Origin of the sequence: Aeromonas genomosp. paramedia (assembly GCF_023093515.1) — a bacterium.
In the GTDB taxonomy this organism is placed as follows: Bacteria; Pseudomonadota; Gammaproteobacteria; order Enterobacterales; family Aeromonadaceae; genus Aeromonas.
In genome coordinates this window covers 309,497-402,196 of the sequence record NZ_JAAROG010000020.1, presented here as the reverse complement: position 1 = coordinate 402,196, position 92,700 = coordinate 309,497, and the positions used below count along the sequence as shown (strand labels likewise).

The following is a 92,700-nucleotide window of genomic DNA, read 5'->3' as shown; positions in this document are numbered from 1 at the left end:
TCAGAAGTGAAACGCGGTAGCGCCGATGGTAGTGTGGCATTCGCCATGCGAGAGTAGGACACTGCCAGGCACCCAATTAAACAGCGCCGTGCACATCACGACGTTGGCCGAGAGGATGACACCTCAGATAAGCGGCACAAGATTTAGCGCAAGCTAGCCGAATGCGGAGCGGTAGTTCAGTCGGTTAGAATACCGGCCTGTCACGCCGGGGGTCGCGGGTTCGAGTCCCGTCCGCTCCGCCACTATTTAGAAAGCCCAGTCGAAAGACTGGGCTTTTTTTCGTTTCAAGCCCCCCCGAAATACCACTGTCACCACTAAAGGCTCGACGATATCAGTGCGTTGCCACATGTTCTCTGATTATCACCCGGTTTCACGCGGCTTCCCATGGACACTCCGCCACTGATTTTGCTCTGGTGCATATGAAGCAGAGGGAGGGGCAAATCGTCGTCCACTCAACAGACTTGACTGCTCTATGAATCAAGAAGTGAGGAAGTAGCGTCTCTGGGGGGCCAAGGCGTTCCGCTTTTCTGCCCAGGGTGGTTTCGATAACTCTGGCAAGGAACCTTCCACGAGATACTTCTTATGCCTGCGGGCGAGGTGATTCAGGCAACAGCTCCGGGACATGGGGTAAGTGCCCCCAGGATGGGCTGATTCGCTGGAATGCATATAAAGAAAAGGGGACGGCGTCTGCCGTCCCCTCAAGTCATCTCGTCCAGTCCCTGAACTGCCATGCTCCCTGCAATCCTTGACTCTATCCTTTCCTTTGGAATTTCCCCTTCCCATTCCATTGGGGTGTCCTGTGGCCATCCTAGCCTGGCAATCACTCCTGATTGCTTCACCGTCTCCGTCCTGGAGGTGTCCATTACCACATCCCGTGGTGTTCCATGCGTCATCCTGACAGATAACCACCCTGGTCATCTCGCTTCATCCTGAAGCTGTTCCTGCCGCTCCTGCGGAGTTCCTGTCATCCTGAAGAGTGACTATCCGTGCCACTCGCCCTCATCCCGGGGTGTCCTGCGACCGCATCCTGCGGTTGTCCTGTCATTCCTTGTGATAACCATCCGGGTTATCAACCTCATCCTGAGATGTCCTGCCACATCCTGCGGCTTTCCTATTTATGCGCTGTTCCTGCATCCTGCCGGACCAGCCGTCCTTGTGAGACCCATACTAAGGCAATCGTGGGCAGGAACAAGGCATGGAAGGCCATCAGATAACGCCAGATGATGAATTAATATCTGTCATGAATCTGAATTTTTCTTTTTTATCAGTACCTTATTTAGTTTCCCAGGAAAGCATGTGGCTCTCGGGATGGCTTCACGTACGGCTCAACACTGAGGGGTCTTACAGGAGGAATGGCGGATCTCTCACAACCAAAAACAGGGAGGAAAACGATGGTACAGAAGGCTCAATCAGGGGTGTAAGAGTTAAAAATTAATTGAATAATTATGTGTGAAAAACAGACAAAAGCCGAGCTCATGCTCGGCTTTTCATCATTCATCCGATTGTGCTCAGCTGACCCGGGTACCCGGTGTCGGATATGCCTTGCGCAGGGACTCCGGTGCCAATACTTCCAGGTTGCCACTCATGTTGTTCAACCAGGAGCGGAACTCGGGCGTATCCTGGACCTCGGTCTCCACCACCACGCTGCGCTTGTCGTAGCGGGTCATGCGCGGGTTGTGTCCCGGGATCTGCCCATCGATCAGGGTGGGGCAGTTGGCATCGATGCGTCCGACGAAGCGGATCGGGCCGCTGACGCCCTGATAGCCTTGGTCGCGGATCAGCTTCTGGACGTTGAAATCCTTCGGCTGGGTGGCGCTGAAGTTGGTCAGTTCCACGTTCTTGATGTGATCGAACGGGATGCCATAGACCTTGGGATCCAGCTCGGACAGGGTGCAGAGCAGGATGGGGCCATCGGGCTGGTTCAGGATCCCGAGCGGATTGATGCGGTCATAGCAGAGCCACACGGTGCGTTCCTTGATGACACGCTGGATCTCGGCGCTGAACTTGCGACCACGCCAGAGGGCGTCGCGGATCAGGGTGCTGCGGCGGATCTCAGGGTTGCCGGCAAACGGACGCGGCGACTGATGCACGCTCTCGAGCCAGCGCTCCGCCAGTTCGCTCTGGCTGTCACGGATCACCTGGCTGGCCTTGTCGACCAGGGGGTTCAATTCGGTCAAGACACTCGCCGGTAGCAGTTGGCTCGCCTGATCACTCCAGGTTTTCAGGGCCACCGCCAGGGAGAGCGGCATGATGTTGGCAAAGTCGTTGAGACCGTGGCGCTCGAAGCACCAGCCGTGTGGTTTGCTGCGCTCATCCGAGGTGAGGTCGAACAGTCCCATACCGGACATCTCTTCCAGGTCCCGTTGCACGGTACGCAGACTGACGTGAATGCCTTCCTCTTCCAGTTTTACCTGGAGTTGGCTGGCGGTCAGCTTGTAAGGGCGGTGCGGGATGCAACGCGCCAAGGTCAGTTGTCGTAACAGCTTCTTACTCATGGTGCATGCCTTCACTGGTTTAGCGTTGAGTGTATCCTAGCCATGGCATGCGACAGTCTATGTCGCAAGTTTTGCTGCGACAACTGTCGCCATTTTCATACATAACGAGATAACCGATTGATAAACTTCAATAATAAAGGCATGGAGGGGGTTGTTTGGCGCTTTTTTTTGCCAAAATAAAGCGTTCTCCAGATTTGCCCGGTTGTCACGACAGGGGAGAAATGTATAGGGAGCCAAGGGGGAGGAGGGTATTCGGCAGGGGGAGAGAGGTGAGGGACTGGGCCCTCACCGGCAAAGAGGTCGTTCAGGCCAGCCAGGACCAGGCTGACTTGGTGATGGCGGCGCCAATCATGTAGCCAAATACCGCAAGGGCGGCGGCCCCGGCGATCAGCTTCTGGCCGCGCGCAGGGCGCTTGAGCGCCATGACGCCGAGCCCTATGTAGAGCACCAGGGCGATCAGCTTGGCCATCAGCCAGGGCTGCTGCCCGGGGCTCATCTGCAGGGTGACCGCCAGCAGCACGCCAAACAGCAGCAGCAAGGTGTCGTTGATGTGGGGCAACACCTTGAGCCACTTCTGCTGCAAGCGCCCGCTGCCAGCCAGCGCCAGGCTCCAGCGGTAGATGAACAGCAGCAGGCTGACCATGGCCAGGGTCATGTGCAGGTGTTTGAACATGGGGTAATAGGCAATCATATTGCTTCCTTGTCGTTGTCGGGCAGACCGCTGTTCCAGTTGTGCGCGTGGGTACGCTCCTGTCCTTCCTGATCGTCTTGCAGCAGATCGGAGAGGATCTCGCGGTATTGCAGGCTCTTGTTGATATAGGTGTGCTCGTCATCCAGGTAATTGACCTGTTCCCGCAGCAGCCGGTTGTCATACTGCTTGAACACCTGACCCGCACGCCAGGCCTGGTTGGCCCGGAATCCGAGCTGGGTCAGTGCCTCTACCCCCAGATCCACGGCCGATCCCAGGGTTTCCCGGTGCACGCTGTCGACGCCGTGCCGAAGGATCTCGTGGGCATGGGGCCTGTCCTGGGCGCGGGCCAGGATCTTGAGGTGCGGGAAGTGTTTCTTCACCATCTCGATCACCTCGAGGGAGGTAGCCGGATCGTTGATGGAGAGCACCAGCAGCCTGGCCTTGTGGGCCCCGGCGGCATGGAGCAGGTCGAGCCGGCTGGCATCGCCGTAGAATACCTGATAGCCGTACTTGCGCAGCATCTCTATCTGGCTGGCGTCCTGCTCCAGTATGGTGGTGCCTATGCCGTGACCGTGGAGCAGACGCCCCACTATCTGACCGAAGCGGCCGAAGCCGGCGATGATGACCGGGTGCTCGACCAGTTCCGGCTGCTCGTGTTCGGGGGCATCGCTCTGGTTGCGGTAGTCGAACCAGGGCTGGATCACCCGATCGTTGAGGATCAGCAAGAGCGGCGTCAGCGCCATGGAGAGCGCCACCACCAGGGTCAGCAGCGAGATGGTGTCACCGGGCAGCACCTTGTTCTGGGCGGCGAACGAGAACAGCACGAAGGCGAATTCCCCCCCTTGTGCCAGCGCCAGGGCGAAGGTCCAGCGCTGGCTCGGCGAGATGCGAATGATCAGGCCGAGCACCATCAGCACTCCCCATTTCAGGAGCATCAGCCCTATCACCAGGGATGGAATGAGCAGGGGATGGGCGGCAAACAGACCGAAGTCGATGCCGGCGCCCACCGACATGAAGAAGAGGCCGAGCAGCAGCCCCTTGAATGGCTCTATGTCCGCCTCCAGCTCGTGACGATACTCGCTGTCCGCCAGCACCACGCCGGCGAGGAAGGAGCCGAGGGCGGGGGAGAGGCCCACCGACTCCATCAGCACCGCGATGGCGATCACCAGCAGCAGGGCGGCGGCGACGAAGATCTCCCGCATGTGGGACTGGGCGATGGCACGGAACACCGGCCGCATCAGGTAGTGGCCGCCCAGCACTATGCCGGCGATGGCGGCGACCACCAGCAGGCCGTGCTGCCAGCCCGCCAGATCCGGATTGCCGTTGCTGGCCACAGGCGCGATGGCGAGCAGCGGCAGTATGGCCAGGATGGGAATGACGGCGATGTCCTGGAACAGCAGCACAGCGAAGGCGGATCGCCCGCTCTCGCTCTGCATCAGTTTGCGCTCCTGCAGGCTCTGCAGCACGATGGCGGTGGACGATAGCGCCAGGATGAGACCGATGGCGAGCCCCTGCTGCCAGGGCAGGCCGATGAGATGAGCGACCCCGGTCAGGGCCCCCGTGGTGAGCAGCACCTGCAGGCCGCCGGTGCCGAGTATGGGTCCCTTCAGCTGCCACAGCAGGGCAGGGCGCAGCTCCAGCCCGACCAGAAACAGCATCAGCACCACCCCGAACTCGGCGAAGTGCATCACATCCTTCTGCTCCCCCACCAGTCCCAGCAGGAAGGGACCTATGATGATGCCCGCCAGCAGGTAGCCGAGCACGGAACCCAGCCCCCAGCGTTTGGCCAGCGGCACCGCTATCACCGCCGCCGAGAGATAGATCAAGGCGTCAAACAACAATCCGTGCCCCATCAGCCGGTCCTCCGTTCGTCTCTGTTCGTCAGGGCCGGCAGCGCGAGCCCGATGAAAATCCAACCTGTCGTCATGACAACTCCCCCAGCAGATCCCGCAGATAGGGGCTGCCAGCGAGCTGGGCCGGGGTCAGCCGCTCATCGCGCAGGGCGCAGATCAGCTGGCGGTAATCCTGGCCACAGCGGCGCAGCGCCTCCGGATCTTTCAGCTTGTGGAAGGAGTGCAGCACGAAGGGGGGCAGCCACTGCATGCCGCACAGCTGCGCCGTCTGCTGGAACGGCAGCAGGAAGTCGAGCAGCGGGCGCTGGTTGTAGCCCTCGCTGCAATATGACTCCGGAGCACCCCCCGTGGTGATGGCGGAGAGCCACTGCTTGCCACTGAGGGCGTGGGCCTCGGGGCCGTAGGCGTAGCCATACTCCAGCACCAGATCCAGCCACTCCTTCATGATGGCCGGGCAGGAGTACCAGTAGAAGGGGTGCTGGAAGACGATGATGTCGTGCTCAGACAGCAGGGCCTGCTCCCGCTTCACGTCGATGAACATGTCCGGGTAGTGGTGGTAGAGGTCGTGCAGGGTGATGCCCTCCAGACCGTCGAGTGCCTGCAGCAACTGCCTGTTGGCCCTGGAGCTCTGCAGGGCCGGGTGCGAGAAGATGATCAGAATGCGTTTCATGAGGTCCTAGCCTGAAGAGGGGCCTGGTGCCGATAAAAAAGGGCGGTGAGCTGCGACGTTATCAAGAAGCACCCCGGCTCGCCAGTTCCGGGATCAGGTCGCGCAGCGCCGGATTCAGGGTCTGATGGGCGGGATAACAGAGCCCGATGCGGCGAAACATCCGGGGTCCGCTCACTGCCAGGGTGCGCAGCCCCGGCTCATCTTCCACCAGCCCGTCGGGCAGGAAGCTGATGCCCACTCCCGCCAGCACCAGTGCCATCACCAGCCCCTTGCTCTCGGCCTTGGCCACCAGATTGAGGGTGAGCCGGTCACAGGCCAGCAGGCCTATGGTCTGCTGATGAGCCTCGCAGGGGGGACACTCAATAAAATCATGATGTTGCAGCTCTACCAGCGCGATCCTCTCGCGACTGGCAAGGGGATGGCCGACCGGGACGCAGAGCACATAGTCCTCCTCCCAGAGCGGCAGGAAGATCTCGTCCTCCCGGCGCAGGGCATCCAGAGTCAGTCGGCAGTCGGCAGGGGTGCCGTAGTCGGAGAGAGTGAGATCCAGCTCGGGCAGCACCCTCTGCACCCGCTGCAACAGCCCGGCCACCCGGCGGCGGCTCAAGTCCGGCATGATGGCGATATTGAGCCTGGCGCGCGTCGCCTTCTGGCGAAACAGCTCCGGCAGGCGGCGAGCCTCTTCCACCAGCTTGACCGCGTGGGGATAGAGGTAATGGGCCGGGTCCCTGGCCTCCACCCCCTTCTTGCCCCGGATGAACAGGCTGTCACCGAGGGACTCCTCCAGCTGGCGCAGGCCCGCCGAGAGGGAGGGTTGACTGACGTGGCAGCGTGCCGCCGCCGCCGTGATGTTCTTTTCTTCATAGATGGCGATGAAGAAGCGTAGCAATCTCAGGTCCAGCATAAAATCAACCATAGCTTTTTCAGATGGTAACCAGTGGAAAACAATATTTATCACCGATAGATGTGGCGACTATAGTGATTGAGTCCCGTGCTGGCCAGCCCTTGTTTGACTCAGTTCCTCAATGAATCAGAAGGAAATACCCATGTCCAAGTCCCTCGTCGTGATCACCGGTGCCTCCGCCGGGATCGGTGCCGCCATCGCTCGCGCCTTCTCTGCCGCCGGTCACCCCCTGTTGCTGCTGGCCCGCCGGGTCGAGCCCATGCAGGCGCTGAACCTGCCCGAAGCACTCTGTGTCGGCGTCGACGTCACCGACACCGCCGCCATGAAGGCTGCCGTCCAGCAGGCCGAGGCGCAATTCGGCCCAGTGGGCTGTCTGGTCAACAATGCCGGCGTCATGCTGCTGGGTCAGGCCGATGTGCAGGATCCGGCCGAGTGGCAGCAGATGCTCAACATCAATGTCATGGGGGTGCTGAACGGCGTGCATGCCGTGCTGGCCGGAATGAAGGCGCGCCGCAGCGGCACCATCATCAACATCAGCTCCATCGCCGGTCGCAAGACCTTCCCGAACCATGCCGCCTACTGCGCCACCAAGTTTGCGGTGCACGCCCTGACCGAGAACATCCGGGAAGAGGTGGCGGACGTCGGCGTGCGGATGGTGACCATAGCCCCGGGGGCGGTGGAGACCGAGCTGCTCAGCCATACCACGGATGAGAGCATCAAGGCCGGCTACCACGGCTGGAAAGAGGAGATGGGTGGCGTCATCGCCCCCGAGGTGATTGCCGAGGCCGTGCTCTATGCCTGGAGCCAGCCTGCCAACGTCTGCGTGCGCGAGATAGTGCTGGCGGCCACCCGCCAGCAACCCTGATAACCATGACGGCGGGGAGGGCTTGACCCTCCCCCTGGGCCAAGGGTTACCATAGGCCCTCTTCGATCACTGAGTCATCCCATGGTTCTGACCCGTCGCCAACTCGCTCGCGCCCGCCGCTGGCTTCCCCTGTGGAGCCTGCTGATGGTGCTGATGTCGTTTGGCAGCCGGGCGGCGACCGATCTCTGTACTCTGACCCCCCATTGCAGCCAGAGCGAACGCACCCTGGAAAAAGCCATGCCTTGCGGCAGCTTCACCTCGGCGCTCGCCATGACGGTGCTCACCAGCGACAGCCTGACGGTGGCCTGGCTTGAGCCCGACATGCCAGCGTTCATTTCCCCCTCTCTCTTCATGCCGGAGGCGCCGCTGGAGAGGCTCGAACGGCCCCCTCGCCAGCTGGGTTGAGTCGAGTTACCCGTTTTTTGGGCATTTCTTCTTATCCGAGGTGAGTCATGTACAAGTCCCTGTTACTGGCCGTGCTGGCCGGTACCGTCAGTTTTTCTGCTCTGGCAACCGAGCAGATGACAGTCTACAAGTCCCAGTATTGCGGCTGCTGCAAGACCTGGATCAAGCACATGGAAGAGAATGGCTTTGCGGTCAAGGTCGTCGAAACCGAGCAGCTTGAACCGGTCAAGCAACAGTACGGCATCACCCCGCAGCTGGCCTCCTGCCACACCGGGGTGGTGAACGGCTATGTGGTGGAGGGACATGTGCCCGCCGCCGACGTGCAGAAGCTGCTCAAGGAAAAACCGGCGATCCGCGGCCTGACCATTCCGGGCATGCCCCAGAGTGCGCCTGGCATGGATATTCCGGGTCAGCCCTACCAGGTGCTGAGCATCAGCGAGGAGGGCGCGACCAGAGTCTGGTCGAGCTATCCCGGCTGACGAACACTGGTCATGAGCCGGCACCACTCCATCATGTGAGGCACACCTGAGCGAATCCGTGCCGCTCATGGCCAGAGCAGGAGGGCCACCCTTGTGAGAGGGTGGCCCTTTTTCATGGTTTGGGGCCGAATGTCCGGGGATCACTTGCAACCCAGGGCGACAAGGGGCAGATTGATCGCCAATTTATTTTCTCAGGGGCGATGTTCCGGTTTGCCAGCCTTGTTTCCGCACCGGCGGAGTGAGCGGCGGCGGCCTGATCGTCAATTCATGGCGCTCCCCGCGAGCCTGCCTGCCCTGTTACAGCGCAAAGGATGCGACATGTTCATCTTTCCCCGAGGGTTGCTGCTGCTGGCTTGTCTGGTCGCCGTGCCCTGTACCCATGCCAATGAAGAGCCCGTCATGCCGACAAGCGAAACCCCCATCCTGCCCCCTGTGGCCCCCAAGCACCCCCATACCCTGAAAAAGCACGGGGACGTCCGGATCGACAACTACTACTGGTTGCGTGACGACGATCGGCAAAAGCCCGAGGTGCTGGACTATCTCAAGGCCGAAAACGCCTACACCGAGGCCATGCTCAAGCCGGTCAAGCCGCTGCGTGACCAGCTCTACAAGGAGATGGTGGCCCGCATCCCCCAGCAGGACGAGTCCGTGCCCTATGTGAAGAACGGCTACCGCTACCAGACCCGCTATGAGCCGGGCAAGGAGTACGCCATCTACTCCCGCAGCAAGGTGGGGGAGAAGGACGCCAGCCTGATGCTGGACAGCAACCAGCGCGCCGAGGGTCACGAGTTCTATTCGCTGGGAGCCCTGGAGGTGAGCCGCAACAACCGCTGGCTGGCGGTGGCGGAAGACTTCCTCTCCCGCCGTCAGTACCAGATCCAGTTCCTCGATCTGGAGAGCGGCACCTGGGCCGCCGACAAGCTGGAGAACACCTCGGGCAACCTGGTGTGGGCCAACGACAGCAAGACGGTGTTCTATGTGCGCAAGCACCCCAAGACACTGCTGCCCTACCAGGTCTATCGCCACGAGCTGGGCAGCGATCCCGCCAAGGACAAGCTGGTCTACGAGGAGAAGGATGACAGCTTCTACGTCAGCCTCTATGCCACCACCTCGGAAGACTTCATCGTCATCGCCCTCTCCAGCACCACCACCAGCGAGGCGCGCCTCATCGACGCCAACACGCCGGTCCAGGCGCCGCGCCTGTTCCTGCCCCGCCAGGTGGATCACGAATACAGCCTGGATCACTACCGCGGCCGCTTCTATGTGCGCTCCAACAAGGACGGCAAGAACTTCGGCCTCTACGAGACCAGGGAGAGCCCGGTGGATCGCTGGAAGGCGGTGATAGCCCCCAATCCGGACGTGCTGCTGGAGAGCTATGCCCTGTTCAGGGACTGGCTGGTGCTGGAGGAGCGCAGCAAGGGGCTGACCCGGCTGCGCCAGATCAACTGGCAGAGCGGCGAGCAGAAAGAGATCGCCTTCGACGATCCCGCCTATGTCACCTGGCTCGCCTACAACCCGGAGCCGGAGACCAGCGCCCTGCGCTATGGCTACTCCTCCATGACCACGCCGTCCTCCACCTATGAGCTGAACCTGGACAGCGGCAAGCGCACCCTGCTCAAGCAGCAGCCGGTGGCGGGCTTCAAGGCCGACCAGTACGCCAGCGAGCGGGTCTGGGTGACCGCCCGCGACGGGGTGGCGGTGCCTGTCTCCCTGGTCTATCGCAAGGATCTGTTCAAGAAGGAGGGCAAGAACCCCCTGCTGGTCTATGGCTATGGCTCCTACGGCGCCAGCATGGATCCCGACTTCAGCAGCTCGCGCCTGAGCCTGCTGGACCGCGGCTTCGTCTACGCCATCGCCCATGTCCGGGGCGGCGAAGAGCTGGGGCGCCCCTGGTATGAAGACGGCAAGCTGCTGAAAAAACAGAACACCTTCCACGACTTCATCGACGTGACCGAGGCGCTGGTGGCCCAGGGCTATGGGGCGAGAGACCAGGTCTACGCCATGGGGGGCAGCGCCGGCGGCCTGCTGATGGGGGCCGTCATCAACCAGGCGCCCCAGCTCTATCGCGGCGTGGTGGCCCAGGTGCCCTTCGTCGACGTGGTCACCACCATGCTGGACGAGTCCATTCCCCTCACCACAGGGGAGTACGACGAATGGGGCAACCCGAACCAGAAGCGCTACTACGACTACATGAAGAGCTACAGCCCCTACGATCAGGTCAAGGCGCAGGCCTACCCCAACCTGCTGGTCACCACGGGTCTGCACGACTCCCAGGTACAGTATTGGGAGCCCGCCAAGTGGGTCGCCAAGCTGCGGGAGCTGAAGACGGACGACAACCAGCTGCTGCTCAGCACCGACATGGATGCCGGTCACGGCGGCAAGTCGGGTCGCTTCAAGGCTTACGAAGACATCGCTCTGGAGTTTGCCTTCATCCTGGAGCTGGCCAGGCCGAAGGCATGAGGCTGGGTTAACCGCTTGTTGCTGAACCGCGATCCGGGCGCCAGAGATGGCGCCGATTCGCAGATGAGATCAGGCCGGCGAGGGCAACCCCGGCGGCCTGTGTCTTGCTCCCTAGCCTGACCCTGTCTCGGGGCGCCCTCAGCCAGATGGCAGCCCTTGTCAGCAAAGGGTTGCAAAGGAATCCACCCCCTCCATTTCCCCGCTGCCTGCGCACACAAAACCAATTAATCCACGACCGATGAATTGATGATCCAGTTCAAATTTCTCGCTATTTAAATCCGCCGCTTTGCCATTTTGTTTGATTTATGTTGGCACTCTGTGCCTAATCAAGGGGTTACAACTTTTGATCCGGCTCTTTTGTGGTCGAATCACCCTCAGTCGGCATGACGCTGATTATCTCACCGCAGGATGATGGTGGCTTCTGGAAGGGCGTTCGCCGCTCGACCATTTCCTCGTACGAGGCTGTATAGGCAGACCCAGTCTTGGTGCGGGTCCGTCTCATATTCACCCGGGAATCGGGTGAGATAAATCAATGAAAAGGATGAAGAACATGAAAGGATTATCCTTGGCGTGCGCCCTGTCGGCGGCCCTGGTCGGTGTGTCGTTTGGTGGTCCGGTACAGGCGCAGGAGCGCTTCGTGACCATAGGCACCGGCGGTCAGACCGGCGTCTACTACGTGGCGGGCCAGTCCATCTGTCGTTTCCTCAATCGCGGCGCCGCCGATCACCAGATCAAGTGCAATGCGCCGGCCAGTGGCGGTGGCGTGGCCAACGTCAACGGCATTCGCAGCGGTGAGTTCAACTTCGGCATCATGCAGTCCGACCACCAGTACAAGGCGATGAAGGGGCTGCCCCCCTTCCAGGCCGAGGGGGCCATGGATGACATGCGCGCCGTCTTCTCCCTGCAGAGCGAAGTGTTCACCATTCTCGCCCGCCGCGACGCCAAGATCGCCGGCTTCGACGACCTGAAGGGCAAGCGCGTCAACATCGGCAACCCGGGTTCCGGCCAGCGCGACACCATGGAAGAGATCATGGCGGTCAAGGGCTGGAAGAAGAGCGACTTCGGCCTGGTCTCCGAGCTGAAGCCGGCGGAGCAGGCCTCCGCCCTGGGTGACAACAACATCGACGCCATGAGCTACTTCGTCGGTCACCCGAACGGTGCCATCCAGGAAGCCTCCACCACCACGGACGCCGTGCTGGTGCCGGTGACCGGCGCCGACATCGACAAGCTGCTGGCCGAGAAGAGCTACTACACCAAGGCTGAGATCCCGGGTGGTCTCTACAAGGGCAGCGACAAGCCGACCCCGTCCATCGGTGGCAAGGCGGTGCTCTCCACCAGTGCCAAGGCCGATCCTGAAGTGGTTTACCAGCTGGTCAAGTCTGTGTTCGACAACCTGGATCGCTTCAAGCGTCTGCACCCGGCCTTCGCCGATCTGAAAGAGGCCGACATGATCAAGGTGGGTCTCTCCGCGCCCCTGCATGAAGGCGCCGCACGTTACTACAAAGAGCGTGGCTGGCTCTGATTGAAGGCCTGCCGGCCTTCCATCGTTCTCTTCGACACCCGCCCGCCACACCGGCAGCGGGTGTCGTGTCGTTGTACTCGCAGGCAAAAGTTAACCCTATGCAAGAAAAACAACTCTCTACCGAGGAACTGATCGCCCAGGACGTGGGCGCCCGGCTGCCCCTCGGCCTCATGGGCTGGCTGATCACCGGGCTGGCGCTGGCCTGGTCCCTGTTCCAGCTCTGGATCGCCTCGCCGCTCCCCTTCATTTTCGGGGTCGGCGTACTCAATGACACCGAAACCCGCGCCATTCACCTGACCTTCGCCCTGCTGCTGGCCTATCTGGTGTTCCCGGCCTTCCGGCGCTCCCCCAGAGACAGGGTGCCCCTCGGCGACATCGCCCTCGGTCTGATCGCCGCCGGTGCGGCCGCCTATCTGTTCGTCATGTATGAGGCCCTGGCCCAGCGCCCCGGCAACCTCACCACGGCCGATCTGATCACCGCCTGCATCGGCATTCCGCTGTTGCTGGAAGCCGCCCGCCGTGCCCTGGGCCCGGCCCTGGCAGTGATCGCCCTGGTGTTTCTCGCCTACAGCCTGGCCGGCCCCTGGATGCCGGGGCTGCTGGCGCACCGCGGGGTGAGCTTCACCGCCCTGGCGAACCACCAGTGGATCACCACGGAGGGGGTGTTCGGCATCGCCCTCGGGGTCTCCACCAGCTTCGTGTTCCTGTTCGTGCTGTTCGGTGCCCTGCTGGAGCGGGCCGGTGCCGGTCACTACTTCATCCAGCTCGCCTTCAGCCTGCTCGGCCACCTGCGCGGCGGCCCGGCCAAGGCGGCCGTGGTGGCCTCGGCCCTGACCGGGGTCATCTCCGGCTCCTCCATCGCCAACGTGGTGACCACGGGCACCTTCACCATCCCCATGATGAAGCGGGTCGGCTTCTCCAAGGAGAAGGCGGGGGCGGTCGAGGTGGCCTCCTCGGTCAACGGCCAGATCATGCCCCCCGTGATGGGGGCGGCGGCCTTCCTGATGGTGGAGTATGTGGGCATTCCCTACGTGGAGATCATCAAGCACGCCTTCCTGCCGGCGGCCATCTCCTACATAGCGCTGCTCTACATAGTCCACCTGGAAGCGCTCAAGCTCGGCATGCAGCCCATCGGCGGCCATCAACCCAAGCCCTGGCTGCGTCGCCTGACCGGCTTCGCCTTCGGTGCCACCCTCATCAGCGGCCTGTCGATGGCGGTCTACCATGGTCTGGGCTGGCTCAAGCCGGCGCTGGGGGACTATGCCCTGCCGGGGATCGCCCTGTTGCTGGCGGCCGTCTATCTGGGTCTGCTGAAGATAGCGGCCAGCAATGCGCCGCTGCCCGCCGAGGATCCGGATCAGCCCCTCACCGAGCTGCCCAACACCCGCGCCGTGCTGCTCTCCGGCCTGCACTTCCTGCTGCCTGTGGTGGTGCTGGTGTGGTGCCTGATGGTGGAGCGCCTCTCCCCGGGGCTGTCGGCCTTCTGGGGTACCGTCATGCTGGTGATCATCCTGCTGACCCAGCGGCCGCTGCTCAACTGGCTGCGCACCGACGGCAAGCATGACTACGGCTCTGCCCGCGATGGTCTGGTGGACTTGAAGGAGGGCCTGGTGGCCGGTGCCCGCAACATGATCGGCATCGGCATCGCCACCGCCACGGCGGGGATCATAGTCGGTGCCGTCTCCCAGACCGGGGTCGGCCTGGTGCTGGCGGATCTGGTGGAGATGCTCTCCATGGGCAACCTGCTGCTGATGCTGATCCTCACCGCCCTGCTGAGCCTTATTCTCGGCATGGGGCTGCCCACCACAGCGAACTACATAGTGGTCTCCAGCCTGCTGGCCCCCGTGGTGGTGACGCTGGGGCAGCAGAACGGCCTCATAGTGCCGCTCATCGCCGTGCACCTGTTCGTCTTCTACTTCGGCATCATGGCGGACGTGACCCCGCCGGTGGGGCTGGCCTCGTTCGCGGCGGCCGCCGTCTCCAAGGGGGATCCCATCAAGACCGGGATCACCGCCTTCTACTACAGCCTGCGCACCGCGGCGCTGCCGTTCCTGTTCATCTTCAACACGGATCTGCTGCTGATCGACGTGGACTTTGCCCACGGGGTGCTGATCTTCGTGGTGGCCACGGTCGCCATGCTGATCTTCGCCGCCGCCACCCAGGGCTGGTTCCTGGTGAAGAGCCGCTGGTACGAGAACGTGCTGCTGCTGCTGGTGGCCTTCACCCTGTTCCGTCCCGGTTTCTGGATGGACATGGTGCACGATCCCTATCGTGAGACGCCTCCCGCCCAGCTGGCCCAGACCCTGGGCGAGGTGGAAGCGGAGAGCACACTGCGACTGCGGATCCAGGGGGAGGATGCGGTGGGCAAGCTGCGTCAATCCACAGTGCTGCTGGCGGTACCGGCCGGTGCCGATGGCGAAGAGCGATTGGCCGGCCTGGGGCTGACCCTGTACGAGCAGGACGGCAAGACCCTGATCGACAACGTCACCTTCGGCAGTCCGGCGGCGGCGGCCGGCATGGAGTTTGATCAGGAGATCCTCTCCGTCAAGGCGCCTACCGAGCGCTGGCACAAGGAGCTGATGTGGATCCCGGGCTTCCTGCTGTTTGCGCTGGTGATCTGGCTGCAACGGCGACGGGCCACCCGCTCATAGACACCACCAATAAAAACGGCGCCTCGATGGCGCCGTTTTCAATACCGGGCAGGCTAGTTTGACTGGGTCTGCTTCTGCTTTTGCAGTTGATCCAGGGTCTGTTGTTCCTGCGGGCTCAGACCAAGCTGTTCACAGGCTTGTTCGAAGCTGATCCCCAGGTGGCACATCATGATATCGATGGCGGGCAGGTAGTTGGTCATTGCGTCTTCCATGGTGATCTTCCAGAGCTGTCTCTTATGCCCGAGCCGCGAGCAGGGGGCAATTAGACTTTAGGTGTAGGGTGCCATCTGCTTCACCCCCCTGCCACTGGGCGGGGGAATTTGCTACTCTTGCGGGCACTAAAGAGGTTGCCGTGTGACCGCGAGCAATCGGTGAGGAGCAGGGCATGTTATTGAGTTTCTTGATCATCGCATCTGGCTGGTGGCACATCCGCGCGGCTTATGGCTCAGACTCCCGTCAGTTCTACATCAGCAAACCCCTGACCATGCTGTTCATCATCGCCCTGGCCTTTGGCTACCAGAGCGATGACCACAACGGTTCCCACGCCTGGATCCTGCTCGGCCTCTGCCTGTCGCTGGCCGGTGACGTGCTGCTGATGCTGCCACGGGATCGCTTCATCCAGGGACTGGCGGCATTTTTTGTCGCGCACCTCTGCTACATAGTCGGCTTCGCCCAGGGCCCCCTTGTGCTCAAGCTGGTGGATGGCCTGCTGCTGTTGCTGGTGGCCGGCATGGTGTTCGGCCTGCTGTGGGGCAAGCTCGGGGAGATGAAGATCCCCGTCTTCTGCTACATGCTGGTGATCATCGGCATGGCCTGGGTCGCCGCCGGCGCCTGGCACGCCTCTCTTACCGCGGGTTCTGCTGCGGCCCTGGTAGGGGCGCTGATGTTCCTCTTCTCCGACAGCATGCTGGCCCTCGATCGCTTCCGCCGCCCCTTCCCCCATGCCACGGCCTGGATCATGAGCAGCTACTTCGCCGCCCAGTTCCTGATCGCCGCTTCGCTGGCAGGGTGACTGTGCCTGAGTTGCCCCCTCGCCGAGGGGAGTGTGCAGACAAAAAAACGGGCCCTCAGGCCCGTTTTGCTATTCCATTTTCACCGTTTTTCACGCCTCCAGCGGCTCGGCGTCCGCGGCCCTGGGGGCCGGCTGCCTGAGCAGCAGCATCAGGGCGCTGGCGATGAGCAGGAAGATGCCCATCACGTAGAACACCTGGTTGTAGGCCATGATGGCGGCCTCCCGGTTGATGGTATTGGACAGCATGGCCCTGGCCTGCTGCTGGGCGAGCGCGGGATCCGAGCCCTGGGCCATCATGGTCTGGGCCAGCTGCAGCAGGTAGGCCTGCCCCTCTATGCTGGTGGCGGCCAGGGTGCTGCCTATCTGGCTGGCGTGGATGCGGGTGTCGTTGTCGATCAGGGTGGCTATGATGGCGATGCCGAAGGCCCCCCCTAGGTTGCGCAACACGTTGAGCAGGGTGGAGGAGGAGGGGATCTCCTCCGGGGTCAGGCTGGCGGTCGCCACCAGGGAGAGGGGCACCATGATGAAGGGCTGGCCCAGGGCCCGCACTATCAGCGACTGGATCAGCTGGGGGCCGGCGTAGTCGGCGCTCATGTTGACGTTCATGAAGCAGCTGATGGCGAACACCAGGAAGCCGAAGCTCACCAGGTAGCGCGGATCTATCCGGGTGACCAACCTGGGCACCAGGGGCAGCACCAGCAACTGGGGCAGGCCCATCCACATCAGCACCTCCCCTATCTCCAGGGCGTTGTAGTTGTGGATCTGCGCCATGTAGAGCGGCAGCACATAGATGGAGCCCATCAGCGCCATGCCGAGCACCAGGTAGGCGAAGCAGGCCAGGGCGAAGCGCGGGCTGTGCAGCAGCCGCAGATTGACCAGGGGATGGCGGCGCAGCAGTTGGCTGATGACGAAGAACACCAGGGCTACCACCGAGATGACGGTGAGCCGCACTATGAAGCTGGAGCCGAACCAGTCCTCTCTGTTGCCCTCCTCCAGCACCACCTCCAGCAGACCCAGCCCCACTGCCATGGTGAGGATGCCGACCAGATCCACCCGTTTTATCACCTCCCAGTCCACCGGCTTCCTGTCCAGGCCGTGGGCCAGCATGGCCATCACCAGCAGGCCGGGGGGCACGTTCAGGTAGAAGATGTAGTGCCAGGAGAGCTGCTCCGTCAGCCAGCCCCCCAGCGTCGGGCCTATGGCGGGGGCGAAGGTGGCGCACAGGCCGAACAGCGCCATGCCGGTGGCCCGCTTGTGCAGCGGCAGCAGGCTGACAATGAGGGAGAAGGCCATGGGGATCAGCGCCCCGCCGGTGAAGCCCTGCAGCGCCCGGAAGACGATCATGCTGGTCAGGTTCCAGCTGAACGAGCAGAGCACGGAGGCGACGATGAAGGCCCCCGTGGTCCACAGCAGGTAGCGGCGCACGCTCAGCCCCCGGCTCAGCCAGCCGCTGAGGGGGATGGCGATCATCTCCGCCACCAGGTAGGAGGTGGAGATCCAGGAGCTCTCGCTCAGGGTGGCCGAGAGGGCGCCCTGAATGTCCTTCAGGGAGGCGTTGGTGATCTGGATGTCGAGTATGGCCATGAAGGCGCCGATGAGGCCCCCCATGACCGCGATCCAGTTGCGACGTGGAATGGGTTCCATCAGTTGGCGGCGACCACGGGATCAGGGGTGCGGGTGTCCACTATCACCTCGCTGGAGAGGCCGGGGCGCAGCTTGCCCGCCAGTGCGCCCGGCTCGGGGATGCGGATCTTGACCGGCACCCGCTGCACTATCTTGGTGAAGTTGCCGGTGGCGTTCTCCGGCGGCAGCAGGGCGAACTTGGCGCCGGTGGCGGGGGCCAGGCTGTCGATGATCCCCTCGACCGGCTGATCCGGATAGGCATCCAGGATCACCTCCACGCGCTGACCCGGTTGCATGTGCTGCAGCTGGGTCTCCTTGAAGTTCGCCTCGACCCACACCTGTTGCAGCGGCACCAGGCTGGCCACCTGCATGCCGGACTGCACATAGAGCCCTTCCCGCAGGCTGCGCTTGCCTATGATGCCGTCCGCCGGGGCCCGCAGCTCTGTGTAGCCGAGCTCCAGCCTGGCCTGTTCGAGCTGGGCTTCACTCAGTGCCAGTCTGGCCTGGTTCTGCTTGGCTTCGGCGTCCAGCACCAGCAGGCGCTCGCGAGCGGCCTGCAGGGCGGCTCTGGCCTCCTGCTCCTGGGCCTGATTGACCTGCAGACCGGCGCGCACCTCGTCCAGGCTGTCCTGGGAGCTGTAGTTGCGCTGATTGAGTTGACTGACCCGGCGCACCTGCTGCTGGGCCCGCACCTGCTCGGCATTGGCCGAGGCGACCCTGGCCTCGGCCTGACGGATCAGGCTCAGCTGCTGGGTACGGGTGGCGGCCAGGTTCTCCGCGGTCGCCTGATTGAGGTGCAGATCGGCCTCGGCCTCGAGCACCCGGGTTCTGTACTCCCTGTCGTCCAGTCTGGCGATGAGCTGGCCGGCCTTGACCTCCTGGTTGTCGGTCACCAGCACCTCGCTGATGTAGCCGGGCAGCTTGGAGCCGATGCCGGTCACCTCGCTCTGCAGATAGGCGTTGTCGGTGCTCTCGAAATGGCGGCCGTGCAGATACCAGTAGGCGGCAAACAGCAGGCCGAACAGGGCCAGCAGCAGGGCTGCCAGCAGGGGGATCTTCTTGTGTTGACTCATGATATGGGTTTTTCCTGAACTGTGGCGGGCAGGCTAACATCGCGTAACTGTTTCGATTAGTATCCATTCATGAGATATACAGTTTCACTGGTGAGACAATGGACCTGAACGCGGCCTTGATTCTGGTGCGCATCGTCGACAAGGGCTCCTTCACCGCCGCCGCCCAGGAGCTGGGCATGACCAAGGCGACGGTGAGCCGCCGCATCGCCGAGCTGGAGCAGCACCTCGGCGTGCGGCTGCTCTATCGCTCCACCCGCCAGCTCACCCTGACCGAAGCCGGTGAGCAGTATTACCTGCGCTGCAGCAAGGCGGTGGAGGAGCTGGCCCAGGCCGAGCTGATGCTGAGTGCCAGCCAGCAGGAGGTGACAGGCACCCTCAAGCTGGCGGTCCCCATCGAGACGGGACAGCTGGTGGTGGGCCGGCTGGTGGCCCACTTTCTGCAAGCCTATCCCGGGCTGCGGGTGGATCTGGAGCTGACCAACCGCATAGTGGATCCCATCAGCGAGGGGCTGGATGCCATAGTGCGGATCGGCGACATGAGCGACTCCAACCTGGCGGCACGGCGCCTGTGGAGCACGGGGCGCCTGCTCTGCGCCAGCCCGGATTATCTGGCGCGCAGCCCGGCCATCACCCGGCCCGAGGATCTGGTGCGCCATGAGCGGGTCGCGGTGAGCAGCGGTTTTCTCGCCTCCCACTGGTGTTTCGAACGGGATGGCCGGGAGGTGCTGGTGGATCCGCCGTCCCGCTTCCAGGTCAACAACATCACCTGTGCCAGAGAGGCGGCGAAGGCCGGGCTGGGGCTCGCCTCCCTGCCCGCCATGTTGTGCCATGATGAGCTGGCCGACGGCTCTCTGGTGGCTTTGCTGCCGGACTGGCAGCAGCCCAAGGTGCCCATCTATCTGCTGTTTCCCGAGCGGCGGCTGATGCCGCGCAAGTTGCGGGTGTTTATCGATTTTCTGGTGGCCAACGGCCCGGTTTACGGCATCGACAACCTGCTGTGAGCGGCAAGCGGCCATGGAGAGTGATGATCCGGGGGCTGGCGCCGTCGGGACATCGACAAGGGGTTGCGAGGTGAGGATTTATGGAGCAGTGGATTAACTTGTATCGAGCCTCTCATTCGCTGGAGGCGCATGCCCTGAAGGGAGCGCTGGAAGTCGAAGGAGTGCGGGTGCGGCTAAGCGGGGAGGGGCTCTCGGGGGCGCTGGGGGAACTGCCCGTGGATCTGCTGCAGGTCACCCTGATGGTGAGCGAGCAGGATCGTCAGCGGGCAGGCCGGATCATAGAGCGCTACCAGCAGCGCCAGGGCAATGGCTGGCTGTGCGGCCAGTGCGGAGAGGAGAACGGCGCCAACTTCGATATCTGCTGGCGCTGCCATCACGATCCTCAGGATCATTGAGATCTCCCCCTTCTCCCGTCCCCTCAGCGCAGGGTGAAGTCGATGTCCTCCCCCGCACTGGCATCGTGATAGATCGCCAGATCCAGCTCCTTCTCGCTGCGGGCGATCAGCACTGACACCAGGATGTCGCCGGAGACGTTGACCGTGGTACGGGCCATGTCGAGGATCCTGTCTATCCCGGCGATGAGCGCCACCCCTTCCAGCGGCAATCCCACTGCGGTCAGGGTCAGGGTCAGCAGCATCAGCCCGGTGCCCGGCGTGCCGGCCGTGCCTATGCTGGCCAGGGTGGCGATGCTGATGATGGTCAGGTAATCCACCACGTGCAGATCCACCCCGAATGCCTGGGCCACGAACAGCGCAGTTACTCCCTGATAGAGGGCGGTGCCATCCATGTTGATGGTGGCGCCTATGGGCAGCACCTTGGCGGTGATGGCGGGAGAGACCCCCAGCCGGCGCTCGGCGCAGGCCAGGCTGATGGGCAGGGTGCTGCTGCTTGAGCTGCTGGTGAAGGCCACCGCCTGGGCGTCGACGATGCTCTTGAAGTAGTGCAGCGGATTGAGGCGGGCCAGCAGGATCAGCAGGCTGCTGTAGACCCCGAGTACGTGCAGCAGGCAGCCGAGGTAGACGGCGCCTATCACCTTGAGCAGGGGCAGCAGCAGGCTCACCCCGTATTTGCCCGTCATCCAGGCCATGAGGGCGCAGACGCCATAGGGGGCCAGTGCCATCACCATCTGGGTCAGCTTGAACATCCCCTCCGCCAGGGAAGTGAAGAACAGGATGGCGGGGCGGCCGCGCCGGCCGGTGGCATTGAGGGCCAGGGCGAGGGCCACCGCAAAGACGATCACCTGCAGTATCTTGCCATCCACCATGGCCTGTACCGGGTTGTGGGGCACCAGATGGCTCAGCACGCTGGCCAGGGTCGGCTGTACCATCACCCCGGTCCGTTCGTAGGGCCCCATGTTGGCGCCCATGCCGGGCTCCAGCAGCCAGCCCATCACCAGGCCGATGCAGATGGCGACGGCGGTGGAGCAGAGGTAGAGACCTATGGCCTTGCTGCCGATCCGATCCAGGCTCTTGCCCTTGAGCAATGAGGTAAGGCCGGCGATGACGGAGCAGAAGATGAGGGGCACCATCAGCATCTGTATGGTGTTCACGAACAGGACGCCGATGGGCTTGAGCAGCAGTGCCTGCTCGCTGAAGCAGAGCCCCAGACCTATCCCGGTCAGCATGCCGAGCAGTGTCTTCAACCAGAGCGGGCGGCGGGTCCAGATCCGCCAGGGCTTGAAGACCAATCCATGGAACAGCATGACGCCAATGTCCTTATTTTCTGTCTGCGATGGCAAAGGGGGCGCTAGTGTAGCCATCCCCCGATCAGGTTGCCACATTATCGACAAAGCGAGGCTCACGGCCAGCCCGGGGGAGCTAAAAAAGGCGTTTTGTTGGCTTATATCAAGATCGGGGACCGGGGTTCAGGCTCTAATGGACATCTGACATGATGATTAAAGAGGCTTGAGATGTCCCAGTCGATACACGGTCACGAAGTGATGGAGATGATGCTGGAAGAGGGGGGCCATTTTACCCGGGCCAGCCTCAAGGAGGCGATTGAGGCGCGCTTTGGCGCCGATGCCCGCTTCCATACCTGCAGCGCGAGCGAGATGGATGCAGAGGCGCTGATCGACTTGCTGGCCAGACGCGGCAAGTTCATCGAGTCCGAGCAGGGCTTCCAGACCCGGGCCGACAAGATCTGCAACCACGGCTGATCCCGCGGCGAGCGCGCCAGGGCGCTCGCCGAATCCCGCCTCCTTTGTTATATTTCGCCCTCTCCCTCCTCTGTTAAAGGCTTGGCCTGGGCAACGCCCGGAATCTGTATGGATACTTTCTCCGCTGCCGTCATGTTGTTTCTGATCATGGATCCGCTGGGCAACCTGCCGGTCTTCCTCTCCATCCTGCGCCATGTCGATCCCAAGCGGCGGCGCAAGGTGATGATCCGCGAGCTGCTGTTTTCCCTGGCCATCATGCTGGGCTTCCTGTTTGCCGGTCAGCAGATCCTGAGCTTCCTGAACCTGCGCCAGGAGGCGGTCAGCATCGCCGGGGGCATCATCTTGTTCCTCATCGCCATCAAGATGATCTTCCCGAGCCCCGGCGGCGTGACCGGGCTGGCGGCGGGGGAGGAGCCCTTCCTGGTGCCCATGGCCATCCCCATGATAGCGGGCCCCTCCATACTGGCCTCCCTGCTGCTGCTGGCGAACCAGGAGCCGACCCGGATGGCGGACTGGTCCCTGGCCCTGCTGATGGCCTGGGGCGCCAGCGCCGTGATCCTGATGTTCTACGAGCTGTTCAACAAGCTGCTGGGTGAGCGAGGACTCACCGCCGTGGAGCGGCTGATGGGCATGCTGCTGGTGATGATCTCGGTGCAGATGCTGCTGGATGGGGTGCACCACTATCTGGCGGTGACGGGCAAGGGGTAAGAAGAAAGGGGCTGCCAGGCAGCCCCTTTCCTATTGTGCGTCCATGACGGCCAGCGCCTCGTCCTGGCGGGACGGGTCGCCTGGGGTCTCCAGCTTGCCCATGATGAGGGTGAGCAGGGTCTCCCGCAGCCAGCGGTGGCCCGGGTCCTCCTCGTGGCGCTGATGCCAGATGAGCAGGTGGGAGATGCTGTCTAGGGCGATGGGCAGCGGCAGCGGCACCAGCGGATAGACCTGGGTGGCGTGGCGGGCATAGAGCCGTGACAGGGTCACTATCATGTCCGAGTGCATGCCCATGCGCAACGCCGCCTCGAAGGAGGGCACGGTCGCCTCGATCCGGCGGTAGAGATCCTGCTCCGCCAGCTTGTGATCCAGCATCCAGCGATCCCGTCCCTCGCAATAGGTCTGCACATGGGGATAGGCCAGGTAGCGGGGGAGATCCCACTCGGGTTCGCGCAGGGCCGGGTGATCCCGCTGCACCAGGCAGGTGAGGTCATCGATGGCGAGCAGTCGCTGGCAGATGGCGTTGGGCAGGGTATCCAGCCTGAAATCCGAGTTGATGCAGTTCTCCCGCACCGTGAAGGCGATGTCCACCTGACCCTGGCTCATCTCGGTCAGGCTGTGCTCTGTCCACTCCTCGTAACGCAGCCGGATCCCCGGTGCCTGGCGCTTGAGCTCGCTCAGATAGAGCGGCGCGAACAGGGTGAAGGCGCTGTCCATGCTGGCGATGACGAACTCCCGCTCTGTGCTGGCGGGATCGAAGGCGGGGGGCTGGATCAGGTTGTCCAGGGAGAGCAGTATGGGTTGCAACTGCTGCTGCAGATCGAGGGCGCGCGGGGTGGGATCCAGCCCGTAGGCGGAGCGGACGAACAGGGGATCGTCGAAGGTTTCCCGCAGGCGACCCAGGGCCTTGCTGACGGCCGACTGGCTCAGGTGCAGGCGGCGGGCGGCCCGGCTGCCATTGCGCTCTTCCAGCAAGACTTGCAGGATAATCAACAAATTAAGATCTATGCGCCCGAGCTGTTCCAGCAACATGATATGAATCCTCTTCAACTCTTAGATGAATTTATACCATTTGTTTTCATATCTTGGCGACCCTATGCTCGACCTGTCTCTCGCCTTCATGGCGACTGGTACAGGATGTAGCGGTTGAGGGGACAAGTAGCACCGACTCATACGGCGGCCAAGGGTCGCCGTATCTTTTTATGTTTTTTGACGATTTTCCTGCCAACTTGCGCCTGCCTTGATTTTGCCCAACAATCGTTGCGCCTTCTTTTGATACAAACAACGGGTATCTATCTGTCAGGAGTCGCCCTATGGGACTTGGTGGAATTCATATCTGGCATCTGTTGATCCTGCTGGTGGTCGTCGTCGTGGTGTTTGGCAGCAAACGCCTGGCCGGCGCCGGTGAGGATCTGGGCACCGCCATCAGGGATTTTCGTAAAGCCTTGCGTGACGATGAAGTACATCCGAAATGAGTAGGAGTGGAAGTATGTCTGTAGACGAAAAAGTGGAATTGAATGAAACCTGCGACAGCTGCGGCTGTTTCGCCGAGATCGGCACCATCATAGGTGAAGGGGACGATGTGATGGAGCTGGTGATCGAGGCCGCGGCAGAAGCCGACGCTCGCGCCAAGCTCGCAGCCTATGAGGCGCTGGCCAAGCAGGTGACCGCCGAGGCCGTGATCGACAGCGAACTGACCCAGGGCGCCGACGGCGTGATCCTGAAGGCCCGCCTGCAATTCACCTGCACCGCCGAGAAGCTGATTTTCGAGATGCGTGCCCGCTCTATCTGAGCCCCGATGAGACGGCAGGCTTGCCTGCCGTATTGCCCCTCTGGCGGCCATACCCGTTGTATAGTGAGTTATCCCGCGGACTATCCCGTGCCAGTCCGGCACCTGTGGCTCCGTGGCAGGAGAGTGCCATGATGCAGTGATGGCACCCCGTCATGAGTCCCGTGTGTCGGGCCTTGTCCTGCCGAGAATCTCAAGGCGCGAGTCGACCAACAGAAGGTGGCTACCTCATGATGCGATGGATTTGGGCCCTGCTGGTCCTCTGTTCTCTCCCCCTGCTGGCGGCGGATCCCGGTTCCCCGCCTGGCGATGCCCCTTCGCGTGCCGCGGACGTCAAGCCCAAGCTCCTGCCCCAGCCCGGGGATCTCGAACACATACTGCAACAGAAGGAGCTCAGGGCCCTGGTGGTCTATGAACGGGGTTTCTTCTTCTTCGACAAGGGGGCCCAGTACGGCATCCTGGTCAATCAGCTGCAAGGCTTCGAGCGCTGGCTGAACCAGACCTATCTCCCCAAGGAGAAGCTCAAGCTCAAGATCATCTATATCCCGGTGCGTCAGGACAAGCTGCTGGACTATCTCACCGAGGGGCGGGGGGATCTGGTGGCGGCCAACCTGACGGTGACGCCGACCCGGCGCGAACAGGTCACCTTCTCCCAGCCGCTCATCTCGCCCATCGAGGAGTGGGTGGTGAGCCAGCGGGAGCTGACGGGTTTCAACCGCATCACCCAGCTCTCCGGTCGGCGGATCTGGGTGCGGGCCAGCTCCAGCTATTACGAGAGCCTGCACCAGCTCAACTGGCTGTTCCGCGAGCTGGGGCTGCCCCCTGTCTACATAGAGACGGTGCCCGAGTACCTGCAGGACGGGGATCTGCTGGAGATGGTGGCGGCCGGCATCATACCGCTGACCGTCACCGACAGCTTCAAGGGGCGGATCTGGCTCGACATGATAGGGGGCCTCAAGGCCCACAAGCTGATCCCGCTGCGGGACAAGGGGCGCAGCGCCTGGGCACTGCGCAACAACAGCCCCGAGCTGCTCAAGGCGGTGAACGCCTATATCTCCGAGTCGAGCAAACGCACCCTCTACAGCGACATGACACTGCGTCGCCTGCTGGCCCAGAGCGACAAGATGAGCAACATACTGGCGCCGGATCCCCTGGGGCGGCTGTCAACCATCCGCAAGGTACTGGAAACCCAGGCCGAGAAATATGATCTCGACTGGCTGATGCTGGCGGCGCTGGCCTACAAGGAGTCGGGACTCAATCCCAATGTCCGCTCCAACCGCGGGGCCGTCGGCATCATGCAACTGCTGCCGAGCACGGGGGGCGAGGTGGGGATCCGCGGCGCCAGGCTCACCAGCCTGGAAGGCAGTGTGGAGGCGGCCTGCCGTTACATGCGGCTCATTCTCGATACCTACTTCAACGATCCCGGGATGGACAGGGTCAATCGTCACCTGTTCGCCCTGGCGGCCTACAATGCGGGCCCGAACCGGGTGCAGGCGCTGCAGGCCAAGGCCAGGGAGAGGGGGCTGGATCCGAACGTCTGGTTTGGCAACGTGGAACAACTGGTGGCCAACGAGGTCGGCCAGGGCCCCATCAACTACGTCGGCACCATCTACAAATACTACGTGGCCTACCGCTTCAGCCTGCCCCAGCTTGAGGGCAAGACAGAGGCCATGGAGGCGGCGCAGCCCTGAGTGCTCAGTGCCGGTCGGGCAGGCCATCCTCTGGGGTAAAGGGGAGGGCTTCCCAGCCCTGATCCCTGTGCTGCTGGTACCAGGGGGTCAGCAGTCTGGCGGGAGTGGGGTCCGGCTGACTGGCCTGGGGTCTCTGGCTGAGACAGGGGTGGTCGCGCACTTCCATCATCGGCTCCTTGACACGCCGCAATCGGGGCTGTTGTCTGGGTTATGCCACCGTCTCATGACAAGGAGATGACCCTTGATCCCCGCCGACTTTGCCCTGCTCGACGATCCCGGCGCCGCCCTCAAGGCCCGCTGCCAGCTGATCCGCGGCGCCCGCAGCCGGATCCAGGCCCAGTATTACAGCTGGGAGGAGGACAGCAGCGGCAAGCTGCTGCTGTCCGAATTGCTCCATGCGGCGCGGCGCGGGGTCCGGGTCCAGCTGCTCATCGACGATCTCTATGCCGGCGACAACCGCTTCCTGGAGGTGGTGGCGGCAGAGCCCGGCATCGAGGTGCGGCTGTTCAACCCCTTCTGGCTCAGGGGCTGGCGCCCTCTGACCCTGCTGCTGGAAGGCCTGCTCAGCTTTCGCCGCATCAACCACCGCATGCACAACAAGCTGCTGCTGGTGGATGGCCACGAGGCGGTGATCGGGGGTCGCAACATCGGCGATCCTTACTTCGAGCTGGGGGGGGGCCCTCACTTCGTCGATCTGGATCTGATCTGCCGGGGCCCCCTCTGCCGCCAGGCCGAGCAGGGCTTCGAACTGTTCTGGCGCAGCCGCTGGAGCCACCCCATCCGGCGCCTGTTGCGGCGCCCCCTGCTGCCCGCCGAGATCCGCACGGTGAACGACTTCCTGCTGACCCTGACCGATCCGGCAGTGGCCATGGTCTACGATCTGCCCGCCAGCCTGTTTGATGAAACACCTCTCCCCCTGCGTTGGCATCCTGGGGTCGGAGAGTGCTGGTTTGACAGACCCGGCAAGGGGCTTATCTCCCGGCCGACCACGGCGCCCCGGCTGGGACGCAAGCTGGCGGGCAACCGGGGGGCGCTGCGGTTGGTGAGTCCTTACCTGATCCTGACCCGAAGCCTGCGCCGCCATCTCAAGCGGCAGCGCCAGGCGGGGGTCGGCATCGAGATCCTGACCAACTCCCTGGCCAGCACAGACGTGCCCCTGGTGTATGGAGCCTATCGGCGCCACCGCCCCTGGCTGGAGCGGCAGGGCATAGTGCTGGCCGAACTGTCGGATGAGGCGCAGAGCCTGCACGCCAAGCTGATCCTGATGGGGGAGGAGGAGGCGCTGCTCGGCAGCTTCAATCTGGATCCCCGCTCCCTGATGCTCAACACCGAACTGATGCTGCATCTGAGTTGTCCGGCGCTCTGTGCCGAGCTGCGGCACTGGCTCTGCGGGTGGCAACGGGCGGCGGTCCATCCTGTGGTGGCGCCCTCGACGCTGCGGCGTCTGCTGGCGCGACTGAGCGACTGGCTGCCGTTGCGCCCCTGGCTGTGAGTGGAGCACGGCTTGTGCGAGATCTCGCAAAGCCTTGTGCGCCTTAGAGGATAACGTTTGCCATCCAAAGCCGGATTGAGATTTTATCGTATTGTTTTTAATCACTTTATGTCGATAGACGCAACCTGATGCAGCCCCCTCGCTTGCATACGGGGCCGTATATAACGGTTTTTTATTTTATTTAACTGCGTAGTATTTCGGTTGCAAGGACAAACACGGCGGCTGGTCTGCCGTGTGGGTGAAGGCAGCAAGGGAGTGGGTCGGCCAGCGTGTTCTGGCCGGCAGTGCGGATCGGGAGCGGAAACCCGTGACGCGCATCAGCACCGTTATTGCCGGATCCCAATATGGAACATGCTATTTGCGAGGGGGTGACATGCGAATGTCGCCCCATTTTTTATGCCTGGGGATCGCCAGTCACCCATGAAAAGACCGCCAGCGGGCGGTCTTGGGCAGTGGGGCTGGCGGTCGGTTTCTCAGGCGATGCCGGCCAGCAGGCGACTCCAGTTGCGCTTGGCAACGAGGAAACCGTCTCGCAGGTTGCGATACTCCAGCTGCAGCTTGAGCCTGTCGTAGCGCGCCAGCGCCTTGCGCTTGCGCTGCTCCAGCAACTGCTTGCGGCTGGCGTAGTAGTGCTGGATCTGCAGGCTCAGCTTGTCGTACTCCTCCTGCAGCAGCGCCTGCCACAGCTCCCTGTCATCCTGCTTGTGCAGTCTGGCCTGGGCGCGCTTGAGCTGCATCTCCAGCCTGGCCTGCTCGATCCGCTCCTCAGGACAGGATCTGAGATCCCGGGCCAGCCCGCACCAGGCGGCGGTGCGGATCAGCCACTTGGTGGGATCGAACTGCCACCAGCGGATGCCGTTGCGGTAGTCGTTCTCGAACAGGTGGTGGAAGTTGTGATACCCCTCGCCGAAGGTGAAGAAGGCCAGGATGCCGTTGTCCCGGGCGCTGTTGCGATCGGTGAAGGGCTGGCTGCCCCAGATATGGGCAAGGGAGTTGATGAAGAAGGTGGTGTGATGGGTCATCACCATGCGCAGCACCCCGGCGAGCAGCAGCATGCCGAGCAGATCCCCATGGATCAGGCCGAGCAACAGCGGGATGCCGATGTTGGTGGCCAGGGTCAATGCCAGATAGTGCCTGTGCTGGAAGGCGACGATGGCATTGTTCTGCAGATCCCGCACATTGCTGTAGTCGTGGTAGATCTCGCGCTGGTATTCCCGCAGCATCCAGCCGATGTGGGAGTACCAGAAGCCGCGGCCCGCGCTGTAGGGATCCTTCTGATTGTCATCCACGTGGCGGTGGTGGCGGCGGTGATCGGACGACCAGTGCAGGGCCGAGTTCTGCAGGGCGAGGGCACCGCCTAGGGCGAAGAACCATTGCAGGGCAGGGTGTGCCTTGTAGGCCTTGTGGGACCAGAGTCGGTGATAACCGGCGGTGATGGAGATGCCGCAGTAGCAGAACAGCAGCAGGAAGCTGCCCCACTGCCAGAGGTCATAGCCATGGGTCAGGCCGTACCAGGGTACCGCAATCAGTGCCGTCAGCCCGGAGAGGGCGAACAGCAGGGTGTTGGTCATGATGATAGGGGGGCGGTCCATTTCACTCGGCTCCATTCAGCGAACAGCTGTCCACTATTCTCCATTGAGCCGGAATGCGGGTCAATGGTAAAAAAGTCGGAGACAAACCTGATCCAGGCCCCGCCTTCGGGTTATCATCTGGCCTCGCTAATCTCAAGGTGACTGTTTTCGTGGGTATTCGCGCGCAACAAAAAGAAAAGACCCGGCGTACGCTGATCGAGGCGGCGTTCAGTCAACTCTGTGCCAACCGCAGCTTCTCCAACCTCAGTCTGCGGGAAGTGGCCAGGGAGGCGGGCATAGCGCCGACCTCCTTCTACCGCCATTTTCGCGACATGGAAGAGCTGGGACTGACTCTGGTGGACGAGGGTGGCCTGACCCTGCGCCAGCTGATGCGCCAGGCGCGCCAGCGCATCGCCGGTGGCGGCAGCGTCATCAGCACCTCGGTGCAGACCTTCATGGAATTCGTCGAAAACAACCCGAACATCTTCCGGCTGCTGCTCCGTGAGCGCTCCGGTACCTCGGCGGCCTTCCGCCAGGCGGTGGCCCGCGAGATCCAGCACTTCATCGCCGAGCTGACCGATTATCTGGAGGCGACCACGCAGGCGCCACGGGAAGAGGCCTACATCCAGGCCGAAGCAATGGTCACCATCGTCTTCAGCGCCGGTGCCGACGCCCTCGACATGACCCCCGAAGAGTGCCGGGCCCTGTCGGAGCGCACCATCAGCCAGCTGCGGATGATCGCCATGGGCGCCGAGGTGCAGAACCGCAAGCGCCGCGAATCTCTCTCTTAAGTCAAGGATGGACAGTCCCATGCATGAATCGAACGCGATCCCGAAGAAGCCCCTGTTGCTGGCCCTGCTCATCGGCATCTGCGGTGATGCCTTCCTGTCGGTGTTGACCGAGTCGGTCGTGCCCTTCTCCTTCTTCCCCCTGATCGCCCTGCTGCTGGCGGCCTACCAGCTCTATCAGCACTATCGCCACGAGCCCATAGTCGGCAATACCCCCAGCTGCATCCTGCTCTGCTTCTTCATCGGGGTGTTCGGGCACACGGCCCTGCTCAAGGTGCAGTACCCCGAGCTTGGCAGCAACTTCTTCTCCCTGATCGCCATGCTGCTGCTGCTCGCCGTGCTCTCCATCAAGCTCGGCATCAGCCTGGGGAAAAAAGTGAAGGAGTGAGGTGTCACTCCTTCAGGTTCGTTCTGGCAGTCTTGGGTCAATTGGCCCGGGGCGGGATCTCTCCCCTCTGCCTGGCGTCTATGATGGCCTGCAGCTTGGCGCGGATCTCCATCATGCCGAACACCCCGAAGATCAGCACCTGGGTGAACTCGAGGCGGGTGATGGCAAAGTAGGGCTTGCAGGCGGCCTTGATCATGCTGGCCTGCACCCAGTGCATCAGTATCACTATGACGCCGCAGACCGGCAGAAAACCGTTCAGTTTGCCCGGCAGTGTACCCAGCAGGGCGAGCACCACGCCGAGCCAGAAGAACAGCAGCACGCCCATCGCCAATAGATTAAACACCCGCTTCATCGCTTATCTCCCGTACATAGAGTTGAGAGCAGACCCGGCTGGCCTGCTTGTCCTTGATTCGTTGCCCAAGTTGACGGGGAGGGGCATAGCGCCCAGCTCCCGCACCTACCCGGCATTTAAACCGCAGCGTCATCCTTGCTGTCCCGCAGATAGAGCTGGTAGCAGACCTGACCCGCTTGCTTGTCCTTGAGCTGTTGCCAGCTGGCAGGCAGGGGGAGATCGCTCATCTCCTTTTCCCGTTCAAGATAGATGAGGGCATCCGGCGCCAGCCAGCCGCGCTGCTCCAGCAGCTCGCACACCTGGGGCAGCAGTTCACGGCGAAACGGCGGATCCAGGAACACCAGATCGAAGGGGGTGGCCGGGCCTTGCAGCCAGCTCACCGCATCGGCCTGGATCACCTGCCCCTGGCTTGAACCCAGGGTGAGCAGGTTTTTCTTGAGCTGATCGGCGGCGCCCTTGTCCATCTCGACCAGGGTCACCTGCTCGGCGTAGCGCGACAGCGCCTCCAGCCCCAGGCCGCCGCTGCCGGCAAACAGATCGAGGCAGCGGGCACCGCGGACATGGGGAGCCAGCCAGTTGAAGATGGTCTCCTTGACGCGATCCGTGGTGGGTCTGAGTCCGTCCACATCCCTGACCGGCAGTTTTCGGCCCTTCCACTGGCCGCTGATGATTCTTACCACGCCCGCTCGCCCCTGGGGGGCTGGGCTCTTGCTCGGGCTGTTACGGCTGGATTTCACTCTGGGCATCGCGTTTCGTCGTCAGAAAATAAAGTGGTAGTATAAGGCGGTTCATTTTTATGCCGACCCGCCGAGGGACGGCTATCTTAGCAGTCAGCCTTTGATGTGAGTATTTTTAGATGGCAAAAGGTTTGTTTTCCTGGCTGGGTTTCGGCCGCAAGAAAGAAGAGGCTGAGGCCGTCCAATCACAGGCCCCTGACGCCACCCCGGCTGTCGCCGAGTCCGAGGCCACCGTTGCCCCCGCTCCCGTCGCTGATGTTTCCCTGACCGAGGCCCCTGCTGTATTGCATGAGGCGCCCCTGGCGACCCCTGATGAAGGCCCCCTGGTGGTGGAGGAACCTGCCTCCGAACTCGAGCCCGTCATCGTCAATGAGGCGCTGATCACCGCCGAGGCAGAGGCCGCCGACGCTGTCCGCGTTGCCGCCGAGGAGCAAGCCGCCGTAGCTGCCCGTGTTGCCGCCGAGGCACAAGCTGCGGAAGCTGCCCGCGTTGCCGCCGAGGAACAGGCTGCGGAAGCCGCCCGTGTTGCCGCCGAGGCGCAGGCTGCGGAAGCCGCCCGCGTTGCCGCCGAGGCGCAGGCTGCTGAAGCTGCCCGCGTTGCCGCCGAGGCGCAGGCTGCGGAAGCTGCCCGCGTTGCCGCCGAGGCACAGGCTGCGGAAGCCGCCCGCGTTGCCGCTGAAGCTCAGGCTGCGGAAGAGGCCCGTATTGCTGCCGAAGCCCGTGCCGCGGAAGAGGCGCGTATCGCCGCGGAAGCTCAGGCTGCGGAAGAGGCCCGTATCGCCAAAGAGGCCCAGCGAGCGGAAGATCTGCGCCTGGTCGCCGCGATGGAGGCTGAAGCCGCTGCCCTGGCCGCTCTGCCCCTGGCCGCCAAGGTGGACGACGACACTCAGGAGAAGCCGCAGCGGGAGGGCTTCTTTGCCCGCCTCAAGCGCAGCCTGGTGCGTACCAGGGAGAATATCGGCTCCGGTTTCTTCGGCCTGTTCAGCGGCAAGAAGATCGATGACGAGCTGTTCGAGGAGCTGGAGACCCAGCTGCTGACCGCCGATCTCGGCGTGGATACCACCAGCCGCATCATCGAAGGCCTGGTGCAGCACGCGGATCGCAAGCAGCTCAAGGATGCCGAGGCGCTCTATGGCCTGCTCAAGCAGGACATGGGCGAGATGCTGGCCAAGGTCGAGCAGCCGCTGGTGATCGACACCGGCAAGAAGCCTTACGTGATCCTGATGGTCGGCGTGAACGGCGTCGGCAAGACCACCACCATCGGCAAGCTGGCCAAGCAGTTCCAGGCCGAGGGCAAGAGCGTCATGCTGGCGGCGGGGGATACCTTCCGTGCCGCCGCGGTCGAGCAACTGCAGGTGTGGGGTCAGCGCAACAACATTCCTGTTATTGCCCAGCATACCGGCGCCGACTCCGCCTCCGTCATCTATGACGCCATCGAGGCTGCCCGCTCCCGTGGCGCCGATGTGCTGATCGCCGATACCGCCGGTCGCCTGCAGAACAAGAGCAACCTGATGGAAGAGCTCAAGAAGGTAGTGCGGGTGATGAAGAAGCTGGATGAAGAGGCGCCCCACGAGATCATGCTGACCCTAGATGCGGGCACCGGCCAGAACGCCCTGAGCCAGGCCAAGCTGTTCAGCGAGGCGGTGGGCCTGACCGGCATCACCCTCACCAAGCTGGACGGGACCGCCAAGGGCGGCGTCATCTTCGCGGTGGCCGACAAGTTCCAGATCCCGATCCGCTATATCGGGGTGGGCGAGGGGATCGACGATCTGCGTCCCTTCGTTGCCAACGACTTTATCGAGGCGTTGTTCAGTCGCGATGAATGAGTCTGGCCGCGATGCGCCAGCTCAGTCGCGATGAGCAGTGTCCCAGCCCCGACTCCGGTCGGGGTTTGTCACTCTCAGGGTATGATCCACCTCGATCCCGGTCGGGGTTTGTCACTGTCAGGGAACCGTTATGATTCGTTTTGACAAGGTCAGCAAGGTATACAGCGGTGGCCATCAGGCGCTGCAGAAAGTCAGCTTCCACCTGCGCAAGGGGGAGATGGCTTTCCTGACCGGCCACTCGGGTGCGGGCAAGAGTACCCTCCTCAAGCTCATCAGCGTGATGGAGCGGCCGACCGATGGTCGCGTCTTCTTCCACGGCGATGACGTCAGCCATATCCAGCGTAGCCAGATCCCCTATGTGCGCCGCCAGATCGGGATGATCTTCCAGGATCACCGGCTGCTGATGGACAGAACCGTGTTCGACAACGTGGCCCTGCCCCTGGTGATCGATGGCTACAGCCATGCCGACATCAACAAGCGGGTGGCGGCGGCGCTGGACAAGGTCGGCCTGCTCGGCAAGGAGCGCTACCAGCCACGCATGCTCTCCGGTGGTGAGCAGCAGCGGGTCGGCATCGCCCGGGCCATCGTCAACAAGCCGCCCCTGCTGCTGGCGGATGAGCCGACCGGCAACCTGGATCCCCAGCTCTCCATGGACATCATGCGACTGTTCGAGGAGTTCAACCGCTTCGGAGTCTCGGTGCTGATTGCCACTCACGATCTGGGGCTGATCGCTCGGATGCGCTATCGCACCCTGACCCTGAAGGCAGGGCGCATGTATTCCCAAGAGCAGGAGGAGAGCTGATGGCCATCGTTCGTCACAAGCAGCCGCCGCTGCGCCGTCTGATGATGTACGGTGTGGACCACGTGCGTCAGGCCTTTGCCAGTCTGGGAGAGCTGTGGCGCAATCCGCTCGCCTCCCTGATGACGCTGGCGGTGCTCGGGGTCAGTCTGGCGCTGCCCTCCTGCTTCCACGTGCTGCTGAAAAACGCCGAGGTGGTGGAAGGGAGCTGGCAGACCAGCTCCCAGATCTCCCTCTATCTGCGCAAGGATCTGCCGGAGCAGAGCATCCTCGACATGAAGCAGCGGATCCTGCTCTATCCCGAGGTGGAGTCCGTCACCTACATGAACCGGGACGAGGCGCTCAAGGAGTTTCGCGAGATCTCCGGTTTCGGCGATGCCCTGGATTACCTCGACAGCAACCCGCTTCCGCCTGTACTGAGCGTGATCCCGGATCCGCGCTGGCAGAACCCGGAAGGGGCCGCCGAGCTGCTCGCCAAGCTGGAGAATGAGCCCGGTATCGAGCAGGGCAAGCTGGATCTGCAGTGGCTGACCCGGCTGCAGGGGATCATGAACCTGCTGCGTCACACCATCACCGGCATAGCGGTGCTGCTGCTCTCCGCTGTGCTGTTGATCGTCGGCAACACCCTCAGGCTCAATATCCTCAACCAGAGATCCGAGATCGAAGTGCTCAAGCTGGTGGGGGCGACCGATGCCTTCATCCACCGTCCCTTCCTCTATACCGGCATCTGGTTCGGGGTGATCGGCGGCATGCTGGCCTGGTGGCTGACCGAGGTGATGGTGATCTGGAGCGAGGGAGTGGTGAAGGAGCTGGCGGGGCTTTACAACAGCAACTTCCGGCTGGTGGGGATGGGGGCGTTCGACGGCTTCAACCTGATACTGCTCGGCGCGCTGCTGGGGCTGATTGCGTCCTGGTTCTCGGTGCACAGACACATTCGTGACATAGAACCATCCTGATTAATTTATCAGCATTTTAAAGCGCTGGATTTTGCGAACTGGATCAAGTAAAAGAGTGGCCCGTTTCTGGCACGGGTCACTTTCTCAGAGTAATCTGAATGATGCCTGCGCCAAGGATCATATTTGGATCCTGTGAACCTTTTGATTTATAAACAGTCTATCTAGTGCAACAGAATGTATACGGGTGTGGCCCCTCTGCCTTGCTCGTCTGACTTGGCAAGCATGTGAAGGTTGCGAGCTCCGCAACAATGGACTTAGCATGCTACTTTTCAGGGGTCCTTCATTGTGACCCCTTTTTTTTGACCGTTCATTTATGATTCATCCCGTCAGCCTAAGATAGGCCGGGTTCATGCCGGGGCCGATGTTTGACTGATGTTTGATATGGGCCGCAGAATGACCCCCGGTCAGTAGACAGACCCTCTCAGGGTGTTAGACTGATTCGATTGAAAAGTAAGAGGTAGAACATGGGAACTTCATTGCAACGCACTATGGCTCTGATTCCGCAAGGTAGTCTGGAAGGCTATATCCAGGCCGTCAACTCGATCCCCGTGCTGAGCGCGGAGGAAGAGCGTGAACTGGCGATGCGTTTGCAGCAGGGTGGCGATCTCGAGGCTGCCCGTCAGCTGGTCATGTCGCATCTGCGTTTTGTCGTTCACGTGGCCAAGAGCTACTCCGGCTATGGCCTGCCTCAGGCCGATCTGGTGCAGGAAGGCAATATCGGCCTGATGAAGGCGGTCAAGCGCTTCGACCCGAGTGTGGGCGTGCGTCTGGTCTCCTTCGCCGTGCACTGGATCAAGGCCGAGATCCACGAATATGTGCTGCGCAACTGGCGCATGGTCAAGGTGGCCACCACCAAGGCCCAGCGCAAGCTGTTCTTCAACCTGCGCAAGTCCAAGAAGCGTCTGGGCTGGCTGAACCACGAAGAGGTTCAGGCCGTTGCCGCGGATCTCGGGGTCTCTGCCGCCGACGTCACCGAGATGGAAGCGCGCATGAGCAACTACGATCAGGCCTTCGATCTGGTCGGTGACGATGAGGATGAAGGCGGCTTCGCCCCCGTCCATTATCTGGAAGACAAGTCTTCCGATCTGGCCGCCACCATAGAGAACGACAACTGGGACAGCCACGCCACCCGTCGCCTGAGCGCGGCCATGGCCACCCTGGACGAGCGCAGCCAGCACATCATCCGCGCCCGCTGGCTGGATGAGGAGAGCAAGACCACCTTGCAGGAGCTGGCAGACAACTACGGTGTGTCCGCCGAGCGTGTGCGTCAGCTTGAGAAAAATGCGCTCAAGAAGCTGAAGGATGCGATGGCCGCCTGAGGGCATTCACCGAGCCTGCGTCAGCTGAGAAGAACGCACTCAAGAAGCTGAAAGACGCCATGGATGCCTGAGGGCATTCTCTTGTGGAAAACAGGGCCTGATGGCCCTGTTTTTGTTTCACCGGGATCTGGTCGGCCTTGCCTTGGTTACCCTTGTGTATGGTATGTTGCCGCCACTGCCACAGTTAGGGAGAGCAGAAGTGAAACTGTTGAACGACCTGTTTACCAATAACCGCGAGTGGGCGGAACGGATCAAGGCCGAAGATCCCAATTTCTTCGCTACCCTCTCCGCCCAGCAGGCCCCCGAGTACCTCTGGATCGGCTGCTCCGACAGCCGGGTTCCCGCCAACCAGTTGATGGGGCTGCTGCCGGGGGATGTCTTCGTCCACCGCAACGTCGCCAACCTGGTGGTACACACCGATTTCAACTGCCTCTCCGTGCTGCAATACGCGGTGGAGGTGCTCAAGGTGAAGCACATCATCGTCTGCGGCCACTACGGCTGCGGCGGCGTCAAGGCGGCGATGCAGAACCAGGAGCTGGGCCTCATCGACAACTGGCTGCGCAACATCAAGGATGTCTATTTCAAGTACGGCGAAGAGCTCGAAGCCATCGAGGATGAGCACGAGCGCTTCGACTACCTGTGCGAGCTGAACGTGGCCGAGCAGGTCGCCAACGTCTGCCACACCACCATCATCCAGAATGCCTGGCGCAAGGGGCAGGAGCTGGCGGTGCACGGCTGGATCTACGGTATCAAGGACGGTCTGCTGCACGATCTCGATCTCTGCATCAGCGGCCCTGACCAGATCCCGGACGTCTACCGCGCCTGGCCGGACATGCGTCCGCCTCACCGTCGTCGCTGAGGACCCCATTGGTGGCACCCGCCCTCTATCTGCAGATCAAACAGCACATCCTGGACGGGATCCGCGAGCGCCACTATCAGGCGGGCGACAGGATCCCGACCGAGGCCGCCCTGTGCGAGCAGTTTGCCGTGAGCCGGATGACGGTCAACAAGGCGCTGCGTGAACTGGTGGCCGAGGGCTGGCTCAATCGCACCGCCGGATCCGGCAGCTTCGTGGCGGACAGACGTGCCGAGTCGCCGCTGCTGGCCATTCGCAACATAGCCGACGAGATAGCAGAGCGCGGCAGCCAGTACAGCGCCCGGGTGATCCGCCTGCAGCGCCAGGCCGCCGACGAGAAGGTGGCGGTGCGACTGGGTTTGCGGGTCGGGGCGCCCACCTTCCACAGCCTCATCGTCCATCAGGCCGATGGGGAGCCGCTGCAGCTGGAGGAGCGTTTCGTCGATGCCGAGCGCCTGCCTGGCTATGGCGAGCAGGACTTCACGAGGCAGACGCCGAACAGCTACCTGATGGAAGTCTGCCCCCTCTCCGAGATGGAGCACGTGGTGGAGGCGGTGCTGCCGAGCGCCGGCGAAGCGGGTTTGCTGCAGGTGAGGGTCGATACCCCCTGCCTGCTGCTGCATCGCCGCACCTGGTCGGATGGCTTTCTGGTCTCCTATGCCCGCCTGCTCTCGCCAGGCTCCCGCTACAAGCTGAGCTCCAAGACCCGATTAACTTAATTGTATATACATATCTTGTTTTAAGAGCCCACCCCTTGGTGGGCTTTTTTGTGCTTAAACTCTAATGAAACCGCTGTTATCAAGATGTGAACTTGATCCTTTCTTTCTCGTCAGAGATCGGCTATAAATTATTGTATATACATTTAGAGGTCGGTATGAACAAGGAACTGTTGAACTGCGAGCGGGTCTGGCTCAACGTGACACCCGCCACCCTGCGCTCCGATCTGGCGGACTACGGTCTGCTGGAACCCCATGCCCTCGGCGTGCATGAGGGCAGGATCCACGCCCTGGTCCCCATGCAGGATCTCAAGGGGCCCCATCCCGCCCACTGGCGTGACATGAAGGGCAGGCTGGTGACCCCTGGCCTCATCGACTGCCACACCCACCTCATCTTTGCCGGCAGCCGGGCCGAGGAGTTCGAGCTGCGCCAGCAGGGCGTGCCCTACAGCGACATCGCCCGCAAGGGGGGTGGCATCCTCTCCACCGTGCGGGCCACCCGGGCCGCCAGCGAGGATCAGCTCTATGAGCTGGCGGTGCCGAGGATCAAGTCCCTGATCCGGGAAGGGGTCACCACGGTAGAGATCAAGTCAGGCTACGGCCTCACCCTGGCGGACGAGCTCAAGATGCTGCGGGTCGCCCGCCGGCTGGGGGAGGCGCTGCCGATCCGGGTCAAGACCACCCTGCTGGCGGCCCATGCGGTGCCGCCGGAGTATCGCGACGATCCCGACTCCTGGGTCGAGACCATCTGCCAGGAGATCATCCCGGCGGCGGCCGAGGCGGGTCTGGCGGATGCGGTGGACGTCTTCTGCGAGCACATCGGCTTCTCCCTGGCCCAGACCGAGCAGGTCTATCTGGCGGCGGATCAATACAATCTCGCGGTGAAGGGGCACATGGAGCAGCTCTCCAACCTGGGGGGCAGCACCCTCGCCGCCAACTTCGGCGCCCTCTCGGTGGATCACCTGGAGTATCTGGATCAGGACGGGATCCAGGCGCTGGCCCACCGTGGCGTGGTCGCCACCCTGCTGCCTACCGCCTTCTATTTCCTGAAGGAGACCAAGCTGCCGCCGGTCGCCGCCTTGCGCAAGGCGGGCGTGCCCATGGCGGTCTCCTCCGACATCAATCCGGGCACGGCCCCCATCGTCTCCCTGCGCATGGCCATGAACATGGCCTGCACCCTGTTCGGCCTGACGCCGGTGGAGGCCATGGCCGGGGTGACCCGCCACGCCGCCCGGGCGCTCGGCGAGCAGGAGCGTCTGGGGCAGCTGAGAGTGGGCATGCAGGCCGATTTTCTGATCTGGAATTGCGCCCACCCCTCCGAGATCAGCTACCTGATCGGGGTCGATCAGCTGGTCAGCCGGGTTCTCAACGGGGAGGAGACGCTCCATGGATAAGTTCAACATGGCCGACATGTCGCTCTGGCAGGGACGCCAGGATCCGGAAGATGGTGAACTGGCCCTGCGCTGGCACGACAAGGTGCAACCCTGGCAAGCCGACAGCGAGCCCGGCGTGGTGCTGCTCGGTTTTGCCTGTGACGAAGGGGTGCGCCGCAACAAGGGGCGGGTCGGCGCCGCAGCGGCCCCGCTGGCGGTGCGCAAGATGCTCGCCAACACCGCCTGGCATCTGGGCCGACCCGTCCATGACGGCGGCGATCTGGCCTGCGAGGACGGCGATCTCGATGCCGCCCACGACCGTCTGGCGGAGCGGGTCGCCCGTGCGCTGGATCTGGGTCACTTCCCCCTGGTGCTGGGGGGCGGCCACGAGGTGGCGTTTGGCAGCTGGAGTGGCCTCAATCGCCATCTGGGCGGCAAGGGCCGGGTCGGCATCATCAACTTCGATGCCCACTTCGATCTGCGCATGAAGCAGGAGCAGGCGAGCTCGGGCACCCCCTTCTTCCAGATCGCCGAGCAGTGCGCCGCCCAGGGGACGCCCTTTACCTACGCCTGCCTCGGGGTGGCGGAGACCGCCAACACGGCGGCGCTCTTTGCCCGCGCCGAGGCGCTGGGAGTCTGGCACGTGCTGGACGAGGCCATGACCCAGGCCGCACTGCCCGAGCTTCTGAACGGGCTGGATGCCTTTATCGCCCGTTGCGACCACCTCTACCTCACCATCGATCTCGACGTGCTGCCGGCGGCGGTGATGCCGGGAGTGAGCGCTCCCGCCGCCCGCGGCGTGGAGCTGGCGGTCATCGAACCCCTGATCGCCCATATCCGGGCCAGCGGCAAGCTCAGGCTCGCCGATCTGGCCGAGTACAACCCGAGTCTGGATCTGGACAACCGCAGCGCCCGCGTGGCCGCCCGGCTGGTCCATCAACTAACCAAGTAGTCGGCCGACTCGCCAGGGGCACTGTGCCCTCGCATGGCGGCTGCATTGATAAACAAGGAGTGTCTATGTCTGTGCAACACCAGGATCCCCGTCACGACTCGAGCCGGGTCATTCGCGCCCCCCGTGGCACCGAGTTGACCGCCAAGAGCTGGTTGACCGAGGCGCCCCTGCGGATGCTGATGAACAATCTGGATCCGGAAGTGGCCGAGCATCCCCAGTCCCTGGTGGTCTATGGCGGCATCGGCCGCGCCGCCCGCAACTGGGCCTGCTACGACAAGATCGTCGAGGTGCTGACCCGTCTCGAGGACGACCAGACCCTGCTGGTGCAATCCGGCAAGCCGGTCGGGGTGTTCCAGACCCACAAGGACGCGCCCCGGGTGCTGATCGCCAACTCCAACCTGGTGCCCCACTGGGCCAACTGGGAGCACTTCAACGAACTCGATAAGAAGGGTTTGATGATGTACGGCCAGATGACCGCCGGCTCCTGGATCTACATCGGCACCCAGGGGATAGTGCAGGGCACCTACGAGACCTTCTTCGCGGTGGCGAACCAGCACTTCAACGGGTCGCCTGCGGGGCGCTGGATCCTCACTGGGGGCCTGGGTGGCATGGGCGGCGCCCAGCCCCTGGCCGCCACCATGGCCGGCTTCTCCATGATCGCCGTGGAGTGCGACGAGACCCGTATCGATTTTCGCTTGAAGACCCGCTACGTCGACAAGAAGGCTCATAGCCTGGATGAGGCGCTGGCCATGGTAGAGGAGGCCAGGCAGAACGGCACCGCCGTCTCCGTCGGCCTGCTCGGCAACGCCGCCGACATCTTCGCCGAGCTGGTGGCCCGTGGCATCACCCCGGATGTGGTGACCGACCAGACCTCGGCCCACGACCCGATCCATGGCTACTTGCCGCAAGGGTGGAGCGTCGCCCAGTGGCGCGAGCTGCAAAAATCTGCGCCCCAGGAGGTGAACCAGGCTGCTCGTCACTCCATGGCCCGCCAGGTGGAAGCCATGCTGACCCTGCAATCCCGTGGCGCCGCCACGCTCGATTACGGCAACAACATCCGCCAGATGGCGCTGGAGGAGGGGGTGAAAAACGCCTTCGACTTCCCCGGCTTCGTCCCGGCCTACATTCGTCCGCTGTTCTGCGAGGGCATTGGCCCCTTCCGCTGGGTGGCGCTCTCCGGCGATCCGGAAGACATCTACAAGACCGACCAGAAGGTGAAGGAGCTGATCCCGGACGATCCCCACCTGCACAACTGGCTCGACATGGCCCGCGAGCGCATCGCCTTCCAGGGCCTGCCGGCACGGATCTGCTGGGTCGGGGTCAAGGATAGAGTGCGCCTGGGTCTCGCCTTCAACGAGATGGTGAAGAACGGCGAGCTGAAAGCCCCCGTGGTGATCGGCCGCGACCACCTGGACTCCGGCTCGGTGGCGAGCCCGAACCGCGAGACCGAATCCATGATGGACGGCTCCGACGCCGTCTCCGACTGGCCGCTGCTCAACGCCCTGCTCAACACCGCGGGCGGCGCGACCTGGGTCTCCCTGCACCACGGTGGTGGTGTCGGCATGGGCTTCTCCCAGCACTCCGGCGTGGTGATCGTCTGTGACGGCACCGATGACGCCGCCAAGCGGGTCGGCCGCGTGCTGCGCAACGACCCGGCCACCGGGGTGATGCGTCACGCCGACGCCGGCTACGAGATTGCCATCAACTGTGCCCATGAGGCGAAACTGGATCTGCCGATGATCGACGCGACCGGCAAAGGGGTGAAATAAGATGTTCGAACTCAATCTGCAACCGGGCAAGCTCTGCCTCGCCACCCTGCGCCGCGTCAGCCGCGAGCCTGTGCATGTCAGCCTGGATCCGGCCGCCCTGGCGGGGATCCACGCCTCCGCTGCCGTGGTCACCAAGGTGATAGAGCAAAACCGCGTGGTCTACGGCATCAACACCGGCTTTGGCCTGCTGGCCAACACCCGGATCCCGGTAGAGCAGCTGGACGAGCTGCAACGCTCCATCGTGCTCTCCCATGCCGCCGGCATCGGTGAGTACATGGATGACGCCACCGTGCGGCTGATGATGGTGCTCAAGGTCAACTCGCTCGCCCGGGGGTTTTCAGGCATTCGGCTGACGGTGCTCGAGGCCCTGATGCGTCTCATCAACACCGAAGTCTATCCGGTGGTGCCGAAGAAGGGCTCCGTCGGCGCCTCCGGCGATCTGGCGCCCCTGGCCCATATGAGCTGCCTGCTGATAGGTGAAGGCAAGGCCCGCCACAAGGGCGAGCTGATCGACGCCGCCACTGCGCTCAAGATTGCCGGGCTCGAGCCCATCGCCCTGGCACCCAAAGAGGGGCTGGCCCTGCTCAACGGCACCCAGGCCAGCACCGCCTTTGCGCTGGAAGGGCTGTTCCATGCCGAAGATCTGTTCGCCGGTGCCATCACCATAGGCGCCATGAGCGTGGAGGCGGCCCTCGGCAGCCGCCGTCCGTTCGATGCCCGCATCCACGAGGTGCGCGGCCAGCGCGGCCAGATCGACGCCGCCGCCTGCTATCGCCACCTGCTGGTGGATGGCAGCGAGATCGGCATGTCCCACCACAACTGCGAGAAGGTGCAGGATCCCTACTCCCTGCGCTGCCAGCCCCAGGTGATGGGTGCCTGTCTGGCCCAGATCCGCCACGCCGCCGAGGTGCTGGTGTGCGAGGCCAATGCGGTCTCCGACAACCCCCTGGTGTTCGCCGATGACGAGGAGATCCTCTCCGGCGGCAACTTCCACGCAGAGCCGGTGGCCTTCGCCGCCGACAACCTGGCCCTGGCCATCGCCGAGATCGGGTCGCTGTCCGAGCGGCGCATGGCGCTGCTGATCGATTCCCGCATGTCGGGCCTGCCGGCCTTCCTGGTCAACAATGGAGGCGTCAACTCCGGCTTCATGATCGCCCAGGTCACCTCGGCGGCGCTCGCCTCCGAGAACAAGACCCTGGCGCATCCGGCCTCGGTGGACAGCCTGCCCACCTCCGCCAACCAGGAGGACCACGTCTCCATGGCCACCTTCGCCGGTCGCCGTCTGGCGGACATGGCGGAGAACACCCGCGGCATACTGGCGGTCGAGCTGCTCGCCGCCGCCCAGGGTCTGGACTTCCGCGCGCCCCTGCGCAGCACCGAGCTCATCGAGCTGGCCAAGGGACGGCTGCGTGAAGAGGTCAGCTTCTACGACAAGGACAGGTACTTCTCGCCGGACATCGAGGCCGCCGCTGCCCTGCTGGGCGCCGCCAGCTACAACGATCTGATCCCGGCCGGGGTGCTGCCCAGCCTCTAAGCGGTTATCCGCCCATAACAAAAGACCGCCCAATGGGCGGTCTTTTCGTTGCTGCGGTAGCGTGATCCGTTATTCGTGCTCGAACATCAGGAACAGATAGACCACGAACAGCACCGGAGTGAGTGCTGGCGCCGGCTACTCGTGTTCGAACATCAGGAACAGATAAACGACAAACAGCACCGGGGTGAGTGCTGGCGCCAGTTACTCGTGTTCGAACATCAGGAACAGATAAACGACAAACAGCACCAGGTGGGTGGCGCCATGGAGCACATTGGTGCGGCCGCTGCTGAAGGTCACCTTGCACACCATGAGAGTGGTGATGAGCAGCACCATGTCGGCAGGGGAGAGGCCGAGGCGCACTTCCTGACCCATCAGGGCGCCGATGAAGAGCACAGAGGGCACCGTCAGGGCTATGGTGGCCAGCACGGATCCGAAGTAGAGGTTCATGGCGCGCTGCAACTGGTTGTTGAAGGCGGCCTTGATGGCGCCGACCGCCTCGGGGGCCAGCACTATACAGGCCACGATGAAGCCGCCCAGGGCCGCCGGGGCCTCCATCACATGGACCCCGTAGTTGATGGGGATGGCCAGGGTCTTGGCCAGCAGGATCACCACCACCAGGTAGGCGAGCAGCAGCAGGGTGTGATAGACGTTGCTCTGCAGCGGGCCGTGGTGTTCCTCGTGATCCTCGTGGTCGCTGTCGACGAAGAAGTGGCTGTGGCTGCGGGTCTGGATCAGCAGGAAGACGCCATAGAGCAGGATGGAAATGATGATCAGCATCCAGGACATGGCCTTGGAGAGCCCGCCCAGGGTGCCGCCCTGGGTGAAGTTCGGCAACACCAGGCAGAGCAGGGCCAGGGGAATGATGGCCACCAGATAGGATTTGACCCCGTCCAGATTGAAGTTCTGGGTGTGATAGCGCCAGCCGCCAAACAGCAGGGTGAAGCCAACCAGCCCGGTGCTCACCAGCATCACCACGGCGAACATGGTGTCGCGGGCCATGGTGGGGTTGGGCTCGCCAGTCAGCATCACGGAGGAGATCATCACCACTTCCAGGGAGATGACCGACAGGGTCAGGATCAGGGTGCCGAACGGTTCGCCCAGCTTGATGGCCAGGGCGTCGGAGTGACGCACGACGGAGAAGATGGCCCAGGTGACGATGGCGAGCAGGGCCAGTGACACCGGCAGGTAGACCGCAAGGGGGGTTGCTTCTGTCAGCAGGTCGCTGCCCAGGGTCTTGAAGAAGAGCAGGGTCAGCAGGCCGACGGGCAGGGCAATCTCTTGCCGGATAAATGACTTCATAGGCAGTGGTTCTCATCTCGGGGCGGCCGTGGCCGACGGGTAGGGAGACAGCAGGTCGCGCCACCGGGGTGGCGCGCCAGTTCATGATAAAGGGAGTTGTCCCGTCAGAGGAGGATCATTTTGTTGCAAAAGATGAGGATCCCCGGGCGGGGACCCTGAGGTTTCTTTCTCATTGCCCGCCGGGCTGGCTCTGCCGCCATGCCAGCAGCCAGATCTTCAGCTTGGTCAGGGCCATGGGTCTGGCATAGACATAACCCTGGATCAGGTGGACCCCATGGCGGTGCAGGTAGTCGACCTGTTCCTGGGTCTCGACCCCCTCGGCGATCATCTCCATGCCTGATTCGTGGCCAAAGGCGATGGTGGCGTCCAGCACGCTGCGTTTGAGGTCGTCCGTGCCTATGGTGTCGACGAACATCTTGTCGATCTTGATCTGGCGGATGCCGAGGCGCTGCAGGTAGGCGAAGCCGCCATAGCCTGTGCCGAAGTCATCCAGCTTGAAGTGATACCCCTTCTCCTGCAGCTGCGCTATCTCCCCCATGGCCGCCTTGATATCGGTGATCGGCTTGCGCTCGGTCAGCTCGAAGGTGAGCCTGGTCGGGGAGGGCCAGTCGTGGCGCTGCAACAGGGGCCGCAGATGGGGTTGTTCCAAGTGGGCGGCCACTATGTTGACGCTGACCCACTGGGTCGGTTCCAGCCAGGGCAGATCCGCGATGACCCGCTCCAGCAGTTGCTCCGTCATGGGCAGGATCAGCCCCTGCTCCTCCGCATAGTCGATGAAGGTACCTGGGGGCACCAGCTCCCGACCCCGCTGCCAGCGCAGCAGCGCCTCGAAACCGACCACCTTCTTGCTGCGGCTGTCCACTATGGGCTGATAGAAGGGGACGAACTCGCGCCGCACCAGGGCTGCCTGCAGCAGTCCCTTGAGGGAGCGGCGGTAGTTGCGCAGCACCCAGTAGGCGGCAACCAGCAGGAGTCCCAGAGCGCCGCCATACAGGAGGCCATAGTGGCGGGCCCGCCGCTTCGCATACTCCTCCAGCGCCTTGCCCGCCCACAGGGTCTGCCTGATGTGGGTGTCTGGCGTAAAGAAACTCAGGCTCTGGCTGCTCTTGTCCTTCTTGATGGCGCTGTCCCCACGGGAAAATGGCTGCGTGATGCCGTCAGGGTGTTGCTGGCCAAACTCGAAATAGAAACAGCCCGGGCAAGGAGATTGCAGCAGATCGTGGCTCCAGCTGTTGTTCAGCACCCAGTAGGCGATATTGCCGCCCTGCCTGAAATAGGCGACCAGCTCCTGCTCTGTGTTGAAGCGGGCCTGGGTGGCCGCGAGGCCAAACTGCTCCGGTTCGGGGTAGGGGGGCAGCGAAACGGTGGCGAGGGGAAGATCCTCCCCCAGACTGGAACAGCCGCCGCCGGAGGCGAGGATGAGGCCCTGCAGCCGGATGTGGCGGCTGTAGAAACGGGGATCCCGCAACAGGGCCATGTCTGCGGGGCCGCAATCGAAGGCGAAGCTGGACAGTTGGGCGCGAATGCTCTGGTCCAGCTCATCGTGGCGCTCCGCCAGCGCGGCCTCTATCTGCGCCTTCTTTTCCTGCAACAGATGGTGGGCCAGGGGATTGCCCAGCAGCTGGCTGAGGGGCAGGCTCGCCAGCACGGGCAGGCAGAGCAGCAGCAGACTGATCCAGAAGGGAGACGCTCGTCGCAAGGGGTACCTGCCTGATGGGTGCATGGGATACAAATGGATGGCAACATCATAGCATTAGCTGCATCGATTTGAGTCGTATCGGTCACACTTGGAACAACATTCATAATGCATTGATAAACAACAATATGACAAAACGAGTGGTGAAGATTCAATCGCTGACCTGTCATAAATGACAATTGTCCAGCTTATCTGAAATGGCTAGAGTAGCGGTGCGGTTTGACTCACCGTGTGTTCAATACTCCTGTATCTATTTTTGTCAGTAGCACAGAGTGTTAGTTTTGATATGAGTGTTTCTTTTGGTCCCCGCAGTGGGACCATTTTTATGTCCGCTGCCCAGCCGGCTGCCCGATTTTCTCCTCCCCCCGAGTCTCTTCCTTCACCAGCGGTCACCCCCGGGCATGAGCGGCCCTGACGCTTATTTGCAGAAGCGGGATCTGCAACCATAGGCGGGGTTTGGCCAAGGCTGATACCATGGGGCCTTATGGATGCTGTCGGCTACGGAAAGGCACATGAAACTGACCACTCAACTCGTCTCCTTTATTACGCTGTGCGTGATCGCGGCCATGGCCGTGGTGATGCTCGGCGGGGTCTTCAGTTTCCGCCAGATGGGGATGGAGCTGCAGCAAAACCGGGTCGACTCCCTGGTGGAGATCATCGACAAGCAACTGGGGGTGACCGACGATCAGCAGGCCCTTGCCCGCTGGCTGCCCTCCCTGCTGCGGGCCTCCCACGTGGTCGAGCTGGAGATCCGCCAGGATAGCCAGCGGGTCTACTGGTTTCGCGATGTGCAGCAGCAGACGGACGAGAGTCTGCTGATCCCCTACAGCAAGGCCATTCCCAATCAGGCCGGCATGCAAGCCGAGTTCAAGCTGGACAGGCCCTTCAAGGAGTTCGAGTACTCCATGCAGGCCATGTTCGGCATCTCCCTCGGGGTCTTCATCGTGGTGTTCGGCCTCTGGTACTCCATCCGCTGGTTGCGCCAGCAGTTGCGTGGTGCCGAGCTGCTGGCGGAGCGGGCCCAGCTGATCCTGGATGGCAAGCTCACCAAGCTGGCCCATGATCCCGCCGACGAGTGGCCCCTCTCCGCCAGCCAGGCCCTCACCCATCTGCTGGCCGAACTGGCCGATGCCCGCAAGGAGCGCAGCCGGTTCGACAACTTCATCCGCAGCAACGCCTTCGTCGACAAGACGACCGGCATAGGCAACCGCCTCTTCTTCGACAACCGGCTGGAAAACGCCATCATGGAGGCGAGCGTGATCAGCGGCGGTGTCCTGCTGATCGAGCTGGCCGGCCTGGAGGAGCTGGATCCCGAGCTGAGCGGACGCCCGAGCCAGGATCTGCTGATGGAGGCGAGCGCCTCCATCGGTACCTTCGTGCGCAAGCACAGCGGTGCCCTGCAGGCCCGCTACGCCGGCCAGGTCTTTGCCGTGCTGCTGCCCAACATGTCCGAGAGCGAGATGGTGGACGGCGCCAGCCAGCTGCTCAAGAGCCTGCAACGGCTGCACTGGCCCGAGTCGGTCAATCTGGACACGGCCGTTTACCTGGGGGCCGTCTGCTACCAGGCAGAGGACTCCCTGCTCAAGGTGCAGGAAGAGGCCGAGCTGGCCCTCAAGAGCGCGCGCCTGCAGGGCCACAGCGGCTGGTTCCTCTACGAGAAGTCCCTGGACGAGGAGGCGAGCAACAAGGGGACGGTGCGCTGGCGCACCCTGATCAACCGCCGCATCGAGGAGCAGGGGATCTCCTTCTATCTGCAGCCGGTGCAGCAGGAGCGGGATCAGGTGGTGCTGCAACAGGAGCTGCTGATCCGCCTCCATGACGAGCAGGGGCGGGAGCTGCAGGCGGGGGTCTTCATGCCCATGGCGGAGAAGGCCGGCCTGCTGCTGCCCCTGGACCGGCTGGTGGTCACCCAGACCCTGCGCCTGCTGCGCCAGCGACCGGAGTCGAGCTGCCCCGTCAGCCTCTCCCTCAGCGCCCAGAATCTGCTCAACCGGGAGTTCCAGCGGGAGCTCTTCTTCGAGCTGTTCCAGCGGCCGCGCAGCATCAACGAGGGGTTGATCCTGCAACTGTCCGAATCCCAGGTGACCCGTCACTACGAGGCGCTCAAGCGGCCTCTGCGGGCACTGCGCATGCTGGGGTGCCGACTGGCCATAGATCACGCCGGCCAGGATGTGGTGAGCACCCAGTACATCAAGGAGTTCGAGATCCACTTCCTCAAGCTGCACCCCAGCCTGGTGCGGGAGATCCACCTGCGTCAGGTCAACCAGATGGCGGTGCGCAGCCTGGTGGGGGGGTGTGCCAATACCCAGACCCGGGTGATCGCGGTGGGGGTGGAGAGCGGCGACGAGTGGAAGATGCTGCGCCACCTCGGGGTGCACGCGGGCCAGGGGCCCTGGTTCGCCGAACCAGAGCGGCTGGTGATGCCCATATGACGGAGCCCGTCCCAAGGGCGAGTGAATGATCCTGGCTTACAGCCTGCCCTGCTCCCTGAGTCCCGCCAGCCCCTGCAGGCCGCCGGTGTGGATGAAGACCACCTGGCTGCCGCGGGGGATCCGGCCCGCGGCCAGCTCCCGAAACAGTCCCCACATCGCCTTGCCACTGTAGATGGGCTCAAGCGGCAGGCCTGTGTGGGCACTGAAGGCCTGCACCCATTGCCAGAGGGCCGGGCTGAATTTGGCGTAACCACCGCCGTGGTGATCCAGGGCTATCCGCCAGTTGCCGGTCGTGGCCGCCGCCGGGTTGAGCCGGCACACCTCATCGTGGAGGAAGGCGCCCCCCTTGAGCACGGCGATGGCGAGGATCTGCTCCCTTTCCCGCTTGCCCGCGATGAGCCCCGCCAGGGTGCCGCCGCTGGCGCAGGGCAGTACCCAGAGATCCGGCGAGAAGGGCACCTCGGCCACCAGCTCGGCCACCCCCGGGATGGCGAGCGGGCTGCTGCCCCCTTCCGGCACTATCAGGGTGTCCGGTGCCTCGAACTGGGCCAGCCAGTCCGGATCCTGGCGCCGCCGATAGCTCTGGCGGTCGACGAAAACGAGATCCATGCCCCAGCCTCTGGCCGCACTCAGGGTTGCGTTGCTGACGGTGTCGGCTTCACCGCGTATGATGCCCGTGGTGCGCAGCCCGGACCTGAGTCCGGCCGCCGCCAGGGCGTGGATGTGATTGGAGTAGGCCCCCCCAAACGACAGCAGGTGGGTCTTGCCCTGCTCCTGCGCCTGTTGCAGATGGTACTTGAGCTTGCGCCACTTGTTGCCGGAGAGGGTCGGGTGGATCAGATCATCCCGCTTGCACCAGAGCCGCACGCCCTGGGCATCCAGCAGGGGGTGGTGAACGGGGTGCAGGGGCGAGGGGATCCGAGCGGGGGCCAGGATGGCGTCCCCGGAGGACGCCAGGGTGGAGGTCAATGCATCGTTTGTCATAAATATGGAGGCTAATAGCCTGTTTATGTTAAGGTTTAGTCCGTTTCATGCAGCCAGGTCCAGGTCTAGATGAAGTCACTTTTCCGACGTTCGCCCCCCAGCCATCAGGTGGGACTCCTGCTGGCCAGCGATCGCATCCTGCTGGCTTGTGTGGAACCCGTCCCCATCTTTACCAGCCGCGCCATCAATGGCCCCCACGACTGGCCCAAGGCCATGGGGGAGCTGTTTGCCCAGCATGGACTGGCCAAGTCTAAGGTGCGGGTGGCCCTGGCCGCCAGCCTTTATCAGCAGATCCAGATCGACAAGCCCGCCGTGCCCGATGCCGAGATGGCGGGGGCCCTGCCCTGGGCCATCAAGGATTTCGTCAACGAACCCGTGTTGCAGCTCGCCATGGACTATGTTGATCTGCCGACCCCCCCTGCGGGTCGACCACGAATCAACGTGATCTGCGTTCCCAAGAGCCGGGTGCAGCAGCTGGCGGACGCGGTCAACGGCGTGGCGACCCTGGAGGCCATCGTCAGCGACGAGCTGGCCATGACGGCCCTCTACGAGGCGGATCAGACGGTGCGCATGCTGCTCTGGCAGCCCAGGGGGCAGGAGTTGCAACTGCTGGTCTTTTATCGGGGAGGCCTCTGCTTCTCGCGCCCGCTGCGCGGGTTTGTCAGCCTCACCGGTGCCCATGAGCCCGATCAGGGGATGCTCGACGGGCTGGCGCTGGAGATCCAGCGCTCCCTCGACTACCTGGCGGGCCAGCTCAAGCTGCCGGAGCCGGGCCAGATGCAGCTCGCCATCGGCTCCCCCTTCATCGGCACCCTGGTGCGCCACCTGGAGCAGGCGTTCGGCTTCCCAGTGTCCGCCATGGCCAACAAGGCGGTGCTCGCTGGCGTCGAATACCTCTGCGCCTATGGTGCGGCCCTGGGAGGCGAACGATGAGCCGGGTTGCGGACGTCATCCTTCACACCGCCATGGGCAACAAGACCCAGTGGCTCGCCGGTGTCGAATACCTCTGTGCCTATGGTGCAGCCCTGGGCGGGAGCGAAGGATGAAACACCATATCAACCTCTATGGCGCCGAATTCAGGCCAAGGCGCCTGTGGGCCAGCCTCAATCAGATGGCCCTGGTCTGGGGCGGCTGCCTGCTGCTGCTGGTTGCGGCCACCTTTTTCTATGGCTGGCAACAGCGGGGGGTCGACCGCGAGCTGGCCCAGGTGCGTGCGCTGCTCGATGTGCAGCGCGGCGAGGCAACAAGGCTCGATGCCGCCCTGGCGCGCCATCAGGCAGACGGTCAGCTGCAACAGCAGCTGGTCGACAAGCGCGAGGAGCTGGCTGCCAAGCAGGCGCTGATGCGCCAGCTCGGCAGCCTCTCCCTGCAAAAATCCCAGGGCTACGCCGGCGTGATGGCGGATCTGGCCCGTCTGCGGGATGCCCGCCTCTCCCTGCAACGGATCGAGATAAGTGACGGGCGCATCAACCTCTCCGGGGTGGCCGAGCGCAGTCAGGATGTACCCGCCTGGGTGAACCGCTTCAAGCAGACTCCGTCCCTGGCGGGCAAGCAGTTTGGCGAGCTGACCCTGAGTCGGGACAAGGCAGGCCAGCTGGCCTTCCAGCTCAGCGGCATAGCACGGGAGACCCCATGATGGAGATGACGGCACAGTGGCGGGCCTGGGCACAGAGTGTGGCCGCCCTCAGCCTGCGGGAGCGGGTCTTGATCCTGCTGACGGGCATTATCTTGCTGGGGGCAGCCGGGATCTACGGCTGGCTGGATGCCGCCGACACCCGCCTGAGCCAGGAGCGGCAGGCGCTGACGGCGGCGCAGCGGGATCTGGAGATCCTGACCCTGGAGAACCAGGGCAAGCAGGCCCGGCTGGGGCGGGATCCCAACGCCCAGGTGCGCCAGCAGCTGGCTGACGTGGAGGCGTCCCTCGGTCGGCTGGACGCCGAGCTCAAGGCCCAGACGGTGGATCTGATCCCGGCCCACGAGATGCCGGCCGTGCTGGAAGCCCTGTTGTCTCGCTCCGCCAACCTGCATATGCTGGCGCTCACCTCCCTCAAGCCCGAGCCGCTGATGGCCGGCGAGCAGAAGGCCAACCTGTTCAAGCACGGGATCCGGCTCCAGCTGGAGGGGGGCTATTTCGATGTCTACCAGTACCTGAAGGCGCTGGAGGCACTGCCCCGCCACTTCTACTGGAAAGGGTTCGACTACAGGGTGGTCGAGCATCCCAAGGCGGCGGTGGAGATGGAGATCTACACCCTGAGCACCAGCAAGGAGTTCATTCGTGGCTAAGTGGCTGACATTGTTGTGCTGCCTGCTGGGCCCGCTGGCCCAGGCGGAGGTGTTGCAGGATCCGACCGCCCCCCTGGCCGGCAGCGGCGCGGCGGCGAGCCCGAGCAAGGGCGCCGGTCTGCCCAGGTTGCAGAGCGTCATCCTGGGCAACGGACCGGCGCTGGCGGTGCTCGACGGTCAGAGCTATCGGGTGGGCCAGCGGATCGACGGTTTCCTGCTGGTGGGCATCAGCGCCGATGCCGTGGTACTGGAGAAGGCGGGCAAGCGTCAGACACTGACCCTGTTTGGCAGCAAGATCCGGATGTGAAGTCGGTTCCGCGCGGGATGCCGCGGGCCAGGTTTGTCGAGTTTCATTGCGAGTCAGGTGCACCAATAACATGAAAAAACACCATTTCTGTCTGCTTCCCCTCGCATTGGCGGTGGCGGCTTGTACCAGCTATCAGCACCCCGAACCGGTGCAGGCCAAGGACGCCCTCAAGCAGGCCATGAAGGAGCAGACCCCGACCGCGCCGCTGACCACTTTGCCTCCCTCGGTGCAGAGCGAACTGCTGCAGCTCAATCGTCCCCAGCAACCCCTGGCGGTTCCGGAGAAACGGCTGCGCATCGCGGCCCATGACGTCGATGCGGTGGAGTTCTTCGGTTCCCTGTTCAAGGGCTCCCGCTACAGCGTGGCCGTCCATCCCGGGGTGGCCGGTGCCATCTCGGTGGAATTGAAAGACGTGACCCTGCAGGAGGCGCTGGCCACGGTCGGCGACATGTACGGCTTCGACGTGCAGCGCAAGGGCAACGTGTTTCACGTCTATCCGGCGGGTCTGCGCACCGAGACCATCCCGGTCAACTACCTGATGATGGCCCGTCGCGGCCTCTCCCGCACCTCGGTCAGCACCGGCGGGGTGACGGCCAACGACAACAACAATAACGGCAACAACAACTTCGACAGCAGCGGCAACAATAACAACGGCAACAACAACCTCGGCTCCTCCAACGGGGACAACGGCAACAGCAACAGCAACGGCACCCGGATCGAGACGGACAGCAACAACGACTACTGGACCGATCTGCGGGACGCCCTGCAGACCCTGATCGGCACCGGCGAGGGGCGGGCCGTCATCACCAGTCCCCAGGCGGGCCTGGTCACCGTACGTGCCTATCCGAAGGAGCTGAAAGCGGTGCGCGAGTTCCTGGATCAGTCCGGCGAACACCTCAAGCGCCAGGTGGTGCTGGAGGCGCGGATCCTGGAGGTCTCCCTCAACGAGGGCTACGAGCAGGGGGTGGACTGGAGCGGTCTCTCCGCCAGCTGGGACGGCAACAAGGGCATCACGGGGGGCGGCTCCCTGCTCGACAGCCCCATCGCCTCGACCCCCAACCAGATCTTCAGGGCCCTGGGGGGCGGCGCCGGTTTCACCATCTCCGATGGCAACTTCAACGTGGCGGTCAGCCTGCTCAAGACCCAGGGGGACGTGAACACCCTCTCGAGCCCGCGCGTCACCGCCACCAACAACCAGAAGGCGGTGATCAAGGTGGGGACGGACGAATACTTCGTCACCAACGCCTCGACCACCACCACCACCTCGGGCAACTCGGCGCCCATCGTCACGCCGAACGTGGAGCTGACCCCCTTCTTCTCCGGCATCGCTCTGGACGTGACCCCGCAGATCGATGAGCAGGGCAAGGTGCTGCTGCACATCCACCCCTCCGTCATCGACACCGAGGAGCAGAGCAAGACCATCAACGTCGGCACGGCGGATCCCCTGGTGCTGCCGCTCGCCAAGAGCGCCATTCGAGAATCTGATACCGTGGTGCAGGCCAACAACGGCGACATCATCGTCATCGGCGGCCTGATGAAGACCGACAAGCAGGAGATCGTCAGCAAGGTGCCGCTGCTGGGGGATATTCCCTGGGTCGGCGAAGCCTTTACCAACCGCCGGGAGAGCACCAAGAAGGTAGAGCTGGTGATCCTGCTCAAGCCGACAGTGGTGGAAAAAGACACCTGGCAGAAGGAGCTGCAACGCTCCTCCGAGCTGCTGGACAAATGGTATCCGCCCAAGGGCTAAGCCATGATGCTGAATTGGTCTATTCCCGGTGTTTCCCTGCCGCGAGCCTTTGAGCTCTGCCTGGGGGGGGCGTCCTTATGTACCTGAGCCATTTCGGTTTGCAGGAGGCCCCCTTTGGCCTGACCCCGAACACCGGCTTCTACTACGGCCTGCCTCCCCACGAGGAGGCCATGCAGGTGCTGAACTGGGCGCTGGCACAGGGAGAGGGCTTCATCAAGGTGACCGGCGAGGTGGGCACTGGCAAGACACTGCTCTGCCGCAAGCTGCTGAGCGAGCTCGGCTCCGAGGCGTGCCCGGTACGCCTGGCCTGGCTGCCCAATCCCCACCTCACGCCGGGGGAACTGCGCACCGCCCTGGCCCTGGAGCTGGGACTGGCGGTGCAGGGGGAGAGCGAGCTGGATCTCACGGATCGCATCCATCGCCACCTCATCGCCCTGCACCAGCAGGGGAGCCGGGTGGTGGTGCTGATCGACGAGGCGCAGGCCCTGCCGGACGAGACCCTGGAGGCCATCCGCCTGTTCGGTAATCTGGAGACGGAGTCCAGCAAGCTGCTGCAAATCGTGCTGTTCGGCCAACCCGAGCTGGATGTCCGGCTGGCCAGGCCCCACCTGCGCCAGCTTCGCCAGCGCATCGGCTTCTCCTACTGCCTGCGCCCCCTGCGGTGCGATGAAACCCGAGCCTATCTGGAGCACAGGCTGCACGTCTCTGGCTATCGCGGGGCGACGCTGTTTGGCGGCCTGGCCCTGCGCCTGCTGTGGCGGGCATCCCGCGGCATTCCGCGGCTCATCAACGTGTTGGCCCAGAAGTGCCTGATGCTGGCCTACGGCCGCGGGACGCGCCGGATCGACAGCGCCCTGGTGCGCCTCGCCATTCGCGATACCGATGACGCCCGTGGTGGCTCATTCGTGCGCTGGTGGCCCCTGTTGCTGCTGCTGGGCGCAGCCCTGGCCTATGGAGTCTGGTCATGAGCGTGATCAATCAGATGCTCAAAGATCTGGAGCAGCGCCAGTCAGGATCCGATGGCGCCGCCGTCTATGTGGCGCCGGCGCGTCAGCAGGGGTGGTGGATGCTGGTGCTGACCCTGCTGTGCACCCTGGCGCTGGCCATCCTCGGCTGGCGCACCTGGATCTACTGGCAGCAGAGCCAGCGCACGGCGCAGCCGACGGTTCAGTTGACTACCTCGCTCGCCCCGGTGAGCGAGCCGTCGCTGCCTGCCTCCTCTGCCACCGAGGTGGTCGCCGTTGCCCCCGAACCCAGTGGGGCTGCCGCCTCCGGGGTGGTTGGGGTGGATGGTGCCATAGCGGCGAGGGCTGGCGACACCGCCGACCTGGAGACGGGATCCTCGGCGAGCGGGGAGGTCGCCGACGAGGCCCCGGCGTCACAGGCCCTGGCCGAGATGCCGCCGGAGGATGAGGTCACGCCGAGCGATGAAGAGTTGCAGCCGGATCTCTATGCCGAGCTGGCCGCAGAGCAGGAGGCTGCCCCTCAGGAGGTGACCGCCCCGCCCCGCAAACCCGGCGTGCTGAAGATAGAGACGGTGGATCTCTCCGAGCCCGAGCTGGCGGCCCTGGCCGAGCGCAAGGCGACCACCGCCATGGCCAAGGGCCAGATGCGGGAGGCCCAGGACAACTATTACCAGGTGCTGCTCCATGATCCGCACAATCAGGGGGCGCGCGAACAGCTCGCTGGCCTGCTCTACGGCGAGGGACGGCTGACCGAGGCCAGCCAGGTGCTGGAGGAGGGGCTGAGGCTGGATCCCGCGCAGGCCGATCTGCGGCTGCTGCTGGCCCGGGTGGCCATCAGCGGCGGCGATCGCCAGAAGGCGCTGGACTGGCTCACCGGTTATCAGCCGGACCTGGCCGCCAATCTGGACTATTACGCCACCTGGGCGGGGCTCGCCCAGGAGCTGGGTCAGCCAGCCCAGGCGTCCGAGCTCTACGTCAAGTTGTTGCGCCAGCAGCCGGATCAGGGGCGCTGGTGGCTGGGGCTGGGGGTGGCCGAGGATGGTCAGGGCCACCGCCAGCGGGCGCTGGACGCCTATGGCAATGCCCAGCTGCACGGGGATCTGGGCGAGGCATCGACCCGCTGGCTGGAACAGCGGATTGCCCAGCTGACGTCCTCACCCTGACCCTCTCCCAGGGGGGGCGACCGGGGCCGAGTCGGGCTCCCGGGATGAGGGGCACGTAATCGGACGCGGTGGCGGTTCATCACTGTCATCGGCGTAATCAGAATCAGGAATTCGGAGTAGCAATGGCACAACCCAGACTGAAAATGCGCCTCGGCGACCTGTTGGTACAGGAGCAGATCATCTCGGATGATCAGTTGCAGCTCGCCCTGCAGCAGCAGCGTCAGACCGGGCGCAAGCTGGGGACCACCCTCATCGATCTCGGCTTCATCAGCGAGGTGCAGTTGCTGCAGTTCCTCGCCCGCCAGCTGGACGTGCCCTTCTTCGATCTCAACAACCTCACCATAGACGCCTCGGCCGTGACCCTGTTGCCCGAGGTGCAGGCCCGTCGCTACCGTGCGCTGGCGGTCAACCTCAGCGACGACAAGGTGACCGTGGCCATGTCTGATCCCGCCGACCTGAGCGCCCTGGATGCCATCGCCGCCCTGCTCAGCCCGCGGGAACTGGTGCTGGCGGTGGCGCGGGAAGGCCAGTTGCTGGAGTATTTCGACCGCCTCTATCGCCGCACCCGGGAGATAGAGAGCTTCGCCGAACAGCTGCACGAAGAGTATCAGGACGCCGGTTTCGAGCTGGGATCCAGCAATCTCGGGGCCGGTGACGAGGGGGAGGCGACCGTGGCCAAGCTGCTGCGCTCCCTGTTCGAGGACGCGGTGCAGGTGGGGGCCTCCGACATCCACATAGAGCCGGACGAGAAGGTGCTGCGCATTCGCCAGCGCATCGACGGCGTGCTGCATGAAAACATACTGAGCGAGGTGCGCATCGCCCAGGCGCTGGTGCTGCGCCTCAAGCTGGTGGCCGGGCTCGACATCTCCGAGAAGCGGCTGCCCCAGGATGGCCGTTTCGCCATGAAGGTGCGCGGCCGGGACGTGGATGTGCGTATGTCCACCATGCCGGTGCAGTACGGGGAGTCGGTGGTGATGCGACTGCTGGATCAATCCTCCGGCATACTGTCCCTGGCGGAGACCGGCATGCCGCCGGCCATCCTGAGCCGCTTCCGGCGCCAGCTCAAACGGCCCCACGGCATGATACTGGTGACGGGCCCCACCGGCAGCGGCAAGACCACGACGCTCTACGGCGCCCTCTCCGAGCTCAACCAGGCCAGCCACAAGATCATCACGGTGGAGGATCCGGTGGAATACCGGCTGCCCCGGGTCAATCAGGTGCAGGTCAACCCCAAGATAGGCCTCACCTTCTCCCAGGTGCTGCGCTCCACCCTGCGTCAGGATCCCGACATCCTGCTGGTGGGGGAGATGCGGGACAACGAGACGGTGGAGATAGGCCTGCGCGGCGCCATCACGGGCCACCTGGTGCTGACCACGCTGCACACCAACGATGCGGTGACCAGTGCGTTGCGCCTCATCGACATGGGGGCCCCCGGCTATCTGGTGGCGAGCGCCCTGCGCGCCGTGGTGGCCCAGCGCCTGGTGCGGCGGCTGTGTGAACACTGCGCCTGCGAGACGGCGCCGGACCAGGGGCAGGCCACCTGGCTCACCATGCTCTCCGGCGAGGCACCCGGCCAGCACCTCTACCGCAAGGGGCGGGGCTGCCAGAGCTGCAACTTCACCGGTTATTCGGGCCGGATCGGGGTCTACGAGCTGCTGGAGCTGGATCAACCCATGATGGATGCCCTGCGCCGCAACGATGCGGAGGGCTTCGCCCGGGCGGCGCGCGAGCACGAGCACTACCGGCCCCTGGCCCTGACGGCGCTGGACTATGCCCGGGAGGGGATCACCTCGGTGGACGAGGTGCTCAGGCTGGCCGAGGATCTGGGATAAGCCATGGGCAGCTTCAACTACAAGGGGCGTGACAGTCAGGGCCAGGCCGTCAGCGGCGTGGTGGAGGCCGCCAGCGAGCTGGCCGCCGCCGAGCAGCTGATGCGCCGCGGCGTGATGCCCACCGAGCTGAAGGCGGGCAAGGCAAAGTCCGCTGGCATCGACTGGTCGCTGCTGCTGGAGGGGAGCGTCAAGCTGGAGGAGCTGGTGGTGTTCAGCCGCCAGATGTATGCCCTGACCCGGGCGGGGATCCCCATACTGCGCGCCATCGCCGGGCTGGAGGAGAGCGCCCACGGCAAGCCCCTCAAGCGGGCACTCCATGCCCTGGGGGAGGATCTCGGCAACGGGCGGCCGCTGTCGAGCTCGATGCAGGCCCATCCCAAGGTGTTCAACAGCCTGTTCGTCGCCATCATCCACGTCGGCGAGAACACCGGCCAGCTGGAGGAGGCCTTCCTGCAGCTCGCCAACTATTTCGATCTGGAGCTGGAGACCCGCAAGCGGATCAAGACCGCCATGCGCTACCCCAGCTTCGTGATGATCGCCATCGGCATCGCCATGGTGATCCTCAATATCATGGTGATCCCGGTGTTTGCCGGCATGTTCGCCAAGTTCGGGGTGGAACTGCCGCTCGCGACCCGGATCCTGCTCGCCACCTCCCACTTCTTCGTCCACTACTGGTGGCTGCTGCTGGCCATCCTGGCGGGCATGGTGTTTGGCTGGCGCCGCTGGGTCGCCAGCCCCCGGGGCAAGCTGACCTGGCACCGCTGGCAGCTCAAACTGCCCATAGTCGGCACCATCATAGAGCGCTCCCTGCTGGCCCGCTTCGCCCGCAGCTTCTCCATGATGCTCAAGGCCGGGGTGCCGCTCAACACGGCTCTGACCCTGGTGGCCGATGCGGTGGACAACGCCTGGATGGCGGGGCAGATCCGCGACATGCGGGCGGGCATAGAGCGGGGCGAGAGCCTGCTGCGCACCGCAGGGGCCAGCGGCCTGTTCACCCCTCTGGTGATGCAGATGATCGCGGTGGGGGAAGAGACGGGCCAGGTGGACGAGCTGCTGCACGAGGCGGCCGAGTATTACGAGCGGGAGGTGGATTATGACCTCAAGAGCCTCACCGCCCGCATCGAGCCGATCCTCATCGGCATAGTGGCCGTCATGGTGCTGGTGCTGGCGCTGGGTATCTTTACGCCCATGTGGGACATGATGCGAGCGGTGCGGGGTCAATGATAGGCCTCGGCATCTTCACTCCCCTGATGGTGGGGCATGATGCGAGCGGTGCGGGGTCAATGATATGCCGCGGCATCTTCACTCCCCTGATGGTGGGACATGATGCGAGCGGTGCGGGGTCAATGATAGGCCGCGGCATCTTCACTCCCCTGATGGTGGGACATGATGAGAGCGGTGCGGGGCCAGTGATGCATGCTGTTTGTGGTAGACAAGGTGCGGGGGAGGCATGAGCAGACAGTCCGAGCAGGATGAGCGCTGGCTGGGGGGTTACAGGCGGCTGATCGCCTGCATCTTGCTGCTGGTCATCCTTGCCACCCTGGCCCTGAGCTATCGCAACCACAGGGAGGAGGCGCTGGCGGTCAGCCTGAGCCTGCTGGGGGAGCAATTTGCCGAGCGGGCCCAGCGACTGCACGGGCGCTGGTTCGATGAGCGGCGCCCCGCCGTGCTGCATGCAGAGGGGGTGGCCTGGCAGTTCGATGGGCGGGGCTGGCCGCTGGCGGTGTTGCCGCTGCAGTCCCCCTCCGCCAACTGCCGTCAGCTCTGGCTGACGCTGATCGGCCCCGAGGATCCGGGGCTGCCCTCCTGGCAGGCACTCGCCAGCCCGCATGGGGACGGTTGCGAGTTTGGTTGGGAAGGGCACTGGCTGTTCTACCGTTTCAGCGATGGCCGGGTACTGGCGAGGCCTTGAGTCGATCTCTCAAGTGCTTCAGCGACATGATTTTTTTCTATCTGCATGAAATAATGCGGACCATTACGGAGGCAGCATGGCAGCAAAGAGAGTGAGCGCCGGCCAGGGACCGGGTCAGATGGCCGGTTTTTCCCTGATCGAGCTGGTGATCGTCATCGTGATTCTGGGGATCCTGGCCGTCACCGCCTTGCCCCGTTTTCTCGACGTGACCGACGAGGCGAAGAAGGCCAGCGTGGAAGGGGTGTCCGGCGGTTTCGCCACCGGGGTCTCCCTGGTGCGGGCCCAGTGGGAAGCCGAGGGGCGTGCCAAGCAGGACAGCCTCAATACCGTGCTGTACGACGGTTCCCGTTTCTATCTGACCACGCCGACCGACAGCCAGGTCAGCAACGGCGAGCTCTCCCCCGGTTATCCCATGGACACGGCGGCGAGCGGTGCTCCCGATGTGGATCCGGCCAATCTGACGGCGGCCCGCTGTCTCAATATTTGGGAGGGCTTGTTGCAGAATCCTCCCAAGGCTACTGCCAACTTTGACGAGGTGCGCGGTAGCGGCAATGACCTGAAGTTCTATGCCACGGTGAGCAACAATGGACTGGATTCGGTCTGCCGTTACTATCTGGTCAACAGCCTGAGCAAGGGAAGTGATGGGCGCTATCAGGACCCGCAAGGGAGCACCGATGCCTACATGAGTTTCAGTTACCGCCCGGCCTCCGGCCAGGTGACTACCAATATCAATTGATAAACAGAGGAAAACGTAATGAAAAAGCAGGCGGGTTTTACCCTGATCGAACTGGTGATCGTGATCATCATCCTGGGCATTCTGGCGGTCACCGCCGCGCCCAAGTTCCTGAATCTGCAGGATGATGCGCGTACTTCCACCCTGAAAGGGGTTGAGGGCTCGCTGAATTCTGCCGGTGCCATGGTCTACAGCAAGGCTGTTATCGCAGGTAAAGACACTACAGCTTCCGATACGCTGGATATCGGTAATGGTGTCAATGTCGGTATTGCCTTTGGGTATCCCAAGGCGACCAAGGATGATCTGGAGAAAGTATTGCAACTGAGCACTAATGATTGGAGTTTCGGTACTCCTGCATCTAGCAGCATCAGGATCTTCCCGGCTGGTGTTTCCGCCAGCACTGCCACCGACTGTTATGTCACCTATACACAAGCTATTACTTCTGGCTCTCAGCCAACTGCAGCAGTCACTGCTTGTAAGTAAATCTTATAAATTAACAAGATAGAGAGAGGCTGTCCTCTCTCTATTTCTTTTAAAGGTTGCTCATCATGACTGAACGGGACGAAGGTTTTACCCTGATTGAGCTGGTGATCGTAATCCTGTTGCTCGGGATTCTGGCCGCCTTTGCCGTGCCCAAGTGGCTGGGCAAAGGCGGCTTTGAAACCCATACCCTGCGTGACGAGCTGGTGACCCGGCTGCGGCTGGTGCAGACCATGAACATGCATGAAGGGGAGGCGCGCTGCACCCAACTGGTGCTGGAGCAGAGTCGCTTCGCTCACCTGACCCAGACGGGCAGTTGTGCGCCCGGGTCCATCATAGATAACTGGGAGGCGGACGAGCGGAGCCGAGGGCGCGTCGTCACGGCCTCCGGCGATATCTCTCTGCCGCAAGGCAGCTTTACTTTCGACAAGCGCAGCGGCCGTCCGCTCTCACCCTCCACCTGCGTCAATGGCTGCAACCTGGTGGTGAGCAGCGGGCAGGAGAGCGCCCGGCTGCGCATCGAGCCGGAAGGTTATATCCATGCGATCCCCTAAGGTCCGTCGCGGCTTCACCCTGATCGAGTTCGTGGTCGGCATTGTGCTGCTGGCCATCGCCCTGACCGGTATTCTGGGGCTTCTCATCAATCAGGCGCCCCAGGGGGTGGATCCGGTGCAGCAGGTGCGGGGCGCCCAGCTGGCCCAGCGGATCCTCGGCGAGGTGCTGCAAAAATCCTTCGATGAACACTCGGATCACAATGGCGGCCGTTTTCGCTGCGCCGAGACCGTCGGCACCCCTGCGATAACCTATCCCGCCTGCACCCCGGTCGCCGAGTACGGCCCGGATGGGGGCGAGATGCGCCCCTACGAGTTCAACGACGTGGATGATTTCGATACAGCTGGCAACTGGGTGGACGCCAACCAGTTTACCCAGACGGACGCAGAGGGGGTCAGCGACCAGGAGTATCGCCACTATCAGGTCAGGATCGCCGTCACCCCGGACACCCTGTTCGGGAGCCCGGGCCTGGGGGCCGAATCCATCGGCAAGCGCGTCGCCCTGACAGTGCGGCTGCCGGACCAGAGCGAGCTGGCTTTCACCCTCTACCGGGGGAACTACTGATGGGCAAGCCGCATTCCCGTTATGCCGCGTCCGATGACGCATCTGTTACCACAGCCCGTTACCGCGTCCGACCCGGGCGGGCACGGGGTTTCACCCTGGTGGAACTGGTGATGGTGATCTTGCTGCTCGGGGTCATGGCCACCTTTACCAGCCAGTTTATCGGCATCGGCACCCAGATTTACGGGGATGTCAGCCGCCGGGAGCAGCTGATGAGCGATGCCCGCTTCGCTCTGGAGCGGCTCAACCGCGAGCTGCGCGATGCGGTGCCGGGCTCGGTGCGCATCGAGGATGAGGCGGGCAATCCTCTGGATAAGGGGGCCTGCCTGCGCTTCTGGCCCATCGCCACCGCCAGCCGTTATCTGGGCGCTGCGGCCAGCGGCGGGCTCACCATAGTGGAGCCCGAGGTGCTGCCCCGGGAGGAGGACGAGGCCATCGTCTACCCCCTTGCCGATCCGGCTCTCAACCTGGAGCAGGGGTGCCTCCATGGCAACTGCGTGGCCAGGGTCACCTCGGTGGGGAGCCCGGTCTCGGGGGCCTTGTCGCTGACGGTGGATGACACCTTCGCCAAGGAGTCGCCGGGGCAGCGCATCTATTTTGCCCGTCAGCAGGTGCGTTACTGCGTGACGAATGCCGCCCTGACCCGGGCCAGCGCCGCCATAGGCACTGACTTTCACGGGAGCTCGCCGGCCCTGATGGCCGAGCATATCCGCCCTGCGCTCTATTACTTCTACCGTGAACCTGCCGCCTTCAGCCAGAGCGAGGTGGGACTGCGGATGGAGCTTGAGCAGCGCGGCGAGCGCGTCCTCTTCAACCACAAGCTGGAGACGCTCAATGTTCCCTAGGCCCCCCCGCAGGCTGGCGCCCCAGCGCGGCAGCGCCATCATGGTCGCCCTCTTCGTCATCGTCATCATGGCCCTGCTGGCGGCGGCCATGGGCCGCTTCCTGGTGGACAGCGGCGAGAAGAATACGGTGGAGGTGCGCGGGGTGCGTGCCCTGATGGCGGCCCAGAGCGGGCTGGAAATTGCCCTCTATCAGCTGTTTCCCAATCGCAGTGGCGCCGAGTTGCCCGCCGCCTGCACCAGGGTGGTGGCGTCCCGGGTATTCGACAAGGATCCCGGCCTGAGCGGGTGCCGGGTCTCGGTGAGCTGCAATGAGATCCAGGCCAGCCAGGGGGGAGAGACCAGCACCACCTACCGGCTCACCAGCCTGGGCACCTGTGGCACAGAGGCAGCGGGCGCCAACCCGGGCTTTGCCGTCAGCCGCACCCTGGTGGCGGAAGCCTTTGATGGAGTGATGCCGTGAGACTGCCAATGAGGAGTGAGCACCCATGATGCCCCGCTTGAGTTCAGGCCTTTGGCTGGCGCTGATCTGGTGCTCCGCCTCGGTGCAGGCCGTCAGCCAGTGTACTGCGGCTTTCACCTATCCGGTTCAGAGCCATGCCTCTCCCGGTCGACTCGCCATGAGTGGTGAGAGCCGGATCACCAGCGCCACTATGGATACCAATTACCCCTTCCTTGGCAAAACCATCCAGCCGAACGCCAGTTGTAACAACGGCGGGGGCTACAATGGCGGTGCCTACGTATCGAATTGCAATGTCAGTGGATCCTTGGCCAGCCCGATCAAGAGCCAGGCATTTATCAGGGATCCCAATGATTTTCCGGCCAATCCCGGCGGCTTTCCCTCCTACGGCGGACAAGAGGATCTGCCTTGTAATGGCGCTATCTCGCCTGCGGCAGGGGATTACAAGAGTGCGTCATGGGGAGGCAACAGTTGCGTGGCGACCCTGAAATCGGACCAGACCTATCGCTTCGATACCCTGTCGATCAGCGAAGGGGCGAGGCTCAACCTCAACGGTGCGACCGTCTATGCCCAGAAGATGATCATCAAGAATGATTACAACAGTGGCGTCACCGGGTCGGGAAACCTTCATGTGAACGATCTGATGGTCACGGGCCAGGGCAAGCTCAACGACGCCAGGGCCACTGTCTACAGCAGCCTGGAGGTCTCGGGCAATGGTAATACCGGGACGGCCGTCTTCCAACCGCGCTACATAGAGAACGTCACCATGAATGTCTCGGCCAGTGGCCAGAGCGTGATCATGGGAGCCGGGGACTGGGTCATCAAAAACCTGAGGATGAAGAGCAACAGTGCCATGACCTTCCAGGGCCAGAGCACCCTTAGCGTCTATGGGCTCAAGATGGAGGGGCAGGGCAAGATCACGGCGGCGGGCAGTCGCGGCGATCTGACCCTCAAACTGCATCAGACCCTAGAGGTGAGCGACAATGGCGTCATCAATGGTTATCTGCAGGCCAGCTACGTCAAGACCTTCAAGCATCAAAGCACGTCCGACATCCGGCTCTACTTCCGCGGCGGCAGCCACTGGATCGACAAGCTGGAGCTTGGCAGCAACGACAAGCTGATCTTCGATACCGGCTTCGCGGCCCAGCTTTACCTCAAGAGTGACCTGACCCTGAGCGGCCAGATGGAGGTCAATGCCGGGGGCAAGGCCAACGACCTGATGTTCTACCACTTCGGCAAGGTCACCATGAGCGACAATGCCAAACTCAACGCCATTCTCTATGTGAATGCGGGCGATCTGTCCATGAGCAAACAAGCCCAGCTGACGGGGGCCGTATCGGCGGTCAATGTCACCATGACGGATAACAGCAAGATCATCCACGAGCCCTTTACCGGTGACTGGCCCGGTATCTGTGAAGAGGATCTGACCTGCTTCAGCGATGACTTCTCCGCCAGCTCCCTCAGCAACAACTGGGTGGTGGCGCGCAGCAGCGGCGACTTTACCCCCGCCATCGTCAATGGCCGGCTCGGCATGACCGAGGCCAGCCCCAAGCAATCCACCTCGGCGACTTACCAGCGGCTCTTCCCCGCCGCCAACAACCTGGTGACCATAGAGTTCGACCAGTATGCCCACGGTGGCAACGGGGCGGACGGCATGGCGGTGGTGCTCTCGGATGCCAGGGTGACCCCCCAACCGGGCGCCTTCGGCGGGCCCCTCGGGTATGGTTTCAAGCCAGGGGTCAACGGCTTTGCCGGTGGCTGGCTCGGGGTGGGCATAGATGAGTACGGCAACTTCTCCGGCGAAGGCGGGGCGACCAACAAGGGGCGACGCAAGCAGTCCGTGGTGGTGCGTGGCTCGGGCTCGGGCACCAGCGGCTACAACTACCTCAAGGGCACCTGCAAAGATGGCGCCGACAACGCCAGCGGCAACTGCCTCTCGCCGACCGTGGACAGCGGTTCGGACAGCAATCGCCCCCATCGCTATCGCCTGACTATCGACTCGCGTATCAGCGGCCAGTCTCTGGTCAAGGTGGAGCGCAATACCGGAGGGGTTTACAGCACCCTTATCGACAGCTTCAATGCCGCTACCCAGAGTGGCCAGGCGGCCATTCCCGAGAATCTGATGTTATCCCTGACGGGTTCCACAGGGGATGCGACCAACGCCCACCAGATCGACAACGTCCGGATCTGCGCCCTCAACTCCAATCCGGTGGGCACCCAGATCGATCACTTCGAGTTCGATCACTCAGGCCAGGCCCTGACCTGCAACCCGGAGACCCTCATCATACGGGCCTGCGCCAACGCCAGCTGCAGCCAGCTGTTCATGGACCCGGTAAGCGCTACCCTGACGCCGCTTAAAAATGGCAGCAATGGCTGGATAGCCGACAGCCAGGTGAGCTACAGCGGCAACACAGCTACCGTGACCATCAGCAACGGCACCGCCACATTGCAGCTGCGCAACAATCTGGCGAGCGCCATGAGGGTGGGGGTGAGTGGCTCGACACCGTCCACCAAGCCGCTTAGCGAGACGCTTTGCCGGGCGGGTAGCGGCGCCCTGAGCGATGCCGCCTGTACCCTCAGCTTTGCCGACAGCGGCTTCCTGTTCAACGTGCTGGATACCCTGGCCAACAAACCACAACAGGTGGTGATGACGGCGGTCAGGAAGGACAACACGAGCCAGCTGTGCGTGCCGAGTTTTCAGAAGCAGACTAAAAGAATCACGTTCTGGAGTGATTACAACGTGCCTGCGACCAATCTCTTTGGCAGCCAGATAAGGATTGATAAGACGGCCATAGCCACCACGGCGGGGGCTCCCACTGCCATGGATCTCTATTTCAATGAGCTGGGCGAAACCACGCTGAAGGATGTGAGTTACCCGGATGCGGGCCAGATGCGGCTCAATGCCCGCCACGATGGCAGCGGCGACACGGCAGGCCTGGTGATGACGGGCTCGGATCTGTTTGTCAGTCGCCCGGTGGGGCTCTGCATCACGCCTGCCCAGGGGACCTGCGCGGCAGGGGATGCCAGTTGTCCGGTGTTCAAGAAGACCGGTGAGGCGTTCCAGCTGAATATCAAAGGGGTGGCCTGGCAGGCCGACAACGACGGCGATCTCTGCAGTGGCAATCAGGCAACCCCCAACTTCGCGCTGGCCAATATTGCCCTCGGCAGCGAGCTGGTGGCACCCAAACCCGGGGTCGGGGCTGTGGTCGGCACGTCCCGCTACGACCACTCTAACCAGAAGGACAGCAACCTCAACTCCGTCGGCCAGTCGGTCAACGAGGTAGGGGTGTTCCGGATGACGGCGACCCCGCCGGCGGCAGGTTATTTCAACTACACCATACCGCCCGCTGCCAGCGTGCCTGTGGGGCGTTTCATCCCGGTGGACTTCAACCTGGTGAGCGGCAACATAGTCCCCGCCTGCGGTGAGTTTTCCTATATGGGTCAACCCTTCCTGGCGGAGTTGAATATTCAGGCCCGCAATCAGTTTGGCGAGACAGCCCAAAACTATCGAGGGGACTTCGCCAAGGGGGATGCCTACCTGAGTGCGGCCAACAACAAGGATGGGGTGTCGCTCTCAGCCCGGCTGCGCAGTCTGGGGCCGCTGCCCTGGGCGGCAGGGGAGGCCGACTTCAACGGGCCGACCGAGTTTGTGCGCCGCACCGATGGTCAGCCAGACGGCCCCTATCGGGCCCTGTCGTTTGGCCTTTATATGAAAGACAACGATGGTGAGCAGACCCTGATCGCCAGTCCCGACTTCAACGACGGACAGCCGGGGTCATGCAGTGGCGCCGGCTGCAATGCCAGGCTGATCGATGAGGTGCCCATGGAGGCATACTTCGGCCGGGTGCAGGCCGGCACCCGCCAAGGGGTGGCCACGGCCGGGCTGGCGGTGTCGCTGCAACTGCAATATCACGAGGCGGGTGCCTGGCACGCCATGAACACGGATCAATGTACCCGGCTCTCCTTGCAAGATGGGGGCATCGAGTTCACCGATGGCAGCCAGAGTTTCGATGAGGGAAGCGGCGATCTGGCGCTGGATGGCAACACCCGGATCCGGCTCGGCCTTGGCCCGATCGCCCCCGGCGGCATGGTGGAGAGGGCGAAGGATGGGGTCATCACCTTGCAGTTTGCTGCCCCGGACAGGGCTGTGCGCATTCCGTTCCGGATCGATCTGGGCAAGCAACCTGAGTCAGAACTGCAATCTGGACGGCGACCGCTCTGGCTTTCTGACCCTGACAGTCTGGATGGCATGGCCATTTTCGGCCTGGGCCGGGGCAACGATCGCATTATTTATCGCCGCGAAGTGATGCCCTGAAAATGATATGGGGACAGGGAGAAGGGCGCTTTGGGATGGACCTGCGTCTTATCTCCTTGTTTCGTAGTGTTTGTCGGCCTGAGCGGGTGAGTGATGACTCGCATTTTTGTCGCGCTTGATTGACTGGCGACAGTTTGAGCGCTTGCCCATTGGGGTGGGCATTGGTAAAGTTAGCCGGTTTTCTGCACCTCCAAATTCTTAGGATTTCCCGTAGCCATGTTCAAAAAGCTCAGAGGCGTCTTTTCCAACGATCTGTCGATCGATTTGGGAACTGCCAACACCCTGATCTACGTAAAAGATCAAGGGATCGTCCTTAACGAACCCTCAGTTGTCGCCATTCGCCAAGAGCGCGGGAACGCCAAATCGGTCGCTGCCGTCGGTCATGCCGCCAAGCAGATGCTGGGTCGTACCCCGGGTAACATCTCCGCCATTCGTCCGATGAAGGACGGCGTGATCGCCGACTTCTACGTGACCGAGAAGATGCTGCAGCACTTCATCAAGCAGGTTCACGACAACAACTATTTCCGCCCCAGCCCCCGCGTGCTGGTGTGCGTGCCGTGCGGCTCCACCCAGGTCGAGCGCCGTGCCATCAAGGAATCCGCGCTGGGCGCCGGTGCCCGCGAGGTCTACCTGATCGACGAACCCATGGCCGCCGCCATCGGTGCCGGCCTGCCGGTCTCCGAAGCGACAGGTTCCATGGTGGTGGACATCGGTGGTGGTACCACAGAAGTGGCCATCATCTCCCTGAACGGTGTGGTCTACTCCCAGTCCGTGCGTATCGGTGGCGACAAGTTTGACGAAGCCATCATCAGCTACGTGCGCCGCAACTACGGCAGCCTGATCGGGGAAGCCACCGCCGAGCGCATCAAGCACGAGATCGGCTCCGCCTACCCGGGCGAAGAGGTGCGCGAGATCGAAGTCCGTGGTCGCAACCTGGCCGAAGGGGTACCGCGCAGCTTCACCCTGAACTCCAACGAGATCCTGGAAGCGCTGCAAGAGCCGCTGTCCGGCATCGTCTCCGCCGTCATGGTCGCTCTGGAGCAGTCCCCGCCCGAGCTGGCGTCCGACATCTCCGAGCGCGGCATGGTGCTGACCGGTGGTGGCGCCCTGCTCAAAGACATCGACCGTCTGCTGATGGAAGAGACCGGCATCCCGGTCGTCGTGGCTGAAGATCCCCTCACCTGTGTCGCCCGTGGCGGTGGCAAGGCGCTGGAACTGATCGATATGCACGGTGGCGATCTGTTCCACTACGAATAAGACCCAAAGCCGGCCGAGCGCCGGCTCTTTTTTGACGACTCATGAAACCCATCTTTGGTAGAGGCCCTTCGCTTCAGTTACGGTTGTTTCTCGCCGTCATCATCTCTGTCGCTGCCATCGTCGCGGATTCCCGCTTCGGTGTGTTCACGCACGTCCGCGTCTATCTGAGTTCCCTCGTCAGCCCGCTGCAATACATCGCCAACGCGCCAGGCACCCTGCTCGACACCATGTCGACCCAGGTGCAGACCCGATCCAGCCTGATCGAGCAGACCAAGCAGCAGGAGCAGCAGCTGTTCACCCTGCGCTCCCGCCTGCTCAAGCTGGATCAGCTGGAGCACGAGAACCAGCGTCTGCGCGAGCTGCTGGGTTCGCCTGTGCACAAGGAGTCCCGCAAGATGGTGGCGGAGCTGCTGTCGGTGGATTCCGATCCCTTCAGCCATCAGGTGCTGATCAACAAGGGGGCGCTGGACGGCGTCTATAACGGCCAGCCGGTGATCAACGATCAGGGGGTGGTCGGCCAGGTGCTCCACGTGGGCTCCACCACCAGCCGCGTCCTGCTCATCACCGACTCCAGCCACGGCATTCCGGTGCGGGTGCTGCGCAACGATCTGCGCGCCATCGCCTCCGGCAGCGGCGAGCTGGACAAGCTGGAGCTGCGCAACCTGCCGCGCAACACCGACGTCCAGGTCGGCGATCTGCTGGTCACCTCTGGCCTCGGCGGCCGCTTCCCGGAAGGTTATCCGGTGGCGACCGTGACCCGATCCGATTACGTGGAGGGCAAGCCCTTCGCCCAGATCGAGGCCAAGCCCCTGGTGGCGCTGGACAGGCTGCGTTACCTGCTGCTGCTGTGGACCGACAAGAAGCCGGAAGTGCATGACGACGAGGCCATGGCGCCGGTGGCGGCGCCCTCTGCGGCGACGGCCACCTCGGCGGCGGAGGCGACGCGCTGATGCTGCAACCCGCCAGCGGCAGGATCTGGATCTGGATCTCGATCCTGCTGGCCCTGTGTCTCTCGATCCTGCCGCTTCCCTTTCAATTCGAACCCTTCAGGCCGGACTGGCTCGCCATGGTGCTCATCTACTGGGCGCTGGCGTTGCCGCACCGCACCAACGTCGGCACCGCCTGGGTGGCGGGCCTGCTGCTGGACGTGCTGCTCGGCAGCACCCTCGGCGTGCGGGCCATGGCCATGGCCATCACCACCTATCTGGCGGCCTTCCAGTTCCAGAAGATCCGCAACTTCTCCCTCTGGCAGCAGGCGCTGATCATCGGTCTGCTCTCCCTGGTGGGCAAGATCACCGTGTTCTGGGCCGAGCACCTGTTCAGCCGGGCCAGCCTCAACCTGGCCTATTTTTGGTCGACGTTGACAACGATGTTAATATGGCCCTGGATTTTTATGGTCTTGCGCAAGGTACGCCGTCGCTTCAATATCAAGTGAACATGAGCAAAAACAACGGATTGTAACTGCGTCTCATCTCATTGAGTAAATATGAACAAGCACAACGAACTGCAACTCTATCTCGCCTCGGGCTCTCCCCGCCGGCACGAACTGCTGACCCAGCTGGGCTACCGTTTCGAGGTGCTCAGGCTGGATGTGCCCGAGCAGCGGGAGGCGGGCGAAAAGCCCCAGGATTACGTCTGCCGGCTCGCCCGTGACAAGGCGATGGCCGGTGTGGCCGCGGCCCCGACCCCATTGCCTGTGCTGGGGGCCGACACCATAGTGGTGCTGGGAGACAGGGTGCTGGAGAAACCCTCCGACCTGCTCGATGCCAAGGACATGCTGGAGGCGCTCTCCGGCAAGGTCCACCAGGTGATGACGGCGGTGGCCCTGGCCACCCCGGATCGCTGCGACGTGCGGCTGGTCACCACCAATGTGGCATTCCGCAAGCTGGACGAGGCCGAGATAGAGGCCTACTGGCGCACGGGTGAACCCTGCGACAAGGCCGGTGCCTATGCCATCCAGGGCATCGCGGGCAAGTTCGTCAGCCGCATCGAGGGGAGCTACAGCGCCGTGGTCGGCCTGCCCCTGCTGGAGACGGATCTGTTGATCAAGCAGCACCTCGAGCAGACTCGGTAATCCCCTCGTCAGCAGTTCGCTGCTGAGTTACCCGTTGTTCGTCGTGCCAGAATTCAAAACTAGAAAGGCAAGGTAACTTATGTCAGTAGAACTGCTGGTGAACGTCACCCCCTCAGAGACCCGGGTCGCCCTGGTCGAGAACGGGCTGCTGCAGGAAGTGCATGTAGAACGTCAGGCCAAGCGCGGCATAGTGGGCAACATCTACAAGGGCAAGATCAGCCGGGTGCTGCCCGGCATGCAGGCCGCCTTCGTCGACATCGGCATGGACAAGGCCGCCTTCCTGCACGCCTCCGACATAGTGCCCCACACCGAGTGCGTGGCGATCAAGGAGAAGGAGCAGTTCCAGGCGGGCAACATCGCCGAGCTGGTGCGCCAGGGCCAGGACATCATGGTGCAGGTGGTGAAAGATCCCCTGGGCACCAAGGGTGCCCGTCTCACCACCGACATCACCCTGCCGTCCCGCTACCTGGTCTTCATGCCGGGCAGTGCCCACGTGGGCGTCTCCCAGCGCATCGAGTCCGAAGCGGAGCGGGAGCGCCTCAAGCGCACGGTGGCGGGCTATGTGGACGAGCTGGGTGGCTACATCATCCGCACCGCCGCCGAAGGGGTGGGGGAGCAGGAGCTGGAGCAGGACGCCGCCTTCCTCAAACGCCTGTGGCGCAAGATCCTGGAGCGCAAGCAGAAGTACCCGCCCTGCAAGATCCTCTACGAGGATCCCAGCCTGGCCTTCCGGGTGGTGCGCGACTTCGTCGGTGCCGAGCTCGACAAGATCCGGGTCGATTCCCGCCAGAGCTTCGAGCTGCTCTCGCATTTCACCGGGGAGTATGTGCCCGAGCTCGCGAACAAGCTGGAGTACTACTCCGGCGAGTCGCCCATCTTCGATCTCTACGACGTGGAGAACGAGATCCAGCGCGCCCTGGAGCGCAAGGTGGAGCTGAAATCCGGCGGCTACCTCATCATCGACCAGACCGAAGCCATGACCACGGTGGACATCAACACAGGTGCCTTCGTCGGCCATCGCAACCTGGAAGAGACCATCTTCAACACCAACGTCGAGGCCACCGCCGCCATCGCCCGCCACCTGCGCCTGCGCAACCTGGGTGGCATCATCATCATCGACTTCATCGACATGCAGTCCGAGGATCACCGCCGCCGGGTGCTCCACAGCCTGGAGCTGGCGCTGGCCAAAGACAGGGCCAAGACCAACGTCAACGGCTTCTCCCAGCTCGGGCTGGTGGAGATGACCCGCAAGCGCACCCGGGAGAGCCTGGAGCACGTGCTCTGCTCCGAGTGCCCCGAGTGCAAGGGGCGCGGCCGGGTCAAGACGGTGGAGTCGGTCTGCTTCGAGATCCTGCGGGAGATCATCCGGGTCAACCGCGCCTACGATGCGGATCAGTTCACCGTCTATGCGGCCCCCTCGGTGGCCGATTACCTGCGGGGAGAGGAGTCCCACAGTCTGGCCGAGCTGGAAGTCTTCATCGGCAAGCAGGTCAGGGTGGTGACGGAGCCGCTCTGTGGGCAGGAACAATTCGATGTGGTGATGATGTAATTGATCTACCGCTGGCTGAGTCGGGGCTGGTTAGCCCTCGGGGTCTTCTTCGTGCTGCTGGCCATCCTGGTCAGCGTGGTACGCCTTGGCGGCCCCCTGCTCAACCAGCACAGGCAGGCGCTGATCGCCACCCTGCTCGGCGACAGCCAGCTGGAGGTGAGCGTCGAGCATGTCGGGTTGAGCTGGACCCAGCGCGGCCCGGCTCTCGAGCTGCAAGGGCTCGCCATCGCCCCCGATTCGGGGCGCTTCTCCCTGCGCCTTGGCAAGGTGTGGGCCCACCTCGACTTCTGGCGCTCCCTCAACGACTGGAAGCCGGTGTTCGGCCAGCTGTTGCTGAGCGACGGCGACATGGCGCTGGATCTGGCGCAGCCGGCCGCCCCGACCGGGGAGAAGAGCCCGGATCAGCAGCGGGCCCTGCTGCGCTTCCTGCTGACCCAGCTCTCCACCTTCGACATTCATGACAGCCGCCTGAGCGTGACCACGGCGCTCGGAGAGGTGCGCGCCCTCAACATCGCCCAGTTGCGCTGGCAGAATCGCGGCAAGCGGCATCAGGGGGTGGGCAAGGCCTACCTCATCAACGGGGTGGGCGAGAGCGCCATCGATCTCATCATCGACGTGGATGCCCCGCAAGTGCGCCTCGACAGGCTCAAGGGCCAGCTCTACCTGGGGGCCAGCGAGCTGGACATCAGCCCCATGCTGGCGCGGATCCACGCCGGCGAACCCAGGGTGACCGGCCAGCTCGACTTCCAGCTGTGGAGCGAGTTCGAGGGGGGGAGGCTCGGCAACTCCCTGCTGGCCTTTGGCAACAACCACCTGATCTGGAAGGACGAGGTCAAGGGGGAGCCGCACCGGCTCGATCTGCAGGGGGGCAAGATCCAGCTGCGGCGCGACGGTGAGGAGTGGCAGCTCGCCAGCCATGACGTGACCTTCAAGCTCGACGGGGCGACCTGGCTGCAGAGCCGGTTGCAGCTAGAGCGGGTCGGCTCCCGCATCCAGGGCTATGTGCCCGCCATCGATCTCAACCAGATGGCCAACCTGAGCCAGCTGGTCTCGGGCCTCTATCCCGAGCTGACCAAGACCCTCAAGCACACCCAGCCCAAGGGCAAGGTGCAGGAGCTGGTGCTGCAGGCCGATGGCGACTGGCAGGGGCTCTCCCTGAGCGGGCAGCTCAGGGGCTTCGAGACCAGAGCCTGGCACGACGTGCCCGGCCTGCAGAAACTGGACGGCGACTTCTGGCTCACTCCGGCCGGGGGCAGTGCCCGCCTGACCCTGGGCAAGGGCAAGGTGGATCCGGCCCGACACTTCAAGGTGCCGATCCCGGTCGACAGCCTCTCGGCGCGCCTCGACTGGTGGCGGGAGACCCAAGGCTGGGTGCTCTACGGCCAGGACATAGCGCTGGATAACGAGGACTTGAGCCTCGCCAGCCGTTTCCGCCTCGATCTGTTCGAGCACCCCTTCCTCGCCCTGACCGGCCGCATCGACGTGAAGAATGCGGCCCATGCGGATCGCTACTATCCGCTGGCCGTGATGAGCGACGGCCTGGTGGACTACCTGAGCGGCGCCATCAAGGGGGGCAAGGCCAAGGGGGCCGATCTGCTCTGGTATGGCGAATTCCGCGACTTCCCCTACGACAATGGCAAGGGGGTCTTCCAGGTTGCCGTGCCGCTGGAGCGGGCCACCTACGAGTTCTTCCCCGGTTGGCAGCCACTCACCGACCTGCAGATCGATCTGCTGTTCCAGAACGCGGGTCTGGATATGCGCAGCAGCGCCACCCGGCTCGGCAAGGCCAGATCCGACGCCGTGCATGCCTGGATCCCGGATCTCTCCCCCGGCGCGCACCTCTATGTGGATGCCAGGGTCCAGGGGGAGGGGCAGGCCATCAGCGGTTACCTGCAGGAGTCTCCCCTCGCGGGCTCCGTGGGTCAGGCGCTGCGGGAGATCGAGATCCGCGGCCCCCTGCAGGGCACGGTCAAGCTGGACATCCCCCTGGATGGCAAGGGCGAGGTCAAGGCCAGCGGAGAGGCGAACTTCCATGACAACAGCGTCAGGATCGCCGCCCTGGATCTGCCCCTGGAGAAGGTGCAGGGACGACTCGAATATGACAACGAGCACACGCACTTCAGCAACCTCAAGGCCAGCCTCTGGAACCAGCCGCTGACTCTGGATTACCGGGGCAAGCAGCTGCCCCACGGCTATCAGGCGGATCTCAAGTTCAAGGGCCTCTGGGACAGCAGTCGCCAGCGCCAGGACATTCCCGCCCTCGAGATGCTCAAGGGGCGCAGCAACTGGACGGGGACCCTGGGGCTGACCCTGCCCGAGAACAAGGCCTTCAGCTTCCAGCTGGCGCTGGACTCCAACCTGCAGGGCATGGGGCTGGATCTGCCGGTGCCGCTCGCCAAGGCGCCCGGGAGCCGGCTCCCCCTCAAGGTCACGGCACGGGGCCGCGACGGCAGCGCCGACATTCGCGCCGTGCTGGGGGCCGATGTGGATATGCAGAGCCGGCTGGTATATGGCGAGGGGGCTGCCTACCTCAGCCGGGTGCGGGTCAACGTCGGCCAGCCCGGGGCCAGGGTGCTGCAAGACAAGCCCATGCTGCTCGCCATCAATCAGCCCCAGGCCGACGTGGCCGGCTGGCTGGCGCGGCTCACGCGCTGGTTGCCGGGCAAGGAGGCGGGGAGCAGCGGCAATGCGGTGGTCGGCCCCGCCTTCCTGCCTCAGGAGTGGTGGGTCGATGGTATGCTCGCCCGGGCCGACATCGGCAGCGCCAACCTCAAGGCGGTGCACTTCACCGTGGGGCCGGTGAACCTGGCCACCGAGGTGATGATCGACAGCCCCGAGGTGATGGGGGTGGTGCGCATTCCCGTGACGGACAGGCAGCCCATCGACGCCAAGTTCGCCCGTATTCACTGGTCAGGCAAGGGATCCGACCTCAGCCCCGAGCCCGATGCGAGGCAGGACAAGGCCATCATGGATGCCATTCCCTGGCTCACCTTCAGCTGCGTGGATTGCCGCTTCGGTGCCCTGCCCCTCGGGGAGCTCAAAGGGGAACTGGTGCCAGGGGCCAATCGGCTCGATCTCAAGGGGTTGGAGATGCGGCTCGCCGGCAGCACCCTGAGCGGGAGCGCCGAGTGGCTGGCGCGGTCCGGCCAGATGCAGACCCGGGCCCGTGCCCACCTCAGCACCCAGAACAGCGAGCTGCTGCTCAAGCGACTCGGCTTCACCTCGCCCATAGGCGACGCGCCGGGCAAGCTGGCGCTGGATCTGAACTGGCGTGACGTGCCCTACCGACTGGATCTGCCGACCCTGGCAGGCAGTGCCGATTACCAGCTGGAGGGGGGTACCCTGCGGGAGGTCAACGACAAGGGGGCGCGCCTGCTCTCCCTGCTGAGCCTCGACTCCCTGATGCGCAAGCTGCGCCTCGATTTTCGCGACGTGTTCGACAAGGGCTTCTACTTCGAGTCCATGTCCGCCTCCGCCAGGATCAAGCAGGGGGTGGTGGAGAACAACGACTTCTACATGAAGGGGGCGGCGGGCAACCTGCGTGGCGAGGGCATCGCCGATCTGGTGCGCTGGCATCTCGATTACGATCTGAGCTTCTCCCCGAACCTGGGCGGCACCCTGCCGGTGGTGGCGGCCTTCTCCCTGACCCCGATCACCGGGCTCTATGTGCTGGCCCTCTCCAAGCTGCTGGAGCCGGTGGTGGATGTGGTGACCCGCATCGACTTCCGGGTCTCGGGCCCGCTGGATGATCCCAAGCTGATCGAGGCCGGCCGGGATCGCGCCCGCATCAAGCTCAACCAGCAGCAGAAGCAGGCGGTGGATGCGGTGGCACCGAACCTGCCCGCCGAGGAGGTCACCCCCTTCCTGCTGACCCCCAAGCCCGGCGAACCTGCCCGGCGCTGAGGAGCGGCATCCGGTGCCAAAATCCTTTCGTCCCGGGCCCGAACCCCTCATAGTGCTGGGATGCCCCCGCAAGCCGAGGATGCAGAGTCCGGCGGCTTGCCCAATCACAAGGAGCGCGTCATGTGGCTAGCCGCCATACAGTTGATCTCGGGCCGTCACTGGCAGGATAACCGGGAGCAGATTGCCGCCGAGCTGGCGGCGTTGCCGAGGGAGCGCCCCCTGCTGGTGCTGCTGCCGGAAAACTTCGCCCTGTTCGGCGAGCGCCAGGGCTATCTGGACGGGGCAGAGGCCCTGGGTGAGGGGCCCATCCAGACCCAGCTGGCCGCCTGGGCGCGGGAGTACGGGATCTGGCTGGTGGCCGGGGCCATGCCCACCACCATCGCCGGTTCCGACCATATCCACACCAGCTCCCTGGTGTTCGATCCCGGCGGCGAGCTCAAGGGCCACTACCACAAGATCCACCTGTTCGACGTGGACGTGGCGGACAACCACGGCCGCTACCGGGAGTCCGAGACCTTCAGCCCGGGCCAGGAGTGCGTGCTGGTGGACTCTCCCTTTGGTCCCCTCGGCCTCTCTATCTGTTATGATTTGCGCTTCCCCGAGCTCTATCGCCGGCTGGCCGGGGCCGGCGCCCGGGTGCTGCTGGTGCCTGCCGCCTTCACCGCCGTGACCGGAGAGGCGCACTGGGAGCCGCTGCTGCGGGCCCGCGCCATCGAGAACCAGTGCTACGTGGTGGCCGCCAATCAGGGGGGCACCCACGAGACGGGGCGCCAGACCTGGGGCCACAGCATGGTGATCGATCCCTGGGGCCGGGTGCTGGCCTGCCAGGATTCGGGCCCAGCCACCGTGCTGGTGAAGATGGAGCCTGGGTTGGTCGACGAATTGAAAAGCACCATGCCCGTTATGGAGCACGCCCGTTTGCTTGATTGACGTAGGGTGCAACAAGCGAAGCGCATTGCACCTGTGTCTATCTTTGGGTTGGCGATGCAATTCACTTCGTTCATTGCACCCTACGAATACGAACTTGTCACCGGGCCACACCGGATGAATTAACCGTTACGACATCTCGCATCGAGAGTGGAGAGAAAGATTGAGTCTATTGAGCCAGGTTAGTGCCTCCCTGTTGGCCCCGAACGATCTCGACGAGGGGCGGCTGCAGCAGCTGCTCGGCAGCCTGATGAGCCATCAGGTGGAGTTCGGCGACCTCTATTTCCAGCGCAGCTGGCACGAGTCCTGGATGCTGGAGGACGGCATCGTCAAGGATGGCAGCTACAACATCGATCAGGGTGTGGGGGTGCGCGCCGTCAGCGGCGAGAAGACCGGCTTCGCCTACTCGGACGAGCTGAGCCTGCTGGCGCTGCAGCAGTCGGTGACCGCCGCCCGCGGCATCGCCGCCGCCGGCGCCCAGGGCAAGGTGAAGGCCTGGGCCAGAACCGAAGCGAACCTGCTCTATCCCGCCATGGATCCGCTGCAGACCCTCGACAAGCAGCAGAAGATCGCCCTGCTCGAGCAGATGGACAAGTTCGCCAGAAGCCTGGATCCCGCCATCAATCAGGTGATGGCCTCCATCAGCGGCGTCTATGAAGAGATCCTGGTGGCCGCCACCGATGGCACCCTGGCCGCCGACGTGCGCCCCCTGGTGCGCCTCTCGGTGACCGTCATCGCCGAGAAGGGGGATCGCCGGGAGCGCGGCAGCGCCGGTGGCGGTGGTCGCTTCGGTTACGATTACTTCCTGGAGCTGGACGGGCTCGAGAGCCGGGCGTTTGGCTATGTGCGCGAAGCGGTGCGCCAGGCCCTGGTGAACTTGGAGGCCATAGACGCGCCGGCCGGCACCATGCCGGTGGTGCTGGGTGCCGGCTGGCCCGGCGTGCTGCTGCACGAGGCGGTGGGCCACGGCCTGGAGGGGGACTTCAACCGCAAGGGCTCGTCCGCCTTCGCCGGTCGCATCGGCGAGCAGGTCGCCTCCAAGCACTGCACCATAGTCGATGACGGTACCCTGGTGGGTCGGCGCGGCTCCGTCTCCATCGACGACGAGGGGACGCCGGGGGGCTACAACGTGCTGATCGAGAACGGCATCCTCAAGGGCTACCTGCAGGACAAGCAGAACGCCCGCCTGATGGGGGTACCGCTCACCGGCAACGGCCGGCGCGAATCCTACGCAGCCCTGCCGATGCCGCGCATGACCAACACTTACATGCTGGCGGGTCAGCACGATCCGGCGGAGATCATCGCCTCGGTGAAGAAGGGGATCTATGCCCCCAACTTCGGCGGCGGCCAGGTGGACATCACCTCAGGCAAGTTCGTCTTCTCCGCCTCCGAGGCCTACCTTATCGAGGATGGCAGGATCACCGCCCCCATCAAGGGTGCCACGCTCATCGGCAACGGCCCCGAGGCCATGAGCCAGGTCTCCATGGTGGGCAGCGATCTTGCGCTGGATCGCGGGGTCGGGGTCTGTGGCAAGGAGGGGCAGAGCGTGCCGGTCGGCGTCGGTCAGCCCACTCTCAAGCTGGATCAGCTCACCGTGGGCGGCACTTCCTAGGCTGGCTTGGCCGCGCAGCGGCATGACCCATGCAAGCAAACCCCGGCCCGCAGCCGGGGTTTTGTTTTTGTCGGGGCGCACCAATAAAAACCCCGGTCAGTGGACCGGGGCGGGTGAAGGGGGTTGATGGGCTCAGTTGGCCGATATGGCACGGGCGTCGATATAGAATCGCGCGTGACCTTGCGGATCTATTCTGATCTGGGCGACCAGCCGATCGCTTCGCTTGTATTCCCACCCGCTCTTGATCCGGGTCAGGGCGGGGCTGACGGCCCCGACCACGTTCAGATATTCGTGGAACAGGCTGTAGCTTCCAATCTCGGTCAGCATCTTTTCCATTTGCATGTCTCCTCAAGTGATTGGGTCTGCGCGGGTCACGTTAGCAGCGACCCTCTGAACCTTGCCTGTATAAAAAACACACTACGCCGTCCGTGGGCAGGCAACATGATCAGGCGCAAGTTCGGCGACGATTCCCGAGCGAGATGACAGCGTTTTCAGTCAGGGCTGGCGCGCGGCGGGCAGGTGATCGAGGGCGGCGGATGCGTGTGACTGCGCCGGGGCCGTCTGCACCGCGGGCGCACCGTGGAACACGGGATCCTGCGCCACCTCCTTGATGCCGTTGATGCAGAACTGCATGCCCATGCACACCAGCAGGAAGCCCATGATCCGGGTCATGGCGTCTATGCCGGTGGCACCGAGGATCTTGCAGACCGGATCCGCCAGCTTGAGCACCCCCCAGCTGAGCAGGCTCATCAGGGCGAAGGCGGTCACCATGGCGGCATAGATGACGAAACGGTTGTACTCGTCGGGCAGCTCGGCAATCTGGGCGGCGCCGCTGATCACCAGGGCCATGGTGCCCGGCCCGCACATGCTGGGCATGGTGAGCGGCACGAAGGCGATGCTCTGGTTGATGTCGACCCCTGCGGCCTGGCTGGGGGCGGGGAACAGCATGCGAAAACCGATGAAGGCGATGATGAGGCCACCGGCCAGCCGCAGGCCGGGAATGGAGATCCCGAACAGATCCAGGATGGAGGAGCCGATGAAGAAGCTGACGCAGAGGGTGGCGAACAGATAGATGGCGGCCAGGTTGATCTGGCGGCGTACGTGCTCACGGGACATGCCCTTGCTCAATCCCAGCAGCAGGGTCGCCGTGGTGGGGGGATTGACCATGGGCAGCAGCGCGAGCAAGGCGATGAATACGACCTGGAAAAACATCTTGCACCTCGGGGTGGTTGGAAAACAAAGGGCCAGACGGGGGTCTGGCCTAAGGGGGGGCTACTCTACGGCAGCCAGGCTGAATATAGCCGGAACGAAGGGGCCCCGACAGTCCGGGGCCCGCAGTTGTCAGGCGGTTTGTGGCGTTGCCTGACGCCGAGTGCGCTGTTGCAGCCAGAGCCAGAGACCCAGCACAAGGCCGAGACCGGCCAGGCTGACCACGTAGTGGGAAGGTGCCAGCACGTCGTTCTTCATCCAGAGGGTGACCAGCATGGGGGTGAGCCCGCCGAAGATGGCGTAGGCCACGTTGTAGGAGAACGACAGCCCGGAGAAGCGCACCACGGGCGGGAAGGCGTTGACCATGACATAGGGCACGGCGCCGACTATCCCCACCGCGAAGCCCGCCAGCATGTAGAGCGGCACCAGCTGCTCCATGCCCGCCGCCAGGCCGTGGTAGAAGGCATAGGTGGCACCGGCCAGCAGCAATGAACCCAGGACGAAGGTGGGGCCGCTGCCGAGGCTGTCTATCAGGCGGCCGTAGAAGATGCAGCCCAGGGTGAGGGCCACTATGGCCAGGGAGTTGGCGGTCAGGGCATCGGCGGGGCTGATGCCGTGGACCTTCTGCAGGTAGGTCGGGGTCATCAGGATCACCACCACTATGCCGGCGGAGAGCAGCCAGGTCAGCAGCATGGAGACCATGACGCTGCCCTTGTGTTCACGAAGCACCGTCTTGAGGGGCAGCTCCTCGGCCAGGGCCTTGTTGGCCTGCATCTCGGCGAAGACCGGGGTCTCGTGCAGCCAGCGGCGCAGGTACATGGCGACTATGCCGAACACACCGCCGAGCACGAAGGCCAGACGCCAGCCCCACTCGCTCACCTCCACCGGGCTCATGCCGCGGTTGATGGCGGTGGCCACCAGGGAGCCGAGCAGTATGCCGGCGGTCAGCCCGGCCGTGAGGGTGCCGCAGGCGACGCCGACCCGGCGGGCGGGCACGTGTTCGGCCACGAAGACCCAGGCCCCCGGGACTTCCCCCCCGATGGCGGCCCCTTGCAGGATCCGCAGCAACAGCAGCAACAGCGGGGCGGCAATGCCGAGGGTGGCATAGGTGGGCAGCAGGCCGATCAGCAGGGTCGGCAGCGCCATCAGTATGATGCTGAGGGTGAACATCCGCTTGCGACCGATGAGATCGCCGAAGTGGGCCATGATGATGCCCCCCAGCGGGCGGGCCAGGTAACCGGCGGCGAAGATGCCGAAGGTCTGGAACTGGCGCAGCCACTCGGGAATGTCGGCCGGGAAGAAGAGCTCGCCTATCACCACGGCGAAGAAGACGAAGATGATGAAGTCGTAGAATTCGAGGGCGCCGCCCAGCGCCGCCAGGCTCAAGGTCTTGTAATCCTGTCGGTTGAGGGGGCGATTGTGGTCATGATGTGTGCTGACTGTAGTCATATCCTTATGTTTCCCATCGTTTTTTTAGTTATTCTCCCCCATGCTCTGCGGGGATACGCTCACCCACGAGGGTATGCTTTTGTATCCCAGGAAGTAAATCGCACAATTCGCAACACTGTCTTGCAGCACCTTGCGGCAAGGGATTGGAGAGGTCATGACGACGAAAAAGGTACTGCTCTCCTGGAGCAGCGGAAAAGACAGCGCCTGGGCCCTGCATCGCTTGCGCCAGGATCCGGCGATCGAGGTGGTGGGGCTCTTCACCACCCTGAATCAGGCGTTCGAGCGGGTGGCCATGCACGGGGTGCGCAAGCAGTTGCTGACGGAGCAGGCCGCGTGCGTGGGGCTGCCACTGCACTGCATCGATCTGCCCTGGCCCTGCAGCAACGAGGACTATGGCCGGATCATGACCGGCTTCATCGCCGAGGTGCTGGCCATGGGGATCCGCCACATGGCATTCGGGGATCTCTTCCTCGAGGATGTGCGCGCCTATAGAGAGAAGCAGCTGGCGGGCACGGGCATAGCGCCGCTGTTCCCGCTCTGGGGCAGCAAGACCGACGAGCTGGCGCAGGAGATGATGGCCGCCGGCTTGAGGGCCAGGATCAGCACGCTCGATCCGAAAAAACTGGATATGAGCCTGGGGGGGCACGAATTCGACGAGGCGCTGCTGGCGGCGCTGCCCGCCGGGGTGGATCCGTGCGGCGAGAACGGCGAGTTCCACACCCTGGCCTTTGATGGCCCCATGTTCCTGCGGCCCCTGGCGATCCGGGTGGGGGAGACAGTGGTGCGGGATGGCTTCGTCTTTACCGATCTGCTGCCGGATGAGGTCCCCTGAGGGCAGGCGCCTCGGCAGAGCGGCAGGCCCATCTCCCGTCTGCCGGATGCGACAAGGCCGGATCCCTGGGGATCCGGCCTTGTCGTCTGGCCCGGCTCAGCGGGCGGCGAAGGTGTCGCAGCTGGCGGGCTTGCCGCTGTCAAAGCCCCGCTTGAACCAGGCGAGGCGCTGGGCCGAGCTGCCGTGGGTGAAGCTGTCGGGCACGACCCGGCCCTGACCCCGCTGCTGCAGGCGGTCGTCACCTATGGCCTGGGCGGCGTTGAGGGCCTCCTCCAGATCGCCGTGCTCCAGCACCTGCTCCCGCTCCATATGGTGACCCCAGACCCCGGCGAAGCAGTCGGCCTGCAATTCGAGTTTGACCGACAGCTTGTTCTGGGCGGCCTGGCTCAGCCCTTGCTGTTGCTGGCGCACCTTGGTCGAGATGCCGAGCAGGTGCTGCACGTGGTGACCCACCTCGTGGGCGACCACATAGCCCTGGGCGAAGTCGCCATCGGCCCCCAGCTTGTCGCGCATGTCCTGATAGAAGGAGAGATCTATGTAGACTGTGCTGTCTGCGGGGCAGTAGAAGGGGCCCATGACGGACTGGCCCTGGCCGCAGCCGGTCTGGGTGGCGCCACGATAGAGCACCAGCCTGGGGGGCCGGTACTGGCTGCCGCTTCGGGAGAAGATCTCGCCCCAGGTGTCTTCGGTGGAGGCGAGCATCACAGAGGTGAATCTGGCCAGGGGATCGCTGGCCGGCTGGGACACATTCTGGCGCGGCGCCTGGCTCTGCCGGGCCGGTTCGTCGAGCAAGGGGCTGAGATCCACGCCGTAGTAACCGGCGATCATCACCACCACGATCAGGATCAGGCGCCCCTTGCCACCGAGGGGCAGGCCGCCGCCCCCGCTGCCACTGCCTTCCTGGCGCCTGTCTTCCACGTTGCTGCTCTCACGGCGATCTTGCCAGCGCATATCTGCCTACTCCCGTCATTGGTGGTGGCAGTAATGATAATGGCTGGTCGTCCGCCTTGCCTAACGCGGGGATCTCACTCGGCCCAGGGCATCTCGGGCAGGCTGTCGAGAAACTCGGCGTAGCGGGTCAGGTTGAAGGGGCCCTGATCCGCCTCCATGGCCATCAGCTCGGCACCCAGGGCGCAGGCGATGTATTGCAGCGCCTCGTCCCGCGGGGTGCCCTTCATCACCAGCCGCATCAGGGTGGCTTTCACCTGCAGGGGATGGCCGTCGGCGAGCTGGTTTTCAACCATCTCCAGCAGCGTCTGTTCGTCAAAAAATTCGGTGGTGTCTGTCATGGGGGGTGTCCTGCTTGTTGTTCTGTTGGATAGGGCGGGCAGTATAGCCGGAACCGCCGCGCGACTCATGTGGCTGGGACTAAATGTCGGCTGCCGGGGGCTGTGGTCGGCCGGGTTGCACTCCATGACGGCTCCTTTTGGTCGGGGATCTTGCCAAGCGCCGGCTGTGGGGGCAGTCTTGATGGCTGTTGTTCCCATCACACGAGCCCTTGCCATGATCCTCTCCGAGCGCCTCGCCCTGCGCGAGCTCAATCTGACCGACGCCCCCTTCATTCTCGAACTGCTCAACGACGGCGACTTCCACCGCTACATCGGCGATCGCGGGGTGCGCACCCTGGCGGATGCCGAAAACTACATCCAGCAGGGACCTGCGGTCAGCTATGCCCGCCACGGGCACGGTCTCTATCTGGTGATGCGACGGGAGGACGAGGCCAGGATCGGCATCTGCGGGCTCATCAAGCGCGACACCCTGCCGTGCGAAGACATAGGCTACGCCTTCCTGCCCGCCTTTCGCGGTCAGGGCTACGGCATAGAGGCGGCGCGGGCGGCGCTCAAGGATGGGCGGGAGCGGCTCGGCATCGAGCGGGTCATCGCCATCGTCACTCCGGGCAACGAGCGATCCGTGGCGCTGCTGGGCAAGCTGGGTCTGGTGCGCAGCCGTCTGGTCAGGCTGAGCGAGGATGCCGATGAGTGTCTGTTGCTGGAAGCGGCCGATACCCAGGCCTGCACTGTCTGAGGGATGGCGGGGCCGTCAATCAGAAGCGGGGATCACAAGGCTGAAGGCGAGGGAGACAAGGGGGCCGCCGTGAGCTGCGGCCTGTCTGCATCTGTTGCTGCCGGTGGGCAGGATCAGTTGAGCTCTTCGATGGAGAACTCGCCAGGGATGCCATCACAGGAGATGGCGAAGCCACCGCTGGAGCGGGTGCTGAACTGGATCAGAAACGCATCATAGTCATGCTCTTGCACGGGCAGGTTGATGGGTTTGCTGCGACGCAGGGGTTTGTGTGTCTGTACGGTTTTCATCATGGTATTTCTCTATATAAATTAAATAATTGCTCCTTGTATTTGCAAATGTAGGTCAATGGGCGCGGTCAGATCCGCGCAGGAATACCCAGCCCCATAAGGGCGTCTGCACTATCAAGGAATATGCGGATGCATAGTTCAAATTGGGTGGGCAGATCGGGTCTGCACCGTGAGAGCCGGGCAACGCAGGCAGACAGCCTGACGGTTCTCAAGGCGAGTAAATCAGAGGAAGGTTATGTGGGTACTGGCAGGATTCATCTAACGTTGAAGCATTGCGAACATAAACAGGGCTGATTAACTAGCCGGCGCACATTCTCTCCTCGAAATGAATAAAAAGCAAACACTAATTGTGCGATGTTACGACGGTGGCGTATTTTTCACTGCCGCGCCGCCAACGAGAAGGGCTCCCGAGGGAGCCCTTCTGCCTTTGCCGGTCACGGCCTGCGACTGACTCAGTAGTCGCCGCTGGCCTTCTTGGCGGCGGTGATCATGGGGGTGATGGTCATGCCCTGCACCACGATGGAGAACATCACCACCGAGTAGGTCATCACCAGGATCACTTCCCGCAGATCGACGCCGTGCTCCGGCAGCACCATGACCCCCGAGGGCAGCGCCAGTGCCATGGCCATGGCCAGACCGCCGCGCAGGCCGCCCCAGGTGAGGATGCGCACCGAGAAGCGGTTGTAGCTGCGGAACTTGCGGAAGGCCACATAGGGCAGGGAGACGCTGATGAAGCGTGCGGAGAGGCAGAGCGGCACCGCGATGACCAGCAGGATCCAGTCTTGCCAGGCGAGATCCAGCAGCACCAGGGCCAGGCCGATCAGCAGGAACAGCAGGGCGTTGAGGAACTGATCCATCAACTCCCAGAAGTGATCCAGGTGGTGGCGGCTCTGCTCGGAGAAGCCGGAGTGGCGGGTCCAGTTGCCTATCATGATGCCGGTGACCACCATGGCCAGGGCGCCGGAGACGCCGATCATGTTGGCAAAGGCGAAGCCCGCGGTCGGGATGCACAGGGTCAGCAGCAGCTCCAGGGAGCCGTCGTCTGTGGCGCTGATCATCACGTGGGCAATGAGGCCCAGCACGGCGCCGAACAGGATGCCGCCCAGGGCCTCATGCAGGAACAGGCCGGCCACGCTGCCGAAGGTGGGCTCGACGCCGCCAAAGGCCACGGCAAACACGGTGGCGAAGATCACCAGGCCGACCCCGTCGTTGAACAGGGACTCCCCCTCGATCTGGATGGCGATCTGGGGCGGCGCCTTCATCTTCTTGACGATGGCGAGCACGGCAATGGGGTCGGTGGGGGAGATCAGGGCACCGAACAGCATGCAGTAGACCAGCGGCAGTTCCCAGCCCAGCAGCCTGGCGATGAACCAGAAGCCGTAGCCGATGAGGAAGGTGGAGAGCAGGGTCGCCGCGATGGAGAGAATGGTGATCTCCCACTTCTGGCTGCGCAATGCCTTCAGATTGATGCCGAGACCGCCGGCAAACAGCAGGAATCCGAGGATCCCCTTCAGCAGGAAGTTCTGGAAGTCGATGCTTTCCATGGTCTCGACGGCCAGAGGTTCCAGATTGAACCAACCCAACTTACCAAACAGCACCATCAGGGCGGAGATCAGCATGGATCCTGCGGTGATGGCGATGGTGGTCTGGATCTTCACGACATACTGGTTGGCAAAGGCGATGAAGATCGCCAACGCTGCCAAGAAACAGAGTGTGTAGTAGACGCTCATAGTTATTTTTCTCTTTAGTAAACAGCAAGCACGTATCCCCGTTGAGGACGGGCATAGGGTACTCTCGGGCCACATCTTACTCATTACCCATTTGTGAGTATATGCTCGAGATTTCGGACAGATAGACGGCTAGATTTCCATTTGATTTTTTTGCTGCTAGGATGGAGCTCACGCAGTTGCATGGATGTAAGGGGTAGAAGCGGTGTCGAGCATAGAGTCGAGCAAGAAGTCGGACATAAAAAAGAAACTGGAAGCCTGTCTCAAGGAGCGGATCCTGATCATCGACGGTGCCATGGGCACCATGATCCAGGGGTACAGGCTCGGTGAAGCGGATTACCGCGGCGAGCGCTTCGCCGACTGGCATACCGACATCAAGGGCAACAACGATCTGCTGGTGCTGACCCGGCCGGCGGTGATCCGCGAGATCCACGATCAATACTGTGCCGCCGGGGCCGACATCCTCGAGACCAACACCTTCAACGCCACCCGCATCGCCATGGCCGATTACGAGATGGAAGCCTTCTCGGCCGAGATCAACCGCGAGGCGGCCCGTCTGGCCCGTGCCGTGGCGGACGAATGGACGGCCAAGGATCCCGCCAGGCCGCGCTTCGTGGCAGGGGTCCTGGGCCCCACCAACCGCACCGCCTCCATCTCGCCGGACGTGAACGACCCCGGCAAGCGCAACGTCACCTATGACGAGCTGGTGGCCGCCTACACAGAATCGACCCACGCCCTCATCGAGGGGGGCGCCGACCTCATCTTGATCGAGACCATCTTCGACACCCTGAACGCCAAGGCGGCCGCTTTCGCGGTGGATCTGGTGTTCGATGAGCTGGGCTACAGCCTGCCGGTGATGATCTCCGGCACCATCACGGATGCCTCAGGCCGCACCCTCTCGGGCCAGACCACGGAAGCCTTCTACCATTCGCTTCGCCACGTCAAACCCGTCTCCTTCGGCCTCAACTGTGCGCTGGGACCGGACGAGCTGCGCCAGTACGTGGAGGAGTTGTCCCGCATCAGCGAGACCCATGTCAGCGCCCACCCCAACGCCGGTCTGCCCAATGCCTTCGGCGAGTACGATCTGGACGCGGGCGAGATGGCGGAGCATATCCGCGAGTGGGCCCAAAGCGGCTTTCTCAACCTGGTGGGGGGCTGCTGCGGCACCACCCCGACCCATATTCGCGCCATGGCAGACGCCGTGGCGGGCATCAAGCCCCGCGCCCTGCCCGAGTTGCCGGTGGCCTGCCGGCTGTCCGGCCTCGAGCCCCTCATCATCACCCCCGAGTCCATGTTCGTGAACGTGGGGGAGCGCACCAACGTCACCGGCTCGGCCAAGTTCAAGCGCCTCATCAAGGAGGGGCTCTACGACGAGGCCCTGGACGTGGCCAAGCAGCAGGTGGAGAGCGGCGCCCAGATCATCGACATCAACATGGACGAGGGGATGCTGGACGCCGAGGCGGCCATGGTGCGCTTCCTCAACCTCATCGCCGGCGAGCCGGACATCGCCCGGGTGCCCGTGATGATCGACTCCTCCAAGTGGGAGGTGCTGGAGGCGGGCCTCAAGTGCGTGCAGGGCAAGCCTGTGGTCAACTCCATCTCCATGAAGGAGGGGGAGGCCAAGTTCATCGAGCAGGCCAAGCTGCTGCGCCGTTACGGCGCCGCCGTCATAGTGATGGCGTTCGACGAGGTGGGCCAGGCCGATACCCGTGCCCGCAAGTTCGAGATCTGCCAGCGGGCCTACCGGATCCTGGTTGATCAGGTCGGCTTCCCGCCGGAAGACATCATCTTCGACCCCAACATCTTCGCGGTGGCGACCGGCATCGACGAGCACAACAACTACGCGGTGGACTTCATCGAGGCGGTGAAGGACATCAAGACCCATCTGCCCCACGCCATGATCTCCGGCGGCGTCTCCAACGTCTCCTTCTCCTTCCGCGGCAACGAGCCGGTGCGGGAAGCCATTCACGCCGTCTTCCTCTACCACGCCATCCAGAACGGCATGGACATGGGGATAGTCAACGCCGGTCAGCTCGCCATCTACGAAGACATTCCGGCGGAGCTGAAGGCGAAGGTCGAGGCCGTGGTGTTGAACCTCAATGACAGTGCCACCGAGGATCTGCTCGCCATCGCCGAGAAGTATCGCGGCGCCGGCGCCCAGGCCGAGGATCCCCGGGATCAGGAGTGGCGCAGCTGGCCGGTGGGCAAGCGGCTGGAGCATGCCCTGGTCAAGGGCATCACCGACTTCATCGAGGAGGATACCGAGGAGGCGCGGGCCGGGGCCGAGAAGCCGCTGCACGTGATCGAGGGGCCGCTGATGGACGGCATGAACGTGGTGGGTGACCTGTTCGGCGCCGGCAAGATGTTCCTGCCCCAGGTGGTGAAGTCGGCGCGGGTGATGAAGCGGGCGGTCGCCTACCTGCAGCCCTACATAGAGGCGGAGAAGTCAGGTGGCTCCAGCAACGGCAAAATCGTGATGGCCACCGTCAAGGGGGACGTGCACGACATCGGCAAGAACATCGTCGGGGTTGTGCTGCAGTGCAACAACTACGAGATCGTCGATCTCGGGGTCATGGTCTCCTGCGAGACCATTCTCAAGACGGCGCGGGAAGTGGGAGCGGACATCATAGGCCTGTCCGGCCTCATCACCCCCTCCCTGGACGAGATGGTGCACGTGGCGAAAGAGATGGAGCGCCAGGGCTTCAAGCTGCCGCTCTTGATCGGCGGTGCTACCACCTCCAAGGCCCACACCGCGGTGAAGATAGAGCAGAACTACTCCGAACCCGTGGTCTATGTGTCGAACGCCTCCCGCGCCGTCGGGGTGGCCCAGAGCCTGCTGAACCCCGAGCTCAAGCCCGCCTTCGTCGCCCGCATCGACAAGGAGTACGAGATAGCGCGGGATCAGCATGCCCGCAAGCAGCCTCGCTCCAAGCCGGTCTCCCTGGCCCATGCCCGCGCCAACCGTCATCAGCTGGACTGGGTGAACTATCAGCCGCCCAAACCCCGCGAGCCCGGCGTGCAGACCTTCGAGAACGTGCCCGTCTCTGTGCTGCGCCCCTACATCGACTGGACGCCCTTCTTCCTGAGCTGGGAGCTGGCGGGCAAGTATCCGCGCATCCTGGAAGACGAGATCATCGGCGAAGAGGCGACCAAGCTGTTTGCCGATGCCAACGCCATGCTGGATCGGCTGGAAAAGGATCAGAGCGTGCGCTGCGCCGGCATCATAGGCCTGTTCCCCGCCAATGCCGTGGGGGACAGCATAGAGGTCTATACCGACGAGTCGCGCAGCGAGGTGAAAAAAGTGCTGCACCATTTGCGCCAGCAGAGCGAGAAGCAGGGCTTCCCCAACTACTGTCTGGCGGACTATGTGGCCCCCAAGGAGAGCGGCAAGCCCGACTGGATCGGCGCCTTCGCGGTGACCGGCGGCATCGGCGAGGAGGCCATAGCGCAAGCCTACAAGGCGGATCACGACGACTACAACGCCATCCTGATCCAGGCGGTGTGCGACCGTCTCGCCGAGGCCTTCGCCGAGTACCTGCACGAGCAGGTGCGAAAGCGGCACTGGGGCTATGCCCCGGACGAGGCCCTCAGCAACGAGGAGCTGATCCGCGAGAACTATCGCGGCATACGCCCGGCGCCCGGCTACCCGGCCTGCCCGGAGCACACCGAGAAGGGCAGCATCTGGGAGCTGCTGGATGTGGAGCAGGCCATCGGCATGAAGCTCACCGAGTCCTACGCCATGTGGCCGGGGGCGGCGGTGTCCGGCTGGTACTTCTCCCACCCCGAGAGCAAGTACTTCGCGGTGGCGCAGATCCAGCCCGATCAGGTGGAAGACTATGCCCAGCGCAAGGGCATGACGCTGGTGGAGGCCGAGCGCTGGCTGGGACCAAACCTGCATTGATCAGGTGGAATGCCATAGTGCAAGTGGCTAGGGGGGAAAATGGACAAGGCAAGAGATGACGAGATATGGCCGGATGAGGTGTTGATTGCCCGCTGTCTGGCCGAAGCGGATGACGAGGGGTTTATCGACTTCAAGGTCTTCTGCCGGGCGCTGGACGTGTCGGCCTCTGCGTTGGCCGGTTTCTTTCATGAGCGCGATCGTTTCTATGACTCGTCGGAAATGGTTGCCCTGCGTGACGGGCTGAACTTCAGGGTGGAGTGGCGTGAACGCAAGCGGCGGGACGGCACCTCCCACGAGCCGGCACGGTTCGTGGTGAAGCGGGCGCAGATCCATCGGGATCATCTCGCGTGCTTTTTGCAACGGTCGGAGCGATATATCACTCAGACAAGGGTAGATTTTGATCGGGCATTGCTGCGCTGGCGACTGGAGCAAAACGGGGCCGGCCCCCTCCATTGAATCTGCTTCCCCTTTTTATTGATATGAAGGTGATGCCTGCTCTGGGCGTGTCACCTTGCTTGTGCCAGCTGGCGTGACCTGGCCACCCGGTTGGCTCATTCACGGGTCTATGGCCCAGTGGGGATGAAGTCGTTATGAAGATTGGATTTGTCGGCCTGGGGGCCGTGGTGGAGACCGCCTATCTGCCGGCATTGCGGGCCCTGGCGCCAGAGATGGCGATCTGGGGATTCGACCCCGCCCGCAGCCTGCCGGGAGTGGACTCGCTGCCGACCCTGGCAGCCCTGCTGGCCTTGCCGCTGGACCGGCTGGTCATCGCCACTCCCTCCCTGCTGCATCTGCCAGTGCTGGAGCAGGCGCTGGCAAGCTCCATCCCCTTGATCCTGGTGGAGAAGCCTGTGGTGGCGACCCTGGCCCAGCGCACTCGCCTGCAGGCCCTGCTGGCGGATCCCGAGGTCGCCGCCCGGGTGCTGGCGCTGGATCACTGGATGGCCCGCAACGCCGTCCAGCGGCTGCTGAGTGGCGGGCTGGGGGATGACTGGCGACCGCAAGCCGGGCAGACTGGCCCCATTTCGTCCGTCACCCTGGCCGATGTGGCCTCGGTGGAGGGCTTCCTGCTGGAGCCCTGCGGCCTCGACGAGCAGGGGCATCCCTATGCCCTCAACTTCGCCACCGGCGAGCCGGATCGGCGAGTCCTGCGTCATCCCGACGGAGTGATCCTCGACATCGGCACCCATCTGTTGGCGATGATCCGCGAGCTGCTGGTGGCCCTCGGCGGGGATGACAGCCTGCATCTGGTCGCGGACGGGGTCTGCGATCGGCTTGGCCAGCCCATCCGGCGCGGGGATCTGGAGACCGCCGAGGGGCGCGCCTGTCTGCGCGGCGAGGCGACCGGGGTACCCCTGACCCTCTGGCTCGACAAGTACGCCGGTCCCGGGGTGGAGAAGAAGGGGCTGTGCCTGCATCTCAGGGATGGGCGGCGCATCGAGCTGCTTCGCAGCGGCAATCTGGAGTGGCTGCACCATCACGACGCCGACGGGATGCGGGGCTGGCAACATGAGGGGCCACTCTATCGCGACTGCATAGCCCAAACCCTGCTGGCCCCTGTGCCGCTGGGCGGCTGGGCCGGGACCACTGCACGCCGGTTGCAGGAGGTGGCGCTGCTGCTGAGCCTGCAGCAGGGGTTGCGTGGCCCGCATTGAATCTGGTTCTGCGGTTCTTGCAGAACGCCGAATGGTGAGGGGAAAGGATTGGCGTTGCCAGTCGTTCATGGCACCTTATACTCTCCAGTCCGATTATCAGGTCTGTCATTTCCATGAATATTGCCATTTTATCCCGCGAGCCCAACAACTACTCCACCCGCCGTCTGGTCGAGGTGGCGCAGGCGCGCGGGCATCAGGTCGAGGTGCTCGACACCCTGCGCTGCTACATGAACATCGCCTCCCACAGCCCCTCCA

83 protein-coding genes and 1 tRNA gene (1 of these 84 running past the window's edge) are annotated in these 92,700 nt (G+C 63.5%); 60 read left to right on the top strand and 24 right to left on the bottom strand.

All coding sequences use genetic code 11. The features are described from left to right. Positions 1-165: 165 nt before the first annotated feature. Positions 166-242, top strand: a tRNA-Asp gene (locus HB860_RS17440). A 1,266-nt stretch (positions 243-1,508) separates the two neighbouring features. Here HB860_RS17440 and HB860_RS17435 read toward each other — a convergent pair. From HB860_RS17435 to HB860_RS17415, 5 genes are all read right to left on the bottom strand, one after another. Continuing rightward, positions 1,509-2,495, bottom strand: a complete 987-nt coding sequence (locus tag HB860_RS17435) for a helix-turn-helix transcriptional regulator (protein WP_247627432.1) — start codon at positions 2,493-2,495, stop codon at positions 1,509-1,511. Positions 2,496-2,799: 304 nt separating this feature from the next. Beyond that, entirely contained in the window at positions 2,800-3,186 is a 387-nt protein-coding gene (locus HB860_RS17430; RefSeq protein WP_247627431.1) for a SirB2 family protein, read from the bottom strand. Further along, positions 3,183-5,039 (bottom strand): glutathione-regulated potassium-efflux system protein KefC, encoded by a 1,857-nt coding sequence (gene kefC, locus HB860_RS17425; protein ID WP_247627430.1) that lies wholly within the window; start codon positions 5,037-5,039, stop codon positions 3,183-3,185. Before kefC ends, HB860_RS17430 begins: the two co-directional genes overlap by 4 nt. Before the next feature lie 70 nt (positions 5,040-5,109). Beyond that, complete coding sequence (locus tag HB860_RS17420) at positions 5,110-5,709, bottom strand: NAD(P)H-dependent oxidoreductase (RefSeq protein WP_202047798.1); 600 nt, start codon at positions 5,707-5,709, stop codon at positions 5,110-5,112. Positions 5,710-5,770: 61 nt separating this feature from the next. Continuing rightward, on the bottom strand, positions 5,771-6,613 hold the full coding sequence (locus tag HB860_RS17415) for a LysR family transcriptional regulator (RefSeq protein ID WP_247627429.1): 843 nt from the start codon (positions 6,611-6,613) through the stop codon (positions 5,771-5,773). Between the two features lie 142 nt (positions 6,614-6,755). Between HB860_RS17415 and HB860_RS17410 the strand changes: the two genes are divergently transcribed. The 6 genes from HB860_RS17410 (at position 6,756) to HB860_RS17385 (ending at position 14,995) form a co-directional block, all read left to right on the top strand. After that, on the top strand, positions 6,756-7,478 hold the full coding sequence (locus HB860_RS17410) for an SDR family oxidoreductase (protein ID WP_247627428.1): 723 nt from the start codon (positions 6,756-6,758) through the stop codon (positions 7,476-7,478). 81 nt (positions 7,479-7,559) lie between these two features. Beyond that, on the top strand, positions 7,560-7,883 hold the full coding sequence (locus HB860_RS17405; protein WP_202047797.1) for a hypothetical protein: 324 nt from the start codon (positions 7,560-7,562) through the stop codon (positions 7,881-7,883). Positions 7,884-7,930: 47 nt separating this feature from the next. Beyond that, the gene (locus tag HB860_RS17400; protein WP_025325398.1) at positions 7,931-8,362 is read left to right on the top strand and encodes a DUF411 domain-containing protein; all 432 of its coding nucleotides are present in this window, start codon (positions 7,931-7,933) and stop codon (positions 8,360-8,362) included. A 318-nt stretch (positions 8,363-8,680) separates the two neighbouring features. Next, positions 8,681-10,822 carry a S9 family peptidase gene (locus HB860_RS17395; RefSeq protein ID WP_247627427.1) on the top strand — a complete coding sequence of 714 codons (2,142 nt, stop codon included), beginning with the start codon at positions 8,681-8,683 and terminating at the stop codon, positions 10,820-10,822. Positions 10,823-11,372: 550 nt separating this feature from the next. Continuing rightward, complete coding sequence (locus HB860_RS17390) at positions 11,373-12,344, top strand: TAXI family TRAP transporter solute-binding subunit (RefSeq protein WP_202047795.1); 972 nt, start codon at positions 11,373-11,375, stop codon at positions 12,342-12,344. A 98-nt stretch (positions 12,345-12,442) separates the two neighbouring features. Beyond that, positions 12,443-14,995, top strand: a complete 2,553-nt coding sequence (locus HB860_RS17385) for a TRAP transporter permease (protein ID WP_247627426.1) — start codon at positions 12,443-12,445, stop codon at positions 14,993-14,995. A 53-nt stretch (positions 14,996-15,048) separates the two neighbouring features. Here the strand turns inward: HB860_RS17385 and HB860_RS17380 are convergent, their stop codons facing one another. Then, the gene (locus HB860_RS17380; RefSeq protein WP_005332188.1) at positions 15,049-15,207 is read right to left on the bottom strand and encodes a hypothetical protein; all 159 of its coding nucleotides are present in this window, start codon (positions 15,205-15,207) and stop codon (positions 15,049-15,051) included. Positions 15,208-15,380: 173 nt separating this feature from the next. Here HB860_RS17380 and HB860_RS17375 point away from each other — a divergent pair, with 173 nt between their 5' ends. Continuing rightward, entirely contained in the window at positions 15,381-16,007 is a 627-nt protein-coding gene (locus tag HB860_RS17375) for a lysoplasmalogenase (protein WP_202047793.1), read from the top strand. Between the two features lie 90 nt (positions 16,008-16,097). On the opposite strand, the gene HB860_RS17370 is transcribed toward HB860_RS17375, so the two are convergent. Then, positions 16,098-17,651, bottom strand: a complete 1,554-nt coding sequence (locus HB860_RS17370; RefSeq protein ID WP_247627425.1) for a DHA2 family efflux MFS transporter permease subunit — start codon at positions 17,649-17,651, stop codon at positions 16,098-16,100. Then, a complete protein-coding gene (locus HB860_RS17365; protein ID WP_247627424.1) occupies positions 17,651-18,703 on the bottom strand; it encodes an HlyD family secretion protein in 1,053 nt (350 codons plus the stop codon). The genes HB860_RS17370 and HB860_RS17365 overlap by 1 nt, the downstream gene beginning before the upstream one ends. A 98-nt stretch (positions 18,704-18,801) precedes the next feature. Here HB860_RS17365 and HB860_RS17360 point away from each other — a divergent pair, with 98 nt between their 5' ends. Then, on the top strand, positions 18,802-19,704 hold the full coding sequence (locus HB860_RS17360) for a LysR family transcriptional regulator (protein WP_247627423.1): 903 nt from the start codon (positions 18,802-18,804) through the stop codon (positions 19,702-19,704). An 80-nt stretch (positions 19,705-19,784) separates the two neighbouring features. Continuing rightward, positions 19,785-20,099 (top strand): DUF2007 domain-containing protein, encoded by a 315-nt coding sequence (locus HB860_RS17355; protein WP_202047789.1) that lies wholly within the window; start codon positions 19,785-19,787, stop codon positions 20,097-20,099. Positions 20,100-20,122: 23 nt separating this feature from the next. Here HB860_RS17355 and HB860_RS17350 read toward each other — a convergent pair whose 3' ends face one another. After that, positions 20,123-21,406 (bottom strand): dicarboxylate/amino acid:cation symporter, encoded by a 1,284-nt coding sequence (locus tag HB860_RS17350; RefSeq protein ID WP_247627422.1) that lies wholly within the window; start codon positions 21,404-21,406, stop codon positions 20,123-20,125. Between the two features lie 207 nt (positions 21,407-21,613). Between HB860_RS17350 and HB860_RS17345 the strand changes: the two genes are divergently transcribed. Together HB860_RS17345 and HB860_RS17340 are read left to right on the top strand one after the other, a co-directional pair. Continuing rightward, the gene (locus tag HB860_RS17345; RefSeq protein WP_247627421.1) at positions 21,614-21,859 is read left to right on the top strand and encodes a YecH family metal-binding protein; all 246 of its coding nucleotides are present in this window, start codon (positions 21,614-21,616) and stop codon (positions 21,857-21,859) included. A gap of 108 nt (positions 21,860-21,967) precedes the next feature. Continuing rightward, positions 21,968-22,567, top strand: coding sequence for a YhgN family NAAT transporter (locus HB860_RS17340; RefSeq protein ID WP_025325409.1), 600 nt, complete (start codon positions 21,968-21,970; stop codon positions 22,565-22,567). Positions 22,568-22,597: 30 nt separating this feature from the next. Here HB860_RS17340 and HB860_RS17335 read toward each other — a convergent pair whose 3' ends face one another. Next, positions 22,598-23,599, bottom strand: coding sequence for a LysR substrate-binding domain-containing protein (locus HB860_RS17335; protein ID WP_139439258.1), 1,002 nt, complete (start codon positions 23,597-23,599; stop codon positions 22,598-22,600). Between the two features lie 281 nt (positions 23,600-23,880). Here HB860_RS17335 and tatA point away from each other — a divergent pair, with 281 nt between their 5' ends. The 3 genes from tatA (at position 23,881) to HB860_RS17320 (ending at position 26,047) form a co-directional block, all read left to right on the top strand. Then, complete coding sequence (tatA, locus tag HB860_RS17330; RefSeq protein WP_005323446.1) at positions 23,881-24,042, top strand: twin-arginine translocase TatA/TatE family subunit; 162 nt, start codon at positions 23,881-23,883, stop codon at positions 24,040-24,042. Between the two features lie 14 nt (positions 24,043-24,056). Further along, entirely contained in the window at positions 24,057-24,359 is a 303-nt protein-coding gene (locus HB860_RS17325) for a YfcZ/YiiS family protein (protein WP_042650556.1), read from the top strand. Between the two features lie 227 nt (positions 24,360-24,586). Further along, on the top strand, positions 24,587-26,047 hold the full coding sequence (locus HB860_RS17320; RefSeq protein ID WP_247627420.1) for a lytic transglycosylase F: 1,461 nt from the start codon (positions 24,587-24,589) through the stop codon (positions 26,045-26,047). 4 nt (positions 26,048-26,051) lie between these two features. On the opposite strand, the gene HB860_RS17315 is transcribed toward HB860_RS17320, so the two are convergent. Next, positions 26,052-26,213 (bottom strand): hypothetical protein, encoded by a 162-nt coding sequence (locus HB860_RS17315; RefSeq protein ID WP_162852243.1) that lies wholly within the window; start codon positions 26,211-26,213, stop codon positions 26,052-26,054. A gap of 75 nt (positions 26,214-26,288) precedes the next feature. Here HB860_RS17315 and HB860_RS17310 point away from each other — a divergent pair, with 75 nt between their 5' ends. Further along, positions 26,289-27,539 carry a phospholipase D family protein gene (locus tag HB860_RS17310; RefSeq protein WP_247627419.1) on the top strand — a complete coding sequence of 417 codons (1,251 nt, stop codon included), beginning with the start codon at positions 26,289-26,291 and terminating at the stop codon, positions 27,537-27,539. 473 nt (positions 27,540-28,012) lie between these two features. Here HB860_RS17310 and HB860_RS17305 read toward each other — a convergent pair whose 3' ends face one another. Continuing rightward, positions 28,013-29,131, bottom strand: coding sequence for a fatty acid desaturase (locus HB860_RS17305; protein WP_247627418.1), 1,119 nt, complete (start codon positions 29,129-29,131; stop codon positions 28,013-28,015). Positions 29,132-29,280: 149 nt separating this feature from the next. Between HB860_RS17305 and fabR the strand changes: the two genes are divergently transcribed. Next, a complete protein-coding gene (gene fabR, locus HB860_RS17300) occupies positions 29,281-29,901 on the top strand; it encodes an HTH-type transcriptional repressor FabR (RefSeq protein WP_025325415.1) in 621 nt (206 codons plus the stop codon). Between the two features lie 19 nt (positions 29,902-29,920). Continuing rightward, on the top strand, positions 29,921-30,286 hold the full coding sequence (locus tag HB860_RS17295; RefSeq protein ID WP_247627417.1) for a YijD family membrane protein: 366 nt from the start codon (positions 29,921-29,923) through the stop codon (positions 30,284-30,286). Between the two features lie 37 nt (positions 30,287-30,323). Here HB860_RS17295 and HB860_RS17290 read toward each other — a convergent pair whose 3' ends face one another. Both HB860_RS17290 and rsmD read right to left on the bottom strand, forming a co-directional pair. Next, on the bottom strand, positions 30,324-30,638 hold the full coding sequence (locus HB860_RS17290; protein WP_247627416.1) for a DUF1145 domain-containing protein: 315 nt from the start codon (positions 30,636-30,638) through the stop codon (positions 30,324-30,326). Positions 30,639-30,754: 116 nt separating this feature from the next. Continuing rightward, positions 30,755-31,384, bottom strand: coding sequence for a 16S rRNA (guanine(966)-N(2))-methyltransferase RsmD (rsmD, locus tag HB860_RS17285; protein WP_202047781.1), 630 nt, complete (start codon positions 31,382-31,384; stop codon positions 30,755-30,757). A 110-nt stretch (positions 31,385-31,494) separates the two neighbouring features. Here rsmD and ftsY point away from each other — a divergent pair, with 110 nt between their 5' ends. From ftsY to hutH, 10 genes are all read left to right on the top strand, one after another. Continuing rightward, positions 31,495-33,201, top strand: a complete 1,707-nt coding sequence (gene ftsY / locus HB860_RS17280) for a signal recognition particle-docking protein FtsY (RefSeq protein ID WP_247627415.1) — start codon at positions 31,495-31,497, stop codon at positions 33,199-33,201. A 130-nt stretch (positions 33,202-33,331) separates the two neighbouring features. Beyond that, complete coding sequence (ftsE, locus tag HB860_RS17275; RefSeq protein WP_005323433.1) at positions 33,332-34,003, top strand: cell division ATP-binding protein FtsE; 672 nt, start codon at positions 33,332-33,334, stop codon at positions 34,001-34,003. Beyond that, positions 34,003-34,956, top strand: coding sequence for a permease-like cell division protein FtsX (gene ftsX / locus HB860_RS17270; protein ID WP_005323432.1), 954 nt, complete (start codon positions 34,003-34,005; stop codon positions 34,954-34,956). The genes ftsE and ftsX overlap by 1 nt, the downstream gene beginning before the upstream one ends. Positions 34,957-35,420: 464 nt before the next feature. After that, positions 35,421-36,275: an RNA polymerase sigma factor RpoH gene (rpoH, locus tag HB860_RS17265; RefSeq protein ID WP_025325421.1), complete on the top strand. Its 855-nt coding sequence runs from the start codon at positions 35,421-35,423 to the stop codon at positions 36,273-36,275. Positions 36,276-36,474: 199 nt separating this feature from the next. Beyond that, positions 36,475-37,134, top strand: a complete 660-nt coding sequence (gene can / locus HB860_RS17260; protein WP_042076162.1) for a carbonate dehydratase — start codon at positions 36,475-36,477, stop codon at positions 37,132-37,134. A gap of 11 nt (positions 37,135-37,145) precedes the next feature. Further along, the gene (gene hutC / locus HB860_RS17255) at positions 37,146-37,850 is read left to right on the top strand and encodes a histidine utilization repressor (protein ID WP_139439250.1); all 705 of its coding nucleotides are present in this window, start codon (positions 37,146-37,148) and stop codon (positions 37,848-37,850) included. Between the two features lie 155 nt (positions 37,851-38,005). Continuing rightward, positions 38,006-39,241: an imidazolonepropionase gene (hutI, locus tag HB860_RS17250; RefSeq protein ID WP_247627414.1), complete on the top strand. Its 1,236-nt coding sequence runs from the start codon at positions 38,006-38,008 to the stop codon at positions 39,239-39,241. Further along, a complete protein-coding gene (gene hutG, locus HB860_RS17245) occupies positions 39,234-40,172 on the top strand; it encodes a formimidoylglutamase (protein ID WP_247627413.1) in 939 nt (312 codons plus the stop codon). Before hutI ends, hutG begins: the two co-directional genes overlap by 8 nt. Positions 40,173-40,237: 65 nt before the next feature. Beyond that, positions 40,238-41,941 carry a urocanate hydratase gene (gene hutU, locus HB860_RS17240; RefSeq protein WP_247627412.1) on the top strand — a complete coding sequence of 568 codons (1,704 nt, stop codon included), beginning with the start codon at positions 40,238-40,240 and terminating at the stop codon, positions 41,939-41,941. A gap of 1 nt (position 41,942) precedes the next feature. Next, entirely contained in the window at positions 41,943-43,475 is a 1,533-nt protein-coding gene (gene hutH / locus HB860_RS17235) for a histidine ammonia-lyase (RefSeq protein WP_247627411.1), read from the top strand. A gap of 201 nt (positions 43,476-43,676) precedes the next feature. On the opposite strand, the gene HB860_RS17230 is transcribed toward hutH, so the two are convergent. Both HB860_RS17230 and HB860_RS17225 read right to left on the bottom strand, forming a co-directional pair. After that, a complete protein-coding gene (locus tag HB860_RS17230; RefSeq protein WP_139439246.1) occupies positions 43,677-44,774 on the bottom strand; it encodes a calcium:proton antiporter in 1,098 nt (365 codons plus the stop codon). A 169-nt stretch (positions 44,775-44,943) separates the two neighbouring features. Then, positions 44,944-46,473: an EAL domain-containing protein gene (locus HB860_RS17225; protein ID WP_247627410.1), complete on the bottom strand. Its 1,530-nt coding sequence runs from the start codon at positions 46,471-46,473 to the stop codon at positions 44,944-44,946. Between the two features lie 509 nt (positions 46,474-46,982). On the opposite strand from HB860_RS17225, the gene HB860_RS17220 reads away from it, so the two are divergent. Continuing rightward, positions 46,983-48,902, top strand: a complete 1,920-nt coding sequence (locus HB860_RS17220; RefSeq protein ID WP_247627409.1) for an EAL domain-containing protein — start codon at positions 46,983-46,985, stop codon at positions 48,900-48,902. Between the two features lie 36 nt (positions 48,903-48,938). Here HB860_RS17220 and HB860_RS17215 read toward each other — a convergent pair whose 3' ends face one another. Then, entirely contained in the window at positions 48,939-49,886 is a 948-nt protein-coding gene (locus tag HB860_RS17215) for a 1-aminocyclopropane-1-carboxylate deaminase/D-cysteine desulfhydrase (RefSeq protein WP_247627408.1), read from the bottom strand. A 69-nt stretch (positions 49,887-49,955) separates the two neighbouring features. Here HB860_RS17215 and HB860_RS17210 point away from each other — a divergent pair, with 69 nt between their 5' ends. From HB860_RS17210 to tldD, 25 genes are all read left to right on the top strand, one after another. Next, on the top strand, positions 49,956-50,819 hold the full coding sequence (locus HB860_RS17210; RefSeq protein ID WP_247627407.1) for an MSHA biogenesis protein MshI: 864 nt from the start codon (positions 49,956-49,958) through the stop codon (positions 50,817-50,819). A 109-nt stretch (positions 50,820-50,928) separates the two neighbouring features. Further along, positions 50,929-51,522, top strand: a complete 594-nt coding sequence (locus tag HB860_RS17205; RefSeq protein ID WP_247627406.1) for a PilN domain-containing protein — start codon at positions 50,929-50,931, stop codon at positions 51,520-51,522. After that, positions 51,522-52,169, top strand: a complete 648-nt coding sequence (pilO, locus tag HB860_RS17200) for a type 4a pilus biogenesis protein PilO (RefSeq protein WP_247627451.1) — start codon at positions 51,522-51,524, stop codon at positions 52,167-52,169. Before HB860_RS17205 ends, pilO begins: the two co-directional genes overlap by 1 nt. Next, entirely contained in the window at positions 52,162-52,476 is a 315-nt protein-coding gene (locus HB860_RS17195) for a SctD/MshK family protein (protein ID WP_202047770.1), read from the top strand. The genes pilO and HB860_RS17195 overlap by 8 nt, the downstream gene beginning before the upstream one ends. 70 nt (positions 52,477-52,546) lie before the next feature. Further along, on the top strand, positions 52,547-54,223 hold the full coding sequence (mshL, locus tag HB860_RS17190; protein ID WP_247627405.1) for a pilus (MSHA type) biogenesis protein MshL: 1,677 nt from the start codon (positions 52,547-52,549) through the stop codon (positions 54,221-54,223). A 77-nt stretch (positions 54,224-54,300) separates the two neighbouring features. After that, positions 54,301-55,191, top strand: coding sequence for an ExeA family protein (locus tag HB860_RS17185; RefSeq protein ID WP_247627404.1), 891 nt, complete (start codon positions 54,301-54,303; stop codon positions 55,189-55,191). Beyond that, positions 55,188-56,351, top strand: a complete 1,164-nt coding sequence (locus HB860_RS17180) for a tetratricopeptide repeat protein (RefSeq protein WP_247627403.1) — start codon at positions 55,188-55,190, stop codon at positions 56,349-56,351. The genes HB860_RS17185 and HB860_RS17180 overlap by 4 nt, the downstream gene beginning before the upstream one ends. Positions 56,352-56,473: 122 nt before the next feature. Further along, positions 56,474-58,183: an MSHA fimbrial ATPase MshE gene (mshE, locus tag HB860_RS17175; RefSeq protein ID WP_043129471.1), complete on the top strand. Its 1,710-nt coding sequence runs from the start codon at positions 56,474-56,476 to the stop codon at positions 58,181-58,183. Positions 58,184-58,186: 3 nt separating this feature from the next. Continuing rightward, positions 58,187-59,407, top strand: a complete 1,221-nt coding sequence (locus HB860_RS17170) for a type II secretion system F family protein (RefSeq protein WP_247627402.1) — start codon at positions 58,187-58,189, stop codon at positions 59,405-59,407. A 226-nt stretch (positions 59,408-59,633) separates the two neighbouring features. Beyond that, positions 59,634-60,095, top strand: a complete 462-nt coding sequence (locus HB860_RS17165; RefSeq protein ID WP_247627401.1) for a hypothetical protein — start codon at positions 59,634-59,636, stop codon at positions 60,093-60,095. Positions 60,096-60,171: 76 nt separating this feature from the next. Next, positions 60,172-60,831, top strand: a complete 660-nt coding sequence (locus HB860_RS17160) for a prepilin-type N-terminal cleavage/methylation domain-containing protein (RefSeq protein ID WP_247627400.1) — start codon at positions 60,172-60,174, stop codon at positions 60,829-60,831. 18 nt (positions 60,832-60,849) lie between these two features. Further along, entirely contained in the window at positions 60,850-61,311 is a 462-nt protein-coding gene (locus HB860_RS17155) for a prepilin-type N-terminal cleavage/methylation domain-containing protein (protein ID WP_247627399.1), read from the top strand. 65 nt (positions 61,312-61,376) lie between these two features. Continuing rightward, the gene (locus HB860_RS17150) at positions 61,377-61,862 is read left to right on the top strand and encodes a pilus assembly FimT family protein (protein ID WP_247627398.1); all 486 of its coding nucleotides are present in this window, start codon (positions 61,377-61,379) and stop codon (positions 61,860-61,862) included. Continuing rightward, a complete protein-coding gene (locus HB860_RS17145; RefSeq protein WP_247627397.1) occupies positions 61,849-62,424 on the top strand; it encodes a prepilin-type N-terminal cleavage/methylation domain-containing protein in 576 nt (191 codons plus the stop codon). The genes HB860_RS17150 and HB860_RS17145 overlap by 14 nt, the downstream gene beginning before the upstream one ends. Next, the gene (locus HB860_RS17140; protein ID WP_282101248.1) at positions 62,424-63,266 is read left to right on the top strand and encodes a PilW family protein; all 843 of its coding nucleotides are present in this window, start codon (positions 62,424-62,426) and stop codon (positions 63,264-63,266) included. Before HB860_RS17145 ends, HB860_RS17140 begins: the two co-directional genes overlap by 1 nt. Next, positions 63,256-63,726 (top strand): MSHA biogenesis protein MshP, encoded by a 471-nt coding sequence (locus tag HB860_RS17135; protein WP_247627396.1) that lies wholly within the window; start codon positions 63,256-63,258, stop codon positions 63,724-63,726. Before HB860_RS17140 ends, HB860_RS17135 begins: the two co-directional genes overlap by 11 nt. A gap of 25 nt (positions 63,727-63,751) precedes the next feature. Then, entirely contained in the window at positions 63,752-68,038 is a 4,287-nt protein-coding gene (locus HB860_RS17130) for a DUF6701 domain-containing protein (RefSeq protein WP_247627395.1), read from the top strand. A gap of 216 nt (positions 68,039-68,254) precedes the next feature. Then, on the top strand, positions 68,255-69,295 hold the full coding sequence (locus HB860_RS17125) for a rod shape-determining protein (RefSeq protein ID WP_005308111.1): 1,041 nt from the start codon (positions 68,255-68,257) through the stop codon (positions 69,293-69,295). A gap of 41 nt (positions 69,296-69,336) precedes the next feature. Next, positions 69,337-70,245 carry a rod shape-determining protein MreC gene (gene mreC, locus HB860_RS17120; RefSeq protein ID WP_139439229.1) on the top strand — a complete coding sequence of 303 codons (909 nt, stop codon included), beginning with the start codon at positions 69,337-69,339 and terminating at the stop codon, positions 70,243-70,245. Next, positions 70,245-70,730 (top strand): rod shape-determining protein MreD, encoded by a 486-nt coding sequence (gene mreD / locus HB860_RS17115; RefSeq protein WP_025325450.1) that lies wholly within the window; start codon positions 70,245-70,247, stop codon positions 70,728-70,730. The genes mreC and mreD overlap by 1 nt, the downstream gene beginning before the upstream one ends. 51 nt (positions 70,731-70,781) lie before the next feature. Next, on the top strand, positions 70,782-71,369 hold the full coding sequence (locus HB860_RS17110) for a Maf family protein (RefSeq protein ID WP_202047758.1): 588 nt from the start codon (positions 70,782-70,784) through the stop codon (positions 71,367-71,369). Between the two features lie 79 nt (positions 71,370-71,448). After that, positions 71,449-72,918 carry a ribonuclease G gene (rng, locus tag HB860_RS17105; protein WP_025325452.1) on the top strand — a complete coding sequence of 490 codons (1,470 nt, stop codon included), beginning with the start codon at positions 71,449-71,451 and terminating at the stop codon, positions 72,916-72,918. Further along, on the top strand, positions 72,919-76,821 hold the full coding sequence (locus HB860_RS17100; protein ID WP_247627394.1) for a YhdP family protein: 3,903 nt from the start codon (positions 72,919-72,921) through the stop codon (positions 76,819-76,821). Between the two features lie 120 nt (positions 76,822-76,941). Continuing rightward, entirely contained in the window at positions 76,942-77,751 is an 810-nt protein-coding gene (locus HB860_RS17095) for a carbon-nitrogen hydrolase family protein (protein ID WP_247627393.1), read from the top strand. Between the two features lie 160 nt (positions 77,752-77,911). Then, positions 77,912-79,360 carry a metalloprotease TldD gene (tldD, locus tag HB860_RS17090; protein ID WP_162519299.1) on the top strand — a complete coding sequence of 483 codons (1,449 nt, stop codon included), beginning with the start codon at positions 77,912-77,914 and terminating at the stop codon, positions 79,358-79,360. A gap of 132 nt (positions 79,361-79,492) precedes the next feature. Here tldD and HB860_RS17085 read toward each other — a convergent pair whose 3' ends face one another. The 3 genes from HB860_RS17085 to HB860_RS17075 form a co-directional block, all read right to left on the bottom strand. After that, on the bottom strand, positions 79,493-79,696 hold the full coding sequence (locus HB860_RS17085) for a hypothetical protein (protein ID WP_247627392.1): 204 nt from the start codon (positions 79,694-79,696) through the stop codon (positions 79,493-79,495). Between the two features lie 159 nt (positions 79,697-79,855). Then, positions 79,856-80,572, bottom strand: a complete 717-nt coding sequence (locus tag HB860_RS17080; protein WP_247627391.1) for a MarC family NAAT transporter — start codon at positions 80,570-80,572, stop codon at positions 79,856-79,858. Between the two features lie 129 nt (positions 80,573-80,701). Beyond that, a complete protein-coding gene (locus tag HB860_RS17075; RefSeq protein WP_247627390.1) occupies positions 80,702-82,018 on the bottom strand; it encodes an MFS transporter in 1,317 nt (438 codons plus the stop codon). 154 nt (positions 82,019-82,172) lie between these two features. Between HB860_RS17075 and HB860_RS17070 the strand changes: the two genes are divergently transcribed. Further along, entirely contained in the window at positions 82,173-82,850 is a 678-nt protein-coding gene (locus tag HB860_RS17070) for an adenine nucleotide alpha hydrolase (RefSeq protein ID WP_247627389.1), read from the top strand. Between the two features lie 96 nt (positions 82,851-82,946). On the opposite strand, the gene ypfJ is transcribed toward HB860_RS17070, so the two are convergent. Together ypfJ and HB860_RS17060 are read right to left on the bottom strand one after the other, a co-directional pair. Next, positions 82,947-83,801: a KPN_02809 family neutral zinc metallopeptidase gene (gene ypfJ / locus HB860_RS17065; RefSeq protein ID WP_247627388.1), complete on the bottom strand. Its 855-nt coding sequence runs from the start codon at positions 83,799-83,801 to the stop codon at positions 82,947-82,949. A gap of 74 nt (positions 83,802-83,875) precedes the next feature. Then, positions 83,876-84,139: a hypothetical protein gene (locus HB860_RS17060; protein ID WP_111910749.1), complete on the bottom strand. Its 264-nt coding sequence runs from the start codon at positions 84,137-84,139 to the stop codon at positions 83,876-83,878. A 214-nt stretch (positions 84,140-84,353) separates the two neighbouring features. Here HB860_RS17060 and HB860_RS17055 point away from each other — a divergent pair, with 214 nt between their 5' ends. Further along, on the top strand, positions 84,354-84,875 hold the full coding sequence (locus tag HB860_RS17055) for a GNAT family N-acetyltransferase (protein WP_139439219.1): 522 nt from the start codon (positions 84,354-84,356) through the stop codon (positions 84,873-84,875). A gap of 113 nt (positions 84,876-84,988) precedes the next feature. Here the strand turns inward: HB860_RS17055 and HB860_RS17050 are convergent, their stop codons facing one another. After that, complete coding sequence (locus HB860_RS17050; protein WP_139439218.1) at positions 84,989-85,165, bottom strand: hypothetical protein; 177 nt, start codon at positions 85,163-85,165, stop codon at positions 84,989-84,991. Positions 85,166-85,614: 449 nt separating this feature from the next. After that, on the bottom strand, positions 85,615-86,892 hold the full coding sequence (locus HB860_RS17045; protein ID WP_247627387.1) for a cation:proton antiporter: 1,278 nt from the start codon (positions 86,890-86,892) through the stop codon (positions 85,615-85,617). A gap of 202 nt (positions 86,893-87,094) precedes the next feature. Between HB860_RS17045 and metH the strand changes: the two genes are divergently transcribed. The 4 genes from metH to rimK form a co-directional block, all read left to right on the top strand. Beyond that, on the top strand, positions 87,095-90,790 hold the full coding sequence (gene metH, locus HB860_RS17040; protein ID WP_247627386.1) for a methionine synthase: 3,696 nt from the start codon (positions 87,095-87,097) through the stop codon (positions 90,788-90,790). Positions 90,791-90,829: 39 nt separating this feature from the next. Continuing rightward, positions 90,830-91,246 carry a hypothetical protein gene (locus HB860_RS17035; protein ID WP_247627385.1) on the top strand — a complete coding sequence of 139 codons (417 nt, stop codon included), beginning with the start codon at positions 90,830-90,832 and terminating at the stop codon, positions 91,244-91,246. Between the two features lie 134 nt (positions 91,247-91,380). Further along, on the top strand, positions 91,381-92,445 hold the full coding sequence (locus HB860_RS17030) for a Gfo/Idh/MocA family oxidoreductase (RefSeq protein WP_247627384.1): 1,065 nt from the start codon (positions 91,381-91,383) through the stop codon (positions 92,443-92,445). A gap of 113 nt (positions 92,446-92,558) precedes the next feature. After that, positions 92,559-92,700, top strand: the beginning of a protein-coding gene (gene rimK / locus HB860_RS17025; protein ID WP_025325466.1) for a 30S ribosomal protein S6--L-glutamate ligase. It continues 755 nt past the right edge of the window; only the first 142 of its 897 coding nucleotides appear in the window; it begins with the start codon at positions 92,559-92,561; its stop codon lies off the right edge, out of view.

Excerpts from the sequence above, each read along its gene's own strand:
- HB860_RS17435 (WP_247627432.1), bottom strand. The coding sequence starts at position 2,495 with ATGAGTAAGAAGCTGTTACGACAACTGACCTTGGCGCGTTGCATCCCG.
- HB860_RS17430 (WP_247627431.1), bottom strand. The coding sequence starts at position 3,186 with ATGATTGCCTATTACCCCATGTTCAAACACCTGCACATGACCCTGGCC.
- kefC (WP_247627430.1), bottom strand. The coding sequence starts at position 5,039 with ATGGGGCACGGATTGTTGTTTGACGCCTTGATCTATCTCTCGGCGGCG.
- HB860_RS17420 (WP_202047798.1), bottom strand. The coding sequence starts at position 5,709 with ATGAAACGCATTCTGATCATCTTCTCGCACCCGGCCCTGCAGAGCTCC.
- HB860_RS17415 (WP_247627429.1), bottom strand. The coding sequence starts at position 6,613 with ATGCTGGACCTGAGATTGCTACGCTTCTTCATCGCCATCTATGAAGAA.
- HB860_RS17410 (WP_247627428.1), top strand. The coding sequence starts at position 6,756 with ATGTCCAAGTCCCTCGTCGTGATCACCGGTGCCTCCGCCGGGATCGGT.
- HB860_RS17405 (WP_202047797.1), top strand. The coding sequence starts at position 7,560 with ATGGTTCTGACCCGTCGCCAACTCGCTCGCGCCCGCCGCTGGCTTCCC.
- HB860_RS17400 (WP_025325398.1), top strand. The coding sequence starts at position 7,931 with ATGTACAAGTCCCTGTTACTGGCCGTGCTGGCCGGTACCGTCAGTTTT.
- HB860_RS17395 (WP_247627427.1), top strand. The coding sequence starts at position 8,681 with ATGTTCATCTTTCCCCGAGGGTTGCTGCTGCTGGCTTGTCTGGTCGCC.
- HB860_RS17390 (WP_202047795.1), top strand. The coding sequence starts at position 11,373 with ATGAAAGGATTATCCTTGGCGTGCGCCCTGTCGGCGGCCCTGGTCGGT.
- HB860_RS17385 (WP_247627426.1), top strand. The coding sequence starts at position 12,443 with ATGCAAGAAAAACAACTCTCTACCGAGGAACTGATCGCCCAGGACGTG.
- HB860_RS17380 (WP_005332188.1), bottom strand. The coding sequence starts at position 15,207 with ATGGAAGACGCAATGACCAACTACCTGCCCGCCATCGATATCATGATG.
- HB860_RS17375 (WP_202047793.1), top strand. The coding sequence starts at position 15,381 with ATGTTATTGAGTTTCTTGATCATCGCATCTGGCTGGTGGCACATCCGC.
- HB860_RS17370 (WP_247627425.1), bottom strand. The coding sequence starts at position 17,651 with ATGGAACCCATTCCACGTCGCAACTGGATCGCGGTCATGGGGGGCCTC.
- HB860_RS17365 (WP_247627424.1), bottom strand. The coding sequence starts at position 18,703 with ATGAGTCAACACAAGAAGATCCCCCTGCTGGCAGCCCTGCTGCTGGCC.
- HB860_RS17360 (WP_247627423.1), top strand. The coding sequence starts at position 18,802 with ATGGACCTGAACGCGGCCTTGATTCTGGTGCGCATCGTCGACAAGGGC.
- HB860_RS17355 (WP_202047789.1), top strand. The coding sequence starts at position 19,785 with ATGGAGCAGTGGATTAACTTGTATCGAGCCTCTCATTCGCTGGAGGCG.
- HB860_RS17350 (WP_247627422.1), bottom strand. The coding sequence starts at position 21,406 with ATGCTGTTCCATGGATTGGTCTTCAAGCCCTGGCGGATCTGGACCCGC.
- HB860_RS17345 (WP_247627421.1), top strand. The coding sequence starts at position 21,614 with ATGTCCCAGTCGATACACGGTCACGAAGTGATGGAGATGATGCTGGAA.
- HB860_RS17340 (WP_025325409.1), top strand. The coding sequence starts at position 21,968 with ATGGATACTTTCTCCGCTGCCGTCATGTTGTTTCTGATCATGGATCCG.
- HB860_RS17335 (WP_139439258.1), bottom strand. The coding sequence starts at position 23,599 with ATGTTGCTGGAACAGCTCGGGCGCATAGATCTTAATTTGTTGATTATC.
- tatA (WP_005323446.1), top strand. The coding sequence starts at position 23,881 with ATGGGACTTGGTGGAATTCATATCTGGCATCTGTTGATCCTGCTGGTG.
- HB860_RS17325 (WP_042650556.1), top strand. The coding sequence starts at position 24,057 with ATGTCTGTAGACGAAAAAGTGGAATTGAATGAAACCTGCGACAGCTGC.
- HB860_RS17320 (WP_247627420.1), top strand. The coding sequence starts at position 24,587 with ATGATGCGATGGATTTGGGCCCTGCTGGTCCTCTGTTCTCTCCCCCTG.
- HB860_RS17315 (WP_162852243.1), bottom strand. The coding sequence starts at position 26,213 with ATGGAAGTGCGCGACCACCCCTGTCTCAGCCAGAGACCCCAGGCCAGT.
- HB860_RS17305 (WP_247627418.1), bottom strand. The coding sequence starts at position 29,131 with ATGGACCGCCCCCCTATCATCATGACCAACACCCTGCTGTTCGCCCTC.
- HB860_RS17295 (WP_247627417.1), top strand. The coding sequence starts at position 29,921 with ATGCATGAATCGAACGCGATCCCGAAGAAGCCCCTGTTGCTGGCCCTG.
- HB860_RS17290 (WP_247627416.1), bottom strand. The coding sequence starts at position 30,638 with ATGAAGCGGGTGTTTAATCTATTGGCGATGGGCGTGCTGCTGTTCTTC.
- rsmD (WP_202047781.1), bottom strand. The coding sequence starts at position 31,384 with ATGCCCAGAGTGAAATCCAGCCGTAACAGCCCGAGCAAGAGCCCAGCC.
- ftsY (WP_247627415.1), top strand. The coding sequence starts at position 31,495 with ATGGCAAAAGGTTTGTTTTCCTGGCTGGGTTTCGGCCGCAAGAAAGAA.
- ftsE (WP_005323433.1), top strand. The coding sequence starts at position 33,332 with ATGATTCGTTTTGACAAGGTCAGCAAGGTATACAGCGGTGGCCATCAG.
- ftsX (WP_005323432.1), top strand. The coding sequence starts at position 34,003 with ATGGCCATCGTTCGTCACAAGCAGCCGCCGCTGCGCCGTCTGATGATG.
- rpoH (WP_025325421.1), top strand. The coding sequence starts at position 35,421 with ATGGGAACTTCATTGCAACGCACTATGGCTCTGATTCCGCAAGGTAGT.
- hutI (WP_247627414.1), top strand. The coding sequence starts at position 38,006 with ATGAACAAGGAACTGTTGAACTGCGAGCGGGTCTGGCTCAACGTGACA.
- hutG (WP_247627413.1), top strand. The coding sequence starts at position 39,234 with ATGGATAAGTTCAACATGGCCGACATGTCGCTCTGGCAGGGACGCCAG.
- hutU (WP_247627412.1), top strand. The coding sequence starts at position 40,238 with ATGTCTGTGCAACACCAGGATCCCCGTCACGACTCGAGCCGGGTCATT.
- hutH (WP_247627411.1), top strand. The coding sequence starts at position 41,943 with ATGTTCGAACTCAATCTGCAACCGGGCAAGCTCTGCCTCGCCACCCTG.
- HB860_RS17230 (WP_139439246.1), bottom strand. The coding sequence starts at position 44,774 with ATGAAGTCATTTATCCGGCAAGAGATTGCCCTGCCCGTCGGCCTGCTG.
- HB860_RS17220 (WP_247627409.1), top strand. The coding sequence starts at position 46,983 with ATGAAACTGACCACTCAACTCGTCTCCTTTATTACGCTGTGCGTGATC.
- HB860_RS17215 (WP_247627408.1), bottom strand. The coding sequence starts at position 49,886 with ATGACAAACGATGCATTGACCTCCACCCTGGCGTCCTCCGGGGACGCC.
- HB860_RS17210 (WP_247627407.1), top strand. The coding sequence starts at position 49,956 with ATGAAGTCACTTTTCCGACGTTCGCCCCCCAGCCATCAGGTGGGACTC.
- HB860_RS17205 (WP_247627406.1), top strand. The coding sequence starts at position 50,929 with ATGAAACACCATATCAACCTCTATGGCGCCGAATTCAGGCCAAGGCGC.
- pilO (WP_247627451.1), top strand. The coding sequence starts at position 51,522 with ATGGAGATGACGGCACAGTGGCGGGCCTGGGCACAGAGTGTGGCCGCC.
- mshL (WP_247627405.1), top strand. The coding sequence starts at position 52,547 with ATGAAAAAACACCATTTCTGTCTGCTTCCCCTCGCATTGGCGGTGGCG.
- HB860_RS17185 (WP_247627404.1), top strand. The coding sequence starts at position 54,301 with ATGTACCTGAGCCATTTCGGTTTGCAGGAGGCCCCCTTTGGCCTGACC.
- HB860_RS17180 (WP_247627403.1), top strand. The coding sequence starts at position 55,188 with ATGAGCGTGATCAATCAGATGCTCAAAGATCTGGAGCAGCGCCAGTCA.
- mshE (WP_043129471.1), top strand. The coding sequence starts at position 56,474 with ATGGCACAACCCAGACTGAAAATGCGCCTCGGCGACCTGTTGGTACAG.
- HB860_RS17170 (WP_247627402.1), top strand. The coding sequence starts at position 58,187 with ATGGGCAGCTTCAACTACAAGGGGCGTGACAGTCAGGGCCAGGCCGTC.
- HB860_RS17165 (WP_247627401.1), top strand. The coding sequence starts at position 59,634 with ATGAGCAGACAGTCCGAGCAGGATGAGCGCTGGCTGGGGGGTTACAGG.
- HB860_RS17160 (WP_247627400.1), top strand. The coding sequence starts at position 60,172 with ATGGCAGCAAAGAGAGTGAGCGCCGGCCAGGGACCGGGTCAGATGGCC.
- HB860_RS17155 (WP_247627399.1), top strand. The coding sequence starts at position 60,850 with ATGAAAAAGCAGGCGGGTTTTACCCTGATCGAACTGGTGATCGTGATC.
- HB860_RS17150 (WP_247627398.1), top strand. The coding sequence starts at position 61,377 with ATGACTGAACGGGACGAAGGTTTTACCCTGATTGAGCTGGTGATCGTA.
- HB860_RS17145 (WP_247627397.1), top strand. The coding sequence starts at position 61,849 with ATGCGATCCCCTAAGGTCCGTCGCGGCTTCACCCTGATCGAGTTCGTG.
- HB860_RS17140 (WP_282101248.1), top strand. The coding sequence starts at position 62,424 with ATGGGCAAGCCGCATTCCCGTTATGCCGCGTCCGATGACGCATCTGTT.
- HB860_RS17135 (WP_247627396.1), top strand. The coding sequence starts at position 63,256 with ATGTTCCCTAGGCCCCCCCGCAGGCTGGCGCCCCAGCGCGGCAGCGCC.
- HB860_RS17130 (WP_247627395.1), top strand. The coding sequence starts at position 63,752 with ATGATGCCCCGCTTGAGTTCAGGCCTTTGGCTGGCGCTGATCTGGTGC.
- HB860_RS17125 (WP_005308111.1), top strand. The coding sequence starts at position 68,255 with ATGTTCAAAAAGCTCAGAGGCGTCTTTTCCAACGATCTGTCGATCGAT.
- mreC (WP_139439229.1), top strand. The coding sequence starts at position 69,337 with ATGAAACCCATCTTTGGTAGAGGCCCTTCGCTTCAGTTACGGTTGTTT.
- mreD (WP_025325450.1), top strand. The coding sequence starts at position 70,245 with ATGCTGCAACCCGCCAGCGGCAGGATCTGGATCTGGATCTCGATCCTG.
- HB860_RS17110 (WP_202047758.1), top strand. The coding sequence starts at position 70,782 with ATGAACAAGCACAACGAACTGCAACTCTATCTCGCCTCGGGCTCTCCC.
- rng (WP_025325452.1), top strand. The coding sequence starts at position 71,449 with ATGTCAGTAGAACTGCTGGTGAACGTCACCCCCTCAGAGACCCGGGTC.
- HB860_RS17095 (WP_247627393.1), top strand. The coding sequence starts at position 76,942 with ATGTGGCTAGCCGCCATACAGTTGATCTCGGGCCGTCACTGGCAGGAT.
- HB860_RS17085 (WP_247627392.1), bottom strand. The coding sequence starts at position 79,696 with ATGGAAAAGATGCTGACCGAGATTGGAAGCTACAGCCTGTTCCACGAA.
- HB860_RS17080 (WP_247627391.1), bottom strand. The coding sequence starts at position 80,572 with ATGTTTTTCCAGGTCGTATTCATCGCCTTGCTCGCGCTGCTGCCCATG.
- HB860_RS17075 (WP_247627390.1), bottom strand. The coding sequence starts at position 82,018 with ATGACTACAGTCAGCACACATCATGACCACAATCGCCCCCTCAACCGA.
- HB860_RS17070 (WP_247627389.1), top strand. The coding sequence starts at position 82,173 with ATGACGACGAAAAAGGTACTGCTCTCCTGGAGCAGCGGAAAAGACAGC.
- ypfJ (WP_247627388.1), bottom strand. The coding sequence starts at position 83,801 with ATGCGCTGGCAAGATCGCCGTGAGAGCAGCAACGTGGAAGACAGGCGC.
- HB860_RS17060 (WP_111910749.1), bottom strand. The coding sequence starts at position 84,139 with ATGACAGACACCACCGAATTTTTTGACGAACAGACGCTGCTGGAGATG.
- HB860_RS17055 (WP_139439219.1), top strand. The coding sequence starts at position 84,354 with ATGATCCTCTCCGAGCGCCTCGCCCTGCGCGAGCTCAATCTGACCGAC.
- HB860_RS17050 (WP_139439218.1), bottom strand. The coding sequence starts at position 85,165 with ATGATGAAAACCGTACAGACACACAAACCCCTGCGTCGCAGCAAACCC.
- HB860_RS17045 (WP_247627387.1), bottom strand. The coding sequence starts at position 86,892 with ATGAGCGTCTACTACACACTCTGTTTCTTGGCAGCGTTGGCGATCTTC.
- HB860_RS17035 (WP_247627385.1), top strand. The coding sequence starts at position 90,830 with ATGGACAAGGCAAGAGATGACGAGATATGGCCGGATGAGGTGTTGATT.
- HB860_RS17030 (WP_247627384.1), top strand. The coding sequence starts at position 91,381 with ATGAAGATTGGATTTGTCGGCCTGGGGGCCGTGGTGGAGACCGCCTAT.